Genomic DNA, 112775 nt, shown 5'->3' on the forward strand with positions numbered 1-112775 from the left:
CGCCGAGCTCACGCTCGGCGGGGCGAAGTAGGACCAGCCCCCGAATTCGCCAACAGCGTCCGGGGTGGGCGCGGGGGCCGTGACGGCGCGGTGCGTCAGCTGAGCGGGATCACGCCGACCCGCTCGGCGGGGGTCCTGCCCCGCAGCGCCTTGCCGAGGGCGTTGGCGACGTCCTGCGGCAGGACGGGCTTCTTGGTGCCGTCGCCGCGCTGGATCAGCACGCCGTTGAACGCGTTGCCGTACAGCTGCTTGAGCGCGTCCAGGTCGTAGTTCTCGACGAGCTTCCCGTTGACCTCCTTCATCGAGAGGATCTTCGGGAGGGAGTGCTCCGGACCGAACTGGATCTTGTGGGCCGGGTCGGTCTGCACCGTGACCAGGCCGGACATCGCCGGTTCGGCGAACTCCTTCATCGCCCGGTCCACCTCGGCCTTGCTCACCTTCGGCTGCTGCGACGAGCTCGGCAGCGACACCGGCTGGTCCTTGCCGGTGGCGGCGCGGTCGCGGTACGCCTTCGAGACCAGGTCGACCGACTTGTCGACGTCCAGGCCCTCGTACGGCTGCCCGTACACGGCCACGGCCTTGCCCGACTCGAACTTGACCGTGCCCTCCTTGACCGTGCCGGTGGAACCGGCCAGCGACTTCAGGGCAGCGGCGATCTTCTCCTCGTCGGCGACCACGGTGGGCTCGGCGGCGTGCGTACGGCCGATGAGCGAACCGATGACGGTGACGGGGTTGTAGTCCCGGCCCGCGGCGGCGCGCACGGTCTCCTGCGTGTCGATGGACAGGCCGGCGACCTCCGGCTTCAGCTCGGCCGTCTTCCCGCCGACGGTGACCTTCAACGGCGCGGTCGCCCGGCCGCCGAGGGCGGAGTCGAGCTTCTGCACGGCCTGCTCCTTGGACTTGCCGCCGATGTCGACGCCCAGCACGGTGGTGCCGTTCGGCACGTCCGCGTGGTCCAGGAGCAGCCCGGCGGCGTAGGCGGCGGCCACGAGGCCGATGACGCCGCCGCCGAGGAGGACGAGCTTGGAGCGGCCCTTCTTCTTGGCCTTGGCCGCCTTGCCCTTGCCCTTGCCCTTGGCGGGGGCGGGTGCGGCCTTGGCGGGCGCGCCTGCCGGGGCGCCGGCGGGCGGCGGTACGGGCTTCGGCTTGGGCACGGGCACGCGCGGCGCGCCGCTGTCGGCGGGCGGCGGCGGCACCTTGGTCACCGGCGGCACGCCGCCGCTGACGAGCGTCTCGGCTGCCGGGGCGGCGGTCTTGGGGCCCTTCTTCTTGCCCTTGTTGTTCTTGGCGGCGGGCGGCGGTACGACGGGCACGCCGTCGTGCGGTGTGTCGGTCCGCCCGGGCGCGGGAGCGGGGAACTGCTGCGTGGTCGACGCGGAGGCCCCGCCCCGGGGCACGGTCTCGACCCGCTCCCAGCGCCCGCCGTTGCCCTTGGCCTTCGGCGGGTTGCCGGGCCACGGCGCGTCGCCGGAGACGGGGGGATGGGGCATGGCACCGGTGGTGGAGTTGTCGGCGGGCCAGGCACCACCGTGGCCGGCGGAGCCGGCGTTGGGAGCGAACGGGTCACCGCCCTGCGCACCGTGGCCGGCAGAGCCGGCGTTGGGAGCGAAGGGGTCACCGCCCTGCGCGGCGTTGGGGCCGGGCACGAAACCGGCACCGGGGGCGCCGCTGCCGACGGGCCCGGCCTTGGGCGCACCGCCGTGGCCGGCGGAGCCGGCGTTGGAGGCGAACGGGTCACCGCCCTGCGCAGCGTTGCCGCCGGGCACAAAACCGGTACCGGGGGCGCCGCTGCCGACGGGTCCGGCCTTGGGCGCACCACCGTTGGGGGCGCCGGCCTTCGGCGCGCCACCGCGCGAACGCTTGCCGCCACCGGCACCGGCGGGGCCGGCGTTCGACGACAAGGGGGCACCGCCCTGGGGGACACCGCCCGACGCGAAACCGGCACCCGCACCCGCGGGGCCGCCGTTCGGCGCGAACGGGTCACCGCCCACGGGCGCACCGCCCGGCGCTCCGGCGCCACCCGCACCGTACGCACCACCCGACGCGAAAGCATCACCGGCACTGGGAGCACCAGGCGCACCACCGTGCACCCCCGCACCCGGCGCAAACCCATCAGCCGCCACACCCGGCGCACCCGGCGTACCCGCCGCGCCCCCATACGGCGCCGCACCACCCGGCGCGCCCGGCGCGCCCGGCACCGCGCCACCCGGCGCACCCGCACCGCCCGGCGTGAAAACGTCACCCGGCGCGCCCGGGGCCGTCTGCCCCGTGCCGCCCGGTGCGTACGCGCCCCGTGCCGCGCCCCTCCGGGGCAGCGGCTGCTTGGGCGTGCTGGAGCCCGCCGGGGCGGACTTGCGGGGGGCGAACCAGTCGCTGGAGCCCGTGCCGCCGTCCTTGCCCGCGGCGGCCGCCGCCTGGGCGGACGGGCGGGCCTGGCCCGGGGCCGGCTTCGGGCGGGTCGGCAGGCCCTCCTTGCGCTCGGGGGCCGGGGCCGGCGCCGGAGCCGGGGCCGCGGGGGCCTGGGCTTCCGGTTCCGTGGACGTCTCGTCACCCACGGGCTTGCGTACGACGACCGGCGGGATGGGCCGCGACCCCGGGATGTTGATGCGGATCCGCGTCGTCATCGTGGTCTCGGTCTTGCGCTCCGGCTTGGCGGCCGGTGCCGCACCGTCGGAGGGCTGGTCCCCGCCGGCGGGGTAGGCGGCGCCGCCGCGCCCCTGGGGCCCGGAGGACGAACTGTCAGATGCACGGCTCAAAGCAGGATCTCCCGGTTACTCTTTGCCGCCCTCGTTGACCTCGCTTCGGGGTCGCCCATGCCGGAGGCCAGGGAGGCTCGGCGGCGCGCACCACCATACTGGGCACCGCGGGCCCGTATTTGACGACCGCTGGACTACTCCCACGGTCGGCCCTGTGGGCCCTGCGCGGTTGTCAGGTAAAAATCGTCACGTCACTTGCCAAGTCGGGCCGTGAAGCCGCCCGGTTGCACGGCCTTGGGAACCGTGGCGCACATCACAGCGACGATCATGCCGCCGAGCAGGTAGACGTACGTGCCGAGGCCGGCGCCGAGCAGGTAGTCGCCCTCGGGCCGGTTGAGGGAGAGGTAGACGACGGCGACGAGCCAGCCCGCACCGGCGGAGGCGGCCCCGGCGCGGCTGCGGGTGAGGGTCGCACCGCCGTAGCAGACGCCGGTGAGGGCGAGCAGCGCGAGCAGCAGCCCGCCCGGGAACCAGCCGGCCTGGACGAGCGATCCGGCCACGCCGGTGACGAGGCCGAGCAGGGCCAGGCCGAGGCAGAGGGCCACCCGGCCCCATTTCACGCGGCCGAACGGCATCGGCTGACCGCCGGTCATGCGTCCACCCCCGCGAAGAGGTCGGTCTCCCGTTCGCCGGCGGGCGCGCCGGAGCGGCCGCGGACGAGCCGGTAGTACTCGCGCGCGAAGAGGGGTTGTCCCAGTTCGTTGGAGAGTGCGAAGAAAGGGCCGTCCACGGCGATCTGCGTGGCGTGCGCCTTCATGGCCGCGGCCTTGCGGCCGGCGTGGGCGGTGGTGTCGACCTCGGCCGTGACGTCCTCGTCGGGTACGACGCCCGGTACGTCGGACGGGGAGGCCACGCCGCGGAACATCTCGCCCTCGCGGCCCGCCTCGCGGAGCCGCGCGAAGCCGTCCTCCACGACGGACAACGGCACACAGTTCCAGTAGATCTTCGCAATGTCGTACGGATCGCCCAGATCGCGCCGGAAGGCGGCCTCCGCGGCCAGCTCGGCGGCGCGCATGGCGACGCGGTGCGCCTGGATGTGGTCGGGGTGCCCGTAGCCGCCGTTGTCGTCGTACGTGACGAGCACCTGCGGCCGCACCTCGCGGATGACCTCGACCAGGTGCGCGGCGGCCTCGTCGACGTCGGCCTGCCAGAAGCAGCCCGGCCGGTCGTTCTGCGGGGCGCCCATCATCCCGGAGTCGCGGTAGCGGCCCGGGCCGCCCAGGATGCGGTGGTCCGTGACGCCGAGTTCCTTCATGGCGGCGGCCAGCTCGCCCAGGCGGTGTGCGCCGAGCGTGTCGTCCCGGTCGGCGGCGAGGTGGGCCAGGCCGGGCGGGATCACCTCGCCCTCCTCGCCGAGCGTGCAGGTCACCAGCGTCACCTGGGCACCCTCGGCGGCGTACTTGGCCATCGTCGCGCCGTTGTTGATCGATTCGTCGTCCGGGTGGGCGTGCACCAGGAGGAGCCGGCGGCCGGGAAGGTCGGTCATGGGGACAGCCTACGAGCCGTACGGGGCGGCCGCGGCCCTCCGGTCCCGGGCGCCGGGGCCCCGGTCAGAATTTGATGTGGCCGACCATCTCGGTCACGCTCGTCGTGAACTGGTTGATCGTCGGGCCCATGGAGGAACTGGCGAGGTAGAAGCCGAGCAGCATGCAGATCGCGGCGTGGCCCACCTTCAGCCCGGACTTCCGGACCAGCAGGAAGACGATGATCGCCAGCAGCACCACCGCCGAAATCGAGAGTGCCACAGCGGCTCACCTCCAGGGAACGCGCGGTCGGACGGACGAAGAAGCACATACGACAACGGACGACTACGACAGTGGCATACGGATGCCCGGTGGCAAGAGGGCACCGGGCAGTCATACCCACTATGCGCGAGCGATCATAACTTTCCGTGCGCGCGCATGACTCGGTGCACAGGAGCAAACACGGGGCGCACGGTGACTTCTCGCCGCTCCGGGTGAATGCGGGGCACGGGCCCGCGACCTGTGCGGCCTCTAGGCTCACGGCCATGACCGCAGACCTCTCCTTCCCCCGCCAGTACGCGCGTACGCAGCGATTCACCCTCGGCGCGCCGCGCTCCTTCAGCGTGTCGCCGGACGGCTCGCGCGTCGTCTTCCTGCGCTCCCGTTCCGGCACCGACCGGACAAACGTTCTGTGGGTGCTCGATCTGGAGGAGCGGAGGGAGTACCCGGCCGCGGACCCGCGCGTGTTGCTGGGCGGCGCCGACGAGGAGCTGTCGCCCGAGGAGCGGGCGCGCCGCGAGCGCCTCCGCGAGGGCTCGGCGGGTGTTGTCGCGTACGCGCTCGACGACGCGGCCGAGTTGGCGGCGTTCGCCCTGTCCGGCCGGCTGTACGTCGCCGAGCTGCGCGGCGGTACGGCGCGTGAACTGCCCGTGCCGGGACCGGTGGCCGACCCCCGCCCGTCGCCCGACGGGCGGCGCGTCGCCTATGTGGCGGGGGGCGCACTGCGTGTCGTGGAGGCCGGCGGGGGCGCGGACCGGGCGCTCGCGGAGCCGGACCGGGAGACGGTGACGTGGGGCCTCGCCGAGTTCGTCGCCGCGGAGGAGATGGACCGCTCGCGGGGCTTCTGGTGGTCGCCGGCCGGGGACGCGCTGCTGGCCGCGCGCGTGGACGACGCGCCCGTGCGCCGCTGGTGGATCGCCGACCCCGCGCATCCCGGCACCGCACCCACCGAGGTCGCCTACCCCGCCGCGGGCACGCCGAACGCGGAGGTGTCGCTGGCGCTGCTGGGCCTGGACGGCACGCGCACGGACGTCACCTGGGACCGGGACCGCTTCCCGTACCTGGCGCGCGTGCACTGGTCGGCGGGCGGCCCGCCGCTGCTGCTGGTGCAGGCCCGCGACCAGCGGTCGCAGGCGTACCTGACGGTGGACACCGCCACGGGCGCCACCCGGGAGCTGCTCACCGAGGAGGACCCGGAGTGGCTGGAACTTTTCCCCGGCTCGCCGCAGTGGACGCCGGACGGGCGGCTGGTGCGGATCGCCGACGAGGACGGCGCCCGGGTCCTCAAGGTCGGTGACCGGACGGCGACGACGCCCGCGCTGCACGTCCAGGCGGTGCTGGACGTCACCGACGAGGACGTGCTGGTGGTGGCCGCGGCCGGCCCGGCGGCGGAGGACGCCGCGACGGGCGAGGCGCACGTCCACCGCGTCACCCGCACCGGTGCCGAGCGGCTCTCCACCGCACCCGGCCGGCACTCGGCGGTGCGGTCCGGCGCGGTGACCGTGCTGGCGTCGGCGGCCGTGGACCGGCCCGGCGCGGAGGTCCGCGTCCTGCGGGACGGCGAGCAGGTGGCCGCCGTCGCCTCGTACGCGGAGACACCGGTACTGGCCGCCCGGCCCCGGATCGTCCGGGCCGGCGCCCGCCGCATCCCCGCGGCCGTCCTGCTGCCCACCGGCCACCGGGAGGACGACGGGCCGCTGCCGGTGCTGATGGACCCGTACGGCGGGCCGCACGGCCTGCGCGTGGCCGCCACGCACAACGCGCACCTGACCTCGCAGTGGTTCGCCGACCAGGGCTTCGCGGTGGTCGTCGCGGACGGGCGCGGCACGCCGCACACGTCGCCGGAGTGGGAGAAGGCGATCCACGAGGACTTCGCGGGCGCCACCCTCGACGACCAGGTGGAGGCGCTGCACGCACTGGCCGCCGACGGCCACCCGCTGGACCTGGGCCGGGTCGGCATCCGCGGCTGGTCGTACGGCGGCTACCTGGCGGCGCTGGCCGTGCTGCGCCGCCCGGACGTGTTCCACGCGGGCATCGCGGGCGCCCCGGTGACGGACTGGCGGCTGTACGACACGCACTACACCGAGCGCTACCTGGGCCTGCCGGACGAGCGGCCGGCGGTGTACGCCCGCAACTCCCTGGTGACGGACGAGGGCCTGTCCGCGCCCGCGGACGACCACCGCCCCCTGATGATCATCCACGGCCTGGCGGACGACAACGTGGTGGCCGCGCACACCCTGCGCCTGTCCTCGGCGCTGCTCGCGGCGGGCCGCCCGCACGAGGTGCTGCCCCTGTCGGGCGTGACGCACATGACGCCGCAGGAGGAGGTGGCGGAGAACCTGCTGCTGTTGCAGGTCGACTTCCTGCGCCGCGCGCTGCCGCCGGCGGAGAAGTAGCCACCGCTCCTTCCGGCCGCCGGGCGTCCTTCGCCCGGCGGCCGGCGGGCACGCGGGCCGTCGATCGGCCACATCTCCCCCACACGCCCCCTTGACGCCCCGCACGCGCGTTGCGAGAGTCCGCCTCAACCACATGCGCACGCGGGGGACTTCGGGAATGACCACCGTCGAGCAAGCCGCGCTCACCGGGCGCTCACCCGGCGAACTCACCTGGCGCCGCTTCCGGCGCGACCGCGCGGGCGTGGCCTCGGCCGTCGTGGTGGCGTTCTTCTTCCTCGTCGCCCTGGCCGCCCCCCTGATCTCCGCGGTCTACGGCAAGGACCCCACCACCACCTACGGGCTCGACGAGCCCGGACTGCTCAACACCTACGGCTACCCCGTCGCCCCGAACGGGGGAATCTCCGGCCGCTTCTGGTTCGGCATCGAGCCCACCCTCGGCCGGGACGTCCTCACCCAGCTCGTCCACGGCATCCGCACCTCGCTGCTCATCGCCACCGCGGCGACGGTGCTGTGCGTGCTGACCGGCGTCGCCATCGGGGTGACCGCGGGCTACGCGGGCGGGCGCACCGACTACCTCCTCGGCCGGTTCATCGACCTGCTGCTCGCCTTCCCCAGCCAGCTGTCCTTCATCGCGTTCACGCCCGTCGTGTACGCGCTGTTCGTCACGCCGGGCAAGGAGACCCCGACGTACCTGCGGGTCGTCACCCTGATCCTGGTGCTGTGGGTGCTGGGCTGGATGGGGCTGGCCCGGCTGCTGCGCGGGCAGGTGCTCAGCCTGCGGGAGCGGGAGTTCGTCGAGGCGGCGAAGGTGACCGGGGCCTCGCCGTGGCGGATCATCACCCGCGAGCTGCTGCCCAACCTCTGGACGCCCATCCTGGTGCAGGCCACGCTGATGCTGCCGTCGATGGTGACGATCGAGGCGGGCCTGTCCTTCATCGGCGTCGGCATCCTCGAACCCACGCCCGACTGGGGGCGCATGTTCGCCAACGGCGCGCACTACTACGAGAGCGACATCACGTACATCTTCTTCCCGGGCGTGGCGATGATCGTCTTCGTTGTCGCCTTCAACCTGCTCGGGGACTCGGTCCGGGACGCGTTCGACCCGAGGACCACACGCTGACGCACACCAGTGACGGACAGGGGCAGGAGCATTCAGACATGACCACGACGCCGACGTCACCCCGGCGCGCCACGCCGCGCACCCGCCGGTCCGCGTACGCGTACGCATCGGCCCTCGCCGCCACGGCACTGGTGCTCTCCGCGTGCAGCAGCGGCGGAGGCGGCGGGGGCGGCGGCAAGGAGGAGGGGGTGGGCGAGGACAAGACGGGTGCGGCCAACTACTCCGTCGGCACCAAGGACGACTCCACCGGCCCCGCCCCCGAGGTACCCGGCGCGAAGAAGGGCGGCACGGTCTCCGTCCTCCAGCGCGACGCCTTCAACCACCTCGACCCCGGGCAGATCTACTACGTCGACATGCTGACGGCCCAGCTGCTCTACAACCGCTCCCTCACCAACTACAAGGTCGACGACAAGGGGCGGGTGAAGGTCGTCGGCGACCTCGCCACCGACGCCGGCACCTCCTCCGACGGCGGGAAGACCTGGACGTACACGCTCAAGGACGGGCTGAAGTTCGAGGACGGCTCGCCCATCACCTCGCAGGACGTGCGCTGGGGCATCGAGCGGCTCTACGCCTCCTTCGAGACCGACGGGCCGCTCTACATCCCGCAGTGGCTCTCCGGCGACGGCAACGACTTCCGCAAGGCCCTGCCCGACGGCCCGTACAACGGGCAGCACCTGCCGGCGTCCGTCCTCGACACCCCCGACGACAAGACGATCGTCTTCCACTTCCGCCGGCCGCACGCCGACACGCCCTTCGCCACCGCCATGCCCAACATCGGCCCGGTCAAGGCCGACAAGGACACCAAGCAGAAGTACGACAACGCGCCCTTCTCCTCCGGCCCCTACAAGGTCGGCGACTACAAGGTCGGCAAGTCCCTCACCCTCGTCCGCAACGAACACTGGGACCCCAGAACCGACCCGATCCGGCACCAGTACGCCGACCGGTTCGAGGTGAGCTTCGGCCACCAGTTCGCCGACTCCACCCGCCGCTTCCTCGCCGACCAGGGCGACGACAAGGCCGCCCTGTCCTTCAGCAACGCCGTCGCCCCCGAGATGACGGAGAAGGTCCTCGCCGACGCCGGCACCAAGAACCGGCGGTTCCTGGAGATCCAGCCGTACGTCGACTACATCGCCTTCAACACCGACCGGCTCAAGGACGTCCGCGTCCGCCGGGCCCTCGCCTACGCCATGCCCAACGGGCAGATCCTCCAGCAGAACGGCGGCGCCACCGCCGGCGTCGTCGCCACCAACCTCCTCTCCCCCGCCATGGACGGCTACCGGCCCACCGACCCCTTCGGGAAGAAGGCCAAACCGGCCGGCGACACCGACAAGGCCAGGGAACTGCTGAAGGAGGCCGGCAAGCTCGGCCAGGAGGTCGTCTACGCCTACCCCAACACCGACACCCAGCAGAAGGTGGCCGTCGTCGTCACCCAGGCCCTCGAACGCGCCGGCTTCAAGGTCCAGAAGAAGGAGGTCGACGCCAACACCTACCGCACCGCCATCGCCGAGGTGAAGAACCAGTTCGACCTCTACCGCTGCTCCTGGGGCGCCGACTGGCCCGTCTCCTCCACCGTCGTCCCGCCGCTCTTCGACAGCCGGCAGATCGCCGACGGCTCGCAGAACTACAGCCACCTCAACGACCCCAAGGTCGACGCGGAGATCGACCGGATCAGCGCCGTGACGGACGTCAAGCAGGCGGCCCCCGAGTGGCAGAAGCTCGCCGACCGCATCCTCACCGAGGACGTGCCCGCCGTCCCCACCTTCTACAACCGCCAGTTCTCGCTCTGGGGCTCCCGCCTCGGCGGGGTGAAGTACCACCCCGTCTACGGCAGCGCCGACCCCACCGCCGTATTCGTGAAGTGACGAAGTGACGCCGTGCTGAGATTCCTCGCCCGCCGCCTGCTGGGCGCGCTCGTCATCACCGTGCTCATCAGCGCCATCACGTTCTTCCTCTTCTTCGCGCTGCCCGCCGAACCGGCCCTGATGTCCTGCGGCAAGAACTGCACCCCCGACGCCGTCGCGCTCATCAACAAGAACCTCGGCCTCGACCAGCCCGTACCCGTCCAGTACTGGCACTACATGGCCGGCATCGTCGCCGGCCGCGACTTCACCGTCGGCCACTGCCCCGCGCCCTGCTTCGGCTACTCCTTCTCCAACCAGCAGCCGGTCTGGGGCACCATCGTCGACCGCTTCCCCACCACCCTCTCCATCGCCCTCGGCGGCGCCGCCGTCTTCCTCGTCGTCGGCACCGGCCTCGGGCTGCTCGCCGCCGCCTTCCGCGGCACCTGGATCGACAAGCTGTTCAGCTCGCTGTCGCTGGTCGGCAACGCCCTCCAGATCTACTTCGTGGGCGTCGTCGCCCTCGCCGTCCTCGTCAGCGGCCTGCACTGGATGGACAACCCGGCCTACCACCCCATCACCGAGGACCCCGTGAAGTGGTTCACCGGGATGCTCATCCCCTGGCTGGTCCTCTCCATCATCTTCATCGCCAACTACAGCCGCATGACCCGCTCGTTGATGATCGAGCAGCTCGCCGAGGACCACGTGCGCACCGCCCGCGCCAAGGGCATGGGACGCCGCACCGTCTTCTTCCGCTACGCCTTCCGCGGCGCGCTCGCCCCCGTCGTCACCCTCTTCGGCATCGACCTCGGCTCGCTCTTCGGCGGCGCGATCATCACCGAGTTCACCTTCAGCCTGCACGGCCTGGGGCGGCTCGCCGTGTCCTCCGTCAGCGAGACCGACCTGCCCACGCTGATGGGCGTGATGCTCGTGGGCTGCACCGCCATCGTCGTCGCCAACATCGTGGTCGACGCCACGTACGCCCTCATCGACCCGCGCGTACGGCTCGCGTAGGAGAAGCCATGGACGACGCCTTCCTCTCCGTACGCGACCTGCACGTCCGCTTCCGCACCGAGGACGGCACCGTGCACGCCGTCGACGGCCTCTCCTTCGACGTGCCGCGCGGCCGCACCCTCGGCATCGTCGGCGAGTCCGGCTCCGGCAAGTCCGCCACCGGCCTCGCCGTCCTCGGCCTCCACGACCCGCGCACCACCACCGTCACCGGCTCCGTCCGGCTCGGCGGACAGGAGATCACCGGTGCCCCCGAGCCCGTCCTGGAGAAGCTGCGCGGCAACACCGTCGCCATGGTCTTCCAGGACTCGCTGACCGCCCTCTCCCCGTACCACACCGTCGGCCACCAGATCGCCGAACCGTTCCGCAAGCACACCGGCGCCTCCCGCCGCGAGGCCCGGCAACGCGCCGTCGACATGCTCGGCAAGGTCGGCATCCCCCACCCCGCCCTGCGCGTCGACGACTACCCGCACCAGTTCTCCGGCGGCATGCGGCAACGCGCCATGATCGCCATGGCGCTGGTCTGCGACCCGCAGCTGCTCATCGCCGACGAACCGACCACGGCGCTCGACGTCACCGTGCAGGCCCAGATCCTCGACCTGCTCAAGGACCTCCAGCAGCAGACCGGCACCGCCATCGTCCTCATCACCCACGACCTGGGCGTCGTCGCCCGCACCGCCGACGACGTCCTCGTCATGTACGCGGGCCGGGCCGCCGAACGCGGCACCGTACGGGACGTCCTGCGCACACCCCGCCACCCGTACACCTGGGGCCTGCTCGGCTCGATGCCGCGCCTGTGGACCCCCGTCGACCAGCCGCTGACGCCCGTGCCCGGCGCCCCGCCCAGCCTCCTCACCCCGCCGCCCGGCTGCCCCTTCCACCCGCGGTGCGCCCATACGGAGCGCGTCGGCGGCGACCGCTGCCGCACCGAGCGGCCCGAGCTGCCACCTGGCCGCGGCGCGGCCTGCCACCTCGGCGAGGAGAGGACACGATGACGGAGGACATCCTGATCGCGGAGGGCCTCACCAAGCACTTCCCCGTGCTGGGCGGCTTCCCCTTCCGGCGGCGCGTGGGCGCGGTGCAGGCCGTCGACGGCATCGACCTGACCGTACGGGCCGGCGAGAGCTTCGGCCTGGTCGGCGAGTCCGGCTGCGGCAAGTCCACCACCGGGCGGCTGCTGACCCGCCTGCTGGAACCGACCGCCGGCCGCATCCACTACCGCGGCCGCGACATCACCCACGCGACCCGCAAGGAGCTGGCGCCGGTCCGCTCCGAAATCCAGATGATCTTCCAGGACCCGTACGCGTCGCTCAACCCGCGGCAGACGGTGGGCCGGATCGTGTCCGGCCCCATGGAGATCAACGGCATCGACCCCCCGGGCGGCCGCACGGCCCGCGCCCGGGAACTCCTGGAGACGGTCGGCCTCAACCCCGAGCACTACAACCGCTTCCCGCACGAATTCTCCGGCGGGCAGCGACAGCGCATCGGCATCGCACGGGCGCTCGCCCTCGACCCGAAGGTGATCGTCGCCGACGAACCGGTGTCGGCGCTGGACGTCTCCATCCAGGCCCAAGTGGTGAACCTGCTCGCCCGGCTGCGGCGCGAGCTCGGCATCGCGTTCGTCTTCATCGCGCACGACCTGGCGGTCGTACGGCACTTCTCGCAGCGCGTGGCGGTGATGTACCTCGGCAAAATCGTCGAGGAGGGCCCCCGCGACGACATCTACCACCGCCCCCGCCACCCGTACACCCACGCCCTGCTGTCGGCAGTCCCCGACCCGGACGGGGACGGCGGCCCGGTCCGGGAACGCATCCGCCTGGCGGGAGACGTACCGTCACCGGTACAGCCACCGTCGGGCTGCCGCTTCCGGACGCGGTGCTGGAAGGCGCGGGATGTGTGCGCGGAGGTGGAACCGGTGCTTGCGCGGGCGGACGGCAGCGGCCCGGGACACGTGTCGGCATGCCACTTCCCGGAGCCGCCGACGGTGGAGCGCGCCACGGAGGTAATCCTGGACCCGGCGCTCGACCCTTCCAGCCCCGCCGGCGATTGAGGCGCGGGGGTCCGGGGGCGGAGCCCCCGGAGAACGGGTGAAGGGCGGGACCGGGGCACCCTCACCGCTCCGCCGCGTAATGGCACGCCGACGCGTGGGCCGCAGGTCCGTCCTTCAGCCAGGCCGGCACGGCCAGCGCCGGAACCTCCGCCGCGCAGCGCTCCGTCGCCTTCCAGCACCGCGTACGGAACCGGCACCCCGACGGCGGGGCGGCCGGCGACGGCACGTCACCGGTGAGGATGATCCGGCCACGCGCAGCACCGGCCGCAGGGTCCGGCACCGGCACCGCCGACAGCAGCGCCTGCGTGTACGGGTGCGTCGGATGGTCGTAGATCTCCTCGTCCGTGCCCGCCTCCGCGAAGCGACCCAGGTACATCACCGCGACCCGGTCCGAGATGTGCCGCACGACGGACAGGTCGTGCGCGATGAAGACGTACGACAGCCCGAACTGGCCCTGGAGGCGCTGCATGAGGTTGACGACCTGGGCTTGCACGGAGACGTCCAGCGCGGACACGGGTTCGTCGGCGACGATCACTTCGGGGCGCAGGGCGAGGCCGCGCGCGATGCCGATGCGCTGGCGCTGGCCGCCGGAGAACTGGTGGGGGTAGCGGTTGATGTGTTCGGGGTTGAGGCCGACGACGTCCAGGAGTTCCCGGACCCGTTGCCGGCGGTCGCCCTTGGGGGCGGCTTCGGGGTGGATCTCGAAGGGTTCGCCGACGATGTCGCCGACGGTCATGCGGGGGTTGAGGGAGGTGTAGGGGTCCTGGAACACCATCTGGATGTTGCGCCGTACGGTTCTCAGGGCCGGCCCGGACAGCTTGGTGATGTCCTCGCCGCGGTAGCGGATCTGCCCGGCGGTGGGGCGTTCGAGGCCGACGAGGAGCCGGGCGACGGTGGATTTGCCGCAGCCCGATTCGCCGACGATGCCGAGCGTTTCGCCGCGCCGCAGTGTGAAGGAGACGCCGTCGACGGCGTGGACGGCGCCGACTTGTTTGCGGAAGAGGATTCCGCGGGTGAGGGGGTAGTGCTTGACCAGGTCGGTCACCTGGAGGAGAGGCTCGGGGGTCATCGGGCGCTTCCCTCCAGGGTTTCCTTCCAGAAGTGGCAGGCGCTGACCCGGCCGGGCCCGGCGGGGTGGAGCGGGGGCCGGTCGGTGCGGCAGATGTCCTGGGCCATGGGGCAGCGGGGGTTGAAGGGGCAGCCCGGCGGTACGGCGGTGAGGCTCGGCGGCAGGCCCTTGATGGCGTACAGTTCGCGGCCTTTGCGGTCGAGGCGGGGGATGGAGTCGAGGAGGCCGCGCGTGTACGGGTGTGCGGGGCGGGCGTAGAGCTCGGCGACGGGTGCGCTCTCCATGACGCGTCCGGCGTACATGACGGCGATGTGGTCGGCGACGTCCGCGACGACGCCCAGGTCGTGGGTGATGAGGACGAGGCCCGTGGCGTATTCGCGGCGGAGTTCGGCGAGCAGGTCCATGACCTGGGCCTGGACGGTGACGTCGAGGGCGGTCGTCGGCTCGTCCGCGATGATCAGGTCGGGTTCGAGGGCCACCGCCATCGCGATCATGATGCGTTGGCGCATGCCGCCGGAGAACTGGTGCGGGTAGTCGCCCGCGCGTTGCTTCGCGGCGGGGATGCGTACCCGGTCCATGAGCTGGACGGCGCGGGCGCGGGCGTCGGAGCGGGACATGCCCTGGTGGACCTCGTACATCTCGCCGAGCTGGGCGCCGACGGTCATGACGGGGTTGAGGGCGGACAGCGCGTCCTGGAAGATCATGGCGAGTTTGGCGCCGCGCAGCCGGCGGCGGTGTTCCTCGCCCATGGTGAGGAGGTCCTGGCCGCGGAAGAGGACCTGGCCGGCGGTGATGCGGCCGGGCGGGGTGTCGAGGATGCCCATGACGGCCTGGGCGGTGACGGATTTGCCGGAGCCGGACTCGCCGAGGACGGCGAGGGTGCGGCCGGCCTCGACGGTGTAGCTGACGCCGTTGACGGCCTTGGCGACGCCGTCGCGGGTGTGGAATTCGACGTGCAGGTCGCGCACGTCGAGCAGCGGGGCGGTGGTCGTGGTCACGGCGGGCGCCTCCCTCAGCGCAGCTTGGGGTCGAGGGCGTCGCGCACCGCGTCGCCGAGCATGATGAACGACAGGACGGTGATGCTGAGCGCGCCGGCCGGCCAGAGCAGCATGTGGGGGGCGTTGCGGATCTGGGTGGAGGCGTTGGAGATGTCGATGCCCCAGGAGACGGTGGGCGGCCGCAGGCCGACGCCGATGAAGGACAGCGTGGCCTCCAGCGCGATGTAGGTGCCGAGCGCGATGGTGGCGACGACGATGACGGGGGCGACGGCGTTGGGTGCGATGTGCCGCAGCAGCAGCCGGGTGTGGCCGGCGCCGAGGGAGCGGGCGGCCTGGACGTAGTCGTGCTGTTTGGCGCCGACGACGGCGCCGCGCGCGATGCGGGAGATCTGCGGCCAGCCGAGCAGCACGATGAAGCCGACGACGGGCCACACCGTGTCGCTGGTGACGACGGACAGGAAGACGAGGCCGCCGAGGATGACGGGGATGCCGAAGAACACGTCGGCGAGGCGGGAGAGGAGCGCGTCCCACCAGCCGCCGTAGTAGCCGGCGAGGCCGCCGAGGACGCTGCCGAGGAGGGCGGCGCCGGCGGTGGCGCACAGGCCGACGGTGATGGAGGCGCGGGCGCCGTGCACGGTGCGGGTGTAGACGTCGCAGCCCTGGGTGTCGAAGCCGAAGGGGTGGCCCGGGCTGGGGCCGTCCTGGGCCATGGCCAGGTCGCAGGAGAGCGGGTTGCCGGGGGCGATGCTCTGCGGCCACACGGCGATCAGCAGCAGGAAGGCGATGACGAGCGCGGAGGCCACGAAGACGGGGTTGCGCCGCAGGTCGTGCCAGGCGTCGGACCACAGGCTGCGGGCCTTGCCGCTGCCGGGCCCGCCGGGTACGGGGCCCTGGTCGAGGCTGCGCTGGAGGGTGCCGGCGTCGTCGGTGGCGACAGCCATGGCGCCGCCGGCGGCGGGCCCGACGGCGGTGTCGGCGCCGGGGTCGTGGGCGGCGGGCTGCTCAGGCATGGCGGATCCTCGGGTCGAGCACGGCGTAGAGGAGGTCGACGAGCAGGTTGGCCAGCAGGAAGACGAGGACGAGGACGGTCACGAAGCCCACGACGGTGGGCGAGTTCTGGCGCAGGATGCCCTGGTAGAGCTGGTAGCCCACGCCGTGGATGTTGAAGATTCGCTCGGTGACGATGGCGCCGCCCATGAGGGCGCCGATGTCGGTGCCGATGAAGGTGACGACGGGGATGAGGGAGTTGCGCAGCAGGTGCCGGGTGACGACCCGGTGCCGGGGCAGGCCCTTGGCGACGGCGGTGCGCAGGTAGTCGGCGCGGGAGTTCTCGGCGACGGAGGTGCGGGTGAGCCGGGTGACGTAGGCGAGGGAGGTCAGGGCGAGCACGAGGCCGGGCAGCATCAGCTCGTCGAAGGTGGCGTACGGGGAGACGGACGGGGAGACGAGGCCCCATTTGACGCCGAAGAGGTACTGGAGCACGTAGCCGCTGACGAAGGTGGGCACGGACACGACGACGAGGGTGAGGAGGAGGACGGTGGTGTCGGTGCCGCGGCCGCGGCGCAGGCCGCCGAGCAGGCCGAGGGTGATGCCGAAGAGGATCTCGAAGCAGACGGCGACGATGGTGAGCCGCAGCGTCACGGGGAAGGCGTCGGCCATGAGTTCCAGGACGGGCTGGCCGGTGAAGGCGGTGCCGAAGTCACCGGTGAGGATCTGCCCCATGTAGTGCAGGTACTGCTTCCACAGGGGTGCGTCGAGGTAGAGCTCGCTGCGGATGCGGGCGGCGGTGGCGGGGTCGGGGGCCTTGTCGCCGAAGAGCGCGGCGACGGGGTCGCCGAGGGCGTAGACCATGAAGAAGATCAGGAACGTGCTGCCGACGAAGACGGGGATCATCTGGAGCAGCCGGCGGACGACGTACCGTCCCATGGTGCGTGGCCTTCCCGTTCATGTGGTGGCGTTACGGCTTGACGGTGATCCGCTCGTAGACGGGCACGCTGAAGGGGTTGAGGTGGACGTCGGCGACGTTCTCCGAGTAGCCGGCGCTGCCGTTCTGGTACCAGAGCGGGATGGCGGGCATCTGCCGGGCGAGGATGCGTTCGGCGTCCTGGAACTTGCCGACGGCGCGGGCCGTGTCGGATTCGGCGTTGGCCTCGTCGACGAGGCCGTCGAACTCGGCGTCGCTGAACTTCCCGTAGTTGGAAGAGGCGTCGGTGTAGTACAGCGGCTGGAGGAAGTTCTGCGCGAGCGGGTAGTCCATCTGCCAGCCCGAGCGGAAGGGGCCGGTCAGGCGCTGTTCGGTCATCTGGTTGCGGAAGTCGGCGAAGGTGCCGACGGGGTTGACGGTGCAGGCCCGGTCGTTGCCCAGCGCGTTGTTGATGCTGTTGCAGACGGCGTCCATCCACAGCCGGTGCGAGCCGGTGTCGACGTTGGAGGTGAGGGTGATGCGCCCGCCGGGCAGCCCCCCGCCGTCCTGGATGAGCCGCTTCGCCTTCTCCGGGTCGTACGTGCACGCTTCCCCGCACAGCCCGGCCTTGTAGCCGCCCTTCTCGCCCAGCACGGGCGACGTCCAGTCGGTGGCCGGGGTACGGGTCTTCCGGTAGATGGTCCTGGTGATGCGGTCGCGGTCGATGGCCATGGAGATGCCGCGCCGCACCTTGTCCGCGCCGGGTCTGCTCCAGGCGGGGTCGTAGAGGGGGAAGGCGAGGGTCTGGACGATGCCGGCGGGCTGGTTGATGTAGCGGTCGCCGAGGTCGGCGCGGACGTTCTTCAGCTGGGTGCTGGGGATGTCGTCGACGAGGTCGAGGTTGCCGGCCTGGAGGTCGGTGTAGGCGGTGTTGTTGTCCGTGTACACCCGTAGTTCGACACCGGAGTTGCGGGCCTTGTCCTCGCCGGGGTAGCCGTCCCAGCGGCTGAGCTTCATCACCGAGCCGCGGGTGTACGCGTCGATGCGGTACGGGCCGTTGCCGACCGGTTTCTTCAGCCACGCGGCGTGGTGGTCGAAGAAGGCGCGGGGCAGCGGGACGTAGGCGGCGTAGCCCAGGGTGTCGGGCCAGGTGGAGAACTTGGTGCGGAGCGCCACGGTGAAGGTGTGCTCGTCCTTGAGGACGAGGCCCGACAGGGTGCGGGCGGTGGGCGTGCCGCTGCGCGGGTGCACCTTGTCGTAGCCCTCGATCTCCTGGAAGAACGGGGCGTTCTTCTGCTTGTTGTCGACGTGCGCCGCGTAGTTCCAGGCGTCGACGAAGGACGCGGCCGTCACCTTCTCGCCGTTGCTGAACGTCCAGCCGTCCTTGACGGTGACGGTGAAGTGCTGCTGGTCCTTCGACTCGATCTTCTCGGCCAGCATGTTCTTCGCCTCGCCCGTCCCCGGGTCGTACTGCTTGAGCCCCCGGAAGATCATCGCGAGGACCTTGCCGCCCTGCACCTCGTTGGTGTTGGCGGGCTCCAGCGGGTTCTGCGGGTCGCCCCAGGAGGCGCGGACCACGCCGGCACCGGTGCTGCCGGCGCCGCCGCCGCAGCCGGCGGCACCGAGGAGGAGTGCGACGGCGGCCGCCCCGGCCCGGGCGCGCGAGGGCCGGTGAAGGGTCCGTCGCCGTCCGCGCATGGCGTGCCACCTCCTGGTTCTCCGGGCCGCGGTCCTCCATACAAGCCGATGTTCCGATGCGATACGGGATTGTTCCTGCCTGTTGGAAGTAATTGGAGAAGAAACCGCCCGTATGCGGGAATGACCCTGGTTCAGGGGATTCGGTACCACTGGAGGACCGGCCACCGGGGCCGGACCGAAGGAGGCAGCGACATGCGCGACACGACGCACGGATCGGTGGCCGAGGCGATGAACGCGGACCCGGCGGGCATGCTGGAGCAGGTGCCGTTCCGGGCCGTGGACGAGGTCCTCGTCCTCGACCTGGACCTGGACGGCGACACGCCCCTCGGCACGGCGGCCGCCGTGACGGTCTCCGCCGCGCCGCACGCCGGCGCCGGCGAACTGATGGCCGCCCGCCGCGAGGCGCTGCGCGCCTGACCCCGGGCGCGCCCGTTCCCCCATGCCCCGGCCCGCCATGGACCCCTACGAGACCGTCCTCGCGCCACTCCTCGGCGCGTGGCTGCTGCTGTCGGCGATCGCCCAGCTCGGGCCGGTCGCCGACCGCCTGCCGGAGTACCAGCGCCGCTACGACGTGCTGGGCCTCGTCCCCCGCTACCACTTCTTCGCCCCGCGCCCCGGCGTGCACGACTACCACCTGCTGGTCCGCACGCGCCCCGGCGGCGGCACGGGCGCGTACGGCCCATGGCAGGAGATCGGCCCGCGGCCGCGCCGCCGCTGGTGGCACGTGCTGTGGAACCCCGACCGCCGCGCCCGCAAGCAGCTCTTCGACCTGACCACGGCGCTGACCAGGAACGACGCGCGCTGCGAGGACCCGGCCACGCCCCTGTCCCTGCCGTACCTGATGGTGCTCCAGCACGTCAGCCGCCGGGTGCCGGCGGGGCGGCTGGTGCAGTTCGCCGTGGCCCGGTCGGCGGGCTACCGCACCGGCGAGCGGCCGGGCCTGCTGTTCGTGTCGCGCGACCACCGGGTGACGTGATGACGCCCCACACGGCATACACGGCATACACGGCGTATACGGCCCTGCGGCTGGTGGAGGTCCTCGCCTCGGCGGGCGTGCTGCTGGGCTCGCTGGAACGCCTGGCCCGGCCCCGCGCCCTCGACGACGCCTCCCTCGCCAGCTGGCCCGTCCTCCGGCTGCGCCGCCCCGGCTACGCGACGGGCGTCACCGGCGCCGTCCTGACGCCACTCGTCGCCTACCCCGCCGTCCTCGGCCTGCACGGCCTGCGGGCCGCCGCCGCGGCCGGCTGCCTGTGGCCCACGGCGGGCCCGGTGCACGCCGCCCTGCTGGGGCTGGTCGTCGTGACGGGCGCCGTGCTCACCCTGCGCGGCGGGCAGGGCGGCGAGGGCGCCGACCAGTTGCTGCGCATCGTCTTCTGCGCCCTGCTGCTCGCCGCCGTGCACCCCACGGCGACCACGGCGCGCCTGGTGCTGTGGTTCCTGGCGCTCCAGGTGTGCCTGGCCTACTTCGTGTCGGGCCTCTACAAGGTGACGTCCCGCACCTGGCTGGACGGCTCGGCGCTGACCGGCATCCTCACCACCCGCGCGTACGGCCACCCGGCGGTCGCGGCCCGTCTCCTGGCCCACCCGGCGGCCACGCGGTGGCTGTCCCGCGCGGTGAGCCTGGCCGAGACGCTCTTCCCGCTGGTCCTGCTCGCCCCGCCGGCGTGGCTCCCGCTGTTCCTGGCCGCGGGGCTGGCCTTCCACGTGGCGTGCGCGGCGCTGATGGGCCTCAACTGCTTCGTGTGGGCGTTCGCGTCGGCGTACCCGGCGGTGGCGTACGTGGTGCTGACCACCTGACGGCACCGCACCCTCGCCCGGGGAGTCCGGCGGTAAAAGAACGCTCGTTCTTGACCGACCATTCTTTAATCGCCTACGATCATGGACATGGGACGACCACGCGCCTTCGACACCGATCAGGCCATCAGTACTGCGGCCGCCCTCTTCGCCACCTACGGCTACGAGGGCACCTCGGTGGACGACCTGGTCACCGCCACAGGCATCCACCGGGGCAGTCTCTACAAGGTCTTCGGCTCCAAACGGGGCCTGCATCTGACCGCTCTGCGCAACCACCTCGACCACGAGATCCACCCGGCGAGCGCCGCCATCGCCACCCTCACCGACCCCACGCAGGCGCTGACCGCGGCCATTGCCTCATACGACAACGGCCCGGCCGCCGGGCTTCTCCTCCTCGCCGCCGCCGAACGCGCACCCCACGACCCGGAGGTCGCCGCGCTGGTCGCGGAAGGCATCACCGCGCTGGAGGACGCCCTGCGCCCCTCCCACGGCGACGCCGCCCCTCAACTCGCCTCCACCGTCCTCGGCGCCCGCCTCCGTCTGCGCGCCCAGCCGACCGCCCCCAAGGAGCACTGACATGGCCCTGATCTCCATCGACCGCGAACGCGGCCTGCTGACCGCCGAATTCCAGGGCCTCGACAAGCTCTGGACTCTCAAGAACCGCCTGGAAATCCCCCTCGCCCACGTGCGCGGCGCCACCCACGACCCCGGCATCGCCCGCGAACCGAAGGGCATCCGCGTCGGTGGCACCCACCTCCCCGGTGTGATCACCGCCGGCCGGTTCCGCCGCGACGGGGAACGCCTCTTCTGGGAGGTGAAGAACCCGGAGAAGGCGGTCGTCATCGAACTCGCCGACGCCGAAAGCTACGACCGCCTCGTCATCGAGGTCGACGATCCCCGCGCCACGGTGACCCTCATCGAACAGTCGATAGCCCGCGGCTGAAGACACCGGACTCATCCGTCTAGACGCGCACGGCTTCCTTCTGGCGCGCCACGGACACGACGTGCTCACGCAGCCGCTCCACGCACAGGCGCATGGTGCGGCTCGCGACGTCGGTGTGCGGGTAGCGGCAGGCGAACTGCAGGCCCTCGTGCAGCCGGGTGATCCAGACGCACACCTGGTCGCCGTACGAGACGCGGATCAGCCCGTACGCCTTGAGGTCCTGCCACTGCTCCGAGCCGGGGACGCCGCGCGCGTCGGCGAACGAGACGATCGAGTACAGGTCCGGTGACGTCGGCCGGAAGTCGGCCCCCAGCAGCCGGAGCACGCGGGCGATGGGCATCCGCGACAGGGCCCGGTTCTCCCGCAGGGTCGCGCGGGCCGTCTCCAGGACCCGGTCGAAACCGGGAGCGGGCGCCGCGGCCGGCGCCAGGGGGATCTCGACGGGCGCGCCGCCCACGTACCAGCCCACCGAGTCCGACCAGTGGGACTTCACCCGGGTGTGGAACGGCACGACGGTGCGGTACACCGGCCGCCCGCCGACCTCGTGGACGACGAGGCCGAGGGCCGCGAGAACGCCGGCGAGGGTGCCGCCGTAGGGGCGGCAGTACGCCTCGAAGGCGGCGGCGTCCGCGGCGTCCACGAGCATCTCGTGCATCAGCCGCTGGGTGGGCAGCGGCCCTTCCGGGTCGAGGCCGAGGTCGACGGGGAAGTTCGGCAGCTTCCCGTCGCACCGGGCGATGAACTCCCGCCAGCGCTCCACGGTCTCGTGCGTGCCGCCGATCCGGTCGGCGTCGTCGCGCTCGGCGGCGCAGAAGTCGACGTAGCTGGCGGCCGGCGCCGGAGCGAGGGACCGGCCCTCCAGCCCGGCGGCGTAGAGCTCGTGGATCTCGGCCGGGATGCGGTAGATGGAGTGCGCGTCGACGTTGCTGTGGTCGAACGCCATGTAGACGCTGGTGCCATCGTCCCTGACCACGGCGGCGAAGATGAAGTTCGGCCAGGTCAGGGCGTCGGCGGCGACGTCGAAGCGGTCCTGGAGGTAGCGGGTCAGCACGGCGGCGTCGGAGAAGTCGCCGACGTCCTCGCGATGCAGCGCGACCGCGCCGGCGTCCAGCGTGAAACGCCGCATCTGCTCGCCGGCCCAGCGGAAACCGCTGCGCAGCGTCTCGTGCCGCAGCGTCCAGGCATGCAGCGCGCCCTGGAGCACATCGAGGTCGACGGGGCCGGGCAGGTCGAAGGCCGTGCCGAGCCAGGTCGGCACAAAGAGACCGTCCTGGCGGACGGTCCGCGCGGTGCGGATGTGGGACTCCTGCACGTACGCGGGCGGGCGGGCGTCGTCCGGCGAACTCCACGCGGCGTCGATCGTCGTCCGGTGCAGCGTCCATTCGACGAGACGACCGGGCCGGACCTCGCAACCCTGGATGTCGGTCATGCGCACGGGGGTTCTCCGGAGGCAGGGGGCGGGGGACGGGGGGTGAGGGGCAGGGCGTGGTTGAGCACCCGCCCGGAGCAACGACCGAAAATCGGAGAAGAAACTCTCTCGTCCCGCTTACCGCCCTTATCGCCCACCGGCCGGGGCCACACCGACCCACACGTCACCGTTCTTGGGGATGACGCACGGAAGCAGCCGTGGAAGCTGCTGATGCAGGCAGAACCCCTGGCCAACGCCGTGCGGCACGGCGGGGCCGGGGGCGGCCTCATCCATGTGGGCGACGGCGGGGACTACACGGGTGTCGGAGCACCGAACCAGGTGGCCAGCCGCTCCGCCAGCTCCTGCGGGTCGTCGCCGGCCCAGACGACGTATCCGTCGGGCCGCAGCAGCACGGCGGGCACGTCCAGCTCCTCGCTGACGTCGACGACGTGGTCGACCCGGTCGGCCCATCCGTCCGCCGGGAGCCGGCCGGTCTGGTCGAGCAGGAGCCCGCGCCCGCGGTGCATGAGCCCGTAGAGCCGCCCGCCCTTGAGCTGGACGTCGCGCAGGCGCTTTCCGACCAGCTCGTGCCCCTCCCCGAGGTCGTAGTGGACGCCGACCGCGGTGATCATTCCGGTCACGTACGCGTTGACGTCCTCGAAGTCCATGAGGCGGGAGAGGAGTTGGTGGAGGGCGGTGATGCCGGGATCGGTTCCCATGAGGGCGATCTGCGCGCGGGTGTTGGCGAGCACGGCGGCGCCGACGGGGTGCCGTTCGGCGTGGTAGGTGTCCAGCAGCCCTTCCGGCGCGTGACCGTTCACCTGGGCGGCCAGCTTCCACCCGAGGTTGAACGCGTCCTGGATGCCGAGGTTCATGCCCTGCCCGCCGGTCGGCGGGTGGATGTGCGCGGCGTCGCCGGCGAGCAGCACGCGGCCGACACGGTAGTGCTCGGCCTGCCGGGTGGCGTTGCCGAAGCGGGAGAGCCAGCGCGGCGAATGCGCACCGAAGTCGGTGCCCGCGTGGGCCCGCAGCTGTTGCTTGAACTCCTCCAGCGTCGGCGCCGCATCACGGTCCTCGGAAACGCCCTCAGCAGGCACGACGATACGGAAGACGCCCTTCTGCCCGTCGCTGTCGGGCACGGCACCGAACCGCAGCTGCGTCTTGCGGACCTCCGCGACGACGGCGGCGACGGTCTCCGCGTCCTCCGCGAGCTCCATGTCGCCGAGCAGCGTGTCGACCGTGGAGGGCTCGCCGGGGAAGCCGACGCCCAGCAGCTTGCGTACGGCACTGCGGCCGCCGTCGCACCCGACGGCGTACCGCGCCCGCAGCCGCGCCCCGTCGGCGAGCTCGACGGTCACGCCGTCACCGTCCTGCCCGATCCCGGTCACCTCGCACCCACGCCGGATCTCGGCGCCGAGCGCGACGGCGTGCTCGGCGAGCAGCCGCTCGGTGACGGCCTGCGGGACGGTGAGGCCGTAGGGGTGGGCCGTGTCGAGCCGCTCGGGCCACGGCTTGTGGATGCCGCCGAAGAACCCGCCGACCTGGAACTTGTCCCCCTCGGCAAGGAACCGGTCCAGCAGCCCCCGCTGGTCCATCATCTCCACGCTGCGCACGTGCAGCCCGCGCCCCCGCCCACGCCGGTCGCCCTCCCCGGTCTCCTTCTCGAGCACGACGACGCGCACCCCGTGCAGCCGCAACTCGCCGGCCAGCATCAACCCGGTCGGCCCGGCACCGACCACGATCACGTCGATCAGGTCATTCATCGAATTCGCCCCGTTCGCTTGGCTTTGGCCGGTCATTGTGCGACGGGGAGGGGGCCTTGCCACAAGGCCCCTAGTACGCTATAAGTTAAGAGTGGCGAGAAGTAGAACTTCTCGCCATCGCTGTTTTCTACCGCCGCTTTCTACTGCCTTCCGACGCCATGGAGCAGGGCGAGGGCGTCCATGGCGGCGTCGGTGTCGGGGGCCTGGGCGGCGGCCTCGTGGATGAGGGCGTAGTGGACCCGCCGGGCCCAGTCCAGATCGGCATCGGGAGCGAGCCGCCCGGCGTCACGCAGACGCCCGAAAAGCCGCTCGCGGTGGGCCAGTACGTCGGCATGCAGGCGCGCCACTTCGGGCGCGCCGGTGGGCAGGGCGCCCATGTCGAATCCCCATGCGGTCTTCACGCGCAGCACGGTGGCGGTGACCTGGTAGAGCGCGACGGCAGACGGGGCGGTGTCCGGCCGGGCGGCCGCGACGGCGTCGTGAAACCGCTGGGTCGCCCATGCGGCGAGCGCAGCAACGAACGCCTCGCGCGAGGCGAACCGCCGGTGCACGGTGGTCCGCGCGACCCCGGCGGCCTCGGCTATCTGCTCCATCGTGGCGGCCGGGTTCACCGACAGCACGCGCTCGGCGGCTTCGAGGATGGCACGCACCGTGCGCTCGGCGTCGGCGCGGAGGGGATCGGGCGGGCGGTCGTCGACGCCCTGCTGGCGGAGGACGTACGCGTGGTCGCCACCGCACGCACGCGTTCGGCAAGGCACTGGCGGAGGAGTTCGGCCGCAGCGGGTACGGGTGAACACGGTCTCACCGGGTCCCGTCCGCACCGGCATATGGGAGAGCCCGACAGGCTACGGCGCCGAACTCGCCACCGCCCTGGGCGTCCCCCACGCCCAACTCCTGGCGACCCTCCCAGCGGCGACGGGCATGCTCATCGACCGCCTCATAGAACCGCAAGAGCTCGCCGCCCTGGTCACGTACCTGACGTCCCCCCGCGCGGCGGCCAACCACGGGCACGGACCACCTCATCGACGGCGGCGCGGTCAAAACGGCGTAGAGAGCAACGCGCCCGCCGGCACGCCCGAAAGCCGCGCAGCGGCGCCCCCGCTCCGCACCCCCCGCCCAACCTCACCGCCTCTCCCACGGCACGCCTCCAAAGCCGCGCAGCGGCGGACCCCCAGGGCGCAGCCCAGGCCCTCACCGCCCCAAGCCGCGCAGCGGCACAGCCGCACTCCGCACCACACCGCCCAACCTCGCCGCCCCTCCCACGGCACGCCACCAAAGCCGCGCAGCGGCGGACCCCCAGGGCGCAGCCCAGGCCCTCACCGCCCCAAGCCGCGCAGCGGCACAGCCGCACTCCGCACCACACACGGCGCAACACGCCACCGGTCACCCGAACCGACGCCCGGCCGCCCGCCGGAGTGCGGTGCGGGCGCGTACGACCGGGGCGGCCCACTCCGGTCAGTCCCGGAACGCACCGCCCCTCCGTTGCCCGGACAGGCGGATCGCCCGAGCGCTACCTTCGAGAAAGGCCCGAACGCCCCGGGGGGGTGCGGCGTGGAATCAGCGAGGTTGTTGCCGAAGGCGGTAAGCAGCCGATTGAAGACCGGCAGCGACCAGGAGATCGTGCAGAGCTACCCGTACCGGTCCGCCTGCCCCTCCACGGTGTGGGCCGAGCTGGCCTCGGGGGCGCGCGAGGAGATGTTCTTCAGCGGGTACACGTCCTACTTCCTGTGGACGCAGATCCCTGCTTTCGCCGACCTGCTGCGCCACAAGGCGGCGGCAGGCTGCCGCGTCCGCTTCCTGCTCGGCGACCCCGAAGGGCCCGCCACCCGTCGGCGGGAGGAGATCGAGAACGTGGCGCTCACCGTCTCCACCCGCATCAGGACCACGCTGGAGCACCTCGCCGCCCTCGCCGGCACGAACGGCATCGACGCCCGCTTCTCCGCGGACGCCGACGCCGCCAACCACATCTCACTCTCCGTCTTCCGCTTCGACGACCAGGCACTGGTCACCCCGCACCTGGCCTCCGCCGTCGGCCACGACTCCCCGCTCCTCCACCTGCGGCGCCGCGACGAGCACGGCTTGTTCAGCCGCTTCGTGGAACACGCGGAGGAACTATGGACCCGCGGCACGAACATCGCGACGAGCTCACCATGAAATGAGCCAGGCCCGGCCCGTCACCCCGGGTGCGCGTACCGCAGGTGAAACCCCATCGCCTCGGCCATCCGCACGGCCTCCACCTGATCCCCGCGCTCCAACGCCCCGTACCGCCGCTGCTTGATCTCCCAGCACCCGGCACAACGCAACCCACCCGGCGGCACCGGCACGAGCTCGGGGTGCCCACGCCCCCGCCGACTGCGCGCGTTCGCCTCCGCGACCCGACTCCGCAGCTCCTCCCGCTCCGCCCCGCTCACCGAACCGACTCCATCCGCGGCATGAGGTCGACCCCGTGCGCGCCGATGCGGGCGGTGTACGTGTACGACGCGGTCTGCGCCGGTACCACGACCGGGGGCTCGGCCGCGCGGGCGGGACGGCGATCGGCGACAGTTCTCACCCAGTCGAGGAGACGAACGATAAAGTTGGCCATGTCGACCTGCTTCCTACAACGTTGAGGTTGACCACACCCCGGGGCCGTGGCAGCGGCCGCCGGGGCCTTTTGTGTTCACGGGCACCGCAAGCACCCGCCGCCGGGGGCGCAATTCCGCCACCGGCCACGGTTACGAGCATGCACATCCAGACCGTCACACTCAACGGAAACCGCGAAAGTCCATATGCACGTGTGACTCCGGCGGCCTGCCGCCCAGCGGTGCGGGACACTCGGGAGCTCAAACCCGCCACCGTGCAGGAAGGGAAGACGTGACCGCCCTGCCCACCGTCCGCCGACGCATGCTCGGCGCCGAACTGCGCAGCCTGCGCGAGGAACTCGGCCTCACGGTCAATGAGATGGCTGCACGGCTCAACTGGCCGCAATCCAAGGTGAGCCGCGTGGAAACCGGCCGATCAGGCATCCGCCGGCAGGAGGTGGAAGCAACGCTCGACGCCTACGGCGTCTCCGACATGGACAAGCGCCAGCACCTCGCCGACCTGGCCAGGGACAGCCGCCAACGCATGTGGTGGACGCCCTACTCCGACGTGATCACCGCACGCTACGCGGAATACATCGCCTTCGAGGCCGAAGCGTGCACGATGCTCACGTTCCAGTCGGTCCTCGTTCCCGGTCTGCTCCAGACAGCGGCGTACACCCACGCCATCACCAAGGCGCTACAGCCGGAAGCCGGGCCCGAGGAGCTCGACGCGCTCGTCAACGTCCGGCTGGCCCGCCAGAACGCGACCCTTCGCCGCTCCGAGCCGCTGGCCCTATGGGCCATCATCGACGAAGCGGCGCTGCGCCGCCTCATCGGCGGCCGGGATGTCATGACGGAGCAGCTCCGTCACCTTCAGCAAGCCTCGGAGCTCAGCCATATCACTCTGCAGGTGTTGCCAAACTCTGCGGGAGCGCACGCGGGCCTTCTGGGCCCGTTCGTCATCCTGCGGTTTCCTACCGAGGGCAGTCTCGACGTAGTGCACACGGAATCGCAGGTCAGTAATATCCACCTCGTACGGGACAGCGAACTGACTGCCTACGGCCGGACTTTCGACAGGTTGCGCAGCCAGGCCCTGGCGCCGACAGCATCTCGCGATCTGATCGCGGCCATCATGAGGGACCTCGAATGAACCACCCCGATCGTCCCCGCCCGGAGTTACAGCACCTCACGTGGCGCAGAAGCACTCACAGCGGTAACCAGGGAAACTGCGTGGAAGTCGCCTACGGCGCAGACGACCAAGTCCCCATACGCGACAGCAAACACCTCGGCGAGCCGGCCATCCTGGTCCCCCGGTCCGCCTGGGCCGCATTCGTAACGAGCGTCAAAGCCACGCCGCACGGCTCGCCGCCTCTGCCCTGCGAATCCACCGACGCCGCGACTTGCGCAGACTGAAGCACAGCTCCGAAACGTTACTTCCGGTACTGCGAAGGAGTTCCGCGTGAAGTACGCAGACGAGACCAGCCCGCTCCGCCACAGCGCCCGATGGCGCAAGAGCAGCTACAGCGGCCTCCAGTCCAATTGTGTGGAAGTTGCTCACACCGCCAGCGACTCCGTTCCCATACGCGACAGCAAACACCCCGGCGGCCCCATCATCCTCGTCCCCCGCCCCGCCTGGGCCGTCTTCCTGGCCCACGTCAGGGCCGGCAGCTGACCCACCCGCCCCACGCCCGGGCACCACGTACGGGCCCGCACCTGCAACCGCGCAGACCCTGCGCGTCGCCCCCGCGTGCCTCCGTCACCGCCGGTCCGTCCCACCCAACCGGCGCCACTCGTCCGCAGCCGCGCTCTGCCTGCGCCGGCACCTCTTCCACGAGCACCGGCTCCACGCCAACGCACGGATCGGCCGTCGGCCGTTGCCCCGGCCCCGGACCGCCGCACAGCGTCCGGTGCCGAGTGGTCGGTCTCATCGCCGGGGGACGCCGAGGCACCCATGAAATCCGTTGGGCACCTGTTCGAACCGGATCTAGCATCGCGCGCGTGACGACTCACCACGAGATACTCGAAGCCGCGCTGGCCCGGATCACCGCCGGTTACGTGTTCCCCGAGAAGACGGCTGCCATCGACGCGGCGATCCGGCGTCGGCTGGACGAAGGCGCATATCAGGATCTGGACTTGCGGGAGCTGTGCGACCGGGTCACGGACGACCTCCAGCGTGTCTGTCCCGACAAGCATTTGCGGTTGTTGTGGGTCGAGGAGCCGCAGTCGATGGACCAGGAGCCGGAGGACGTCGCTCGGGCCCGTTTCGAGCAGTACGCGCGGCAGAGCAACTACGGCATCCGGCGGGTCGAGCAGCTCGACGACAACATCGGCTACCTCGACCTGCGCATGATCCCACCCGCCGGTCCAGGCGGTCCCGCGATCGCTGCCGCCATGCAACTGCTCGCTCCCACCGACGCATTGGTCATCGATCTGCGGCAGTGCCGCGGTGGCTCGCCGGAAGGCGTGCAGTTGTGGTGCAGCTACTTCTTCGCCGACGACAGGGTGCACCTGAACGACATCTACGAGCGGGCCACCGACTCGACCCGCCAGTACTGGACCCTCGGGCACCTCCCCGCGCCGCGCTACCTGGACCGTCCGGTCACCGTGCTGACCAGCGACGTCACCTTCTCCGGCGGAGAGGAGCTGGCGTACAACCTCAAGGCGCTGGAGCGCGCCACGCTGATCGGCGGGACCACCCGCGGTGGCGCCCACCCCACGGACCGTATCGCGGTCGCCCCGCACGTCACCGTGACCGTTCCCGCCGCCCGCTCGATCAACCCGGTGACCGGCACCAACTGGGAAGGCGTCGGTGTCGAGCCCGACGTGGCCGTCGCGGCCGGGGACGCGCTGGACGTGGCGTTGGAGCACCTGCGCGCCCGGATCGGCTGAGCAGCGGGCGGGGGGCGGTCGAGACCGGCGCACCCTCGCATCGGGTCACCTGCGCCCCGGCGCACCCGCGCACCCTCACATCGGATCACCACCGCCCCGGCGATACGCTCCCGTGGCCGGAAACAGCCGGCCAGATGCAGACGGGGGTGTGACCACCATGGTGGAGCGCAACAAGCAGGTAGTCCAGGGGTTCTTCGACGCCGTCAGTGAGCGCCGGCTCGGCGACCTGCCGCAGTTCATGGCGGCGGACGTCGTCGACCACAACAAGATCATTCATGGTGAGGCCGACGAGCCCGGTGCCGCGTTCGAGGGGCTGCGGCAGCAGCTCGCCGCGTTCGATCCGCTGATCGTGCGTGTCGAGGAGCTGATCGGCGAGGGCGACCGCGTCGTCGCGCGCGTCACCCAGCGCGGTGTGCACGGCGGGACCCACCCGCGGATGCCCGAACCCACCGGGCGGAGCTTCGAGAACGAGGCCATCTGGATCTTCACGCTCGCCGACGGCCTCATCTCCGAGATACGGGCCGTCAGCGACCGCCTCGGACTCTTCCTCCAGCTCGGCTGGGAGTGGCCGACCGCCGACTGACATGCCCGGCAGCGCTCAGAGGCCGCGGACGGCCTCGGAGAAGTCGGTGTCGTAGCAGGACCAGCAGATCACGGAGCCGTCGTCCTCGAAGTGCCCCATGTACCACTCCCCCTCGTGCCGCACGAGGCACAAGCCGTGGAACGCAAGGATCACATCGGGCCTGAGCAGCACGTAATCGTCCCCGCCCGGCTCGTCGGCCACGACAAGCCGGGCGCCGACCGGCACCGGCACCGGCACCGCACTGCCGTCTCCCGACACCTCGCGCACGCGCTCGATCGTCCAGCCGTCGGGGAGCAGTTCTTCCATGCCCCGATGATCTCAACCCACCGGCGGCACCACCCCCAGCTGTTGCAGGAACGACAGCAGGTCCTTGTCCGACCACTTCTCCGCCAGCCGGCCGTCCTCGATCCGGTGGATGACCGTCGCCGTCATCTCCAGCCGGTGGCCCGTCGCCGGGATGCCCGGCAGGTCGCCCTCGTGCGTGCCCTGGCACGTCAGGCGGGTGACGACCTTGTCGCCCTCCGCCACCTGGTCCTCGATCCGGTGCGTGCCCGGGGTCGCCTCCCAGAACAGGCGGAACGCCTGCTTCAGGCCCGCCCGGCCCGTGCCGAGGCCGGGGAACGGTGGCGGGGAGTGGTCGACGTAGTCCTCCGCGACCAGCTCGTCCAGGGCGTCGGCGTTGCCGCGGTCGATCTCCTCGTAGAAGCGGCGGACCAGCCGCTTGTTGTCCTCGGTGGTAGACACGCCCGCAGTATCCGCGCCCTGCGCCGCCGTCCCGCGCCGACCGCGCCGCCCCTCCGCCGCACGCCACCCGGTCGGCCCGCCGCCGCGTCAAGCAGTCGGGCTGCTGCGCCTGACCAGCAGCCCAGCCCGTACGAGCAGTTCCCGTACGGCCGCCACCCCGGCTTCCGGCAGGGGCCGGGGGGAGGCCGCCGTCGCCGGGCAGGTGATCACGCCCAGCAGGTGCAGCGCCGCCTTGTACGCGGCCGGAGCGGAGGGGGCGGCGGGGGCGGCGGGTGCCATCGCCAGGGCCTGGAGCGCGGCCAGGCGGTCCTGTTCGGCCGCGGCCTCCGCCCACCGCGCGGCGCGGGCGTGCACGCAGAGGCGTACGTAACCGGCCGGGTCGACGTTGGACAGGCCCGGTACGACCCCGTCGGCGCCCGCCAGCAGCGCACCGTCCACCGAGAGCTCCGAACCGGTCAGCACCGACAGCCCCTCGCCGTCCGCGGCACGGTCCTTGAGCGCGACGAGCAGGCGGCGCAGCCCGTCGAGGTCGCCGCTGCTGTCCTTCAGGCCCGCGATCGTGCCGTCGGCCGCCAGTTCCAGCACCGTCTCCGGCGCCAGCTTGACGTGGACGGCGGCGGGGATGTCGTACGCGACCAGCGGCAGCCCCCCGCCGTCCCGCACCCGCCGGAAGTGCCCGGCGATCTCCGCCGGCCCGGCGCTCGCGTAGAACGGCGCCGTGACGACGAGCGCGTCCGCGCCCAGTCCCGCCGCCGCCCGCGCGTGCTCCAGGACCCGCGCGGTGGTCATGTCGATGGCCCCGGCCAGCACCGGCACCCGACCCGCCACCGCCTCCACGGCCGTACGGACGACCGTCCGCCGCTGGGCGTCGGTGAGGTACGCCGCCTCGCCGCACGTACCGAGCACGAACACCGCGCTCGCCCCGCCGGCCAGCACATGCTCGACCAGGGCGGCGAGGGAACGCGTGTCGACCTCGCCGTCCTCGGTGAAGGGGGTGCACACGGGCGGGATGACACCGGACAGCCGCATGGGGTGCCCCTACCCCCGGTGCGGCCCCCGTACCCCCACCGTCCACCGGCGCGCGATGATCTGCCGCATGGATTCGACATCGCCCTTACCACCGCCGGACGTCGACGCCGTCGTCTTCGACGTCTTCGGCACGCTCACCGACTGGCGGACCGGCGTCGCCGAGGCCCTGGCCCGGGTGGGCGGCCGGGCGGGGGCGGCCGCCGACTGGCCCGCCGTCGCCGACGCCTGGCGCCGCCGCTACCGCCCGTACCTGGACCGGGTCGTGAACGGCGAACTGCCCTGGCAGCCCCTCGACGTGCTGCACCGGCGCATGCTGGACGACGTCCTGCCCGCGTACGGGCTCGACGGCCTCGACGGGCTCGACGACCTCGGCGCGCTCGGCGACAGCGACCGCGCCGAGCTCGTACGGGCCTGGCACCGGTTGCCGGCCTGGCCCGACGCCCCCGCCGGCCTGGAACTCCTCCACCGCAGCCCCCTGTTGACCGCCACCCTCTCCAACGGCGGCACGGGCCTGCTCACCCGCCTCGCCAAGCACGCCGGGCTCCGCTTCGACTGCATCCTGTCCGCCGAGACGGTCACGTCGTACAAGCCGGACCCGCGCGTCTACCGCATGGCGGCCCGGCTCCTGGAGGTCGAGCCGCACCGGCTCCTCATGGTGGCCTGCCACCCCGACGACCTCCGCGCCGCAGCCGCGGCCGGCCTCCGCACGGCGTACATACCGCGGCCGCTGGAGTGGGGCCCCGACGCGGCACCGGTCGAGCCGCCCGCCTGGGCGGACCTCGTCGCGGACGACGTCCCGGCGCTGGCCCGCGCACTCAGCTCTCCCCTCCCTGCCCTCTCTCCCCCACCACCGCGAACGCCTCGATCTCCATGAGCAGTTCGGGGCGGACGAGCGCCGCGACCTGGAACGCGCTGCTCGCCGGCAGCCGGTCCGGGGCGATGTACGCGTCGCGCACCGCGCGGACCTCGGCCAAGTGGGCGAGGTCCGTCAGGAAGTAGGTCAGCTTCACGACGTCGTCGAACGTCGCACCCGCGGCGGCCAGGCAGCGGCGCAGGTTCTCGAACACCTGCCGCGCCTGCGCCGCGGGGTCGCCCTCGCCCACCACCTCGCCCTTCTCGTCGAGGGCGATCTGCCCGGACACGGCCACGAAGCGGCCCGTCCCCATGACCACGTGCGTGTAACCGGTGGCCGGAGCCACGCCTTCCGGCGCGGGGATGTACGTGAGACGTGATGCGTTCATGCCCTGCATGATGCATCGTGCCCGGTCCTCCCGCTCAGGCCCCCGGGCCGGCGACCGCGGACATCCGCAACGCCGCCACCGCCGGGGCCAGGTGCGGGTCGTCCGTGGCGGTGTCGAGGGTCTCGGCGAGGGTGGCCTCGTACGTGGGGCGGGCCTGTTCGTAGCGGGTGCAGCCGGCGTCTGTGGCGACGGCGTAGACGCCGCGCTTGTCGTCCGGGCAGAGGTCCTTGAAGGCGTAGCCCAACGCTTCCAGGCGGGCCACCAGGCGGGTCACCGAGCTCTGGTTGAGGCCGATGCGGCCGGCCAGCTCCTGCATGCGGCGCTCGTGGTCGGGGGCGTGCGCCAGGTCCTCCAGGGCGCGGTACTCGGACAGGCCCAGGCCGTGCCCGCGCTGGAGCGCCTGGGCCAGCCGGCCCTCGACCTCCGCCTGGAGCGCCAGGAAGCGCCGCCACGCCTGCGCGTCGGGGCTCACCGGCGGAAGGTCGTCATGACGCGCGCTCATCGGCCAGTCCTCCATTGACAGCATTGACAGTCACTTCCATGCACATGCATGATCCTAGTCCGGCGCCACTACTTGCACGTACATACAATTTCAGTCGTTCGAGGAGTCTCCCCCTTGTCCTCCCGCTCACCCTCCCCTTCACCCTCCCCCTCCCGCGGCTGGGCCTGGCTGCTGCTCTCGTCCCTCTTCGAGGTCACCTTCGCCCTCGCCAACGAGGCCAACCACGGCTTCACCCGCCTCTGGCCGTCCCTCCTCACCGCCGGTGCCGCCGCCTGCGGCATCGTCACCCTCTCGCTCGCCCTCCGCAGCGTCGACGTCGGCGTCGGCTACACCGTCTGGGCCGGCATCGGCGCCGTCGGGACCGTCGTCCTCGGCACCCTCCTCTACGGCGAGCCGCTCACCGCCTGGAAGGTCCTCGCCTTCGTCCTGATCATCGGTGGCGCGCTCGGCCTGCGTCTCTCCGAAAGGCACGCTTCATGACCTGGCTCTTCCTCGGCATCGCCGTCGTCTTCGAGATCGCCTTCGCCCTCGGCGCCAACGCCACGAACGGCTTCACCCGCCTCTGGCCGTCCGTCTTCACCCTCGCCGCGGCCGCCGGCGGCATCTACACCCTGTCGCTCGCCCTCCGCCACCTCGACGTCGGCGTGGGCTACACGCTGTGGACCGGGCTCGGCGGCGTCGGCACCGTCGTCCTCGGCTCCCTCGTCTACAAGGAGAAGCTCACTCTGCCCCGCCTCCTCTCCTTCGCCTCCATCATCGGCGGGGCCGTCCTGCTCAAGTTCACCGCCGCGTGACGCGACAACGCGACAAGGGGCCCTCCCGGAATCCGGGAGAGCCCCTGTTCACGTATCGCCGCGCGTCACGCCGCCGGTACGACCTGCCGTTCCTCCGCGAAGTGGCACGCCGACTCGTGCGCCGCCGGCGTCTTCCTGCCCGCGAAGACCTCCGGCACCGCCAGCAGCGGCACCTCCTCCGCGCACTTGTCCTGCGCCTTCCAGCAGCGCGTACGGAAGCGGCAGCCCGACGGCGGGTTGGCCGGCGACGGCACGTCACCGGTCAGGATGATCCGGTCGCGGGCCGCGCTGGCCGCCGGGTCGGGCACCGGGACCGCCGACAGCAGCGCCTGCGTGTACGGGTGCGTCGGGTGGTCGTAGATCTCGCTGTCCGAGCCGATCTCCGCCATCTTGCCCAGGTACATCACGCCCACGCGGTCCGAGATGTGCCGGACGATGGACAGGTCGTGCGCGATGAAGATGTAGGACAGGTTGAACTCGTCCTGGAGCTTCTCCATCAGGTTGACGACCTGCGCCTGCACCGACACGTCCAGCGCCGAGACCGGCTCGTCGCAGATGATGACCTCGGGGTTGAGCGCGAGGCCCCGCGCGATGCCGATGCGCTGCCGCTGGCCGCCCGAGAACTGGTGCGGATAGCGGTTGATGTACTCGGGGTTGAGGCCCACGACGTCCAGCAGCTCCCGGACGCGCTGGCGCCGGTCGCCCTTGGGCGCCGCCTCGGGGTGGATCTCGAACGGCTCCCCGATGATGTCGCCGACCGTCATCCGCGGGTTGAGCGAGGTGTACGGGTCCTGGAACACCATCTGGATGTTGCGCCGCACGGCCTTCAGGGCACGCCCGGACAGCTTGGTGATGTCCTGGCCCTTGTAGAAGATCTCGCCGGACGTCGCCGTCTCCAGCATCATCAGCAGCTTGGCCACGGTCGACTTGCCGCAGCCGGACTCGCCGACGATGCCCAGCGTCTCGCCCTGGTAGAGGTCGAAGGAGACCCCGTCCACGGCCTTGACCGCGCCGATCTGCTTCTTGAAGAGGATGCCCTGCGTCAGCGGGAAGTGCTTGACGAGGTTGCGCACCTGGAGGATCGGCTCGCCGCGCTCGACGGGCGCGTCGAGGACGGCCTCCACCTCGGCGGTGGTGCTGGCCTCGCTGACCTCCACCTCGGAGACGTTCGGCGTCACGTCCGTGTCCGCGTCCGCCGCCACGGCCTTGTCGTTCTTGGCGCTGTCAGCCATGGATCGTCTCCTTCCAGAAGTGGCACGCGCTGCCGCGGCCCGGCAGCGCCGTGCCGTCCCGCTCGGTCACCGCGTGCAGGGCCGGGCTCTCGGTCCGGCAGAGGTCCTCCGCCCGCGGGCAGCGCGGGTTGAAGGCGCAGCCGGCCGGGATGCGCAGCAGGTTGGGCGGCAGGCCCTTGATCGCGTACAGCTCCTGGCCCTTCTGGTCCAGGCGCGGGATGGAGTCGAGCAGGCCACGCGTGTACGGGTGCGCGGGGCGCGCGTACAGCTCCTTGACGGGGGCCGTCTCCACGATGCGGCCCGCGTACATCACCGCGATCTTGTCGGCGACGTCCGCGACGACGCCGAGGTCGTGGGTGATGAGGATGAGGCCCATGTTGAACTCGCGCTGGAGCTCCGCAAGCAGGTCCATGACCTGCGCCTGGACGGTCACGTCCAGCGCCGTCGTCGGCTCGTCCGCGATGATCAGGTCCGGCTCCAGGGCCAGCGCCATCGCGATCATGATGCGCTGCCGCATGCCGCCGGAGAACTGGTGCGGGTAGTCGCCCACGCGCTGCTTCGCGGCGGGGATGCGCACCCGGTCCATCAGCTCGACGGCCTTGGCCTTGGCGTCCTTCTTGGACAGGCCCTGGTGGACGCGGAACATCTCGCCCAGCTGGTAGCCGACGCTCAGCACCGGGTTCAGCGACGACAGCGCGTCCTGGAAGATCATGGCGATCTTGCTGCCGCGGATCTTCCGGCGCTCCTCGGCGGACATCTTCAGCATGTCCTGGCCCTTGAAGAGGATCTCGCCCTGCGGGATCTTCCCCGGCGGCATGTCGAGGATGCCCATGATGGCCTGCGCCGTCACGGACTTGCCGGAGCCCGACTCGCCGAGCACGGCCAGCGTCTCGCCCGCGTTCACGGAGTAGTTGACGCCGTTGACGGCCTTCGCGACGCCGTCGCGGGTGTGGAACTCCACGTGCAGGTCGCGGACTTCGAGCAGGGGCGTGCCGGAGGCGTCGCCCGCGCGCGGCTCGGGGACGCGCCCCGTCTTCTCGGTGGTGGTGGTCACGTACGCCTCCCTCAGCGCAGCTTGGGGTCGAGGGCGTCGCGCACCGCGTCGCCGAGCAGGATGAACGCCAGCACGGTCAGGCTCAGGAACGTCGCCGGGACCAGCAGGGTGTGCGGGGCGTCACGCAGGTTCTTCTGGGCGTCGGAGATGTCGACGCCCCAGGAGATGACCGGGTCCTGCAGACCGATGCCGAGGTAGGACAGGGTCGCCTCGGTGGAGATGTAGCCGCCGAGCGCGATGGTGGCAACGACGATCACCGGGCCGAGGGCGTTCGGCAGGATGTGCCGGAACAGGATCCGCCCGGTGCCCGCGCCGAGGGCGCGGGCGGCCGTCACGAAGTCGGCCTCCTTCTGCGTGATGACGGCACCGCGCATGACACGCGCGATCTGCATCCAGCCGAAGAGGGTGAGGCCGAGGACCACGGTCCACACGGTGCGGTGCGTGAACGCCTGGAGCGTCACCAGACCGCCGAGCAGCAGCGGGATGCCGAAGAAGATGTCGGTGATGCGGGACAGCAGGGTGTCCAGCCAGCCGCCGAAGTAGCCGGCGAGCATGCCGACGAGGCCGCCGAAGACGGTGACGGCGACGGTCACGCAGATGCCGACGATGATCGAGGCGCGGGCGCCGTGCACCGTACGCGCGTAGACGCTCTGGCCCTGCTGGTTGTAGCCGAACCAGTCCGCCTGGAAGAGGTGCGACCAGTTCGGCGGGCTGAGGTAGTGCCCGCGCAGGTCGGCCTGGCGCGGGTCGGCGTCGGTGAAGACGCCGGGCGCGATGGCCATCACGATGAACAGCAGCAGCAGGACCGAGGAGATCCAGAACAGCGGGGACCGGCGCAGCTCGCGCCAGGCGTCCTGGCCGAGGCTGCGGGGCTTGTTCTGGTCGGCCTTCTTGACGGTGGCCTCGGTCAGCTCGGCGGCGCCGCCCGCCGCCACGGCGACGGTGCTGCGGCTCGCCTCGGGGGAGGTCTTCTCAGGCATAGCGGATCCTCGGGTCCAGGACGGCGTACAGCAGGTCGACGACCAGGCTGCTCACGAGGTAGACGATCACGAGCACACTCACGATGCCCACGACGGTGGGGCCCTCACTGGTCTGGATGGCCCGGAAGAGCGTGTTGCCCACGCCCTGGACGTTGAAGATGCCCTCGGTGACGATCGCGCCGCCCATGAGGACGCCGAGGTCGGTGCCGAGGAAGGTGACGACAGGAATGAGGGAGTTGCGCAGCAGGTGCACGCCGACCACGCGGCGCTTCGGCAGGCCCTTGGCGATGGCCGTCCGCATGTAGTCGGCGCGCAGGTTCTCGCCGATCGTGGTGCGGGTGAGGCGGGTGACGTACGCCAGGGAGAGCGCGGCCAGGACGGTGGCGGGCACGGCCAGCTGGCCGATGTCCATCGAGTCCTGGACGGTCGGCGTGATCATCTTCCACTTCATGCCCAGCGTGAACTGGGTGAGGAAGCCGATGACGAAGACCGGGATCGAGACCACGATCAGCGTGAGGATCAGCACGATCTGGTCGATCAGCTTGCCGCGCTTGAGGCCGGTCAGCAGGCCGAGGGCCACACCGACGACGACCTCGATGCCGAACGCGAGCAGCGCCAGCCGGATGGTGACGGGGAAGGCGTCCTTCATGAGGTCGGCGACCGGCCGGCCGGTGAAGCTCTTGCCGAAGTCGCCCTGGAGAAGGCCCGTCAGGTAGTTCCAGTACTGCTGGAGCAGGGGTTTGTCCAGCCCGTACTCGTGGCGCAGTCTCTCGACCGTCGCCGGGTCGGCCGCCTTGCTGCCGAACAGTGCCTTGATGGGGTCGCCGGGCAGCGAATACACCATCAAGAAGATGAGCAGTGTGGTCCCGATGAAGACCGGGATCATCTGGAGCAGTCGCCTCGCGACAAAGCGCCCCATGGTGTTCCTCCTGTCGCCGACGGGGCCCAGTGGCCGCTCTCGCCCTGTGGGGCGGCGGTCACTGGGCCTCCGTCACTGCACGCTTCCCGGTTACTTCTTGACCTCGACCTCGGTCCAGATGGCCTGGCGGAAGGTGTCGAACTTGACGTTCTTCACCTTCTTCGAGTAGCCGGCCTTGGTGTGGTCGAAGAAGAGCGGGATGGAGGGCATCTGCTCCGCGAGCTTGGTCTCCACCTCGTGGTAGAGCTTGTTGGAGTCCTCGATGCTCTTGGCCTCGTCGGCCTTCTTCATCAGGTCGTCCAGGTCCTTGTTGCTGAACGACATGTCGTTCGCACCGGCACCCGTGCGGTACTGCTCGGAGATGAAGTTGGAGATGTTCGGGAAGTCCTGGACCCAGGCCATGCGGAAGGCGCTGGTCATCTTCTTGTCGGTGATGTCGGCGCGGACCTGCTGGAAGGTCGGCTTCGGGTCACCGACGCACTCGACACCGGTGTTCTGCCGGATGTCGTTGCAGATGGCGTCCACCCACTCCTTGTGGCCGCCGTCGGCGTTGTAGGTGACGGTCAGCTTGTTGCCCGGGACGCCGCCGCCCTCCTTGATGAGCTCCTTGGCCTTGGTGGGGTTGAACTTGCAGAACTCGCCGCAGGAGTTGGGCTGGTAGCCCTCGACGACCTTCGGGGTCCAGCCGTCGGCCGCGTCCTTCGAACCCTTGAGCGCGGTCTTGGCGATGGTCTCGCGGTCGATGGCCATGGACAGGCCCTGGCGGACCTTGGCCTTCTCCGGCTTGGCCCACTCCTCCTGGTAGAGCGGGAAGGCGATGTTGGTGTTGCCGCCGTACATCTGGTCGACGGCGCGCTCGCCCAGGTCGTTCTTGTACTGGCTCATCACGGCCGTGGGCACCTGGAACATGATGTCCAGCTTGTCCGAGACCAGGTCGTTGTAGGCGGCGTCGTCCTTGTTGTAGAACTTGAAGACCACGCCGCCGTTCTTCGGCTTGTCCTCGCCCTTGTAGTTGTCGAAGCGCTTGGTCTTGAACTCGACCTTGTGCTGCCAGTCGCCGTCCTGCTGGTACGGGCCGTTGCCGATCGGGTGCTCGCCGAAGCCCTTCGGGTCCTTGTAGAACGCCTTGGGGAGCGGGAAGAAGGCGTCGTAGAACAGACGCTCCTTGAAGACCGAGACCGGGTGCGCGAGCTCGATGGTGAACTCGTTGTCGTTGACGACCTTCAGGCCCGACATGGTGTCGGCCTTGGGGTCGCCCTTCTCCGGGTGGACCTCGTCGTAGCCCTTGATGTCGGCGAACCAGGAGGAGTTCAGCTGGGCGTTCTTGACGTTGGCGCCCCAGTTCCAGGCGTCCACGAAGGAGGAGGCCGTCATGGGCTCGCCGTTGTGGAAGGTCCAGCCCTGCTTCAGCTTGACCGTGAAGTGCACGTTGTCCGTGCTCTCCACGCTCTCGGCGGCCATGTTCCGCAGCTTGCCCTTCTCGTCGAAGTCGACGAGGCCGCGGAAGAGGTTCTTGATGATGTAGCCGCCACCGGTCTCATTGGTGTTGGCGGGGATCAGCGGGTTCTGCGGCTCGGTGTTGTAGTAGGTGTACGTCCCGTTCGGGTCGACGGCCGCATTGTCGTCGCTGCCGCTTCCACTACCACCACACGCCGTCGCGGTCAGGGCGACCGCAATGGCCCCCGCCAGCCAGACGGCACTCTTGGCACCACGCATGAGCAAGCCTCCTCAAGAGTCCACTAATCACTACGAGACGAGGCGCCGGCCCCACGCTGACACCCCTGACAGCGGAGACGGAACCGGCACCTCGAGTGTGCTCGTGAGTCGGCGCTCCCCACAGCGCGTGACCCATTGACCCGAGCTCAGTGAACCCAACTATTAAGTACAGCCGTCCTTTAAACCACACTTATAGGGTCTCGCTTTGGTCACATCGATCTTTCGCATAGCACGCCAACGGGGGCAAAAAAGACGCTGATGTGAACACTCCGAGCATGCCGAAGGCCCGGAACCCCCGCTGCGGAAGCGGGTATTCCGGGCCTCGTGGGCTACGGCTCGTTCAGCCGTGCGACCGGCTCGGTGGTGCGGCCGGCTCAGCCGTGACTCAGCCGTGCTTGGCGCGGGACGCGGTGCGGCCGCGCTCCTTCTGGTCCAGGACGACCTTGCGGATGCGGACCGCCTCCGGGGTCACCTCGACGCACTCGTCGTCGCGGCAGAACTCCAGCGACTGCTCCAGCGACAGCTTGCGCGGCGGGACGATCGCCTCGAAGGAGTCGGCGGAGGAGGAGCGCATGTTGGTGAGCTTCTTCTCCTTGGTGATGTTGACGTCCATGTCGTCGGAGCGCGAGTTCTCGCCGACGATCATGCCCTCGTACACCTCGGTGCCCGGGTCCACGAAGAGCACGCCGCGCTCCTGGAGGTTGGTCATCGCGAAGGCGGTGACGGCACCGGCGCGGTCGGCGACCAGCGAACCGTTGTTACGGGTCTGGAGCGGGCCGAACCACGGCTCGTGGCCCTCGTGGATCGAGTGCGCGATGCCGGTGCCGCGGGTCTGGGTCAGGAACTCGGTACGGAAGCCGATCAGACCACGGGACGGGACGACGAACTCCATGCGGACCCAGCCGGAGCCGTGGTTCGACATGTTGTCCATCCGGCCCTTGCGGACACCCATCAGCTGGGTGACGGCGCCCATGTGCTCCTCGGGCACGTCGATCGTCATGCGCTCGACCGGCTCGTAGACCTTGCCGTCGACCTCCTTGGTGACGACCTGCGGCTTGCCGATGGTCATCTCGAAGCCCTCGCGGCGCATCTGCTCCACCAGGATGGCCAGCGCCAGCTCACCGCGGCCCTGCACCTCCCAGGCGTCGGGACGCTCGGTGTCCAGGACGCGCAGCGAGACGTTACCGATCAGCTCGCGGTCCAGACGGTCCTTGACCTGGCGGGCGGTGACCTTGCGGTCCTTGACGGCGGCCTTGGCGTCCGCGCCCTTGCCCGTGCCGCCGCGACCGACCAGCGGCGAGGTGTTCGTGCCGATGGTCATGGAGATCGCCGGCTCGTCGACCGTGATCAGCGGCAGCGCGACCGGGTTCTCCGGGTCGGCCAGGGTCTCACCGATCATGATGTCGGGGATACCGGCGACCGCGCAGATGTCGCCCGGGCCGGCGACCTCGGCCGGCTTGCGGGTGAGCGCCTCGGTCATCATCAGCTCGGTGATGCGGACGTTCTGGATCGAACCGTCGCGCTTGATCCAGGCCACGGTCTGGCCCTTGCGCAGCTCGCCCTGCTCGACGCGGAGCAGCGCGATGCGGCCGAGGAAGTTGTCGGCGTCGAGGTTGGTGACGTGGGCCTGGAGCGGCGCGTCCTCCTCGTACGTCGGGGCCGGGACGTGCTCCAGGATCGTGGAGAAGAACGGCTCCAGGTTGGTCGAGTCCGCGGGGACGGTGCCGTCCTCCGGCTTGGTCAGCGAGGCGATGCCGTCACGGCCGCAGGCGTAGACGATCGGGAACTCGATCTGGTCCTCGTCGGCGTCCAGGTCGAGGAAGAGGTCGTACGTCTCGTTGACGACCTCGTCGATGCGGGAGTCCGGGCGGTCGGTCTTGTTGATGCACAGGATGACCGGCATCCGGGCCTGCAGGGCCTTGCGCAGCACGAAGCGGGTCTGCGGCAGCGGGCCCTCGGAGGCGTCGACGAGCAGGACGACCGCGTCCACCATCGACAGGCCGCGCTCGACCTCGCCACCGAAGTCGGCGTGGCCGGGGGTGTCGATGATGTTGATCGTGATCGGGTCCCCGCCGTCCTTGGGGTGATACTTCACCGCCGTGTTCTTGGCGAGGATCGTGATGCCCTTCTCACGCTCCAGGTCGTTCGAGTCCATGACGCGGTCGTCGACGGAGTCGAGCTGGTGGGCGGCGAAGGCACCGGCCTGCTTGAGCATGGCGTCGACGATGGTCGTCTTGCCGTGGTCGACGTGGGCGACGATGGCGACGTTACGGATGTCGTGGCGCGTGGGCATACGTGGGGCGCTTCTCCCGGGATAAGGTGACGGCTCGCGTGCGGTGTGGCACACGGCCCTGCCGGGCAGATCACGCCACGGCCTCACCCCATGGTACGGGGCTGCCGCGCGCTTGGCGCTCCAGGGCGGGGGAAGACCGCCCTGACCTGCGATTTCTTCAATCAGAAGTACAGGAACCGACGGCGTCGGTAGGCTGTGATCACTTGTCGAACATCTCTTCGGAGACGAAGTGGCTCACGCGCTCCCGCCCCCGCCCCCGCCCGGGCAGCAGCCTCCGCCGGCGCCGGTGTGGACCCCGCTGGACGAACATCTCTGGCACACCTGCGAGATCCTCGCCGACATCGCCGAGGGCCGGCTCGACCGGCGGCCCCTGGTCGCCACCACGGCGCGCCTCGGCCCCGGCGACCGCACGCTGGCCGTCGGCCCCGGCCACTGGGCCACCTGGCGGGCCCTGGGCGACGGCAGTTACGTCCACGAGAACACGTTCGCGTTCGGCAGCAGCGCCTTCGTCGTCGGCGCTCTGGCGACCACGGCCGTCGTCAACGCCGTCCGCAGCAGCCGCGCCTCCTCCGACGCCCAGCCGCGCTGGGTCCTGGACGGCTCGGGGTACGTGACCGTCACGCTGGAGATGCTGCACTTCGCGGAACCGGCGAGCGAGACCTCCCTCTACTGGAGCGGCCTGCGGGCCATCGACCTCGTGGGCCCGGACGCCTTCCAGACCAGCTACAACACCGTCGGCGGCGACTACCGCACCGTCCGCATCCACTCGCCCTGGGCGTCCCTGATCTTCGCCCTGGCCGCGCTGACCGCCTTCCCCACGCACCCCCGCCTCCTGAGCGGCGGCTGGCTGCCGCCCGGCTTCGAGGAGCACTGCGCCCGCGTGGGCCGCCCCTGCCGCCCGGCGGCACGTCTGCTGCTGCCCGGCAGCGGCTGACGGCCGGCCGACCGCCCGGCCCGTACGCCCTGGCGGCCGTGCGCCCTAGCGCAGGAAGCCCATGTCCTGGTAGCGCGGCGTGGCCAGCCCGAACGCTCCGGCGTTGGCGACCGTGCGGCGGGTGCCGACGAGCTCGGGGCGCTGGTAGAGCGGGAGGGAGCCGGCCGCGGCCCAGATGCGGGCGTCCGCCCGGGCGAGCAGGTCCTGCGCGGCCTCCTCGTCCAGCTCGGTGGACGCCTGGTCGAAGAGGCGGTCGATCTGGTCGGTGCCGACCCGGGTGTAGTTCTGCTCGACCACCAGCGACCCGTCGGCCGCCGGCTGCGGCTTGGCGAAGACGGGCCGGGCCTCCGTGGCCGGGTAGGCGCCGGTGGGCCAGCCGTAGAGGGCCAGGTCGAAGTCGCCGGAGGCGATGTGGTCCTTGAAGAAGCCGGCGCCGTCGACCTGCTGGATCTCGGTGCGGACGCCGATCTCGTCGAGCTGCCGGGCGATGCGCTCGCCCACGGCGCGCAGCGGCTCGGTGCCGGGGCCCTTGGGCAGCAGGAGGCGCAGCGTCAGTTTCTTGCCGTCCTTGTAGCGGGCGGGTGCCGCGGCGGCCTTGCCGCCGGCGTCCCCCTGGGCCTTGCCGTCGGCCTTGGCGCCCGGGGCGCGGCCCTCGCGGCCCTCCTTCCAGCCGGCGTCGGCGAGCAGGGAGCGGGCGGCCTTGGGGTCGCGGCCGCCGATGGCGTCGCTGTTGTCCTGGTAGCCGGGCTGCCCGGCGACGAGGACGTGGTTGCCGGCGGGGTCGGCGGGCAGGCCGAGGGGTGCGAGCACGTACTCGGCGAGGGCCTTGCGGTCGACGGCGCGGACGACGGCGCGCCGCACCCGTTCGTCGGTGAGCGCCCCGGAGGCGCCGTTGAGGGCGAGCTGGGTGTAGGCGGGCTCCAGGGACTTGCGGACGACGAGGCCGCGCAGGGCCTGGACGTCGGCGGCGGCCGGCCGGTTCGGCGGCTTGTTCTCGGGCCGGCCCCGGCCGGGCCCCGACGGCTTGGAGGGCGCGGGGGCCGGCGCGGACGACCCGGAGGGGCGTACGGAGGCGGGGGCGGCGCCCGGCCCGGCCGCGGACCGGGAGGCGGACCCGGCGGCGGGGGCGGAGGCGGAGGCGGGCTTGGAGGGCGCTCCGGATGCGGCGGACCGGGAGGCGGACGGCGCTCCCGACGACGGGCCGGACGGCAGCGCGGACGACGGTGCCGCGCCCGGCACCCGGTGCTTGTCCGACCCCTCCTTGTCCTGCGCGTTGACCTTCATGATGCGTTCGGCCGCGGCCGGCGCCAGCTCGGCCAGGTCCACGGTGCGGGCGGCGAGCGCCTCGACGCGCTGTTCGCGCGGTACGACGCGCAGCACGAGCCGGTCGAGCTTGGCCCGGTCGCCCCACCAGCGCGGGTTGCGGGCCAGGGTGAGCGTGCCCTGCGCGGTGTCGGTGCCCTCGACGCGGAAGGGGCCGGCGGAGGTCTTGAGCTCCTTGCGCGCGGAGTCGTTGAAGGCGCCGGCGGTGCCGGTCACCGACCGCGGGTAGAGGGGGGTGAACAGCGACGGCCAGTCGGCGTAGCTCTTGTCGAAGGTGACGCGCACCTCGCGGTCGTTCGCGCCGCGCTCGACGCGGTCGATGCGGTCGTAGCCGTCGTTGTGGGCGGCCCAGTAGGCGCTGTCCTTGCCGCGCAGGGCCTTCCACTGGGCCTCGAAGTCGGCGGCGGTCAGGGCGCTGCCGTCGCTCCACACCGCCTTGGGGTTGATGCGGTAGACGACGACCTGGCGGGGCTTGCGCTGCTGGACGTCGGCGGCGGTGAGGTAGTCGGGGTCGCGGCGGGGGCGGCCGCGCTCGTCGAGGGTGAACAGGGTGGGCAGCGTGGCCTGGGCGACGCGCTGGGCGGTGGCGTCGGCGTCGGTCTGGAAGGTGTTGAACGTGGCGGGCAGCGCGTCGACCGCCCAGGTCAGCGTGCCGCCGTCGGCGACCTTGGCGCGGGCGGCGGCGGCGATGTCCGGCGGGACGGCGGGGCCGTCCGCCTCGTCGTCGCCGCCCGCGCCGCACCCGGCCAGCAGGGGCAGCAGGGCCGTGAGGACCGCGGCACCGGCCGCGGCGCGGCGGCGCAGGGGGGACGGCGTGCGCGTGGACGTCATGGGAACACCTCCGCCGGGCCGGGATGGCACGTTGTGCTGCCGCCCACTGAAGGCGACGCCCCGCGTGCCGCCGCGCCGACACGGCGCCCGCACCGGACACGCCACCCGCCCGGCGCAACGGCGTGCCGCCCCCGCTCGCAACGGCCGGCACCTGCCGGGGCCGGTTCGGCCCGTGTGCCGCACGGCGCCCCCGGTGGCCCGGCGGTGACGGCTATCTTCCCCTGGAGGGGTGTGACGCGCGACACTTCCTGTCGCATGACGGGCGGCACCCGCACCCATTCGACGCGGAGGGGCCACATCGTGTCCGTAGACGACGACCTGACCGCCATTCAGCGCTGCCTCGACGACCTGGACCGTGCCGTGGCGCGCCTGGAGCGCGCCCTGGGCAGGGGCGGGCTGGAGGTGCGGCGCATCCGCACCGACGCGGGCCACCTGCGCGAGAGCGTGGCCCTGCTGCGCGCCGACGGCCCCCCGGCCGGCGCCGCCGCCGGGCCGGTGCCCCGGCAGCAGCCGCAAGGACGGCCGCTGCCGATGGTGCCGGTCCCCGACACCCCGTACGACTCCTCGCTGTGGACGGACGCGGACGAGGAGGGGCTCGGCTCCCGCAACCGGCGCGCCCCCTGAGCGGGGGCTCCTCCCGCGGCCGTCCGCCCCCTTCTTCCGCCCCCACTCCCTCCCGGAGTCCCCCTTGGCCACTGGTACCGATCCCGAAGCCCGGGCCGCCGCGGGCGGGGATCCCGCCGGGCGCGGCGTCCACCACGCCGCGCGCGCCGCGATCCCCGACCCCCATCTGCGGCGCGACCGGTGGTGGCTGCAACCCGCGGTCACCGTGGCGGGGCTGCTCGCCTTCGTCGCGTACTCCACCTGGCGCGCCTTCGCCGGCGCCGACTACTACGCCGCGCCCTACGTGTCGCCGTTCTACTCGCCGTGCCTGGCGGAGAACTGCGAGTCGATGCCCGCCGGTGCCGACTGGGAGATCGTCGGCGGGTGGTGGCACCTGTCCCCCGCCCTGCTGGTGCTGATCTTCCCGCTGGGCTTCCGGCTGACCTGCTACTACTACCGCAAGGCGTACTACCGGGGGTTCTGGGCCTCGCCGCCGGCGTGCGCGGTGCCCGAGCCGCACCGCACGTACTCCGGCGAGAGCCGGTTCCCGCTGGTCCTGCAGAACGTCCACCGCTACTTCTTCTACGCCGCCGTGCTGGTCGCGGGCGTGCTGACGTGGGACGCGGTGCTGGGCTTCCGGGACGAGGACGGCGCGTGGGGCCACATGGGCCTGGGCACGCTGGTGCTGCTCGCCAACGTCGCGCTGATCTGGGCCTACACACTGTCCTGCCACTCGTGCCGGCACATCGTGGGCGGGCGGCTCAAGCACTTCTCCCGGCATCCCGTGCGGTACCGGATGTGGGGCTGGGTGAGCGCCCTCAACGGCCGGCACATGCTGCTCGCGTGGGCCTCGCTGGTGAGCGTGGCGGTGGCCGACCTGTACGTCTACCTGGTCTCCAGCGGCGCCTTCGACGACCCGCGGTTCTTCTAGAGAGGGCCTGACAACGCATGACAGCTGTGGACCGGCAGTCCTGGGACGTGGTCGTGGTGGGCGCCGGCGGCGCCGGGCTGCGGGCCGCGATCGAGGCGCGGGCGCAGGGCCTGCGCTGCGCGGTGATCTGCAAGTCGCTGTTCGGCAAGGCGCACACGGTGATGGCCGAGGGCGGCATCGCCGCCTCCATGGGCAACGTCAACGCGGGCGACAACTGGCAGGTGCACTTCCGCGACACGATGCGCGGCGGCAAGTTCCTCAACAACTGGCGGATGGCGGAGCTGCACGCCAAGGAGGCGCCCGACCGGGTGTGGGAGCTGGAGACGTGGGGCGCGGTCTTCGACCGGACGCCCGACGGCCGTATCTCGCAGCGCAACTTCGGCGGGCACGAGTACCCGCGGCTGGCGCACGTGGGCGACCGCACGGGCCTGGAGCTGATCCGTACGCTCCAGCAGCGGATCGTGGCGTTGCAGCAGGAGGACCGGGCGCGGTACGGCGACTACGAGGCGCGGCTGAAGGTCTTCCAGGAGTGCACGGTCACGCGGGTGCTGAAGGACCCGGCGGGCCGGGTGGCCGGGGTCTTCGGCTACGAGCGCGAGTCGGGCCGGTTCTTCGTGGTGGAGGCGCCGGCGGTGGTGCTGGCCACGGGCGGCATCGGCAAGTCGTTCAAGGTGACGTCCAACTCGTGGGAGTACACGGGCGACGGGCACGCGCTGGCGCTGCTGGCGGGGGCGCGGCTGGTGGGCATGGAGTTCGTGCAGTTCCACCCCACGGGCATGGTCTGGCCGCCGTCGGTGAAGGGCATCCTGGTCACCGAGTCGGTGCGGGGCGACGGCGGGGTGCTGCGCAACAGCGACGGCAGACGGTTCATGTTCGACTACGTGCCGGACGTGTTCAAGGAGAAGTACGCCGAGTCGGAGGAGGAGGCGGACGGCTGGTACGAGGACCCGGACCACCACCGCCGCCCGCCGGAGCTGCTGCCGCGCGACGAGGTGGCGCGGGCGATCAACGCCGAGGTGAAGGCGGGCCGGGGCACGCCGCACGGCGGGGTGTTCCTGGACGTGTCGACGCGGATGCCGGCGGAGGCGATCCGGCGGAAGCTGCCGTCGATGCACCACCAGTTCAAGGAGCTCGCGGACGTCGACATCACCGCCGAGCCGATGGAGGTCGGCCCGACGTGCCACTACGTGATGGGGGGCGTCGAGGTCGACCCGGACACGGCGGCGGCGGTGGGCGTGCCGGGGCTGTTCGCGGCGGGTGAGGTGGCCGGCGGGATGCACGGCTCGAACCGGCTGGGCGGCAACTCGCTGTCGGACCTGCTGGTGTTCGGCCGCCGGGCGGGGCTGCATGCGGCGCGGTACGCGGCGGCGTACGCCACGGGCGCGGTGCCGGAGCCGTCGGCGGCGGACGTGGAGCTGGCGGCGGCGGAGGCGCTGCGGCCGTTCGGCGCGGAGGGCGGGGACGCGGCGGTGTCGCGGGGCCCGGCGGAGAACCCGTACGCGCTGCACCAGGAGCTCCAGCAGGTGATGAGCGATCTGGTGGGCATCATCCGGCGGGCCGGGGAGATGGAGGAGGCGCTGCACCGGCTGTCGGGGCTGCGGTCGCGGGCGCGCCGTGCGGGCGTGGAGGGCCACCGGCAGTTCAACCCGGGCTGGCACCTGGCGCTGGACCTGCGGAACATGCTGCTGGTCGGCGAGTGCGTGGCGCGGGCGGCGCTGGAGCGCGAGGAGAGCCGGGGCGGGCACACCCGCGACGACCATCCGGCGATGGACCGGCGGTGGCGCCGCGTGAACCTGGTGTGCCGGCTGGCGGAGGAGAGCGCGGGCCCGGCGGTGGCGGACTCGGCGCTGGGGCTGGTGCGGCTGGAGCGGCAGGAGACGCCGCCGATCAGGCCGGACCTGCTGGCGCTGTTCGAGAAGGACGAACTGGCGAAGTATCTGACGGACGAGGAGCTGCTGTGAGCGTCGCACGCGCGGCCGCCGGTCCGCAGACAACGACGAAGGCCGCACCTTCGCCGCGCGGGCGGAGAAGCGAACGAGGAGATGCAGCATGAGTTATCAGGCCCGCTTCAAGGTGTGGCGGGGTGATGCCGGGGGCGGCGGCCTCGTCGACTACGAGATCGCGGTCAACGACGGCGAGGTGGTGCTGGACGCCATCCACCGGCTCCAGGCCACGCAGTGCCCGGACCTGGCGGTGCGGTGGAACTGCAAGGCGGGCAAGTGCGGTTCGTGCAGCGCGGAGGTCAACGGGCGGCCGCGGCTGATGTGCATGACGCGGATGTCGGTGTTCGCGCCGGAGGAGACGGTGACGGTCACGCCGATGCGGGCCTTCCCGGTGCTGCGGGACCTGGTGACGGACGTGTCGTACAACTACGCCAAGGCCCGCGAGGTGGCCTCGTTCGTGCCGCCGCCGGAGCTGGGGCCGGGCGAGTACCGGATGAAGCAGGAGGACGTGGGGCGCCTCCAGGAGTTCCGCAAGTGCATCGAGTGCTTCCTGTGCCAGGACACCTGCCATGTGGTGCGGGACCACGAGGAGAACAAGCCGGCCTTCGCCGGGCCGCGGTTCCTGATGCGCGTGGCGGAGCTGGACATGCACCCGCTGGACGCGGCCGACGGCGCGGGCATCGACCGGCGGCGCGCGGCCCGGGAGGCGCACGGCCTGGGCTACTGCAACATCACCAAGTGCTGCACCGAGGTGTGCCCCGAGCACATCAAAATCACGGACAACGCGCTGATCCCGCTGAAGGAGCGGGTGGTGGACCGTTCGTACGACCCCCTGGTGTGGCTGGGGAGCAAGATCAGGCGCCGGGGGGCACGGCCGTGAGCCGCCCCGTCGGTCACGCTGTGTAAAATCACCGACGCTCCGGGTAGCGGCTCCGCCATTCCGGTCATACGCTCCGAAATGTGACGCGGCTTTGGTGGCGGTGCGGGCCGGGGGAGGCGTCGGGCCGGGCCCTGGCCGGCGCCCTCCTCGCGCTGTGCTCCCTGCTCTCCGTGCTCTTCGTGCTGCCCGACGCCCGCGCCGACGCCCCGCTCGACCTGTCGCCCACGGGCCGCGTCACGGACACCGTCGGCGCGCTCGGCCGCCGCCGCGGCCAGGTCGACGCGTCCCTGGAGGTGCTGCACAGCACCCACCGCGTCCAGCTGTACGTCACCTACGTCCGCGACTTCTCCGGGCGCGCCGCTCGCACCTGGGCGGACGCCACCGCCGACCGCAACGGGCTGGGCCCGCACGACATACTCCTGGCGATCGCGGTGCGCGGGCGGCTCTTCGCGGTCTCCGCCGACAAGGACTCCGGCTTCCAGGCCGTCCAGCACCAGCAGATCGCCAACGTCGCCATCGCGCCCGCCCTGCGCCAGCACGACTGGGCCGGCGCGGCCATCGGCGCCGCCGACGGCTACCGGGCCGTCCTGGAGGGCGGCACGGTCCGCACGCCCGCCATCCGCCCCGGCAGCAAGGACCCGGGCGGCGACGGGCTCGTCCCCGGCGAACGGGCCGTGTGGGTGCCGCTCGCGGGCGGCAGCACGGTCTTCGTGGCCGGCCTGTACCTGTGGTCCAAACGGGCCCGTACGGCCCAGCGGGCGCTGGTCGCCGCCGGCGGGCCGCCGCTCGTCGCCACCGGCACCGAGCCGGGCCTGGCCCGGCTGGCCCAGCCGCTGACGCCGCTGCCGGAGCTCGCCGCCGAGGCCGAGGCGGCGCTGGTGCGCACCGACGACGCGGTGCGCACCAGCGCCGAGGAACTGTTCTTCGCCACCGCGCAGGCCGGCGAGGCGGCCACCCGGCCGTTCGCCGAGGCCGTCGGCTGGGCCCGGGGCGAGCTCGCCGACGCGTTCCGCCTCCGGCACCGCCTGGACGGGGCCGACACGGCCGACGACGACCTGCGCCGCCACACCCTGGACGAGATCTGCTCCCGGTGCAGCAGCGCCAACCGCCGCCTGGACGCCGAGTCGGCCGCCTTCGACCGGCTCCGCGACCTGCGGGCCGCCGCGCCGGACGCCCTCGCGCGCGCCGAGGCCCTGGCCCGCGCGCTGGCCCCGCGCCTGGCCACCGCCGAGGCGGCGCTCGCCGCCCTCGCCCCCGGCCACCCCGAGGCCGCCCTGGCGCCCGTCGCCGGGCACCCCGACGGCATCCGCGACCGGCTCGCGTTCGCCGGCGCGGCGCTCACGGAGGCCCGTGCCGCCCTGTCCGCCACCGACCGGCGCGGCGCCGTGCTCTCCCTGCGCGCCGCCGAGAGCGCCCTCCACCAGGCCCGCATGCTGATCTCCGGGGTGCTGCGGCACGCCTACGGGCTGACCGCCGCGGCGGCCCGGCTGCGCGCCGTCCTGGCGGCGGCGGGGGACGACCCGGCGGCGGACGAGGCCCGGCGGCTCATGGCCAAGGGCCCGTACGACCCCCGCGAGGTCCTGCGCGAACTGGACGCGGCCGCACCGGGCCGCCCGGGCCGCTGGAACCGGACGGTGCTCGCGGCGTACGGCGAGGTCGCGGCGGCCCGCGACGCGGTCACCACACAACGCGGCGCCACCGGCTGCCGCGCCCGCACCCACCTCGCCGAAGCGGAACGCCACCTCACCCAGGGCGCCCCGGACCGCGCCCGCACCCTGGCCCTCCAGTCCCGCGCCCTGGCCGACCACGACACCGACGGCTTCATCCGGCCGGACGACATGCCGCCACCGGTGGCGACGGCGGTCCTGGCGGGCATCGTGCTGCCCCCGGACCTGGCACCGGCGTGCTTCGGCGGGGTACGGACGCGGGGGCGGCTGGGGGGCTGAGGGGTTGGGTAGTCGCACAAGCAGGTCATCACTCAATGGGGTGGACCGGGAGCAACTACCGCCGGATCTCGCAGTCGCCGGGTAATGCTGGCGTCCCCTCTGAAAGGGAGTGCATTATGACGGTTATGACCGAGCGCTCGTCCCGCATGCTCGTCGAGCAATTCGAGCAGATCGCCTCAACTGCGCCCGAGACCGTCAGGTTGGAGTTCATCAACGGACGGATCGAGGAAAAGCCAGTGCCGGACGGAGACCACAGCGCGATCACCATGTGGCTGATCAGGCAATGCATGCAGGCGCGGCCAGAACTTGACCTCTACCCGACCCAGGGACTCAAGGTCGGGGAGTACCGCAAGGGAAGGGCCCTGCCGGACGGCACACTCGTACCCGTGGACCATTTCATGGGGCAGGGCGATTGGGCCGATCCCGACGGCGTACTGATGACCGTCGAGATCACCTCGTACGACGGTGACACCGACCGTCGTGACCGGCAGGAAAAACCTGCCGCGTACGCGGCTGCAGGAATCCCTGTCTACCTTCTGATCGACCGTGATGCCTGTGTGGTCGTCGTCCACACCAGCCCCGATCCCGAACTCGGGCACTACGCCTGCCGACTCGAAGTGCCTTTCGGTAAGCCGGCGGAGCTTCCCGACCCCGTGAACATCACCCTGGACACCGAGGCCCTCAAGAACTACGTCCGCTGAGATACCGGGAGCACGGGGAGGGGGAAGGGGCTCCGCCCCTTCCCCCTCCCCGTCTCAGTACAGGCTGAGCAGCGCCTCGACCGCGTCCGGGGCCGGGGAGTCGCCGTCCGGGAGGGCGAGTTCGAACCAGACCGTCTTGCCGTGCGGGGTGCGGCGGCTGCCCCAGGCGGCGCTGAGGAGGCCCACCAGCTGGAGGCCGCGGCCGCCCTCGTCCGTGTCGCGGGCGCGGCGGCGGCGGGGCTGGACGTGGCCGCCGTCCCACACCTCGCAGACCAGGGTGCGGTCCAGGAGGAGGCGGAGGCGGATCTCGCCCTCGCCGTAGCGCAGGGCGTTGGTGACCAGCTCGCTCACCAGCAGTTCCGTCGTGTCGACCAGGGCGCCCAGGTCCCAGCCCTCCAGCTGTTCGCGGGCCAGCTCGCGGGCCTGCGCCACCGAGCGGGGCTCGGGCGGCAGCGTCCAGTCGCCGACGCAGCCGGGCTTCAGGCCGCGCAGCCTGGCCATCAGCAGGGCGATGTCGTCCTCGCCGTGGTGGGTGTTGAGCGCGCCCAGGACGTGGTCGCAGACCTCCTCCAGGGGGCGCTCGGGGGCGGAGAGCGCCTCGCGGAACGCCTGGAGGCCCTCGTCCAGGGGGTGGTCGCGGGACTCGACCAGGCCGTCGGTGTAGAGCGCGAGCAGTGACCCGTCCGGCAGCTCGATCTCGGTGTCCTCGAACGGCTCCCCGCCCACGCCCAGCGGCATGCCCGGCGGCACGTCCAGCGGTACGGCGGGCCGGCCCGACTCGACCAGCACCGGCGGCAGGTGGCCGGCGTTGGCGATGGTGCAGCGCCGGGTGACCGGGTCGTACACGGCGTAGACACAGGTGGCGAGGTAGACCTCGGAGAGGTCGGCGGGCCGGACGCTGCCGCGCACGCCGCGCGAGGCGGACTGCTTGCCGCCGGGCCGGCCCAGGCCGTGGGCGATCTCGTCCAGGTGGCTGAGCACCTCGGCGGGCTCCAGGTCGAGCATCGCCAGGGTCCGTACGGCCGTGCGCAGTTCGCCCATGGCCACCGCCGCGCGCAGGCCGCGGCCCATCACGTCGCCGACGACGAGGGCGGTGCGGTGGCCGGGCAGCTCGATGACGTCGAACCAGTCGCCGCCGACCTCGGTGGCCGCGTTGCCCGGCAGGTAGCGGCAGGCGATGTCGACGCCGGCGGCCTCCGGGTCGCCCGGCGGCAGCAGGCTGCGCTGGAGGATCAGGGCGCGCTCGTGCTCGCGGCGGTACAGGCGGGCGTTGTCGATGCAGACCGCGGCGCGCGCGGCCAGCTCGACGGCGAGGGCGGTGTCGCGTTCGCCGAACGGCTCGCTGCCCTTCGTACGGGAGAACTGGGCGAGCCCCACCACGGTGTCCCGGGCCACCATCGGCACGGCCAGCGTCGACTGCACCACGGCGCCCAGCTCCGTGCCGTCCTCGCCCTCCCGGCCGGGGACGACCTGGACGTGCGCGGTGCGCAGGGCCTGGGCGCAGGGCGAGTGGAACGGGTACCGGTGCACCTCGCCGACCTGTACGGGCTTGTGCCCGTCGTCCACCGGCACGCCGGAGACAGCGCTGGAGAACGCCACGCGGCGCAGCTCGGCGCTGCCGTCGGCGAGTCCGGGCGGCGCCTCGTCGCCGACGAGGAGGCCCTGGTAGAGGTCGACGGAGGCCAGGTCGCAGAACTGCGGGACGGCCACGTCCAGCAGCTCGCGGGCGGTGGTCTCCAGGTCGAGGGAGTTGCCGATGCGGGCGCCGGCCTCGTTGAGCAGCGCGAGGTTGCGGCGTACGCCGGCGGCCTCGCGCTCGGCGCGGCGGCGCCCGGTGACGTCGGTGGCGATGGCAGCCACGCCGATGGGCCGGCCGCTGCCGCTGTGCAGCCGGTAGAGCGAGACCGACCAGCGGCGCCGTTCGCTCTGGCCGGGGACGGTGCCCACGAGCTGGATGTCCGCCATGGGCTTGCCGCTGGCGAGGACTTGGCGGAGCGCGGCGGTGAGCCGGTCGGCCTCGGGGCGGGGCAGGAAGTCGTAGGGCGTGCGGCCGCGGTGCCAGGCGGCGGGGCGGCCGAAAGTCTGGGCGAAACTCTCGTTGACGCGGAGCAGCGTCAAGTCCGTGCCGAAGAAGAAGAACCCGAGCGGAGATTGGCCGAAAACCGCTTCCGAAGCGGCGATGTCGGTCTCTATTCCGCGCAGCGCCTTGACGTCCACGGCAACGCAGAGCGCCGAGCGGCCGCCGTCGGCGTCCTCGCTGGGCATGACGTAGATCTCGGCGAGCCCGGCTGTGTCGCCGTCGTGCCGGCCGTCGCCGCGCTGGTAGGGCACGAGGCCGGTCCAGGCCCGGCCCTCGCCGCCGGGCCCGCCCAGGAGCGGTACGGAGGCGTGCCGGGGCGCGTGCCGGGGGCCGGCGGGGGCCAGGACCTCCAGCGGGTCCTTGCCCACGGCCTGACGTGCGGGGATGCCGAAGAGGTCGGCAGCCCGTTCGCTCCACCGGTCGATGCGGCCGTCGGGGCCCAGCGAGAACGACGCCACGCGGATGTGGTCGTAGAGGGAGCCGGGCGGGCTGCTCTGCCACGTGGGCGCGGCGTCCGTACCCTCTGGCCTTCCCGCGGTACCCGCAGGCTTTTCGCTCACGTACCCGTCCCCTCCGGCTCTTGTGCTCGCACCGGCATCAGAAGGCCGAGTATCCAGCACGGTGGCCCCTCGGAACACGGACTTCACGATCACAGCACGGTCTCAACCCGCTATGTGTTCTCTCCGGGTTACTAACCGGGCCTCCGGGTTGCTAACCGGCCTTCCGTGCTGTTAACCGGGCAGGGGCAGCTCGAACCACACCGTCTTGCCGGCCGTGCCCTGGCGCGTGCCCCAGCGGCGGGAGGCGAGGGCGACCAGCTGGAGGCCGCGGCCGCCCTCGTCGTCCTCGCCCGCGGCGCGCTCGCGGGGCGGGTCGGGCAGCGGGTCGGAGACCTCGACGAAGAGGCTCGGCCCGGCGTGGGAGTACATGCGGACGCCGATGGGCCCGCTGGCGTACCGCAGGGCGTTGGTGACCAGCTCGCTGACCAGCAGCACGGTCACGTCCGTGACGGCGTCCAGGCCCCAGTCGTGAAGCGTGTCGCGCACGAGGGTGCGGGCCGTGCGCACCGCGCCGGCCTCGGCGGGGAAGCTCCACTCGGCGAAGCCGGGCGTCGATGCCAAGGTCCCCGCGCCGTCGCTCACGCCGACCACTTCCCAGACCGCTGCGACCCCCGGCCGGTTCCACCTTGTCCGGCTTTGGGGCTAATAATCAGCACATACCCGGTATGGGGGTCGGACTATCGTCCCCGGCCTCTGCTTCGAGCATCCGGGCGACCGCCGCCACGGCCGGGCGGTCCTGGTCCAGCCAGTCGACCTCGCCGGTCCGGCCGGGGGCGAGCCAGCGCAGCGCGTCGTGGTCCTGGAGCGGGCGGGGCTCGCCCGCCAGCAGCCGGGCCGTCCACACCTGGAGGACGTAGCCGGGTTTGATCGGCCACTCGCCGGGCACCCGCTCCAGCGCCTCGGTTTCCACGCCCAGCTCCTCGCGCAGCTCGCGCACGAGCGCCTGCGGGGCGCTCTCGCCGGGCTCCAGCTTGCCGCCGGGCAGCTCCCAGCGGCCCGCGACCTCGGCGGGTGAGATGCGCCGCGCGGCCAGCAGCCGCCCCTCGTGGCACAGGGCGCCACCCACCACAACACGCACTGTCGTCATGGTGCGCAAGCCTAGGGCGTGTCCGATGGGCCGGTGCGGGCCCCATCGGACACGCCCCTAGGGGGGCGCAAAGCCGGGGAGCGCCGGGCGCCGGTGGCGCCCGGCGCTCCCCGGGTGTGCGTGTGTTGCGTTGAGGGTCCGCTAACCGATCGTCCGGCCGCCGACCCGCTCGACGACGTACAGCTGCCGGTGGCCGTGCGTGTCGAGCCGCTCGGCGACGCGCTCCGCCTCCGTCCTGGTGGCGTAGCGCCCGACGCGGTAGCGGTTGCCGTTCTCGTCCTGGCGGATCACGAGCCAGGGCAGGACCGGACCGGAGTCAGCCATCGCTCGCACCCTCCCGCCGTCTCGCGCGCACCGGCGCACGCCCTTCGGTGCCTTCCGGAGAAACCGCAGTCCGCATATGCCCGAGCGTACGCCCGACCTTTACGCAGCGGATACGGGTTTTCACGAAGAGGTACGCATTCGGCCACCCGCGAGGGTCACTTGGTCTTCGCGAGCTCCGGCTCCTCCGGCTCGCCGGTCTCCGCGGCGGCCGCAATTTCCTTCTCGACCTCCACAAGCGTGGGGTTGCGCCACGCGCTGCGCACACCCCACACGTAGAAGGCCAGCGCGATCAGGACAACGACGACGATGTCCACGCCCTCGGGCAGGTAGCCCTTGCCGCCGAACTCCTTGCCGCCGGCGTACGAGACGAAGGCCATCACCAGCAGGTAGACGACCATCCAGGCGCCGGCCTTCAGGTGCGGCTTGAGCTCGGCCCAGGGCTTGCGCAGCTCGTACCAGGCCCAGATCGGCAGGCCGATGGCCATGATGAAGATGACCTTGCCCGTCAGCGGCCAGCGGGCCCAGTACATGACCAGCGAACCGAAGATCATCGCGATGGGGGCGATGACCGGCATGGCCTTGAGCTTGACCGGGCGCTTCATGTCCGGCGCGATGCGGCGCAGCGACATCACGGCGACGGGGCCGGTGATGTAGGAGATGACGGTGGCGACACCGACGATCTCGGCGATCGAGCCCCAGCCGCGGAAGACGGCGAGGAAGACGAAGGAGATCGCCAGGTTGAGCAGCAGCGCCGGGCGCGGCACGCCGGTCTTGGGGTCGACCTTGCCGAAGACCTTGGGCAGGTGGCCGTTCTCCTGGACACCGTGGATCATGCGCGAGGTGGTGGCCGCGTAGATCATGCCGGTGCCGGACGGGGAGATGAAGGCGTCCGCGTAGAGCAGCAGGGCGAGCCAGTTCAGGCCCCAGGTGATGGACAGGTCCGCGAGCGGGGACTTGTAGGCCAGGGTGTTCCAGCCGCCGGAGAGGTCCGCGGCCGGGACGGCCATCAGGAAGGCGACCTGCAGTGCGATGTAGATGACCAGCGCGATCAGGATGGAACCGACGACGGCCTTCGGCAGCGACTTGCCGGGGTTGCGGGCCTCGGCGGCCATGTTCAGCGGCGACTGGAAGCCGTTGAAGGCCCAGACGATGCCGGCGACGGCGACGGCGCTGAAGACGGCGCTCCAGCCGTTGGGGGCGAAGCCGCCGTGGGCGGAGCCGATGTTGCTGGTGTCGAAGTGCGCGAAGATCAGCGCACCGGCGGTCAGCGCCGGGACGACGACCTTGAACACGGTGATCGCGTTGTTCGTCTTGGCGAACAGGGTGATCGCGAACCAGTTCAGGAAGAAGTAGAAGACGACCAGCACGCTCGCCGCGGCGAGACCGGTGCCGGTGAGCTCCTTGCCGTCGAAGAGCTTGCCCGCCCAGTCGAACTTCCACGAGCTCATGTACTGGATCGAGGCGGTCGCCTCACCGGGGATCACGGAGACGATGGCGATCCAGTTGGCCCAGGCGGCCATGTAACCGGCCAGCGAGCCGTGCGAGAACTGCCCGTACCGCACCATGCCGCCCGCCTTGGGGAACATCGAGCCGAGCTCGGTGTACGTCAGGGCGATGGTCAGCGCCACCACGGCGCCGATGACCCAGGCAAAGATCGCGGCGGGCCCGGCGAGCACGGCGGCGCGCTCGGCGCCGAACAGCCAGCCGGAGCCGATGATCGACCCGAGGCCGACGGCCGTCAGGGCCGTCGTGCCGAGGGTCCGGCGGTAATTGGAGTGGGAACCCCGTTCGGTACTCAAGCCCCGGATCTCCTTTGCTTTCTACTCCCCCACAGCAGGACACAAACCGCGCCATCGTACGAGCGATTTGGCCGACTTGGTTCCGCCAAACCCCGTTGACCTGGGGCTATGTGAGGTTTACAACACCGGAGATCGCCGTTCCGTACCGTGAGTAACAGGGACATAAGCCGCGCTTCCTACCCGTTGGTAGGCGAGTTTCAGCCATTGTTCACGGCACCTTCACGATCTACTTCACGGGAAGGTGATATGCGGCACGGAACCGCTCGGCGAGCATCACCACGTCCGCCGTCTCGACGGGGCAACCACCCGCGTAGAACGTCCGCGAGACGACCAGCACGCAGTGCCCGGGGACGCCGCCGAGCGCCAGCGTCTCCTCGGCGAGTCCGGGGCGGGCCCCGACCTCCTCGGTGACGTTGTCCACGACCAGGTCGATGGCGGCCATCCGCTCGACCACGCCACGGCCCGCCAGCGGCCCCTCCTCGGGCAGCATCACGGGCGTACGGCCGGTGAGCGCCAGGGGCTCCCAGGAGGTGGACAGCATGCAGGGCTCGCCCTGCGACCGGAACAGGTAGTCGGTGCGCATCACACGGTCGCCCGGCGCGATCCGCAGCCGCCGCGCGATCGCCACGTCGGCGGCCTGCTGCTCGCTGCTCGACTCCCAGGTCCCCTTGACCCGCTCGTCGGCCTGCTCCTGCCGGAACGGCGTGGACTCCCCCACGCCGCGGTACCCGGTCCGCACCACGGGCCGCGGCACGGGCTGCTCCCGCACGTACGTCCCCGACCCGGACCGCCCCTCCACCAGCCCCTCGGCCATCAGTACCTTCCGGGCCTCCAGGGCCACGGTGTCGGACACCCCGTACTGCTCCCGGATGCGCGCCTGGGACGGCAACCGGGTGTGCGGGGGCAGTTCACCGGCGACGATCTTCTGCCGCAGATCGCCGGCGACACGGAGGTATGCGGGCTGGTCACCGAAGGCCACGTCCACTCCCAAGGGGTTGACAGTGCGCAACAGCTTGGCAACGGTCGGTTGCGGTCCGCAACCTCTGGCCAACACACTCCGTAACGTCACACGACGCAGCTCATCCCTGCCGACCGCAAGATCCACGGCACATGCGGAACGCACGCGACGACGGCACTTCCGCCACGCAGCGTCACCGAACCAGCCGTCCGGCCGGGAACGGGGCGTCCCCCGCAAAAGGGTGCTCTCCCCACTCTCCGATCGCTACGGTTGAGCCATGACCGCTCTGCCCGACTGGATGCGGCCGCCCCGCGAAGAGGGCTGGCTCGCGGACGACCTGGATCACCTGCCGGAAGCGCCTCGCCACACCGAGCTGATCGACGGAGTTCTCATCTTGATGATGTCCCCGCAGCGTTGGTGGCACGGCGAGATCGTCGACTCGCTCAAGTCCGCCCTGAAGGAGGTCGCCCCCTCCGGCTTCCGGGTCGGCCGGGAAATGACCGTCCGTCTCGACGAGCGCAACCGGCCCGAGCCCGACCTCGTGGTGACGACGGCACCCTTCGTCCCCGACGTCACGTGGTTCGCCCCGGAGGACGTCCAGCTCGTCGTCGAGGTCGTCTCCCCCGAGTCCGCCCACCGCGACCGCGCCGTCAAGCCGCGCAAGTACGCCGAGGCCGGCATCCCGCACTACTGGTGCGTCGAGGAGGAGAACGGCGCCCCGGTGGTGCACGTCTTCGAGCTGGAGAAGGAGTGCAGGCAGTACGCCCCGGCCGGCATCTTCCGCGAGCAGCTGAAGCGCCCGGTGCCCTTCGAGATCGCCATCGATCTCGACGCGCTGGTGGGCTGACCCCGCACACGCCGACGGGGCCGGACCGCAGAGCGGTCCGGCCCCGTCGCGCAGAGGGGTCCGTCGGGCCTCAGACGTTGAAGCGGAACTCCACCACGTCCCCGTCCGCCATCACGTAGTCCTTGCCCTCCATGCGGGCCTTGCCCGCTGCGCGGGCCTCGGCCACCGAGCCGGTGGCGACCAGGTCGTCGAAGGAGATGACCTCGGCCTTGATGAAGCCCTTCTGGAAGTCGGTGTGGATGACACCGGCCGCCTCGGGGGCCGTGGCGCCCTTCTTGATGGTCCAGGCGCGGGACTCCTTGGGGCCGGCCGTGAGGTACGTCTGGAGGCCGAGCGTGTCGAAGCCGACGCGGGCGAGGGTGGCCAGGCCGGGCTCCTCCTGGCCGACGGACTGGAGGAGCTCCAGGGCCTCCTCCTCGTCCAGCTCGGCCAGGTCGGCCTCCAGCTTGGCGTTGAGGAAGATCGCCTCGGCCGGGGCCACCAGGGCGCGCTGCTCCTGCTTGAAGGACTCGTCGGTCAGCTCGTCCTCGTCCACGTTGAAGACGTACAGGAACGGCTTCGTGGTCAGCAGGTGCAGGTCGTGCAGGAGCTCCGCGCGCTCCGAGCCCTGGACGATGCCGGCCGAGAAGAGGGTGTTGCCCTCCTCCAGGATGGCCTTGGCGGCCTCGACCGCCGCGACCTTGGGCGCGATGTCCTTCTTGATCCGCATTTCCTTCTGGAGGCGCGGCAGGACCTTCTCGATCGTCTGGAGGTCGGCGAGGATCAGCTCGGTGTTGATCGTCTCGATGTCGTCCTTCGGCGAGACCTTGCCGTCGACGTGGACGACGTTCTCGTCCTTGAAGGCCCGGATGACCTGGCAGATCGCATCCGACTCGCGGATGTTCGCGAGGAACTTGTTGCCCAGGCCCTCGCCCTCGGACGCGCCGCGCACGATGCCGGCGATGTCGACGAAGTCGACGGTCGCCGGGAGGACCTTCTGGGAGCCGAAGATCTCCGCGAGCTTCGTGAGGCGGGCGTCGGGGACGCCGACCACACCGACGTTCGGCTCGATGGTCGCGAACGGGTAGTTGGCCGCGAGCACGTCGTTCTTGGTCAGGGCGTTGAACAGGGTCGACTTGCCGACATTCGGCAGACCGACGATTCCGATCGTGAGCGACACGTGGCGACTTCCCGTACAAGAGAGGAGGTGTGGGCGGTCCCCCAGTCTACGGGGCCGGGCCGCGGGCACGCCCCGTCCGGAGGACGGGGCGAACACACGGCCAAGGGGGGTGCACCGGCGTGTCCCACGCCACATTCCGGCCGGGCCCCGACCTAGGTTGGTCGGGTGGAGCAACCGAGCACGCGCATCCCTCAGCGCAAGGTCCGCCGCGGAGCCGACGTGCCCCGCCCCTCCGCGCCCGTCGGGCAGCGGCCCGGCGCCGCCGCGCCCCGTACCCGGCCGGGCTCCCCGCCGTCCCTGCTGCGCCGGCTGCCCCGGCCCCGGCTCACCGCGCTGGGCAGCGGCCTGCTCACCGCCCTGGCGATGCTGGGCGCCGGCACGCTCGACGCGCGCCTGCTGGGCGGCTCGCCGCGCGTCTACGGCGTGTTGTTCGTGCTGGCCAGCGCCGCCTGCGCGCTGTGGGTGCGGCCGGTCGACCTGATGACCGCGCCGGTCAGCGTGCCCATCGCGTTCGCCGTCGGGGCCGTGCCGCTCAGCGACGGGACGTCCGGCCTCGGCGGCCGGGTGATGAGCCTGGTGACGCTGCTCTCGCTGAACGCCGCCTGGCTCTACGCGGGCACGCTGCTGGCCGGGCTGATCGCCCTGGTCCGGCGGGTCGCGCTGATCAGGGAGCGACGCAGGGAACGGCTCCGGCAGCGGCGGCAGCGGCCATCGCGGCCCCCACGATCCCCGCGTTGTTCTCCAGGCGGGCGGGGACGATTCCGGCCCTGACGCCCTCGATCAGCGGCAGGAACTTCTCCGCCTTGCGGCTGACGCCGCCGCCGATCACGAACAGCTCGGGCGAGAACAGCATCTCCACGTGGGCCAGGTAGCGGCTCACCCGCTTGGCCCAGCGGCTCCAGCTGAGGTCCTCGTCCTCCTTGACCCGGGTCGAGGCGCGCTTCTCCGCGTCGTGGCCCTGGAGCTCCAGGTGGCCCAGCTCGGTGTTGGGCACGAGCGTGCCGCCGCTGAAGACGGCGCTGCCGATGCCCGTGCCGAACGTCAGCACGATCACCGTGCCGTGCCGGCCGCGGCCCGCGCCGAACGACATCTCGGCCAGGCCGGCCGCGTCGGCATCGTTGAGGAGCGTCACGGGCGCGCCGCCCAGCCGCTCGGAGAGCAGCCCCCCGGCGTCCCGGCCGATCCAGCTCTTGTCGACATTTGCAGCGGTACGGGTCTCCCCGCCGACGACGACGCCGGGGAAGGTCACCCCGACGGGCGTCCCCGCGCCGGAGTGGCCGGAGTGGCCGAAGTGGTCGGCGACCTCCCGTACGCACGCCGCGACCGCCTCCGGCGTGGCCGGGTGCGGGGTGAGGACCTTGAACCGCTCGGCGGTGAGCTCGCCGCGCGCCAGGTCGACCGGCGCGCCCTTGATGCCCGAGCCGCCGATGTCGATGCCCAGGACGGCGGGCACGCCCCGGGGCGTGCCCGCGGCGGCGGATCCGGTGTCCGTAGCCTCCGTGACAATGGCCATACGGCCACGCTACGGCGGTACGGCCCGCTCCACCGCCCGAACCGCGGCGGGATCAGCCCTGCGAGGCGTCCCCGTCGGCCGGGCCCGCGGCCAGCTCAGCGGCCTCGGTGCGCAGGTCGCGGCGCAGCTCCTTGGGCAGCGAGAAGGTGATGCTCTCCTCGGCGGCGCGGATCACCTCGACGTCGCCGAAACCGCGCGCGGCGAGCCACTCCAGCACGCCCTCCACGAGGATCTCGGGGACGGAGGCGCCGGAGGTGACGCCGACGGTGGTCACGCCCTCCAGCCACGCCTCGTCGATCTCCTCGGCGTAGTCGACGAGGTGCGCGTCGCGGGCGCCGGCGCCGAGGGCGACCTCGACGAGCCGGACGGAGTTGGAGGAGTTCTTGGAGCCGACGACGATGACGAGGTCGGCCTCGGCGCCCATCTGCTTGACGGCCGTCTGGCGGTTCTGCGTGGCGTAGCAGATGTCGTCGCTGGGCGGGGAGAGGAGGTTGGGGAAGCGCTCCTTGAGCGCGCCCACGGTCTCCATCGTCTCGTCCACCGAAAGAGTGGTCTGGGACAGCCACACGACCTTGTCCGGGTCGCGGACCTCGACGTTCTCGACGTCGCCGGGGCCGTCGACGAGCTGGATGTGGTCGGGGGCCTCGCCGCTGGTGCCGATGACCTCCTCGTGGCCCTCGTGGCCGATCAGGAGGATGTCGTAGTCCTCCTTGGCGAACCGGACGGCCTCCTTGTGCACCTTGGTGACCAGCGGGCAGGTGGCGTCGATGGTGGCCAGCTTGCCGCGGCGGGCCTCCTCGTGCACGGTCGGGGCGACGCCGTGCGCGGAGAAGATGACGATGTTGCCCTCGGGGACCTCCACCGTCTCGTCGACGAAGATCGCGCCCTTCTTCTCCAGGGTCTTGACCACGTACTTGTTGTGGACGATCTCGTGCCGGACGTACACCGGCGCCCCGTACTGCTCCAGCGCCTTCTCCACCGCGATGACGGCGCGGTCCACGCCCGCGCAGTAGCCCCGGGGGGCGGCGAGCAGGACGCGCTTGGCGGGCGCGGGCGTCGGGCTGGAGGTCGCAGCAGTCATGCGGTCCATCGTACGGGCCGCCCCCGTACGGCGTGGCCGGGGCGCGGCCCGGTGCGGGGTGCGAATACTGGCGCCATGGCCGAGCCGAGCACCCCGTCCGCCGGGGACCGCGCCCTGCGGCGGACGCTGTCGTTCCGCGACCTGGTGGTGTACGGGCTGCTGTTCGTCGCGCCGATGGCCCCGGTCGGCGTGTTCGGCGCGCTGGACGCGCGCTCGCACGGCGCGGTGGCGCTGGTGTACGTGCTGGCGACGGTCGCGATGGGGTGCACCGCGTACTCGTACGCGCAGATGGTGCGGGTCGTGCCGCAGGCGGGCTCGGTGTACGCGTACGCGCGCCGGGGGCTGGGGGACGGCGCGGGGTTCGTGGCCGGGTGGATGGCGCTGCTCGACTACCTGCTGATCCCGGCGGTGGCGTACCTGTTCTCGGGCATCGCGATGCACGCGCTGGTGCCGGCGGTGCCGGCGTGGGGGTGGACGGCGGGGGCGGTGCTGGTGACGACGGCGCTGAACCTGTCGGGGGTGCGGGTGGCGGCGCGGGCGGGGTTCGTGGTGCTGGCGGTGGAGGTGGCCGTGCTGGCCGTGTTCGTGGGCGCGGCGTGCGTGGCGCTCGTCCAGGACGGGCCGCGCCGGGGGTGGCTGTCGCCGCTGACGGGGACGGGTACGGGGGCGGGCGGCTGGGGTGCGGTGGTCGGGGCCGTCTCCGTCGCGGTGCTGTCGTACCTGGGCTTCGACGCGGTCGCGTCGTTCGCGGAGGAGGCGGCGGGCGGCCCGCGGAAGGTGGCCCGGGCGGTGCTGACGTGCCTGGCGGTGTCGGGGCTGCTGTTCGTGGTCCAGACGTACCTGGCGGCGCTGCTGGCGGTGGTACCGCCGGAGCGGCTGGCGGCGGAGCCGGGCCGGCAGGGGGCGGCTTTCTACGACACGGTGGACGCGGCCGCGGGCCGGTGGCTGCACCACGTGGTGGCGGCGAGCAAGGCGGTGGGTGCGGCCTTCGCGGCCCTGGCGGGCCAGGCGGCGGCGGGCCGCCTGCTGTACGCGATGGCCCGCGACCGCCGGCTGCCGCCGGGTCTGGCGAAGGTGGACGCCGGCTCGGGCGTACCGCGCCGGGCCCTGCTGGGCGCGGCGGCGGTGACGCTCGCGGCGGCGGTCTGGGCGGCCCGCCGCCCGGACGGCCTGGACCGCCTGGTGTCGGTGGTGGACGTGGGCGCCCTGTGCGCGTTCGCGCTGCTGCACCTGTCGGTGGTGGGGTGGTTCCGGGTGCGGGGAGGGTGGCGGCGGGTGCTGGTCCCGGTGGTGGGCCTGGCGGTGGTCCTGACGGTCCTGGCGACCGCGGCCCGGCCCGCGCAGGTGGTGGGGCTGGTGTGGCTGGGGGCGGGCGGGGTGGTGCTGTGGGTACGAGGGCGGGCGGGGGCTCCGTAGGCCCGTATGGGGCCGGGGGCTGTCCTATGCCGCCGCTAGGCTCGGCGCATGGCTGTCAACACGTCCCCCGAGACGCCCCTGCCCGTGGGGCAGGTGTCGCGGCTCATCGGCGGGTGGATCGACCGGCTGGGTGCCGTCTGGGTCGAGGGGCAGGTCACCCAGATCTCCCGGCGGCCCGGGGCCGGGGTCGTCTTCCTGACGCTGCGCGACCCCTCGCACGACGTCTCGCTGTCCGTCACCTGCTACCGCACCGTCTTCGACCGGGTCGCCGACGTCGTGCCGCAGGGCGCGCGGGTCGTCGTGTACGCCAAGCCCGAGTGGTACACGCCGCGCGGGCAGCTGTCGCTGCGGGCCGCCGAGATCCGGCCCGTGGGCGTGGGCGAGCTGCTGGCGCGGCTGGAGCAGCTGAAGAAGACGCTGGGCGCCGAGGGGCTGTTCGACGCGGACCGCAAGCGGCCGCTGCCGTTCCTGCCGCAGCTGATCGGCCTGGTCTGCGGCCGCGCGTCCGCCGCCGAGCGCGACGTGCTGGAGAACGCCCGGCACCGCTGGCCCGCCGTCCGCTTCGAGGTGCGCAACGTGCCGGTGCAGGGCGCGTACGCCGTGCCGGGCGTGGTCGAGGCCGTCCAGGAGCTGGACGCGCACCCCGAGGTCGACGTCATCATCGTGGCGCGCGGTGGCGGCAGTGTGGAGGACCTGCTGCCGTTCTCCGACGAACAGCTGGTCCGCGCGGTCGCCGCGTGCCGCACGCCCGTCGTGTCGGCCATCGGCCACGAACCCGATACGCCGCTGCTGGACCTGGTCGCCGACCTGCGGGCCTCGACGCCCACGGACGCCGCCAAACGCGTCGTACCGGACGTCGGCGAGGAGCTCGCCCGCGTACGGCAGCTGCGCGACCGTGCGCTGCGCTGCGTCACGGCGCACCTGGACCGCGAGGAGCGCGGCCTCGCCGCGGCGTGCGCGCGGCCGTGCATGGAGCAGCCGCACCGGATGGTCGAGGAACGGGAGACCAAGGTCGCCGAGCTGACCGCGCGGGCCCGCCGCACTCTGGGGCACCTGCTGGACCGTGCCGAGTCGGAGCTGACCCACACGCACGCGCGCGTGGTGGGCCTCTCCCCCGCGGCCACGCTGCGCCGCGGTTACGCCGTGCTCCAGCAGGCGGACGGCCACGTCGTCCGGGACCCGGGCGAGGTCGCGCCCGGCGAACGGCTGCGGGCCCGCGTCGCGGAGGGCGAGTTCGCCGTGCGGGCGGATGGCGGACCCGATGTCGGACCGTCCTCCTAGGCTGGTCCCCATGGCGACGACGACGGATGGCGCGACGACCGATGACGCGCTGGGCTACGAGCAGGCGCGGGACGAGCTGATCGAGGTGGTGCGCCGGCTGGAGGCCGGCGGCACCACGCTCGAGGAGTCCCTCGCCCTGTGGGAGCGGGGCGAGGCGCTGGCGAAGGTGTGCCGCCGCTGGCTGGAGGGCGCGCGGGCGCGGCTGGACGCGGCCCTGGCCCAGGAGGCCGCCGAGGAGGCCGGCGCCCCCGAGGAGGCGTAGGCCCGGACACCCGGGTGGTGTGAGACGGGTCCCCCACTCCCCCGATTTAGTTGAAGATTCACCTATCTCGACCTACAGTGGTTCTCGCCGGCACGACCCGTTCCACCCGGAATCCCGCATTCCGATTGCCCAGGAGTAGGTGCATCCCCATGACCCTCGCCCTCGACGCCGCCGCCCAGGACCTCCTCTTCCGCGAGGCCCACACGGCCAACACCTTCACCGACGAGCCCGTCACCGAGGAGCAGCTCCGGGCCGTCTACGACCTGATCAAGTTCGCCCCCACCGCCTTCAACCAGTCCCCGCTGCGCGTGGTCCTGGTCCAGTCCGAGGAGGCCCGCGAGCGCCTGACCGGCCTGATGGCCGAGGGCAACCAGGCCAAGACCCGCACCGCCCCGGTGGTGGCGATCCTCGCCGCGGACAACGAGTTCACCGAGGAGCTGCCGACGCTCTTCCCGCACTTCCCGCAGGCCAAGGACGTCTTCTTCGCCGAGCGCCCGGTCCGCGAGCAGTCCGCGGCCCTCAACGCCACGCTCCAGGCGGGCTACTTCATCCTGGGCGTCCGCGCCGCCGGCCTGGCCGCCGGCCCGATGACCGGCTTCGACCACGCCGCCGTGCAGAAGGAGTTCCTGGACGGCGACCACACCCCGCTGATGATCGTCAACATCGGCAAGCCGGGCGCCGACGCCTTCTACCCGCGCTCCCCCCGCCTGTCCTACGAGCAGGCCGTCACCACGGTCTGACCACGCGGACACACAACGGGCCGGGCGGCACGCAATGCGTGCCGCCCGGCCCGTTCGTACAACTGCTCTCAGCCCTTCTTCGCCTTCAGCGCCGCGGCCATCTCGGCCAGCCGCTCGTAGGGGGCCGTGCCCGTGACCACCGTGGTCACGCCCTTCTCCTCACGCACCAGGGCGTTGTACTTGTCGCCCTCGTAGCGCTGCCACACCGCGTCGCCGACCTTCTGCGTGCGGCCCGTCCTCTCGGCCCGCCGGCTCACGCTGTCCACGAACGCGCGCGCCGGGCCGTCGCTCTGCTCGACGGCCACGTACTGCCGCTGCGGGTCCAGGAACCCCAGGTGCCAGGCCGAGCCCTCGTCGCCCTGGGCGCGGTACCGCACGGACGTCGCCCGCCAGCCGTCGCCGAGCCCCTCCGGCGCGGCCACGGCGTACGGCGCCGCGCGCCGGGCCGTCTCCAGCTCCACGCCGTAGCTCACCGTCCGCACCGGGTCGCCGCTCTCGTCGTGCGGGATGAAGAGGTAGCTGATGCCCGCGACGGGGACGACCACCGCCATCGACAGCAGCATGTTCCGAATCGTCTGGCTCTTGCCGTTCCTGCCTGCCACGCGTCCCATCGTCCCCCATGGCCGAGTCGATCACGACAGCGGCCCGGACGGCACCCTTGACGCCGCTCATGCGTGGGGCACCCTGCTCACTCTCGCAATGAACCGATAAAGTCATGGACACCCTCACCCTCCCGGCCCATCGCGGCCGGGCGGAGCCCACGGCCGCCGCCGTACAGAAAGGTGCGCCCCCGATGACCGATCATCACCTCCCGTCCCAGCTCGAGGTCAGCCCCGAGGACCCGGACCGCAACCTCGCGCTGGAGCTCGTCCGGGTCACCGAGGCCGGTGCCATGGCGTCGGGCCGCTGGGTCGGCCGCGGCGACAAGAACGGCGCGGACGGCGCGGCCGTGCGGGCGATGCGGGCGCTGATCCACACCGTCTCCATGAACGGCGTGGTGGTCATCGGCGAGGGCGAGAAGGACAACGCCCCCATGCTCTACAACGGCGAGCGGGTGGGCGACGGCACGGGCGCCGAGTGCGACGTGGCCGTGGACCCGGTGGACGGCACCACGCTGACCGCCAAGGGCATGGCCAACGCGGTCTCGGTGCTCGCCGTGGCCGAGCGCGGCACCATGTTCGACCCGTCCGCGGTCTTCTACATGGACAAGCTCGTCACCGGCCCGGAGGCGGCCGACTTCGTCGACATCACTGCGCCCGTGGCCGTGAACATCCGCCGCATCGCCAAGGCGAAGCGTTCCTCCGTCGAGGACGTCACGGTGGTCGTCCTCGACCGCCCCCGGCACGACGGGCTGGTGAAGGAGATCCGCGAGGCGGGCGCCCGGATCAAGTTCATCTCCGACGGCGACGTGGCCGGCGCCATCATGGCCGCCCGCGAGGGTACGGGCGTGGACCTGCTGCTGGGTGTCGGCGGCACCCCGGAGGGCATCATCGCGGCCTGCGCCATGAAGTGCCTGGGCGGCACCATCCAGGCGCGGCTGTGGCCGAAGGACGACGAGGAGCGGCAGCGCGCCCTGGACGCCGGCCACGACCTGGACCGCGTGCTGCACACCGACGACCTGGTCAGCGGCGAGAACGTGTTCTTCGTGGCGACCGGCATCACCGACGGCGAGCTGCTGCGCGGCGTCCGCTACCGGTCGGAGACGGCCACCACCCAGTCGCTGGTGATGCGGTCGAAGTCGGGCACGATCCGGCTGATCGACTCCGAGCACCGGCTGTCGAAGCTGCGCGCCTACAGCGCCATCGACTTCGAGCGCCCGCGCTGACGCATCGCGTCGCCTCGCGTCGCGTCCGGGGGCCGCGCCCCCGGACCTCGCGCAGGCCGGGCCTCGCACGGGTCCTCGTACGCCGGACGGGCTGGGATTCCCAGCCCGTCCGGCGTACGAGGTGCGGCGCGGCGGCGGCTCAGCCCGCGGCGGCGATACGGGTCGCGCGCTGGAGCTCGGCCTCCCGGCGACGGCGCCGGGCCAGCACCACGCGGCGCTCGGCCGCGGTCAGCCCACCCCACACCCCGTAGGGCTCGGGCTGCAACAGCGCGTGCTCCCGGCACTCGACCATCACGGGGCAACGCGCACAGACACGTTTGGCCGCCTCTTCCCGGGAAAGACGTGCGGCCGTCGGTTCCTTTGACGGTGCGAAGAAGAGCCCGGCTTCATCCCGGCGGCACACCGCCTCCGAATGCCAGGGCCCGGCCTGTTCCCGGGAGGAAATCCTCGGGGACGGTACGGCGGCATCCTGCAGGGGCTGATGCGGTAGCAGCACGGTCTACTCCTGACGACGGCTTTGCTTGGCCGATTGAGTCACCTTTGCCCGCCTCGGCGCGCACGGCCATTCGCACCCGCAGCCGTACGAGAGACGATGCACCAAGCTTTACCCGCTGTGCGCGAGCTTATTCACACCGTTGCCATGAGTGGAATGGCGCCGAGCGCCGCGGCCGCCCGGCCGGCCCCGCCGTCCGTCAGTCGTATCGCCTGCCGTCCGTCAGCGGGCCGCGAGCAGGTTCTTCAGCCGCTTGCCGCGCCGGGGTTTGGCCTCCACGCCGCCGAAGAGGGCGTAGCCCGTGACGACAACGACCGGCGCGTCCGGGTCGTCCGCCTCGTTCGTGCGCACGTCGAAGCCGCCGAAGATGCCCGTACCCGCGCCCCGCACCGTGACGTTTTCCGGAAGCTTGATTTCTGCACCGCCGAAGAGAACGTTCGCATTGATGACGATCTCGCGGTGCTCGAATATGGCCTCGGTCAGGTCGATCTCCACGCCGCCGAACAGCGCGAACGCGTTGATCGTGGGCCCGGGGCGCCAGCGCCCGCGACGCACCGCCCCGCCGAAAACGGCGGCGAGATTCTCGCTCCGGCTCACACCGGGGCGCATCGAGGCGTCGTCCGGGCGCACGGTGGCGCGGCTGCCGGCGGCCGGGCCCGCGGTCGCGCCGGCGGGCAGGTCGCTCACGAGGCGCTGGAGCTCGGCGTGGGTGCGCGCCTCGTAGACCGCGCCGATCCGCTCGGCATGCTCGTCGGCGGTGAGCCGGCCCTCGGCCAGCGCCTCGCGCAGGATGCCGGCGACCTGGTCGCGGTCGGCGTCGGAGGCCCGCAGCGCGGGCCGGCCGGCGGCCGCCCCGGCCGCCGTGTCCTTGGTCAGCGACACCCGGTCGTCCGGGGTGCCGGGAACGGTGCCGGGAACGGTGTCAGGAGTGGTTCCGGTGGGGGTCCCAGTGGTGGTGCCAGTCGTCGAGTCGTCCACACCAGCAGCGTAGGGAGACGCGATAGCTCGCGACAGGTCCGCCGACCCTGAGATGTCCCGGAGATGCCCCCGAGCCGACCCCGAAAGCCGGCCTCCGACCCGCAAGTGAGTCCTACCTCACCTGCTGCACCGGTCCTCCGGGTTTTAGGCTGTTTCAGCGCCGCCGCCGATGCCGGCGCACAGTCGTCTGCCGAGTGAGGAATGGCCGCCGCGATGTCAGCGAGCTCAGAGTTTGCCTATACCGACCTGCTGCCCCTGGGCGAGGACACCACCCCGTACCGTCTGGTGACCACGGAGGGCGTGTCCACCGTCGAGGCGGGCGGCCGCACCTTCCTCAAGGTGGAGCCCGAGGCGCTGCGCAAGCTCGCCGCCGAGGCGATCCACGACATCCAGCACTTCCTGCGCCCGGCGCACCTCGCCCAGCTGCGGAAGATCATCGACGACCCCGAGGCGTCCGCCAACGACAAGTTCGTCGCGCTGGACCTGCTGAAGAACGCCAACATCGCCGCCGCCGGCGTGCTCCCCATGTGCCAGGACACCGGCACGGCGATCGTCATGGGCAAGCGCGGCCAGAACGTCCTCACCGAGGGCGGCGACGAGGAGGCCCTCTCCCGCGGCATCTTCGACGCGTACACCGAGCTGAACCTGCGCTACTCCCAGATGGCCCCGCTGACCATGTGGGAGGAGAAGAACACCGGTTCCAACCTGCCGGCGCAGATCGAGCTGTACGCCACCGACGGCGGCGCGTACAAGTTCCTCTTCATGGCCAAGGGCGGCGGCTCGGCCAACAAGTCCTTCCTCTACCAGGAGACGAAGGCCGTGCTCAACGAGGCGAGCATGATGAAGTTCCTGGAGGAGAAGATCCGCTCGCTGGGCACGGCCGCCTGCCCGCCGTACCACCTGGCGATCGTCGTCGGCGGCACCAGCGCCGAGTACGCGCTGAAGACCGCGAAGTACGCCTCGGCGCACTACCTCGACGAGCTGCCGGAGGAGGGCTCCCCGCTCGGCCACGGCTTCCGCGACAAGGAGCTGGAGCAGAAGGTCTTCGAGCTCACCCAGAAGATCGGCATCGGCGCGCAGTTCGGCGGCAAGTACTTCTGCCACGACGTGCGCGTGGTGCGCCTGCCGCGGCACGGCGCGTCCTGCCCGGTGGCCATCGCCGTCTCCTGCTCGGCCGACCGCCAGGCCGTCGCGAAGATCACCGCCGAGGGCGTCTTCCTGGAGCAGCTGGAGACCGACCCGGCGCGCTTCCTGCCCGACACCACGGACGAGCAGCTGGCCGAGGAGGGCGACGTCGTCCGTATCGACCTCAACCGGCCGATGGACGAGATCCTCGCCGAGCTCACCAAGTACCCCGTCAAGACCCGGCTCTCGCTGACCGGCCCGCTCGTCGTGGCGCGCGACATCGCGCACGCGAAGATCAAGGAGCGGCTGGACGCGGGCGAGGGCATGCCGCAGTACCTGCGCGACCACCCGGTCTACTACGCGGGCCCGGCGAAGACGCCGGAGGGCTACGCCTCGGGTTCGTTCGGCCCGACGACGGCCGGCCGCATGGACTCCTACGTGGAGCAGTTCCAGGCGGCGGGCGGCTCGAAGGTGATGCTGGCCAAGGGCAACCGCAGCAAGCAGGTCACCGACGCGTGCGCCGCGCACGGCGGCTTCTACCTGGGCTCGATCGGCGGCCCGGCGGCGCGCCTGGCGCAGGACTGCATCAAGAAGGTCGAGGTCCTCGAGTACGAGGAGCTGGGCATGGAGGCGGTCTGGAAGATCGAGGTCGAGGACTTCCCGGCGTTCATCGTCGTGGACGACAAGGGCAACGACTTCTTCACCGACCCCGCGCCGCAGCCGACGTTCACGTCGATCCCGGTGCGCACGAAGTAAGGAACCACGCAGCAGGTCCTGGGCCCGCCGCGCGGGCGCGCCCAGGACCTGCAACCTTTACGCGAACCGCTGGTTCGCCGACCCGTCGCACTTCTGCAGGCGCACCGGCTCCTTGGCGCCCGCCAGTGTCAGGCACAGCTCCTGCGCCGCCGCCGGCCGCAGCGTGTCACCGCTGCGCGTGAAGCGCTGGTTGGTGCCGCCGTGGCAGTTCCACAGCGTCACCGCCGTGCCGGCCGCGTACGAGCCGCCCGGTACGTCCACGCACCGGTCGTGGGTGAGCGCGGCGTGCACCGCGCCGCCCTTGGGATCGAACCACCACTGCTGGTTGCGGTTGCCGGTGCAGTCCCAGCCGCCGATCTCCGTGCCGTTGGCGCTGTCCGCGCCGTAGGCGTCGACGCAGGTGCCGGTCGCCGCGTTCTTCAGCGGGCGGAAGGCGTCGTCCCAGGCGCCCTCGCGCAGCACGGGGCTGCCGGTGCTCGCCGGGTCGGCGCAGCCGGCCTCGCGGGCGGAGGAGGCGTAGAACTGGGTGAGGCAGGACGCGAAGGCGCCGTGCCCGGCCCGGTTGGGGTGGAAGGACTGCCGGACGGAGTTGGAGTCCGGCGGGACCGGGTTGCTCAGCTCGATCCACAGGCCGCGGGCCCAGGTCTGCTCCATGCAGACCTCGTGGCCGTGGAAGAGGCGCGAGTTGTCGAGGAAGTACGCGCCGGTGCGGCGGGCGGCTTCGCGCATGCCGCGTTCGAACAGGGGCACGGCCTGGTTGCGGCCCCAGGCGGCGTCGGAGGTGTAGCCGACGCAGCCGCCGGGGATCTTGCCGGGGAAGTCGGGGTTGTCCTCGATGTCGGGCCCGATGGGGCTGGGGTAGCCCATGACCACGAGCTTGTAGTCGGTGTCGGCGTAGCCGGCGCCGCGCATCACGGTGCGCAGGTCGCGCACGGTCTGCTCGACCTTGGGCACGAGCCCGTCGACGCGTGCCTGCCAGCCGGGGGCGTACTTGGGCTCGCAGGTGCCCTGGAGCGTGAGGTAGCGGGTGACGCAGTCGGTCATCACCGGGCCGAACTGGAGGTCGTCGTTGGCGCCGGCGACGAGCAGCACCATCTTCACACGCGTGTTGCGGGCCTTCACGGCGAGGGCGTCGCTCTGCACGAGTTCGTCGGTGTACTGCTTGCTGCCGCCGATGCGGATGTTGCCGGTGGCGGCGCCGGAGCAGGCGACGTTGTAGGTGACGTCGGCGGGGATGGCGGTGCGGTGGATCGCGGCGTCGGGCGAGCGGTGGCACCAGTTGGCGGGGCCGTCCGTGCCCGGTTCGTAGGTGCCCACGCCCTCGCCGGATATCTCGCTGTCGCCGAGGGAGACGAGGGAGGTCTTGCGCTCGGCGAGGGGGCGCTCGGCGGCGTCGCCGTAGAGCCGGACCGCCTCGGCCGCCCGCAGCTTCTCCAGCTCGGGCGGTAAGGGGGTCGAGGCGGTGGTGGTACGGGCTGCGGGTGCGGCGGCCGCGGGCGGGCCGGTGACCGCGGTGCCGCCGAGGGCGGCGGCGACGGCGGCCACGGCGGCGAGGGCACAGCGCAGGGTGGGTCTGCGTGTCAAAGGGAGCCTCCCCGGGTTCAGTTGTTACTCGCGGTATTTACTCGGAAGTAAGGAGTTTTGGGAACACGGGGAACGAGACAAACGCTCTGGGGTTCAGGAGGTAGTGAGACGATGACCGAGAGCACGGCGGGCAGTACGCAGTACCGCATCGAGCACGACTCGATGGGGGAGGTCCGGGTCCCGGCGCACGCCAAGTGGCGTGCGCAGACGCAGCGGGCCGTGGAGAACTTCCCGGTGAGCGGTCAGCGCCTGGAGCGCGCGCACATCGAGGCGCTGGCCCGTATCAAGGCGGCGGCGGCGAAGGTGAACGCCGGGCTGGGCGTGATCGACGAGGAGCTGGCGGCGGCGGTCGTCTCGGCCGCCGAGGAGGTCGCGGAGGGCCGCTGGGACGACCACTTCCCGGTGGACGTCTTCCAGACCGGCTCCGGCACGTCCTCGAACATGAACGCCAACGAGGTCGTCGCCACCCTCGCCACCGAGCGGCTGGGCCGGGAGGTGCACCCCAACGACCACGTCAACGCCAGCCAGTCGTCCAACGACGTGTTCCCCTCGTCCATCCACATCGCCGCGACGGCCGCCGTCACCCGCGACCTGATGCCCGCCCTGGAGCACCTGGCCGCCGCGCTGGAGCGCAAGGCGGAGGAGTTCGCCGAGGTCGTCAAGTCCGGCCGGACGCACCTGATGGACGCCACGCCCGTGACGCTGGGCCAGGAGTTCGGCGGCTACGCGGCGCAGGTGCGGTACGGCGTGGAGCGGCTGCGCTCGGCGCTGCCGCGGCTGGCGGAGCTCCCGCTGGGCGGTACGGCGGTGGGGACGGGCATCAACACCCCGCCCGGTTTCGCGCCGGCGGTCATCGCCGAGGTCGCGCGGGCCACGGGGCTGCCGCTGACGGAGGCGCGCGACCACTTCGAGGCGCAGGGCGCGCGGGACGGCCTGGTGGAGACCAGCGGTCAGCTGCGGACGATCGCCGTGGGCCTGACGAAGATCGCCAACGATCTGCGCTGGATGGGCTCGGGCCCGCGCACCGGCCTGGCCGAGATCAGCATCCCGGACCTCCAGCCGGGCTCGTCCATCATGCCGGGGAAGGTCAACCCGGTGGTGTGCGAGGCGGTTCTGATGGTGGCGGCGCAGGTCACGGGGAACGACGCGACGATCGCCACGGCCGGCGCGGCGGGCAACTTCGAGCTCAACGTCATGCTGCCGGTGATGGCGAAGAACCTGCTGGAGTCGGTCCGGCTGCTGGCCAACGCCGCGCGGCTGCTGGCCGACCGCACGGTCGACGGCATCACCGCCAACGTGGACCGGGCCCGGGAGTACGCCGAGTCGTCGCCGTCGGTGGTCACCCCGCTCAACCGGTACATCGGCTACGAGGAGGCCGCGAAGGTGGCCAAGAAGTCCCTTGCCGAGCGGAAGACCATCCGCCAGGTGGTGCTGGAGGGCGGCTACGTCGAGCGCGGGCTGCTGACGGCCGAGCAGCTGGACGAGGCGCTGGACGTGCTCCGCATGACCCGCCCCTGAGCCGCTCCTGACCCGCCCCTGACCCCGCGGGCGCCGCCGCCCCCGCCCCCGTGCCCCCGCCTGGACCAGACCTTTTGCGGCGCACGTCACGGCGCCCGCCACGGGCGGGCACCTAAGATCTGCGCATGGCAGAGCGGACGACGGACACCACGGGCACGGCAGGCGGCGGCTCCCCCTGGGCGCCGGGCGACCACATCCTCTGGCGGTATCGCGGCAACGCCACCGACCGGGTGCACATCTGCCGGCCCGTCACCGTCGTCCAGGACACCGCCGACCTGCTGGCCGTCTGGGTCGCCCCCGGCACCGACTGCGTCAAACCGCTGCTCGCCGACGGCACGCCGCTCCACCGCGAGCCGCTCGCCACCCGCTACACCAAGCCGCGCACCACCACGGTGGCCCGCTGGGCGGGCACCGGCGTGCTCAAGCTGGCCCGGCCCGGCGACCCGTGGTCGGTGTGGCTGTTCTGGGACGACGACTGGGCCTTCCGCAACTGGTACGTCAACCTCGAGGAGCCGCTGACCCGCTGGTCCGGCGGTGTCGACTCCGAGGACCACTTCCTCGACATCGCCGTCTTCCCCGACCGCCGCTGGGAGTGGAAGGACGAGGACGAGTTCGCACAGGCCCAGCGCGCCGGGCTGATGACCGCCGGCCAGGCCGAGCGGGTACGGGCCGCCGGGCGCTCGGCCGTGGAGCTCATCGAGGCGTGGGGCGCGCCCTTCACCGCCGGCTGGGAGCGCTGGCGCCCCGACCCGGCGTGGACGGTGCCGGCCCTGCCCGGCGACTGGGACCGCACCCCGGCGCCGCTGGGGGCGTGAAGCGGACGCCGATGGTGGTTGCCGGGTCCCCGAGCGCCGACCGTAGGATCGGGCTTCGCGATACTGCACAGCACGGCAACTGCACGGCAACGGCACGGCATGCCACAACGGGCACGGCACTACGGCGCGGCGCAAACGGACAGACAGTCAGGTCACAGGAAGGGCGGAGCCGTGAGCGGTGACGACCAGCGGGACTACGACGGCTACGCCCGGTTAGGGCTGGACCGCAGCGGTCAGGCCGAGGCGTTCGACGCCATCGGCAACCGCTACGACGAGGCCTTCCCGCACAAGGAGGGCCAGCTCGCGGCCGGTGCCTGGCTGGCGGAGTCGCTGCCCCCCGGCTCGCGCGTCCTCGACGTGGGCTGCGGCACCGGGCTGCCGACGGCCCGTCAGCTGATCGATGCCGGGCACGAGGTGACCGGCATCGACCTCTCCCACGGCATGCTGGAGCTCGCCCGGGCCAACGTCCCGGAGGCCACGTTCCACGCCGGGGACCTCGCCGGGCTGCGCGACGGCCGGCTCGGCACGTTCGACGGCGTGACCGCCTTCTTCGCCCTGCTGATGCTGCCGCGCCCCGAGATCCCGTACGCGCTGCGCATGCTGCACGGCCTGCTCAGACCCGGGGGCCTGCTGGCCCTGTCGATGGTCGAGGCCGACGTCGACGACTTCTCCATGCCGTTCCTCGGCCACACGATCCGGGTATCGGGATATCTGCGGGACGAATTGCGCCAGGTCGTGCGCGACGCGGGATTCGACATCGCCGGGGAGAGCTCGCTGGCGTACGCCCCGGCGAGCACGGACGTCCCACCCGAGATCCAGATCTTTCTCAACCTGCGCCGCGCCTGACGCTCGTGCGCCCCTGCCGGGCGCACGGCCCCGACGGATGGAACCCCACGCGTGACGGAGCACCCCAACTCCAGCGGAAGACACCGGACGGCCGGCGGCGACGCCCCCGGCCTCGAGGGCAAGGCCCACCCGTGCGCCGCCGAGCCGCCTGCGACGGGCGACGGCGCCCCGCACGGCACCGTCGCCCGTGACCGTGCCGAGGCGGCCGGGGCGGAGCCGCAGGGCCACCCGTGTGCCGCCGCACCCGCCATCCCGCCGCAGCGGCGGGACGCCACCGCCGCCGCACAGGCCGCCGGTGGCGCCGGCACGCCCGGCGGCACGGACGGCACCCCGCCCGGGGGCGGCGGCCCCGGCGGGGGCGCGCCCGGCCGGGCCGGCGAGCGGCTGCGGTTCGTCGGCGCCGCCACGCGCCGCATCGCGCGCGGCATCGACCTGGACGAGATCGTGCTCGGCCTGTGCCGGGCGACCGTGCCCACGTTCGCCGACGCCATCCTCGTCTACCTCCGCGACCCGCTGCCCGTCGGCGACGAGCGGCCGGTGGGCCCGGTCGTGCTGCGGCTGCGCCGCACCGACCGGCTGCCCGACCGGGAGGACGTCGAGGGCGGCGCCCCGGAGCGGCCCGACCCGGCGCCGGAGCTGGCCGTCGCGGCGGCCGAGCGGTGCGAGGTGCGGATAGGCGGGCCGCTCGCGGAGGTGCTGCGCGGGGTCCGGCCGGTGTTCGGGGACTCCTCCGCCGCGCGGGCGGCCCTGCCGGAACTGCTGGGCGAGGGCCGCGACGTGCCGCTGGCCCGGCGCACCGTCCTCGCCCCGCTGCGCGGCCGGCGCCGCGTGATCGGCGCCGCCGTGTTCGTACGCCGCCAGGACCGGCAGCCGTTCGAGGCCGACGACCTGCTGGTGGCCGCGCAGCTGGCCACGCACACGGCGCTGGGCGTGGACAAGGCGGTGCTCTACGGCCGTGAGGTGTACATCGCCGACGAGCTCCAGCGCACCATGCTGCCCGACTCCCTGCCGCAGCCCACCGGCGTACGGCTGGCGAGCCGCTACCTGCCGGCCGCGGAGACGGCCCGGGTCGGCGGCGACTGGTACGACGCGATCCCGCTGCCGGGCAACCGGGTCGCGCTGGTGGTCGGCGACGTGATGGGCCACTCGATGACCTCGGCCGCCATCATGGGCCAGCTCCGTACGACGGCGCAGACGCTGGCCGGCCTGGACCTGCCGCCGCAGGAGGTGCTGCACCACCTCGACGAGCAGGCGCAGCGGCTGGGCAGCGACCGCATGGCCACGTGCCTGTACGCGGTGTACGACCCGGTGGCGCACCGCATCGTCATCGCCAACGCGGGCCATCCGCCGCCGGTGCTGCTGCACCGCGGCGGCCGGGCCGAGGTGCTGCGGGTGCCGCCCGGGGCGCCGATCGGCGTGGGCGGGGTGGACTTCGAGGCGGTGGAGCTGGACGCGCCGGCCGGGGCCACGCTGCTGCTGTACACCGACGGGCTGGTGGAGTCGCGGATACGGGACGTGTGGACGGGCATAGAGCAGCTGCGCGAGCGGCTGACGGAGACGGCCCGGCTGACGGGCCCCAACCCGCCGCCGCTGGAGCCGCTCTGCGACGAGGTGCTGGGCATGCTCGGGCCGGGCGACCGGGACGACGACATCGCGCTGCTGGCCGCGCGCTTCGAGGGCATCGCGCCGAGCGACGTGGCGTACTGGTTCCTGGAGCCGCGCCCGCAGACGGCCCGGCAGGCCCGCCGGCTGGCCCGCCGGGCGCTGACGCGCTGGGGCCTGGAGGAGCTGTCGGACCCGGTGGAGCTGCTGGTGAGCGAGGTGGTCACGAACGCGGTGCGATACGCGGAGCGGCCGGTGACGCTGCGGCTGCTGCGCACGGACGTGCTGCGCTGCGAGGTGGGGGACGACGTGCCGCAGCTGCCGCGGCTGCGGCAGGCGCGGCCCTCGGACGAGGGCGGCCGCGGCCTGTACCTGGTGAACAAGGTGGCCCGGCGGTGGGGCGCGACCCGGCTGAGCACGGGGAAGGTGGTGTGGTTCGAGCTGGGGCTGCCGGCGCGGGGCCGCTGAGGCGACGGGTGGGTGGTGGTGCGGTGGCGGTGGTGCGGCGGAAATCCGGCCAGTGTCCGAGGGCCTGTTGCCGACGGTGTGTCGGGGCGCTTCACTGACGCTTGTCCTCGCATGTCTTCGCTTGTCTTCGCTTGGGAGGCGTCCATGAGCGGCTCGGCGCGGAACACCCCCTTCACGACGAACAACGCGGGCATCCCGGTGGAGAGCGACGAACACTCGCTCACCATCGGTGACACCGGCCCCATCCTGCTCCAGGACCACTACCTCATCGAGAAGATGGCCCAGTTCAACCGGGAGCGCGTCCCGGAGCGGGTCGTGCACGCCAAGGGCGGTGGCGCCTACGGCACGTTCCACGTGACCAACGACGTCAGCCAGTTCACGAAGGCGGCGCTGTTCCAGCCGGGGACGACGACGCAGCTGCTGGCGCGCTTCTCGACGGTGGCGGGCGAGCAGGGCTCCCCGGACACCTGGCGGGACCCGCGCGGCTTCGCGCTGAAGTTCTACACCGAGCAGGGCAACTACGACCTCGTGGGCAACAACACGCCCGTCTTCTTCGTGCGCGACCCCATGAAGTTCCAGGACTTCATCCGCTCGCAGAAGCGCCGCCCGGACAACGGCCTGCGCGACAACGACATGCAGTGGGACTTCTGGACGCTGTCCCCCGAGTCGGCCCACATGGTCACCTGGCTGATGGGCGACCGCGGCGTGCCGCGCACCTGGCGGCACATGAACGGCTACGGCTCGCACACGTACATGTGGGTCAACGGCGGCGGCGAGAAGTTCTGGATCAAGTACCACATCAAGACCGACCAGGGCATCGAGTTCCTCACGCAGGCGGAGGCGGACGCGCTGGCCGGCGAGGACCCGGATCTGCACCGCCGGGACCTGTACGAGGCGATCGCGCGCGGCGACGCGCCGTCGTGGACGATGTCGGTGCAGGTCATGCCGTTCGAGGACGCCGCGGACTACCGCTTCAACCCCTTCGACCTGACGAAGGTGTGGCCGCACGGCGACTATCCGCTGATCGAGGTCGGCCGGATGACGCTCGACCGGAACCCGGAGGATTTCTTCGTCCACGTCGAGCAGGCCGCGTTCGAGCCGTCCAGCCTGGTGCCGGGCATCGGCCCGTCGCCGGACAAGATGCTGCTGGGCCGCCTCTTCTCGTACCCCGACACCCACCGCTACCGCATCGGCCCGAACTACCAGCAGCTGCCGCCGAACCGGCCGCACGCGCCGGTGGCCTCGTACGCCAAGGACGGGCCGATGCGGTACGAGCCGTCGGGCACGGCCCGGCCGTACGCGCCCAACTCGTACGGCGGCCCGGCGGCCGACACCGCGCGCTTCGGCGACCCGGCCGGCTGGGCGGCCACCGGGGAGATGGTGCGCGAGGCGTACAAGCTGCACGCCGAGGACGACGACTGGGGGCAGGCGGGCACGATGGTGCGCCGGGTGCTGGACGACGCGGCGCGCGAGCGCCTGGTGGCCAACGTCTCGGGGCACCTGGCCAACGGGGTGACGGCGCCCGTGCTCTCCCGTGCGCTCCAGTACTGGCGCAATATCGACAAGGAAGTGGGCGACCGCATCGCCACGCGCGTCAACGGCGGCTGAACGGAACGACGGACGGCCGCCCTCCCGTGCGGGAGGGCGGCCGTCCGTCGTGTCCGGGCCGGGCCGTGACCGGTTACGGCTGTTACGGCTGGAGGTTGGCCTGGTTGCGGCCGCCGTCGGGCCGGGTGCCGCCGTCGGTACCGCCGCCGGTGGGCGTGGGCCGGGTGGGCGGGACGGTCGGCGGGGTCGGCTTGCCGGTGTTGCGGGTGGAGGTGGGGCCCGGGTCGGGCGTGTGGCTGCGCTGCGACGCGTTCGGCGACGGCGACTGCGTGCCCTTGGACGCGGTGGGCGACGGGGAGCGGCCCTGCGTGCTGGAGGGCTGCGCGGCCGGGGTGCCGGCCGGGGCCTGCGGCGGGACGAAGCCGACGTTGGTGTCGAGGTCGAACTTCGCGTCGTCGTCGTCACCGCTGCCGTAGACGGCGGAGGTGTAGGCGGCCCAGATCTTCGCCGGGTACGTACCACCGTTGACGCGGCCGTTGCCGCCGGTGCCCTGGAGCGTCACCTGCTTGCCGCCGGGGCCCTCGCCGAAGAGGCCGACGGAGGTGACCAGGCCGGGGGTGTAGCCGGAGAACCAGGCCGACTTGTCGTCGTCGGAGGTACCGGTCTTGCCCGCCACCTGGTAGGCGGAGCTGGCCACCACATTGGCCGTACCGTCGTCGACCACGCCGGTGAGGACGGAGGTCATGCCGTCGGCGGTGTCGCGGGAGACCACCCGGTCGCCGACGGCGTTGGGCAGGTCGAAGTTCTGGCCGCGCTGCGTCGCCGACTTGACGATGCTGGGGGTGACCTTCTTGCCGTGGTTGTTCAGCGTGGCGTACACGCCGGCCATCTCCATCGGGCTGGCGCCCATGGAGCCCAGGGACATGGCGGGGGTCGCGTCGAAGTCGCCCTTCATGCCCAGGTCGGTGGCGGTCTTCTTGACCTTCTCCAGGCCGACGTCGACGGCCATCTGCGCGAAGACGGTGTTGACCGAGTCGTTCATCGCCTGCTGCACGGTGACGGAGGGCTTGGAGTAGCCGTCCTCGTTCTCCGGCGCGAAGGGGATGTCGCTGCCGACGACGGGCCGCTTGTTGGTGCCGTCGTAGAGCGTGCCCGGCTTGATCGGCTGGTGGTCCTGCGTCCTGGAGTCGTTCTCCAGCGCGGAGGCGAGGATCAGCGGCTTGAACGTCGAGGCCGGCTGGTAGTCGCCGCGCGTGGCGTTGCTGATCTGGTGCTTGGCGAAGTCCTGGCCGCCGTAGAGGGCCACGACCTTGCCGGTCTTCGGGTCGACCGAGACGGCGCCCGCCTGGACGTGCTTGTCGACCTCGCGGGAGCCCGGCTCCAGGTCGGAGATCAGCTTGTCCTGGACGGCCTTCTCCAGGGCCTTCTGCTTCTTGGAGTCGATGGAGAGGGTGATCGTCCAGCCACCGGCGGCGAAGTCGCTCTCCTTGCGGCCCTGCTTCTCCAGGTCGCGGATGATCTCGCGCTTGGCGGCCTCGATCAGGTAGCCGTTCTGGCCGGTCAGGCCGAGCGCCGGCTTGGGCTGGCCCGGCTCCTTGAACGTCATGGTCTTGCGCTTGCCGGCGTCGAGCCAGTTCTGCTCGACCATCTTGTCGAGCACGTAGTTCCAGCGGCTCAGCGCGTTCTTCTTGCCGGCCTCGGTGGCCGTCCCCCAGTCGTACTGGCTGGGCGCCTGGAGCAGCGCGGCCAGGTAGGCGCCCTCCTCCAGCGTCAGCTTGTCGACGTCCTTGTTGTAGTACGCGCGGGAGGCGGCCTGGATGCCGTAGGCGCCGCGCCCGTAGTAGCTGGTGTTGAGGTAGCCCTGGAGGATGTCGTCCTTCGTCATCCGCTCGTTGACCTTGAGCGTGATGATGAGCTCCTTGACCTTGCGGGTGACGGTCTGCCGCTGGTCGAGGTAGTAGTTCTTCACGTACTGCTGGGTGATGGTGGAACCACCCTGCTTGCCGTGGCCCAGGACCGTGTTGACGATGCCGCGGGTGGTGCCCTTCAGGTCGACGCCGGAGTCGTTGTAGAAGTTCTTGTTCTCGGCGGCGACGACGGCCTTGCGGACGTCCTCGGGGACCTTCGACAGCGGCACTTCCTCACGGTTGACCTCGCCGATGCGGGCGATGGTCTTGCCGTCGCTGGTCTTGTAGACGTTGCTCTGCAGCGTGGCCGCGGAATTGCCCGTGGGGACGTCCACGTACAGGTACAGCGCGTAGAACGCGCCCACCCCCAGACCGACGACGGCCACGAAGTAGGCCAGCAGCAACTTCCAGGTGAAGAACCGGCGTATGCCCTTCTTCTTGGGCTTGCCACCCCTGTCGGGGCCAGTGCCCTTCTTCTGCGCCTTCCGCGCTTCCGCTCGGCCCATTTCTCCCGTAGCTCCAGTCCGTCCGCCCCCAACCAGCTCATGAAGCTAACACCGCAACTGCCATCAAACGCCCATCGATCACGGCAATAACGGACGTGACATACAGCACGCCGGGTGGCGGGAACCCGGTACGGCGTTGTGCGGAGGAAACCGTACAGGGAGATAATGTGTTATCACTTTGCCAGCATTATTTTACGAGGCCGGTGACGGAGGGTTCCGCCCGGCCCTGACCCTCGGGGGGCACCACCATGTCCGACACCGCCTCGGCGACCGCGCCGGCCGCCGCGAAGCCACCGGTCAGCGAACTGCCCGCCCATGACGTGAGCGGCGGCGCCGCCCTGCTGCTGGGCCTGGTGGGCCTGCTCGGCGGCGCGGGCACGGCGATCCTGGGAGGGGTGATGGGCTCCCACGGCAAGGGCGCCGTCGCCGTCGTCATGGTCGCCGCCGGCGTGGTCCTGGCCATCGCCTCGCTGATCACGCTGACCGGCCTCAACACGGTCGCGCCCGGCGAGGCCCAGGTCGTCCAGCTCTTCGGCCGCTACCGCGGCACCATCCGCACCGAGGGCCTGCGCTGGGTGAACCCCTTCACCAGCCGCGACAAGATCTCCACCCGGGTGCGCAACCACGAGACGTCCGTCCTGAAGGTCAACGACGCCTACGGCAACCCCATCGAGCTCGCCGCCGTGGCCGTCTGGCGGGTGGAGGACACCGCGCAGGCCAAGTTCGCCGTGGAGGACTTCCAGGAGTTCGTCGCCACCCAGACCGAGACCGCGGTCCGGCACATCGCCATCGAGTACCCCTACGACGCGCACGACGAGGACGCGCTGTCGCTGCGCGGCAACGCCGAGGAGATCACCGAGAAGCTCGCCCGGGAGCTCGACACCCGGGTCCAGGCGGCGGGCGTGCGCGTCATCGAGGCGCGGTTCACGCACCTGGCCTACGCTCCGGAGATCGCCTCCGCCATGCTCCAGCGGCAGCAGGCGGGCGCGGTCGTCGCCGCCCGCCGGCAGATCGTCGAGGGCGCGGTCGGCATGGTGGAGGAGGCGCTGGAGCGCATCAGCGAGCAGGGCATCGTCGAACTGGACGAGGAACGGAAGGCGGCCATGGTGAGCAATCTGATGGTGGTGCTGTGCGGCGACCGGGCCGCGCAGCCCGTCCTCAACACCGGGTCGCTCTACCAGTGACGGAGGAGGCCCCCGGACCGGACCGGCCGCGGCAGCGCAAACAGGTGCTGCTGCGGCTGGACCCGCTCGTGCACGACGCGCTGGCCCGCTGGGCGGACGACGAGCTGCGCAGCGTCAACGCGCAGACCGAGTTCCTGCTGCGCAAGGCCCTGGCCGACGCGGGCCGGCTGCCCAAGGGCGTGGGCGCGATGCGCAAGCGCGGCCGGCCACGGAAGTCCGGGCAGCAGGAGTAGCGGAGGCAGCCCCGGCCGCCCCGCGATGACGCGGGGCGGCCGCAAGCCGTGCCGGTATGCACCCCCGTTATGCACCCCGGTTATGCACCCCAGGTATACACACAATGTATACACCCGGTGTACTCTCCCGATCATGTCAATCGGACACGCCCTCCTCGGCCTCCTCGAAGCCGGCCCGCGCCACGGCTACGACCTCAAGCGCGCCTTCGACGCCCGCTTCGGCCACGACCGCCCCCTGCACTACGGGCAGGTCTACTCGACCATGTCCCGCCTGCTGCGCAACGGCCTCGTCGAGGTCGACGCCGTCGAGCCGGGCGACGGCCCCGAGCGCAAGCGCTACGCCATCACCGACGCCGGCGTCACCGACGTGGAGACCTGGCTCGCCCGGCCCGAGAAGCCCGAGCCCTACCTCCAGTCCACCCTCTACACCAAGGTCGTCCTCTCCCTGCTCACCGGCCGCGACGCCACCGCCGTCCTCGACGGCCAGCGCGCCGAGCACCTGCGGCTGATGCGCGAGCTCACCCGCCGCAAGGTCGAGGGCGACCTCGCCGACCAGCTCATCTGCGACCACGCGCTGTTCCACCTGGAGGCCGACCTGCGGTGGCTGGAACTCACCGCCGCCCGCCTCCAGCAGCTCGCCACGGCGGTGCGCCCATGACGCCCGCCGGCCCCGTCCTGGCCGCCACCGGCCTGCACAAGACGTACGGGCCCACGCCCGCCCTCGCCGACGCCGGCTTATCCGTGCAGCCCGGCGAGATCGTCGCCGTCATGGGCCCCTCCGGCTCCGGCAAGTCCACGCTCCTGCACTGCCTCGCCGGCATCGTCCGGCCCGACGCCGGCTCCGTGCGCTACGGACCCCACGAGCTGACCACGATGACGGACGCCCGGCGCAGCGCGCTGCGCCGCACCGACTTCGGCTTCGTGTTCCAGTTCGGCCGGCTCGTACCCGAACTGACCTGCCTGGAGAACGTGGCACTGCCGCTGCGCCTGGGCGGCCTCCGCCGCCGGGCCGCCGAGGACCGCGCCCTGGAGTGGCTGGACCGCCTGGAGGCCGCGGACGTGCGCGGCAAGCGCCCCGGCGAGATCTCCGGCGGCCAGGGCCAGCGCGTCGCCGTGGCCCGCGCCCTGGTCACCACGCCGCGCGTGGTCTTCGCCGACGAGCCCACGGGCGCCCTGGACTCCCTCAACGGCGAACGCGTGATGGGGCTGCTGTCGCGCGCCGCCCGCGACACCCGCGCGGCCGTCGTCCTCGTCACGCACGACGCCCGCGTGGCCGCGTACTCCGACCGCGAGGTCGTCGTCCGCGACGGCCGCACCCGGGACCTGGCGGGTGTGGCATGACCGCACCCACCACGGCCTTCCGCGGCCTGGCCCTCGGCCTGCGCTTCGCCCTCACCGGCGGCCGCCCCGGCCTGCTGCGCACCACCCTCACGGCCGCGGGCACCGGCGTCGTCGTGACGCTGTTGCTCCTGCTCACCTCCGTGCCGGGCGCGGTGGACGCCCGGGAGGCCCGCGACGCCGCGCGCACCGGCCGCGGCGGCGTGTCCGCCAAGGCGCCCGGCCCGGACACCCTGCTGGTCGCCCCCGTCGAGAGCCACTACTACCGCGACCGGCAGATCAAGGGGGTGCTGCTGCGCCCCGAGGGCCCGAAGGCCCCCGTGCCGCCCGGTCTCACCCGCACGCCGGGCGCCGGCGAGATGGCGCTCTCCCCCGCCCTGCGCGACCTGCTGCGCTCCGAGCGCGGCGCGCTGCTGCGCGAGCGCCTGCCGTTCCGTGACACCGGCACCATCGGCCCCGCCGGCCTCCGGGGCCCCGGTGAACTCGTCTATTACGTGGGCGACGCCGGCCTCGCCCCGGCCGCCGGCGCCTGGCCCGGCGCCCGCCGGATCAGCGCCTTCGGCGGCGACGCCCCCCTGATGCCGCTGCCCGACGAGGTCTCGCTGATCGGCGCCCTGGGCGCGGCAGCGGTCCTGCTGCCCGCCGGGGTGCTGCTCGCCACGGCCGTACGGTTCGGCGGCGAGCGCCGCGACCGGCGCCTGGCCGCGCTGCGCCTGGTGGGCGCCGACAGCCGCATGACGCGGTGGGTGGCGGCCGGCGAGGCGCTGTCCGGCACGCTGCTGGGCCTGGCCGTCGGGGCGGCGGGCTTCCTGGCCGTCCGGCAGGGCGCGCCGGCGGTCCGCCTCCGCGGCGCCGGGGTCTTCCCGTCCGACCTGGTGCCCGGCCCCCTGGCCGTGACGCTGATCGTGCTGGGGGTGCCGCTGGCGGCCGTCGCCGTCGCGCTGTTCGCCCTGCGGGACGTGGCGATCGAGCCGCTGGGCGTGGTGCGGGGCGCGGCGCGCGGGCGGCGTCGGCTGTGGTGGCGGCTGCCGGTGCCCCTCGCGGGGCTGGCCCTGCTCGTCCCGGGCCTCAGCCACGGCAGGGTCCTGCCGCAGACGCAGCACTTGCCCTACCGGCTCTGGCTGCCGGCGGCCGGCTCGGTGCTGCTGCTCGGCGGCGTGGTCCTGCTGCTGCCGTGGGTGGTCCAGGCGTGCGTGGCGCGGCTGCGCGGCGGTGCGCCCGCCTGGCAGCTGGCCGTGCGCCGGCTCCAGCTGGACAGCGGCCCGGCGGCGCGCGCGGTCAGCGGCATCGTGGTGGCCGTGGCCGGGGCGGTGGCGGTGCAGATGCTGGTCGGTGCGGAGAGCGCCCGCGGCGTGAACACGCCGCGCTTCCCGGACGAGGTGCTGCGGGTGCACACGTACCTCCAGCCCGGTGCCGACGGCCGGCAGGTCCTGGAACGTTTCCGCACGACGCCCGGCGCCCGGTCCGTGACCGGCACCGTCGAGTTCTGGGGCGACCGGGGCGACGGGACGGGCGGCGCCATGGTGAAGGCCGGCGACTGCGAGGCGCTGCGCCGGCTGGCCCGGCTGGAATCCTGCCGCGACGGCGACGTCTTCCTCTCCTACGACCCGGCACAGCCGCGGCATGGCGGCCTCATGGCCCGGCCCGGCGACCGGCTGCGGATCCGCCGCGACGGCGGGGACCGGACCTGGACCGTGCCGGACGGCGCGCCCACGGTGACCGTCCGCCCCGACGCGTACGGGACCGGCGAGGCCGCCGTCCTGGCCACGCCCGCGGCCCTCGACGCCCGGGGCGTCACCGGAGCAGTCGTCCGGGTGGCCGTGGAGGCGGACCCGAAGGTCCCCGACGCCGTCGAGCATCTCCGCACCACGGCGGCGGCCGTCGACCCCGCCCTGCGCCTGGTCGACCCGTACGCCCCCGTCCGCGAGGACGACATGGACTACTGGCCCGTGCAGCGGGCGCTGCCCGTGGGCGCCGCCGTGGTGTTCGCCCTCGTCGCGGCCGGGCTGCTGCTGGCCACCTTCGAGCAACTGCGCGAGCGCCGGCGGACCCTGGCCACGCTCGCCGCCTTCGGTGTCCGGCCGGCCACGCTCGCCTGGTCGCTGGTGTGGCAGACGGCCGTGCCGGTGGTGCTGGGCCTGGCGCTCGCCGTCGCGGGCGGGGCGGGCCTGGGCCGGCTGCTGCTGTGGGCGCTGCGGCTGCCGGTGCGGGACTGGTTCGCGTTCGTCCCCGTCGTCGGCACCGGCCTCGTCGTGGTGACGCTGTTCACGCTGGCGGCGCTGCTCCCGCTGCGGCGGCTGTCCCGGCCGGAGGGCCTGCGCTCCGAATAGCCCCCGCGGTCAGGTGACGATCCGCACCGGCAGCTTCCGCATCGCGTCGCGCAGCGCGGCGGCGAACTCCCCGAACTCGCCCTGGCGTGCCGCTCCCGAGCGCATGGCCAGGGCGATCCGGCGGGACGGCGCCGGGTCGGCGAAGCAGCCGGTGGCCAGGCCGTCGCTGCGGCCGGTCTCCACCCTCAGGGCGGTGCGGGGCAGCAGCGTCACACCGAGGCCGCCGCCGACGAGCTGCACCAGCGTGGACAGCCCGGCCGCGCTCGTCGTCACCGGCGCGCCCTCGGTGCGGCCCGCCTCACGGCAGATGTCCAGGGCCTGGTCGCGCAGGCAGTGCCCCTCGTCGAGGAGCAGCAGGTCCAGCTCGCGCAGCGCCTGGCGGGGGATGTCGGTGCGCCCGGCCAGCCAGTGGTCGGACGGCATGACGAGGACGAAGTCCTCGTCGAACAGCGGGATCTCCGCCACGCCGGGCGCGCCCAGCGGCACGGCGAGCAGCAGCAGGTCGAGCCGGCCGTGGGTGAGGCCGTCCAGCAGCGAGGAGGTCTGCTCCTCGTGGACCTGGAGGTCCAGCTGCGGGTAGCGGTCGTGGACCAGGCGCAGCACGGTGGGCAGCAGGTAGGGCGCGACGGTGGGGATGACGCCGAGGCGCAGCACGCCGGTGAAGGGCGCGCGGGCCGCGTCGGCCTCCTCCATGAAGTCGCCGAGCGCGTCGAGGACCGCGCGGGCCCGTACGGCCAGCCGCTCCCCCGCGGCGGTGAGCAGCACCTTCCGCGTCGTACGCTCGAGGAGCTGGATGCCCAGCGACTCCTCCAGCGCCGAGACGGCCCCGGAGAGCGCCGGCTGGCTCATGCCGATGGCCGCGGCGGCGTCCCGGAAGTGCAGGTGCTCGGCGACGGCGGCGAAGGCGCGCAGCTGGGCGGGGCTGGGCTGGCGGGGCCGGGCGGCGGCCCCGGGTGCTATGGCGGACATTGATAAGCACCTCCGATCAACGCCACCCAGTCTAGCTATTTCCGCTATCAATGCCTCCTGTGGCACTGTGGTGGTCGTCCAACCCGCAGGGAACCCGTGAACCAGGGTTCTCTTTCGTGCAAGGAGAGCGCGTGCTCACTGTCGGCGACAAGTTCCCCGAGTTCGACCTGACCGCCTGCGTCTCGCTCGAGGCCGACTCGGCCTTCGCGCAGATCGACCACAAGACCCACGAGGGCAAGTGGAAGGTCGTCTTCTTCTGGCCGAAGGACTTCACCTTCGTCTGCCCGACCGAGATCGCCGCGTTCGGCCAGCTGAACGACGAGTTCGCCGACCGCGACGCCCAGATCCTCGGCGTCTCGGGCGACTCGGAGTTCGTCCACCACGCCTGGCGCAAGGACCACAAGGACCTGCGCGACCTGCCCTTCCCGATGCTGGCCGACGCCAAGCACGAGCTCATGCGCGCCTGCGGCGTGGAGGGCGAGGACGGCTACGCGCAGCGTGCGGTCTTCATCGTCGACCCGAACAACGAGATCCAGTTCGCCATGGTGACCGCCGGTTCCGTGGGCCGTAACCCCAAGGAGGTCCTGCGGGTCCTCGACGCCCTGCAGACCGACGAGCTCTGCCCCTGCAACTGGACCAAGGGCGAAGAGACCCTCGACGCCGTCAAGCTGCTCGCGGGCGAGTGAGCTGATCCTCCATGGCCCTCGATGAGCTGAAGTCCGCCGTACCGGACTACGCCAAGGACCTGAAGCTGAACCTCGGCTCGGTCATCGGCAACTCCGACCTGCCGCAGCAGCAGCTGTGGGGCACCGTCCTCGCCTGCGCGATCGCGACCCGTTCGCCGATCGTGCTGCGCGAGCTGGAGCCGGAGGCCAAGGCCAACCTCTCCCCCGAGGCGTACCAGGCCGCCAAGTCCGCCGCCGCCATCATGGCGATGAACAACGTCTACTACCGCACCCGGCACCTGCTGTCGGACCCGGAGTACGGCAACCTGCGCGCGGGCCTGCGGATGAACGTCATCGGCAACCCCGGTGTGGAGAAGGTCGACTTCGAGCTGTGGTCGCTCGCCGTCTCCGCCATCAACGGCTGCGGCATGTGCCTCGACTCGCACGAGCAGGTGCTGCGCAAGGCCGGCGTCTCCCGCGAGACGATCCAGGAGGCCTTCAAGATCGCCGCAGTGCTGCAGGCGGTCGGCGCCACCCTGGACGCCGAGGCCGTTCTCAACGGCTGACGCTCCCCCGCATCGAGGGCAGGGCCCCGTGGACACCCCCGGTCCACGGGGCCCTGCCCTGTCCGTGTGCGCGAAAAGGGTTTGCGGGCGAGGGCTCCGGCTGGATAGACGTAACCGCCGGCCCCCACCACGGGTGCCTTCACCGGAGCGTGCCTCGACCGTGCAGACGAACGACCTGACCATGCGTCCGATCACCGGACGCGACGAACTCGACCTCTTCTCCCGGCTGCCGTACGTCCTCAACGAGGAACTGGCGGACGATCTCGCCGCCGGCCGCCGGCGTCCGGAATGGATGTGGATCGCCCTCCGGGGTGACCGCCTGCTCGCCAGGGCGGCCTGGTGGAGCCGGCCGGCCGACGACGCACCGCTCATCCTGGACATCCTCGACATCGAGGACAGCACCGCGGGCCCCGATCGCGTGGACATCGGCGCGCGACTTCTGCACACCGCGATGGCCGCGACCCTGCCGAACGGATCGCGGCCCCCGGACTACAGCCGTTTCGTCCCGCCGGACTGGCGTGAGAACGCGGTGACGAGACAAGCCGTCGAAGACCGCATGACGGTGCTCGAACGGACCGGCGCCCGGCTCTTCGTCGAACGACTGCGCCTGGAATGGCGCCCGGGATCGCCGGTTCCCGAGCCCGACGGGCGCCTCGCCTTCCGGCCCGTCCGCGATCGCGAGGAACTCGTGGCTCTGATGTCCTCGGCTCTGGACGGGACCTTGGACGCACACAGCCGTGACGACCTGACCCGGATGCCGGAACACGAAGCGGCCGTCCGGCACTACGAGGACGAGCTGGCCCGCTACACCAGCCCGCGGGACTGGTGGCGCATCGCGACACTGCCCGGTGGAGAGCCCGTGGGGTTCGTCGTCCCGGCCCGCAACGACTACAACGCGATCATCGCCTACATCGCGGTCCTGCCCTCGCACCGCGGCAACGGCTACATCGACGCCATCCTCGCCGAGGGCACCCGGATCCTCGCCGGGCAGCACGTCCCCCGTATCCGCGCGTCCACGGACCTCGGCAACGTCCCGATGGCGAACGCCTTCCGTCGCGCCGGATACATCAATTTCGAGCGTGAGATCAACATGACCTGGAGCTGATCGAGTACGGGGTGGGGGCTCCGCAAACGGTGCCCCCGCCCTCACTCCTTCGGGGGCTCGATGCCGTGCACCGCGGCCACTTCCTCCGGGGTGACGGCCAGCACCGCGCGGGCCGCCGTGTCCCGGGAGTACGCCCGCAGGTAGCCGACGACCGTGTTGGTGACCGCCACCAGCGGCACCGCCACCACTGCGCCGCCGATGCCGGCGATCATCGAGCCGGCCGCCACCGACAGCACCACCGCCAGCGGGTGCACCCGCACCGCGCGGCCCAGGATGAACGGCTGCAGGACGTGGCCCTCGATCTGCTGCACGGCCAGCACCACCGCGAGCACCATCGCCGCCGTGAACACGTCCCGCGTCACCAGCGCCACCACGACCGCCAGCGCGCCGGAGACCACCGCGCCGACCAGCGGGACGAAGGCGAACAGGAAGATGAACACGGCCAGCGGCACTGCCATCGGCACGTTCAGGAAGAACAGCCCGATGCCGATGAAGATCGCGTCGATCAGGGCCACTATCACCGTGCCCCGCACATAGGCCGTCAGCGTCGTCCAGGCCCGCGGGCCCGCCCCGGCCACGCCCTCGCGCGCCCCGCCCGGCACCAGCTTCAGCAGCCACTGCCAGATCCGCGGGCCGTCGTACAGCAGGAAGAGCGTGCTGAACATCGCCAGCAGGATGCCCGTCAGCACCTCGATGATCACCTGCACGCCCTCTATGCCGGCGGAGGTGATGTCCTTCGTATTGGTGCCGATCGCCTCGCTCAGCTTGTCGGCGATGTTGTTGATCTGGTCCTGCGTGACGTGGAACGGGCTGTTGAGCAGCCACCGTTTGAGCTCGGTGATGCCGTGCTGGACCTGCTTGGACAGGTCGTCGAGGTTCTCCGTGACCTGCCAGACCACGAACCAGCCGACCAGCCCCATGACGACGAAGCCCAGGATGAACGTCATCGCCGTGGCCAGCCCGCGCGGCACGCCGTGCCGCTTGAGCCAGGCGACGGACGGCTGGAGGAGCGCCGTGATGAGCAGCCCGGCCACGAAGGCCAGCACCACCAGCCGGACGGCACTGATCACCCGCATCAGCACCCACAGGGTGCCCGCCAGCACCAGCAGCCGCCAGCCGACCTCGGCGGCGACACGTACGCCCCAGGGCACGGCGTCGACCGGGTCGGGGCGGGCGGCCACGGCGGGCGCGTACGTGGGCGGCGGCGGCACGTGGCCGGGCTCGGCCGCCTCGTCGGCGGCGTGCGCGGCCGGCGTGACGGCGGACGGCGCGGGCGGTGACGGGGGTACGGGCGACGGGGGAGGCGTGGCGGCGGCCGGGCCCGGCGCCGGCTCGGTGCCGGCCTCCCGGGCGCGCTCGGCCGCGCGCTCCTCGAGCCGCCGGGCGATCCGGGTCAGACCCGACCCCAGCCCGCCGACCCACTGTGGCAATCTGGACATTCCTCTTCCTCTTCCCCATCCCCCGCGTGCGGCCGTGGCCGTCCGCACCACCGCTCCGACGTTACCTGCCCCTGGACGCGCCGAAGCCCCCGGCCGGTTGAGGCCGGGGGCTTCCATGCTCGGGGGGTACGGCCGGGCGGCCTAGTACCACTGGTTGGCCTGCCAGAACGACCAGGCGCCGCAGGGGCTGCCGTAGCGCTCGTTCATGTAGCTCAGGCCCCACTTGATCTGGGTGGCGGGGTTGGTCCGCCAGTCGGCGCCGGCCGAGGACATCTTGGTGCCGGGCAGGGCCTGCACCAGGCCGTAGGCGCCGGAGGAGGCGTTGGTGGCGGTGTAGTCCCAGCTGCTCTCGTTGTTCACGATGTTGCTGAAGCACTGGAACTGGTCCGAGGGGACCATCTGGCGGGCCATCGCCTGGACCTCGGCCACGGAGTAGGAGCCCTTGACCGCGAAGCTGGACGCGTCACGCGTGGCCGAGCGGCTGGTGACGTCCTCCTTGTCGCGCTCCTTGGCCTTCTCCTCGGCCTCCTTCTTCTTGGCGGCCTCGGCGTCCGCGGCTTCCTTCTTGTCCGCGGCGTCCTGGGCGGCCTGCTTGCGAGCGGCCTCTTCGGCGTCCTTCTTGACCGCGGTGTCCGCGGCCGTGGTCTGCGCGTCGGCCTGCTGCGCCAGGGAAGCAGTCTGGAGCTGGGCGTTGTGCCCGGCGGGTATGTCCGCGAGGAGCGTCGTACTGGCCGCGGTGGCCTCGATGCCCTCGTTCGCACCCTGGCCGTTGCCTGCGGCGACGCCCACGACGGCGCCCACGGTGGTGACCGCGGTGGCGGATGCCACGGCGAACCCCCGGACCGAGATCCGGCTCACACACTTTCCTTCCCGCATCGCCCGCGTGAGTGACCTCGCGGACGCAATCGTGCCCCTGGCACCGGCCTTCGCTGTACCGGAGCCGCACAAGCGGTCCGGCCGGTCACGGAAGGCGCTGACCCGGTGGGCCCTCCGCAGAGGTCCGCATGAAGCTGGGCGGCGTACGGCGTCGCTGCGTTGCCGTACGCGGGGCCTGACAGGAACCAGACTCTGCCTGAACGCTTCGCTCCGAAGCAATTCCCGGGCACGTGTCAAACCTCACACGCCGTTTACTGCTGCGGATTCGCGGAAGGTGGCGCGGAGGACTCCGGCGCACGGCTAAGCTCTTACGCTTTTGCCGTGCGCCGGTTCACCGCGGGGCGGCGCGGGGTCGCGCGGGGCCGCGCCGGGCCGCCGCGCGGGGCGTCAAATCCGGCCGTCCTCCAGCATTTCGGTCACCAGTGCCGCAATCGGCGACCGTTCCGAACGCGTCAGCGTGACGTGCGAGAAGAGCGGATGGCCCTTGAGCTTCTCCACCACCGCCACCACACCGTCGTACCGGCCCACGCGCAGGTTGTCGCGTTGCGCCACGTCATGCGTGAGCACCACGCGGGAGTTGGCCCCGATCCGCGACAGAACGGTCAGCAGAACGTTTCGCTCCAGCGACTGCGCCTCGTCGACGATGACGAAGGCGTCGTGCAGCGACCGGCCCCGGATGTGGGTGAGCGGCAGGACCTCCAGCATCCCGCGCTCCACCACCTCCTCGATGACCTCGGCCGTCGTCACGGCCCCGAGGGTGTCGAAGACGGCCTGGGCCCACGGGCTCATCTTCTCGGCCTCGCTGCCCGGCAGGTAGCCCAACTCCTGGCCGCCCACCGCGTACAGCGGACGGAACACCATCACCTTGCGGTGCTGCCGTCGCTCCAGTACCGCCTCCAGGCCCGCGCACAGCGCGAGCGCCGACTTGCCCGTACCGGCCCGGCCGCCCAGCGAGACGATGCCGACCTCGGGGTCCAGCAGCAGGTCCAGCGCCACCCGCTGTTCGGCGCTGCGCCCGTGGATGCCGAACGCCTCGCGGTCGCCGCGCACCAGCCGCACCGAGCCGTCGGCCGCGACCCGGCCCAGCGCCTTGCCGCGCTCCGAGAGGAGGACGAGGCCGGTGTGCACCGGCAGTTCGGCCGCCTCCGGCACGTCGATGCGCTCGGTGGCGAAGAGTTCGTCCACCTGGCCGGCGGTGACGGTCAGCTCCGCCATCCCGGTCCAGCCCGAGTCGGTGATGGCCAGCTCGGCGCGGTACTCCTCGGCCAGCAGCCCGACCGCGGACGCCTTGATCCGCAGCGGCAGGTCCTTGGAGACGACCGTGACGTCGTACCCCTCGGCCTGGAGGTTGCGGGCGACGGCGAGGATGCGCGAGTCGTTGTCGCCGAGGCGGAAGCCGGCGGGCAGTATGCCCGGGTCCGAGTGGTTGAGCTCGACCCGGAGGCTGCCGCCCAGCTCACCGACCGGTACCGGCGCGTCCAGCCGGCCGTGCCGCACCCGGTAGTCGTCCAGCAGGCGCAGGGCCTTGCGGGCGAAGTACCCGAGCTCGGGGTGGTGCCGCTTGGACTCCAACTCCGTGACCACGACGACGGGGAGCACGACCTCGTGCTCCTCGAAGCGGGCCATGGAGCCGGGATCGGCCAGCAGGACGCTGGTGTCGAGGACAAACGTGCGCCGGTCGCTGTCACGGCGCTTCGTGCTGGTCACCACGGGTGGACGAACCCCCTCGTGCAGAGGAAAGAGCGCGCCGCGGCCACCGCGGGGCGCGGTGGGGCGCCTCGTGGGGAGCGGCGTCGCGGGAACGGGCCGGGTGTGCGGGCCCTGCCAGGGCGGCCGGTCGTCCGGCTCGCCGTGCGGCTCCCGTGCGGGCGCCGGGCCCGCTCGGTCCGCACGGTCGTCGTCCTGGTGCAAGGGGCCTCCCGGGCGGGCGGCCCCATGCCGCCCGCTGGCAGAGCGACGGTCTGCCGTACCGACCGCCGGCCTGGAGGGGATATTCCCGTCCGGCCGCTTGACCATGCAACGGCATATGCGAAGCGCAGGTGAACGGCTGCGACGCCGGGGAGTTCGGCCCCGTGGCGGGGCGGTGCGCGGTGGGCGCGGTGGCGCGCGGCGTACGGGGGGTCAGGTCCCGTAGCGGCGGTGGCGGGCGGCGTAGTCGCGCAGCGCCCGCAGGAAGTCGACCTTGCGGAAGGCCGGCCAGAAGACCTCGCAGAAGTAGTACTCGGAGTGCGCGCTCTGCCAGAGCATGAAACCGGAGAGGCGCTGCTCGCCGCTGGTGCGGATGATGAGGTCGGGGTCGGGCTGGCCCTTGGTGTAGAGGTGCTTGGTGATGGCGTCGATGTCGATGGTCTCGGCCAGTTCCTCGCAGGAGACGCCGTTGTCCGCGGCCTCCAGGACGAGCGAGCGGACCGCGTCGGCGATCTCCTGCCGCCCGCCGTAGCCCACGGCGACGTTGACCAGTATGCCCTTGACACCCAGGGTGTCCTGTTCGGCCTCCTTGAGCACGGTCTGGGTGTGCGCGGGCAGGAGGTCGAGGTTGCCGACGTGGTGCACGCGCCAGCGGCCGTCGGCGGCCAGGCCGCGCACCGTGTTCTCGATGATCGCGAGGAGGGGGTCGAGCTGCTCGGCCGGGCGGTCGAGGTTGTCGGTGGAGAGCATCCAGAGGGTGACGACCTCGACGTCGGTCTCGGCGCACCACGTGAGCAGCTCGAAGATCTTGTCGGCCCCGGCCTGGTGACCCTGCTCGGTGGTGAGCCCGTCGGCCCGCGCCCAGCGGCGGTTGCCGTCGAGGATGACACCGATGTGCCCCGGCACCTGGGCGTGGTCGAGGCGGCCTTCCACCCGGCGTGCGTAGAGCCTGTACACCAGGTCGCGCAACTTCACTCTTTCTGCCCCTCCATGCCACGGCGGTCGCCCCCGAAGGCGCCACACTACTGCCAGCCTGTCGCGAGCCCAACTCGGCCTGTCACAGGACCGTGATAGTCAGATGCGCATGGCTGAACCTTCGCTTCCCTCGCTCTACCGCGCGGCCGGGACGCGGTACGACTCCATGGTGTACCGGCGCTCGGGCCGCAGCGGGCTGAAGCTGCCTGCCGTCTCCCTCGGACTGTGGCACAACTTCGGGGACGACCGCACCCTCGAGTCCCAGCGTGCCATCCTGCGGCGCGCCTTCGACCTGGGCGTCACCCATTTCGACCTGGCCAACAACTACGGGCCGCCGCCGGGCTCCGCGGAGGTGAACTTCGGCAGGCTGTTCGCCCAGGACTTCCGCCCGTACCGGGACGAGCTGGTGCTCTCCACCAAGGCGGGCTACCTGATGCACCCGGGGCCGTACGGCGAGTGGGGCTCCCGGAAGTACCTGCTGTCGTCGCTGGACGCCTCGTTGCGCCGGATGGGTGTCGATTACGTCGACATCTTCTATTCGCACCGCTTCGACCCGCACACCCCGCTGGAGGAGACGATGGGCGCGCTGGCGTCCGCGGTCCAGCAGGGCAAGGCGCTGTACGTGGGCGTGTCGTCGTACGGCGCGGAGCAGACCCGGGAGGCGGCGCGGCTGCTGCGCGAGATGGGTGTGCGGCCGCTGATCCACCAGCCCTCGTACTCCATGATCAACCGCTGGACGGAGGACGACGCGCTGCTGGACGCGCTGGAGGAGGAGGGCATGGGCTGCATCGCCTTCGCCCCGCTCGCCCAGGGCCTGCTCACGGACAAGTACCTGGCGGGCATCCCGGAGGGCTCACGGGCCGCGCAGGGCAAGTCGCTGGACCCGGCGCTGCTGACCGAGGACGTGGTGCGGCGGCTGCGCGGGCTGAACGCGATCGCGGAGCGCCGGGGCCAGTCGCTGGCGCAGCTGGCGCTGACGTGGGTGCTGCGGGACGAGCGGATGACGTCCGCGCTGATCGGGGCGTCGAGCGTGGCGCAGCTGGAGGCCAATGTGGCGGCGGTGGGGGCGGCACCGCTGTCGAAGGAGGAGCTGGCCGAAATCGATGCCTTCGCGGTGAGTACCGAGGGGGTCAATATCTGGGCACGCCGGAACGATTCCTAGATCGTTCGAAGAAATCTCTTGATCAATTCCGGTCGGGTTCGTCCCGGCCGGGCTCAGAACCCCGCTCAAGACCGGGCTCAAGAGAAGATCCGGTCGCCGGAAGCCACGCTTCGGCACGGACTCCGGCACACAGCGTGACGAAGGCGAAAGAAAACGGGCCGGTCCGTGGGGGGGATACGGACCGGCCCGAGGGGGGGTTTCCACCATAACCGGTCCGGGGCCGTGCTTCGTGCACCGACGGGGGTGACAATCCGTGGCGCGCTGACCCGGACCCCCTTAGTCGATCTTGAACGGCGAGGCCGGCACGGTGCTTTGCGACCCCCCGGAACCCGCCGGACGCTGGGCCAATGGCGGGAAACCGGCCATCCGCCACCACGCCGAATCCGGCTCGGCGCGTCTTTCGAAAAAGTCCGGCAAAGTCGTCATCGGCGCGGCGTGATTCCGGGACGACGTCATTGACGTCACACCGGACGTCACACGAACGGACGCGCCGGCCTCCGCCGGACCGGCGTGGCGCGCCCGCGGCGCGTCCCCCGTCACGCGGTCCAGTACTCCCCTCTCCGGGCGCCCACGAGCAGACCGAGCCACGCACCGACGATCATGAACGGGCCGAGGGCCATCACCGCGCCGCGGCCCGCGCGCCGCGTCACCAGCAGCGCCACCCCGTACAGCGAGCCCAGCAGCAGCCCCGCCAGGGCGCCCAGCGCCAGCACCCCCCAGCCGTACCAGCCCAGGGCGCAGCCCAGCGCCACGGCGAGCTTCACGTCGCCCAGGCCCATCCCGGCGGGCCGCAGCAGGAACAGCAGGAAGTAGCCCCCCGCCAGCACGGCCCCGCCCAGCAGCGCCCGGGGCCACGACCCGGCCTCGCCGGGTATGAGCGCGGCCACCCCCAGGAGGCCCGCCACCCCGGCCGCCAGCGGCAGCGTCAGCACGTCCGGAAGGCGCCGCACCGACCAGTCGACCCCCGCCAGCACCACGCCGACGGGCGCCGCCAGCAGCCACACGCCCAGCTCCGGCCGCGCCCCGGCCGCTGCGGCCAGCGCGGCGCACGCCAGCGCCGTGACCACGGCCGGCCGCAGCGCACCCGAGCCGTACCGCCTCCCGCACGCGGCGCACCGGGCGGCCCCCACCCAGCCCTGCACCGGATGCCTGCACGGCCCCGCGGTCCGCCACGCCTCCCCCGGCTCCACCGACAGCCGGTACCACGCCTGCGGCACCAACGCGCCCGCCAGCGCCCCGTACAGAGCGGATACGACGATCAACAGCGAGTACATGATGCGAGGTTACGCACGAATACCGGCCTCCGCCCGAGCCTGTGGATAAAGTGCGGCATGCACAAGTGGAAGGACTCCACCGCCCAACTCCTCGTGCCCGGCGGCCCCGTGGTCCCCCTGGAGATCGCCGCCTCGTTCCGCGCCCGCACGCGCGGCCTGCTCGGCCGCGACGGCCTCACCGGCGCCCTCCTCCTCACCCCCGCCTCCGGCGTCCACACCTTCCGGATGCGCTTCCCCCTCGACGTCGCCCACCTGGACCGCGACCTGCACATCCTGGCCGTGCACACCATGCCCCCCGGCCGCCTGGGCCGGCCCCGCCTCCGCACCCGCCACGTCCTGGAGGCCGAAGCGGGCGCCATGACGGCGTGGGGCCTGCGCCCCGGGCTGCGGCTCGCCGTCCGCCCCTCGCCGCCGGACCCGGCGTGAGGCCGCCGCGCCCGGGGTGAGGGCCACCGCGCCCGGCCTCACCCCGCGCGCCTCCGGCGCGCCAGCATCCACGCCCCCAGGCCCACCAGCAGCGCCGACCCCGTCCCGACGCCCGCGTAACCGATCACGAGCAGCCGCACGTCCGGCGTCCGGCCCGGCTCCGGCCGCGCCGAGCCCCCGGCCCCCGGGCCCGGCCGGCTGCCGCCCAGCGCCGGGGCCTCCGCCGGGCGGGCTTCCGCCACCGCCACCTTCAGCGTCACCGGCACACCGCCCGCGGGCCGCGCCTTCGGGCTCAGGCTGACCTGGAGGAAGTACCAGCCCGGCAGGGCCATGCCGCGGACCGCGTCGGCCGCGCCCCCGCCCGCGTACGCCGCCGGGGGCGTGGCCAGCGACACCGCCGCACGGCCACTCTGGTAGCCGGCGGTCCGGTTCATCACGAAGCCCCGCGCGGCGTTGCTCAGCCCCAGCCGCGCCCCGCCCACCACGTACGGCACCGGACCGCCCGCCCCGCCGAACTGCGCGTCCGCGAACAGCTGCCGGCCCTGCGCGACGTTCACCCGGTAGAAACGCGTCTCGCCGGGCCGGAGTTCGTCCTTCCACACCCCGTCCCGCACTTCGGGCGCGTCGTTGAAGCCCGTGCCGCCCTCGACCTCGGTGGCCTCCGCCGCCTCGCCGCCCCCCGCCGCGTCCGCCGGGGCCTGCGAGCTCCAGCCGCCCGTCACCGCGCCCCCGCCGGCCGTCACCGGGTCGCGCGGCGGCTCGGCCACGTACGCCAGCTCCACCGGCACCGGCGCCGCGTCGCCCCCGGCCGCCTCGCCGCGCTCCACCACGAAGCGGTACGTGCCCGCGCCCGCACACGGCCCGCCCGCGCGCACGACGCGCTCCGCGTAGTCCGCCAGCGGGTACGCGCCCCCGACGGACAGGAACGTCCGGTGCCGCCCCGGGCCGCACCGCGTACCGTCCTCCGCCCGCAACGACACCTCGATGCCGTCGCGCAACCCCGGCGCACTGCCCGGCGCGGGCGCCGCCACCGCCGAGACGTACGCGCTGGACCGCCCGTCCAGCTCCACCGTGTAGAACTTCCGCTCCCCCGGCGCCAGCGTGTCGGTGTACGGGCCGCCGCCCGGTGCCAGCCGCGGGCCGTCGTCACTGCTCGCCGCACCCCGCACCGCGACCGCTCCCGGTGCCGTCCGGTACGCCGGCGGGCCCTCCGGCCGGTCCGGCCCCGCGGCCACCGCTCCCGGCGCCCCGGCCAGCATTCCCAGCGTCACGCCCGCGCCGACGAGCCGCCCGCCCCTCATGCCCCGCCTCCCGCTCAACCGCGCCCGCCGCGCGGGAACGTGACCTCCACGCGACGGTTCTTCCGCCGCCCGTCCTCCGTCCCGTTGTCGGCGACCGGGTACTCCTCGCCGTACCCCCGGATCTCGTACCGCACCGCCGACGAGCCCAGTTCGCCGGCCAGCGCCCGCTGCACCGCGTTCGCCCGGTCCTTCGACAACGCCAGCCCGTGGTCCTCCGACCCCAGGTCGTCGGTGAAGCCGAACACCCTGATCACCGTCGCGTGCTGCTTCTTCGCCTCGGCGGCGATGGCCCGGATGCGGGCGGCGGCCGCACCGCCCAGCGCCGCGCTGTCCTTCTCGAACAGCACCTCGGCCTGAAGGGCGAACGTGACGTCCGTATTGGTGTCCACGCGGCGCTCCTCGCCGCCGCCCGACTCCACCACCGACTTCACGTCGAGCACCCGGCCGGGGGCGAGCCGCGCGCCCTGCCGCAGCCGCAGCCCCGGCGCCCGCGGGTCGGTCCGTACGGGCGGCGTGGTGTCGGCACGGCCACCGGGCCCGGCGTCGACGGCGTACGCGGCGGGGGCCGGCAGCACGAGCAGCGCCAGGAGCACGGTCGTGGCCGCCGCCCCGGCCGGGCGCGGGTTCCCGTTCCTCCTGCTCATCCCGAGATCCTGATGCGCACGGACGGCATGGTGGGCAGCTGGAAGTCCACGTCCTTGACGTCGGCGGGCGGCGCCGGGAACTGTGCGAAGACCGCCCGGCTCTCCCCCGGCCGGATGCCCACGAGGCCGGTGGTGCACAGGCATTCGCCGTCCGTGTCGCGCAGCACGAGGTAGCGCTTCTTGCCGGCCGGGTCGACGAGGGAGGCCCCGGAGACGGAGGACTGCGACTTCATCTCCGTCTCCTTCGAACGCCAGGTCAGGGCGTTGTAGGGCTTGGTGCCCCGGTTGGTCACCGTGCCGTCGACGGTGACGAAGCCGCCCTGGTCCCGTTCCGCCGAGTGGAGCGTGAGCTCGATCCCGTCGGGCCCCTTCAGCTGCCCGATGGTGGCGGTGGGCCGCGGCGCGGGCTCGCCCGTGGCGCCCGCGCCGGGTGTGCCCCGGCCCTTGGCGGCCCCCGGGCCCGGCGTACGCGCCCCGTCCTGGTCCCCGTCGCCGCCCTCGCCGCCGCAGCCGGCCAGGGCGAGGGTTATGACGGCCACGAGCGCTGCTGCGGCCGGTCCAGTTCTCATGCTGCGTTCCGTTCCGTCGATCGGCAGGCGTCAATCGGTGAGCGTCGGTCGGTGGCGTCAGTCGGTGAGGCGTACGGCGAACAGGTCGGCGGCCGGCGGCGCGTTGCCGGGGCGCCGCGGGTCGACGGTCAGCGGCCGGCCGTCGCAGAGGAGGGTGACGAGGGCGGGACCGGCCGGGGAAGCGGAGGGCGAGGGGGTGGGAGCGGAAGTGGAGGGGGGTGTGGGGGTCGGCGTGGGCGCTCCCGGCGCCGGCTCGCAGCGCGGGGTCACCGTGGCCCGCGCCCGCGCCGTCGCGTACGCCTCCTCCGTGCCCGGCACCACCGAAGGCCCCACCGGCCGCGCGGCCGTGACGGCCACGTCGAACGAGCCGGGGCCGGCGCCCTCCGCGCAGCTCACCTCCGGGCGCGCGCCGTTGAGCCCGGCGTACTCCGAGGCCGCCCGGCAGGCGAGGGCGGTGTCGGCGCCGCGCCCGGCCAGCCAGTCCGCCCAGCCGCCCGCAGGAGCCGGCCCCGGGGCGGTGAGAGCTGCCAGGAAGCCGGACAGCAGCTGGTCGCGGTAGTCCTGAGCGGCGGCGAGCGCCGCCGCGTCGGCCGCGGTCTGGGCGCCGTTGCGCGCCGCACCGGCCCGCCCGACGGCGAACAGGGCGAACGCGAGGAACAACAGGGCGGCGACGGCGACCACGTACAGCGGGAACGCCTGCCCGGCGTCCCGGCCGCCCCGGCGGTCCCGCCGGCTCCGGGCGGCCGCCCGTCTCAACCCGTGATCTTCTGGATCTGGTTGGTGATCGCGGTCGCGATCATCGTGCCGAAGTCGGTGGTGGTGAGCACGAGGATGATCGCCACGACGACCGCGATGATGCCCAGGTACTCCACCGAGGTCTGGCCCCGGTCCATGGCGGCCCGGTCCCCGCCCGTACCGTACGCGGTCCCCGGTCCCCGCAGGCGCCGTCGCATCATCGTCCCCTCCCAGGGCGTCCGTGTGCATGCGCTGCATGCGCCTCCATTCCCTTCCCCTGCAAGGGATGTGGAACACCATGCGCCGCACCCGACTGTCCCACACCCGGTGGTACCGGCGGAGGGGGTTCGCCCCGATTCACCGGACGTTCAACAACGTGCCCAGACCGACGCCCGAACCGAGGAAGAACCCCGCGACGAGAAGGATCATCGTGCCGGGGACCATGAACGTCGTGATCACCACCGTGGCCCGCGGCACGGTCCGCGCGGCGCGGCGCCGGGCCCGCTGCGCGTCGGTGCGCCGCATGTCGGTGGCGATCTCGATGAGCGTCTCGGCGATCGGGGTGCCGAGCTCCTCGCCCTGCTGGAGCGCGGTGACGAACTGGGCGACCTGCTCGGAGTCGTTGCGCCGGCGCAGCTCGTCGAACGCCTGCCGGCGGCTGACGCCCAGGTCCATGCGGCGCAGGGTGATGCGCAGTTCGTCGGCCCACGGGCCCTCGTAGCGCCCGGCCACCCGCTCCAGCGCCTGCCGGAAGCCGAGGCCGGCGCTGACGACGACGGCGAGCACGTCGAGGAAGTCGGGCAGGGTCCGCTCGATGGCGTCGCGCCGCTCGCGGACGGCCACCCGGATGCCGACCTCGATCCAGAACAGCCCGAACGCCACCATGAGCAGGGCCGCCACCGGCTGTCCCTTGGCGAGCATCACCAGCGCGCCGGTCAGGCCCAGCGCCCCGTAGACGGCGCGGCGGGCGGCGTAGCGGTCGACGGTCAGGCCGCCGGGGTTGCCGGCGCGGTCGATCCTGGTACGGACCCGCGCCACCCTCTTGGGCCCCATCAGGCGCAGGACGAGCGGCGCGTACCGCATGCCCAGCCGGTCGACGGCCGAGCCGACGGCGGTGGTGCGGGTGGCGCCGACCTCCAGGGCGACGGCCAGGTCCGGGGGCAGCCGGGCCTCCGAGCGGAGCAGCACCAGGCCCCAGGCGGTGCCGGCCACGGCAGCGGCGGCGAGCAGGGCGAGCAACAACCCGGTCATGTCTCGTCACCCACCCCTCAGACGTCGATCCGCGACATGCGGCGGATGAGGAAGAACCCCACCCCGTACAGGGCGAAGGCGATGGTGACGGCCAGCTGCCCCGGCCAGCTGCCGGTCATCCGGTCGAGCGCGCCGGGGGCGATGCGGTCCATGAGCAGCAGCGTGCCGACGCCCATGAGCGGGACGACGTACGCGGTGACCGTCACCTGGGAGAGCTGGGTGCGGACCTCGCGCCGGGTCTCCTTGCGCTCCTCCAGGGTGGTGGTGAGGTTGCGCAGCGAGCTGACGACGGTGCCGCCGGCCCGGTGGGAGAGGACGAGGGTGGTGACGAGCACGACGAGTTCACGGGAGGGCAGGCGGTGGGCCAGGTCGTCGAGGGCGTCCTCGATGGAGTGGCCGACGGCGAGCCGGTCGGCGACCTTGGCCAGCTCCTCGCCGGCGGGTGCCTCCATCTCCTCCGCGGCCATGCCGAGGGCGGTGCGCAGGGCGAGGCCGGCCTGGGTGGCGTTGGCCAGGATGCGGGAGAGCTCGGGCAGCTGGTTGATGAACCGCTCGATGCGCTTGCGGCGCTGCCACGCGAGGAAAGCGTGCGCCGACCAGAGGGCGAGGAGGGCGGCGGGCGGCCCGAAGAACGGCGCGAGGGCGGTGGCCGCCAGCAGCCACAGCGCGGCGGCGGCGCCGGCCGCGGCGGCGGTGAACTCGCCGGCGGTCACGTCCAGTCCGGTGGAGGCGATGCGCAGCTCCAGCCGGCGGCCGGGGCGGGTGGCGCGCAGCCACCGGTCCAGGCGGCGGAATGCGCGCGTCCGGCCGGTGGGGGGCGGGGCGGGGGCGTCGGCGAGGCGGTCGACGAGTGCCTGGTGGCGCCGGCGGCCGGTGGTGTACGACCGTACGCCGGCGACGGCGAGGGCGCCGCCCAGCAGGGTGGCGCCGAGGGCGGCGGCGGCCGGTGCGAAGGGGTCCATGGGCGGCTACCTCGGGGGGTACGGGTGGGTGGCGCCGAAGGCGGGGGGCGCGGCCTCGCCGGCGAGGCGCAGCCGTTCCGCTGCGCGTGGGGGCAGGGGGAAGTACGTGAACCGGCCGCGGACGACACGGTCGGCGCCCATCGGTTCGGCGTCGAACCGGCAGACGGTGGCGAGCTGGTGGCCCTGCTCCAGCAGGGCGATCTCGGTGATGCGGCGGGACCCGTCGGCGGCGCGGGCGAGCTGGACGACGCAGTCGACGGCACCGGCGATCTGGTCGCGCAGGGCCTCATAGGGCACGCGGACGTCGGACATGGAGGCGAGCGTCCGCAGCCGCAGCAGGGCGTCGTCGGCGCTGTTGGCGTGGACGGTGGCGAGGGAACCGTCGTGTCCGGTGGACATGGCCTGGAGCATGTCGAGCGTCTCGCCGCCGCGCACCTCGCCGACGATGATGCGGTCGGGGCGCATGCGCAGGGAGTTGCGGACGAGGTCGCGGATGGTGATGCGGCCCTTGCCCTCGACGTTGGGCGGCCGGGCCTCCAGGCGGATGACGTGCGTCTGCTGGAGCTGGAGCTCGGCGGCGTCCTCCACGGTGATGATGCGCTCGCCGTCGGGGATGAGACCGGAGAGGGCGTTGAGGAGGGTGGTCTTGCCGGCGCCGGTGGGGCCCGAGACGACCAGGTTGAACTTGGCGCGGACGAGGGCGGAGAGCAGCAGGAGCATGGGCTCGTCGAGGGTGCCGGTGCGGATGAGTTCACGGAGGCTGTAGGCGCGGGGGAAGCGGCGGATGGTGAGGGTGGGGCCGTTGAGGGCGAGCGGCGGGATGATGACGTTCACGCGCTCGCCGGTGGGCAGCCGGGCGTCGACCATGGGGTTCGACTCGTCGACGCGACGGTTCACGGTGGAGACGATGCGCTCGATGGTCTGCATCAGCTGCTCGTGGGAGGCGAACCGTACGGGTACGAGCTCCACGCGCCCGGCGCGCTCGACGAAGACCTGCTCGGGCCCGTTGACCATGATCTCGGTGACGGAGGGGTCCTCCAGCAACGGCTCCAGCACACCGAGCCCGAGCGCCTCGTCGACGACCCGCCGCACGAGCCGGTCCCGCTCCGCGGTGGAGAGGACGGGCCCCTCACGGCTGATGATGTGCCCCAGCACCCGCTCGAGCCGCCCGCGCCGCTCGGCGGTGGACAGCGCGGACATCTCGGCGAGATCGATCTCCTCGAGCAGCTTGACGCGATAGAGCCCGACGAGCTGCCCCTGGTCGCGACTCGCGCCGCGCTCTTCCCCCCCGACAAGCCGCGCCCGAAGACTCACGGGGACCCCCCGAACGCGGCACCGGGGCGCCCCGGCGCGCCTCCCGCCGGGACGGCGGCGCGGGGTTCGCAGGGCCCCGCCCCTCCCGCCGGCACGGCGGCAACGCCGGGCCCGCAGGGCCCCACGGCGACAGCAGGCACTGCCACCCCTCCCGCCGCGGCGGAAAGCGGGGGCAGTGGGCCGGTCCCGTCAGCCCCCGGGCAGCGCATCGTGGCCTGTTTTGTCAGGGTGAACGTCGTGCCCGGGAGCAGCGTGGGGACTTCCATCGTCACCGTCGACGTGGTCCGGGGGGCGCCCGGTGTGCATGGGGTGGTTGTCACGGTGGTGTGGGGGGAGAGCCATGTCGTCAGGGCCTCTCGGGCTGCCGCTTCCGGCGACGGGCGCGACGGCGAGTCGACGGTTGCAGCCCGCGCCGCGGCGCGGGCTGCCGTGCCGGCCTGCTGGGCGGCGAACGCGGCCAGGCCCAGCTGGACCGCGCCCAGGCCGACCAGCAGCAGCAGCGGCAGGAAGCCGAGGAACTCCACCGACGCCGAGCCCCGTTCCCCCCGCACCGGTCAGTCCTCCCGGGCCACGCCGGCCGTGCTCTCCACCGGCCACGGCCAGTTCGCCGCGCCGGGGAACAGCACCGGCACCCGCAGCCGCACACTCGCCCGGTAGACCGCGCCGTCCGGCCCGCAGCCGGTCTGTGCCGCCCACGACCCCGGCAGGTCCGCGCGCGCCACCGCGGCGCAGTCGCGGCCCACCGCGCCGGCGCGCGCGCCCCGGTCCGCCGCGTGCCCCGCCAGCGAATACGCGTACCCGACCAGAACGCACTGCCAGATCACGGCCAGCGCCACGAGGATCAGCGGCAGGATGCCCGCGAACTCGACGGCCATCTGTCCCCGGTCGCCGCCCCGGTCGCCGTACCGCCGCCGGAACACCCCCGGCGGCACCGGCGACAGCTGGTCCGGCCCGGTCCCCCCGCCCCCGGCCCCTATCGCCAGGCGTCGCAGGCCGCCCGTCAGGGTGCGTGCCCGGGGCGCGGCGTGGGCGGCGCCGGGCGGCCCGGCGAGGCCGAGTTCGCCGGCCAGGGCCCACAGCGCCTGCCGCACGCCCGACCGGGCGTCCAGGTCCTGCAGCCGCCCGGCGTCCACCGCCGGCTGCAACTCCTTGTAGCCGGCCGGGACCGTCGTACGGGCCGTACGCGTCCCCGTCGTACGGGCCACGAGCGGCGGCTGGATCTCCGCGCCGCGCGTATGCCGGTTGACCACGGTCGTCGTCTCCTCCGCCTTGCGGATCTGCAGCCTCTCCCACATGCGGACCATGCGCCCCGCCGCCCGCACCGCCACCACGTCGGGCGTGGTGACGAGCAGCACCACGTCCGCCGTCTCGATCACGGCCGCCCCGGCAGCGGTGATCTGCGTGCCGCAGTCGACGACCACCACGTCGTGCCGGGCCCGCAGCGCGGCCGTGATCTGCCGGGCGGCCAGGTCGCCGACGTCCTCGCCGCGTTCGCCCTCCGCCGGTGCCAGCAGCAGCCCCGGCCCCGCCGGGTGCGGGAACACCGCGTCCTGAAGCACCCGCGACGTGATGTCGCTGATGCCGGCCAGGTCCGCGACCGACCGCCGGAACCGCACGTCCAGATACGACGCGACGTCGCCCGATTGCAGGTCCAGGTCGACCAGCACCGTGCCGCGCCCGGCCGCGCTCGCCGCGAGCGCCAGCTGCACCGCCGTCACCGTCGTACCGACGCCGCCCTTGGCGCCCACCACCGCCACCAGCCGCCCGCCCGGCGCCGCGCCCGCGCCCGCCGGGCCCTGCGCGGCAGCGCCCAGGTGCCGCCGTACGCCCTGCGCCCAGTGCGCGGCGGCCTGCACGCGGGCGCTCAGCTCCTCGTACACCGGCGGCAGCGCGACCAGCCCGCGCGCCCCGCAGTCCATCGCCGCCGCGTACAGCGCCGGCCCGGGGTCGGCGGTCAGCAGGACGACCCCGGTCGTGGGGAAGCGCAGGGCGACCTCGCGTACGAGCTCCAGCGCCGGCACGGGCCCGATGCGTTCGTGCACCAGCACCACGTCGGGCAGGTCGCCGCCGGGCGCCGCGCCCAGCGCGGCGAGGACGTCGAGCAGGCGGGCGGAGTCGCCGACGGGCCGCAGCGGTTCGGCGCCGGGCAGCCGCCCGAGCAGCTCCGCGAGGGCGCGGCCGGCGTCCGGGTCGGCCACGGCCGGGAGAATCCGGATGGTCACCGTGGTCCGCCTCCTTCCGTAGCGTTCGCTTCCGCAGCGTTCATTTGTCGGCGTCGAGCGTGTACGTGCGGTCGCCCGCCCCGGTCGTGTCCTCGCTGCCCGGCGCGAGCAGCGCCAGCCGGACGTGGGACGCGAACGACTCGGCGTACGCGACGCGTTGCGCGTCCTTCGTGTCGAGCGCGAACGTGATCGGCACCGCCTCCCCCGCCTGCCGCGTCGTGGCGGTCGTGCCCCCGCCCGCGCCGCGCCCGTCGCCGTCCCGTCTGAACGGCGTGAGGCGGCCGACGTCGAGGACCTGGGCGCTGCTGACGATGAGCCGGGACACCGGCTTGGCGCCCTGCTCGCGTGTGTCGAACGTGGCGTAGATGTTGACCTTCGAGCCGGGCACGATCTTGCCGGCAACGCCCGTGGCAGCGTCGATCATGATGGCGATCTCCTGCTTGCCGGGCGCGAGCGCCGGCCGGGCCACGATCATGTCGCTCTGCAGCAGCGAGCCACGGCGCAACGGCGTCACCGCGATCTTCCCGTGGAGCGCGGCGAGGTCGGTGACGGCGGTGGCCGGCAACCAGCGCCGGGGCACCGAGATCCGCTCGAACGCCTCGGCGCGCAGGTCGCGGTAGGCGGGCACGTCCTCCTTGAGGCGGTAGGCGGTGACCTCGGGCCCGGTACGGGACCGGGCGTCGTGGACGACCGCGACCACACCGGCGAAGGCACCGGCGGCGCAGAGGGCCGACAGGAGCAGCAGGACGATCCCGCGGCGCTGGCGTGCGTTCATGGGGGCGGCGAACCTCGCTGGGGACGGGGGCGGGACGGTTCGGCGGCATTCAGCGGCCGGGTCGCTGCGTCGGAGAGGGAGGCGTGGGAGGGGCGGAAGGAGCGGGAGGGGCGGAACCCGAACCGGCGTACGAACCGGGGTACGGGCCGGCGTACGCACCGGCACGCGCACCGGCGCCCGCGCCCGCCCCCGCACCGGCCCCCGCCCCCGCGCCCCCCTCCTCCGGCGCCGCACGCGCCACCGGCGCCGCGCAGAAGCCGCACCGGTCGCCGATGAGGTCCAGCCCGCACCACCGGCACCGTTCGCGGCGCACCGACGACACGAGCTGGTAGAGCACGGACGGGTCGGGGATGGCAGCGGCGAACTCCACCGCCCGCCGCGTCCCCCACCAGCGCGCCGACTCCGCCGGCAAGGGGGCGATCTCCTGCACGCCCTGCACCCGCCAGTGCCGCGCCAGCGCACCCGTCACCCAGTCCTCGCCCCCGCCGGCCGGGTCCCGGGGCGCGGGCCGGGCGACCGTGAGGCGCGTGGCGAAGCCGGGGCCGGCCGGCGGAGGGCCGGAGCCCACGCGGACCAGCGCCCGTACGGGGCTGACCACCGCCGCGTAACCGGCGCCGGGCAGCAGCGAGGTGAGGTGCGCGCCCAGGCCCACGTCCATCCGGTCGAAGCGGGCCAGGGACGACAGGTGCGCACCGGCGTGCACGTAGTGGGCGAGCAGCCGGGCGGCGGAGGCCAGGACGCCCGGCGGCAGGTCGGAAAGGGCCAACTGCGCGAGCTGGCGGGCGAGGACGGCCACCGCCAGCGGCGGCAGCGCGAGCGGCAGCAGCGCGACCCGGCCGCTCTCCAGCACCGACCGTACGGTGTGCAGCCGCCGGACGTACGCGGCGGGCAGCGCCTCGCAGTGCAGGACGACGAGGTGGCCGCACTGTTCCAGCAGGGCCGCGACCTGGGCGACCGCGTCGTCGAGCGGCTGCTCCTGCGGCGGGTGGAGCACGGCCGCGGTGGGGACGGGGGCGGGCCCGCCGGGCGGCGGCAGCACCAGGTCGGAACTGGTGACCGCTATCGCAATCGGCACGTCGGCATTCCCCGTTTCACTCCGGCCTCGGGGGCGCTGCTGCCCCCGCACTTTAGCCACGAACGGAGCGGCTGAGAACCGTTTCCCGCGGTTTGCCCCACGCCCCGGAGGACCTTGCCGCCGGCCCTTGACGCACGCATTGGTCTGAACCATCTTGACCGTGCAGTACACCCCCCACATCACACCCCCACACCACACGCGCACGACTCCAACTCCCTTCCCACCGGAGGCAGTCATGGAACGTCCCCCTACGCCCCCCGCACACAAACGCCGGCCCGCGGCCGCCCTCATCTCCGTCCTCCTCGCCGCCGCCGGCCTCGCCGCCGTCCCCCACCCGGCACAGGCCGCCCCCGACGCGGGCAACCTCCTCCGCAACCCCGGCTTCGAGTCCGGCCTCGCCAACTGGACCTGTACGGACGGCAGCGGCACCGCCACCACCTCCCCCGTCCGCACGGGCACCAGCGCCCTCAAGGCCACCCCGTCCGCCTCCGGCACCGCCGAGTGCGCCCAGACCGTGTCCGTCCGCCCCAACTCCACGTACCGGCTGGCAGGGTGGGTACAGGGCTCGTACGTGTACCTCGGCGCGCGCGGCACCGGCACCACCGACCCGTCGACGTGGACGGCGAGCGCCACCTCCTGGCAGCAGCTGGAGACGTCCTTCACGACGGGCCCCGGCACCACGTCCGTGACCGTCTACCTGCACGGCTGGTACGGGCAGCCCGCCTACGCCGCCGACGACCTGTCGCTCACCGGCCCCGGCGGCGGCGACCCCGGCGACCCCGTGCCGGACGCCCCCACCGGCCTGGCCGCGGGCACGGTCACCGCGTCGTCCGCCGCCCTGTCATGGAACGCGGTGCCGGGCGCGACCGGCTACCAGGTCTACCGCGACGGCACCCGCGACCGCGCCGTGACCGGCACGTCCACGACCGTCACGGGCCTCGCCCCCGGCACCTCGTACCGCTTCCGGGTGACCGCCACCAACGCGGCCGGCGAGTCCGCGCCCTCCGCCGAGGTCACGGTCACCACGCCGGGCGGCAGCGGCGGCACCCCGAACGTGCCGCGGCACGCCGTGACCGGCTACTGGCAGAACTTCGACAACGGCGCCACCGTGCAGAAAATCAGTGACGTGCCCGCGCAGTACGACATCGTCGCGGTCGCCTTCGCCGACGCCACGACCACACGGGGCGCCGTCTCCTTCACCCTCGACCCGGCGCTGCACTACAGCGAGGCGCAGTTCAAGGCGGACATCGCCGCCAAACAGGCCGCGGGCAAGTCGGTGGT

At 72.5% G+C, this 112775-nt stretch carries 108 protein-coding genes (1 of these 108 running past the window's edge); 51 read left to right on the top strand and 57 right to left on the bottom strand.

All coding sequences use genetic code 11. From position 1 onward, the window contains the following. Positions 1 to 95: 95 nt before the first annotated feature. The 4 genes from IE305_RS23345 to IE305_RS23360 form a co-directional block, all read right to left on the bottom strand. The gene (locus IE305_RS23345) at positions 96 to 2756 is read right to left on the bottom strand and encodes a hypothetical protein (protein ID WP_190131683.1); all 2661 of its coding nucleotides are present in this window, start codon (positions 2754 to 2756) and stop codon (positions 96 to 98) included. 191 nt (positions 2757 to 2947) lie between these two features. Beyond that, complete coding sequence (locus IE305_RS23350; protein ID WP_229891415.1) at positions 2948 to 3349, bottom strand: DUF6113 family protein; 402 nt, start codon at positions 3347 to 3349, stop codon at positions 2948 to 2950. Beyond that, positions 3346 to 4242 (bottom strand): N-acetyl-1-D-myo-inositol-2-amino-2-deoxy-alpha-D-glucopyranoside deacetylase, encoded by an 897-nt coding sequence (mshB, locus tag IE305_RS23355; protein ID WP_190131684.1) that lies wholly within the window; start codon positions 4240 to 4242, stop codon positions 3346 to 3348. The genes IE305_RS23350 and mshB overlap by 4 nt, the downstream gene beginning before the upstream one ends. A gap of 64 nt (positions 4243 to 4306) precedes the next feature. Continuing rightward, positions 4307 to 4501 (bottom strand): hypothetical protein, encoded by a 195-nt coding sequence (locus tag IE305_RS23360; RefSeq protein WP_190131685.1) that lies wholly within the window; start codon positions 4499 to 4501, stop codon positions 4307 to 4309. Between the two features lie 263 nt (positions 4502 to 4764). On the opposite strand from IE305_RS23360, the gene IE305_RS23365 reads away from it, so the two are divergent. The 6 genes from IE305_RS23365 to IE305_RS23390 all read left to right on the top strand — a co-directional run bounded on the left by IE305_RS23365 (position 4765) and on the right by IE305_RS23390 (position 12913). Beyond that, the gene (locus IE305_RS23365; RefSeq protein WP_190131686.1) at positions 4765 to 6894 is read left to right on the top strand and encodes a S9 family peptidase; all 2130 of its coding nucleotides are present in this window, start codon (positions 4765 to 4767) and stop codon (positions 6892 to 6894) included. Between the two features lie 157 nt (positions 6895 to 7051). Further along, on the top strand, positions 7052 to 8014 hold the full coding sequence (locus tag IE305_RS23370) for an ABC transporter permease (protein WP_229891416.1): 963 nt from the start codon (positions 7052 to 7054) through the stop codon (positions 8012 to 8014). A 38-nt stretch (positions 8015 to 8052) separates the two neighbouring features. Beyond that, a complete protein-coding gene (locus IE305_RS23375; RefSeq protein WP_190131688.1) occupies positions 8053 to 9876 on the top strand; it encodes an ABC transporter substrate-binding protein in 1824 nt (607 codons plus the stop codon). Between the two features lie 12 nt (positions 9877 to 9888). Next, positions 9889 to 10866, top strand: a complete 978-nt coding sequence (locus IE305_RS23380) for an ABC transporter permease (RefSeq protein ID WP_190131689.1) — start codon at positions 9889 to 9891, stop codon at positions 10864 to 10866. Between the two features lie 8 nt (positions 10867 to 10874). Beyond that, positions 10875 to 11858 (top strand): ABC transporter ATP-binding protein, encoded by a 984-nt coding sequence (locus IE305_RS23385; protein WP_190131690.1) that lies wholly within the window; start codon positions 10875 to 10877, stop codon positions 11856 to 11858. Then, entirely contained in the window at positions 11855 to 12913 is a 1059-nt protein-coding gene (locus tag IE305_RS23390) for an ABC transporter ATP-binding protein (RefSeq protein WP_190131691.1), read from the top strand. Before IE305_RS23385 ends, IE305_RS23390 begins: the two co-directional genes overlap by 4 nt. 61 nt (positions 12914 to 12974) lie before the next feature. Here IE305_RS23390 and IE305_RS23395 read toward each other — a convergent pair whose 3' ends face one another. The 5 genes from IE305_RS23395 to IE305_RS23415 are packed head-to-tail and all read right to left on the bottom strand — an operon-like array spanning position 12975 to position 18581. Further along, positions 12975 to 13982, bottom strand: coding sequence for an ABC transporter ATP-binding protein (locus IE305_RS23395; protein WP_190131692.1), 1008 nt, complete (start codon positions 13980 to 13982; stop codon positions 12975 to 12977). Further along, entirely contained in the window at positions 13979 to 14980 is a 1002-nt protein-coding gene (locus tag IE305_RS23400) for an ABC transporter ATP-binding protein (protein WP_229891418.1), read from the bottom strand. The genes IE305_RS23395 and IE305_RS23400 overlap by 4 nt, the downstream gene beginning before the upstream one ends. Positions 14981 to 14994: 14 nt before the next feature. Beyond that, entirely contained in the window at positions 14995 to 15990 is a 996-nt protein-coding gene (locus tag IE305_RS23405) for an ABC transporter permease (RefSeq protein ID WP_190131693.1), read from the bottom strand. Further along, positions 15983 to 16906: an ABC transporter permease gene (locus IE305_RS23410; protein ID WP_190131694.1), complete on the bottom strand. Its 924-nt coding sequence runs from the start codon at positions 16904 to 16906 to the stop codon at positions 15983 to 15985. The genes IE305_RS23405 and IE305_RS23410 overlap by 8 nt, the downstream gene beginning before the upstream one ends. A 31-nt stretch (positions 16907 to 16937) precedes the next feature. After that, positions 16938 to 18581: a peptide ABC transporter substrate-binding protein gene (locus IE305_RS23415; RefSeq protein WP_190131695.1), complete on the bottom strand. Its 1644-nt coding sequence runs from the start codon at positions 18579 to 18581 to the stop codon at positions 16938 to 16940. 192 nt (positions 18582 to 18773) lie between these two features. Here IE305_RS23415 and IE305_RS23420 point away from each other — a divergent pair, with 192 nt between their 5' ends. The 5 genes from IE305_RS23420 (at position 18774) to IE305_RS23440 (ending at position 21318) form a co-directional block, all read left to right on the top strand. Continuing rightward, entirely contained in the window at positions 18774 to 18998 is a 225-nt protein-coding gene (locus IE305_RS23420) for a hypothetical protein (RefSeq protein ID WP_190131696.1), read from the top strand. A gap of 22 nt (positions 18999 to 19020) precedes the next feature. Beyond that, positions 19021 to 19557, top strand: coding sequence for a hypothetical protein (locus IE305_RS23425; protein WP_190131697.1), 537 nt, complete (start codon positions 19021 to 19023; stop codon positions 19555 to 19557). Next, complete coding sequence (locus tag IE305_RS23430; protein WP_190131698.1) at positions 19557 to 20378, top strand: HTTM domain-containing protein; 822 nt, start codon at positions 19557 to 19559, stop codon at positions 20376 to 20378. The genes IE305_RS23425 and IE305_RS23430 overlap by 1 nt, the downstream gene beginning before the upstream one ends. A gap of 87 nt (positions 20379 to 20465) precedes the next feature. Beyond that, positions 20466 to 20951 (top strand): TetR/AcrR family transcriptional regulator, encoded by a 486-nt coding sequence (locus IE305_RS23435; protein ID WP_190131699.1) that lies wholly within the window; start codon positions 20466 to 20468, stop codon positions 20949 to 20951. Between the two features lies 1 nt (position 20952). Beyond that, the gene (locus IE305_RS23440) at positions 20953 to 21318 is read left to right on the top strand and encodes a hypothetical protein (RefSeq protein ID WP_190131700.1); all 366 of its coding nucleotides are present in this window, start codon (positions 20953 to 20955) and stop codon (positions 21316 to 21318) included. 19 nt (positions 21319 to 21337) lie between these two features. On the opposite strand, the gene IE305_RS23445 is transcribed toward IE305_RS23440, so the two are convergent. The 3 genes from IE305_RS23445 to IE305_RS23455 form a co-directional block, all read right to left on the bottom strand. Further along, entirely contained in the window at positions 21338 to 22747 is a 1410-nt protein-coding gene (locus tag IE305_RS23445; protein ID WP_190131701.1) for a condensation domain-containing protein, read from the bottom strand. A 290-nt stretch (positions 22748 to 23037) separates the two neighbouring features. Further along, positions 23038 to 24480 (bottom strand): rifampin monooxygenase, encoded by a 1443-nt coding sequence (gene rox, locus IE305_RS23450; protein ID WP_190131894.1) that lies wholly within the window; start codon positions 24478 to 24480, stop codon positions 23038 to 23040. Between the two features lie 149 nt (positions 24481 to 24629). Next, positions 24630 to 25139, bottom strand: a complete 510-nt coding sequence (locus tag IE305_RS23455; protein ID WP_229891471.1) for a TetR/AcrR family transcriptional regulator — start codon at positions 25137 to 25139, stop codon at positions 24630 to 24632. Between the two features lie 943 nt (positions 25140 to 26082). On the opposite strand from IE305_RS23455, the gene IE305_RS23460 reads away from it, so the two are divergent. Then, positions 26083 to 26643 (top strand): XRE family transcriptional regulator, encoded by a 561-nt coding sequence (locus IE305_RS23460; RefSeq protein ID WP_229891420.1) that lies wholly within the window; start codon positions 26083 to 26085, stop codon positions 26641 to 26643. 253 nt (positions 26644 to 26896) lie between these two features. On the opposite strand, the gene IE305_RS23465 is transcribed toward IE305_RS23460, so the two are convergent. Continuing rightward, positions 26897 to 27073: a hypothetical protein gene (locus IE305_RS23465; RefSeq protein ID WP_190131704.1), complete on the bottom strand. Its 177-nt coding sequence runs from the start codon at positions 27071 to 27073 to the stop codon at positions 26897 to 26899. Between the two features lie 269 nt (positions 27074 to 27342). Here IE305_RS23465 and IE305_RS23470 point away from each other — a divergent pair, with 269 nt between their 5' ends. From IE305_RS23470 to IE305_RS23490, 5 genes are all read left to right on the top strand, one after another. Beyond that, complete coding sequence (locus tag IE305_RS23470) at positions 27343 to 28200, top strand: helix-turn-helix domain-containing protein (RefSeq protein ID WP_190131705.1); 858 nt, start codon at positions 27343 to 27345, stop codon at positions 28198 to 28200. Continuing rightward, positions 28197 to 28463, top strand: coding sequence for a DUF397 domain-containing protein (locus IE305_RS23475; protein ID WP_190131706.1), 267 nt, complete (start codon positions 28197 to 28199; stop codon positions 28461 to 28463). Before IE305_RS23470 ends, IE305_RS23475 begins: the two co-directional genes overlap by 4 nt. Positions 28464 to 28509: 46 nt before the next feature. Beyond that, positions 28510 to 28722, top strand: a complete 213-nt coding sequence (locus IE305_RS23480; RefSeq protein ID WP_190131707.1) for a DUF397 domain-containing protein — start codon at positions 28510 to 28512, stop codon at positions 28720 to 28722. 326 nt (positions 28723 to 29048) lie between these two features. Then, positions 29049 to 29939, top strand: a complete 891-nt coding sequence (locus IE305_RS23485; RefSeq protein WP_190131708.1) for a S41 family peptidase — start codon at positions 29049 to 29051, stop codon at positions 29937 to 29939. Between the two features lie 157 nt (positions 29940 to 30096). Next, positions 30097 to 30522, top strand: a complete 426-nt coding sequence (locus IE305_RS23490) for an ester cyclase (RefSeq protein ID WP_190131709.1) — start codon at positions 30097 to 30099, stop codon at positions 30520 to 30522. A 15-nt stretch (positions 30523 to 30537) separates the two neighbouring features. Here the strand turns inward: IE305_RS23490 and IE305_RS23495 are convergent, their stop codons facing one another. From IE305_RS23495 to IE305_RS23505, 3 genes are all read right to left on the bottom strand, one after another. Then, complete coding sequence (locus tag IE305_RS23495; protein ID WP_190131710.1) at positions 30538 to 30828, bottom strand: hypothetical protein; 291 nt, start codon at positions 30826 to 30828, stop codon at positions 30538 to 30540. Between the two features lie 12 nt (positions 30829 to 30840). Beyond that, complete coding sequence (locus IE305_RS23500; protein WP_190131711.1) at positions 30841 to 31266, bottom strand: ester cyclase; 426 nt, start codon at positions 31264 to 31266, stop codon at positions 30841 to 30843. 87 nt (positions 31267 to 31353) lie between these two features. Beyond that, on the bottom strand, positions 31354 to 32295 hold the full coding sequence (locus IE305_RS23505) for a dihydrodipicolinate synthase family protein (RefSeq protein ID WP_190131712.1): 942 nt from the start codon (positions 32293 to 32295) through the stop codon (positions 31354 to 31356). Positions 32296 to 32362: 67 nt separating this feature from the next. Between IE305_RS23505 and IE305_RS23510 the strand changes: the two genes are divergently transcribed. Continuing rightward, entirely contained in the window at positions 32363 to 33169 is an 807-nt protein-coding gene (locus IE305_RS23510; protein WP_190131713.1) for a haloacid dehalogenase type II, read from the top strand. Here IE305_RS23510 and IE305_RS23515 read toward each other — a convergent pair. Together IE305_RS23515 and IE305_RS23520 are read right to left on the bottom strand one after the other, a co-directional pair. After that, a complete protein-coding gene (locus IE305_RS23515) occupies positions 33111 to 33536 on the bottom strand; it encodes a RidA family protein (protein ID WP_190131714.1) in 426 nt (141 codons plus the stop codon). The two genes, IE305_RS23510 and IE305_RS23515, sit on opposite strands and share 59 nt — an antisense overlap. Positions 33537 to 33570: 34 nt before the next feature. Beyond that, complete coding sequence (locus IE305_RS23520) at positions 33571 to 34038, bottom strand: MarR family winged helix-turn-helix transcriptional regulator (RefSeq protein WP_190131715.1); 468 nt, start codon at positions 34036 to 34038, stop codon at positions 33571 to 33573. Between the two features lie 114 nt (positions 34039 to 34152). Here IE305_RS23520 and IE305_RS23525 point away from each other — a divergent pair, with 114 nt between their 5' ends. Next, a complete protein-coding gene (locus IE305_RS23525; protein ID WP_229891422.1) occupies positions 34153 to 34518 on the top strand; it encodes a DMT family transporter in 366 nt (121 codons plus the stop codon). Further along, positions 34515 to 34832, top strand: coding sequence for a DMT family transporter (locus tag IE305_RS23530; RefSeq protein WP_190131717.1), 318 nt, complete (start codon positions 34515 to 34517; stop codon positions 34830 to 34832). The genes IE305_RS23525 and IE305_RS23530 overlap by 4 nt, the downstream gene beginning before the upstream one ends. 65 nt (positions 34833 to 34897) lie before the next feature. On the opposite strand, the gene IE305_RS23535 is transcribed toward IE305_RS23530, so the two are convergent. The 6 genes from IE305_RS23535 to typA form a co-directional block, all read right to left on the bottom strand. Further along, positions 34898 to 36064: an ABC transporter ATP-binding protein gene (locus tag IE305_RS23535; RefSeq protein ID WP_190131718.1), complete on the bottom strand. Its 1167-nt coding sequence runs from the start codon at positions 36062 to 36064 to the stop codon at positions 34898 to 34900. Next, positions 36057 to 37118, bottom strand: a complete 1062-nt coding sequence (locus IE305_RS23540; RefSeq protein ID WP_190131719.1) for an ABC transporter ATP-binding protein — start codon at positions 37116 to 37118, stop codon at positions 36057 to 36059. The genes IE305_RS23535 and IE305_RS23540 overlap by 8 nt, the downstream gene beginning before the upstream one ends. 11 nt (positions 37119 to 37129) lie before the next feature. Then, entirely contained in the window at positions 37130 to 38098 is a 969-nt protein-coding gene (locus IE305_RS23545; RefSeq protein ID WP_190131720.1) for an ABC transporter permease, read from the bottom strand. Next, positions 38091 to 39017: an ABC transporter permease gene (locus IE305_RS23550; protein WP_190131721.1), complete on the bottom strand. Its 927-nt coding sequence runs from the start codon at positions 39015 to 39017 to the stop codon at positions 38091 to 38093. Before IE305_RS23550 ends, IE305_RS23545 begins: the two co-directional genes overlap by 8 nt. Positions 39018 to 39107: 90 nt before the next feature. Then, complete coding sequence (locus IE305_RS23555; RefSeq protein ID WP_190131722.1) at positions 39108 to 40733, bottom strand: peptide ABC transporter substrate-binding protein; 1626 nt, start codon at positions 40731 to 40733, stop codon at positions 39108 to 39110. A gap of 385 nt (positions 40734 to 41118) precedes the next feature. Further along, positions 41119 to 43026, bottom strand: a complete 1908-nt coding sequence (gene typA, locus IE305_RS23560) for a translational GTPase TypA (protein ID WP_190131723.1) — start codon at positions 43024 to 43026, stop codon at positions 41119 to 41121. 229 nt (positions 43027 to 43255) lie between these two features. On the opposite strand from typA, the gene IE305_RS23565 reads away from it, so the two are divergent. Then, positions 43256 to 43960, top strand: a complete 705-nt coding sequence (locus tag IE305_RS23565; RefSeq protein ID WP_190131918.1) for a hypothetical protein — start codon at positions 43256 to 43258, stop codon at positions 43958 to 43960. Between the two features lie 45 nt (positions 43961 to 44005). Here IE305_RS23565 and IE305_RS23570 read toward each other — a convergent pair whose 3' ends face one another. Then, positions 44006 to 46114, bottom strand: coding sequence for an ABC transporter family substrate-binding protein (locus tag IE305_RS23570; protein ID WP_190131724.1), 2109 nt, complete (start codon positions 46112 to 46114; stop codon positions 44006 to 44008). Between the two features lie 300 nt (positions 46115 to 46414). On the opposite strand from IE305_RS23570, the gene IE305_RS23575 reads away from it, so the two are divergent. The 6 genes from IE305_RS23575 to IE305_RS23600 all read left to right on the top strand — a co-directional run bounded on the left by IE305_RS23575 (position 46415) and on the right by IE305_RS23600 (position 53118). After that, positions 46415 to 46738: an Rv0250c family protein gene (locus IE305_RS23575; RefSeq protein WP_190131725.1), complete on the top strand. Its 324-nt coding sequence runs from the start codon at positions 46415 to 46417 to the stop codon at positions 46736 to 46738. 64 nt (positions 46739 to 46802) lie between these two features. Next, positions 46803 to 47648 (top strand): succinate dehydrogenase subunit SdhC, encoded by an 846-nt coding sequence (gene sdhC, locus IE305_RS23580; RefSeq protein WP_190131726.1) that lies wholly within the window; start codon positions 46803 to 46805, stop codon positions 47646 to 47648. A 17-nt stretch (positions 47649 to 47665) separates the two neighbouring features. Continuing rightward, positions 47666 to 49609 carry a fumarate reductase/succinate dehydrogenase flavoprotein subunit gene (locus IE305_RS23585; RefSeq protein ID WP_190131727.1) on the top strand — a complete coding sequence of 648 codons (1944 nt, stop codon included), beginning with the start codon at positions 47666 to 47668 and terminating at the stop codon, positions 49607 to 49609. 88 nt (positions 49610 to 49697) lie between these two features. Beyond that, a complete protein-coding gene (locus IE305_RS23590) occupies positions 49698 to 50471 on the top strand; it encodes a succinate dehydrogenase/fumarate reductase iron-sulfur subunit (RefSeq protein ID WP_190131728.1) in 774 nt (257 codons plus the stop codon). Positions 50472 to 50551: 80 nt separating this feature from the next. After that, on the top strand, positions 50552 to 52417 hold the full coding sequence (locus IE305_RS23595; RefSeq protein WP_229891423.1) for a TPM domain-containing protein: 1866 nt from the start codon (positions 50552 to 50554) through the stop codon (positions 52415 to 52417). A gap of 116 nt (positions 52418 to 52533) precedes the next feature. Next, positions 52534 to 53118 carry a Uma2 family endonuclease gene (locus IE305_RS23600; protein WP_190131729.1) on the top strand — a complete coding sequence of 195 codons (585 nt, stop codon included), beginning with the start codon at positions 52534 to 52536 and terminating at the stop codon, positions 53116 to 53118. Between the two features lie 54 nt (positions 53119 to 53172). Here the strand turns inward: IE305_RS23600 and IE305_RS23605 are convergent, their stop codons facing one another. From IE305_RS23605 to IE305_RS23630, 6 genes are all read right to left on the bottom strand, one after another. Continuing rightward, on the bottom strand, positions 53173 to 55758 hold the full coding sequence (locus tag IE305_RS23605) for a SpoIIE family protein phosphatase (RefSeq protein ID WP_229891425.1): 2586 nt from the start codon (positions 55756 to 55758) through the stop codon (positions 53173 to 53175). A gap of 171 nt (positions 55759 to 55929) precedes the next feature. Continuing rightward, a complete protein-coding gene (locus IE305_RS23610; RefSeq protein WP_190131731.1) occupies positions 55930 to 56349 on the bottom strand; it encodes an ATP-binding protein in 420 nt (139 codons plus the stop codon). A gap of 58 nt (positions 56350 to 56407) precedes the next feature. Continuing rightward, complete coding sequence (locus tag IE305_RS23615; RefSeq protein WP_190131732.1) at positions 56408 to 56845, bottom strand: (deoxy)nucleoside triphosphate pyrophosphohydrolase; 438 nt, start codon at positions 56843 to 56845, stop codon at positions 56408 to 56410. Positions 56846 to 56986: 141 nt separating this feature from the next. After that, positions 56987 to 57169, bottom strand: a complete 183-nt coding sequence (locus tag IE305_RS23620; RefSeq protein ID WP_190131733.1) for an SPOR domain-containing protein — start codon at positions 57167 to 57169, stop codon at positions 56987 to 56989. A gap of 155 nt (positions 57170 to 57324) precedes the next feature. Further along, complete coding sequence (locus tag IE305_RS23625) at positions 57325 to 58968, bottom strand: APC family permease (RefSeq protein ID WP_190131734.1); 1644 nt, start codon at positions 58966 to 58968, stop codon at positions 57325 to 57327. Between the two features lie 226 nt (positions 58969 to 59194). Beyond that, on the bottom strand, positions 59195 to 59947 hold the full coding sequence (locus tag IE305_RS23630) for a GntR family transcriptional regulator (protein WP_190131896.1): 753 nt from the start codon (positions 59945 to 59947) through the stop codon (positions 59195 to 59197). A 256-nt stretch (positions 59948 to 60203) separates the two neighbouring features. On the opposite strand from IE305_RS23630, the gene IE305_RS23635 reads away from it, so the two are divergent. Continuing rightward, the gene (locus IE305_RS23635; protein WP_190131735.1) at positions 60204 to 60773 is read left to right on the top strand and encodes a Uma2 family endonuclease; all 570 of its coding nucleotides are present in this window, start codon (positions 60204 to 60206) and stop codon (positions 60771 to 60773) included. A 70-nt stretch (positions 60774 to 60843) separates the two neighbouring features. Here IE305_RS23635 and ychF read toward each other — a convergent pair whose 3' ends face one another. Then, positions 60844 to 61932: a redox-regulated ATPase YchF gene (gene ychF, locus IE305_RS23640; RefSeq protein ID WP_190131736.1), complete on the bottom strand. Its 1089-nt coding sequence runs from the start codon at positions 61930 to 61932 to the stop codon at positions 60844 to 60846. A 165-nt stretch (positions 61933 to 62097) separates the two neighbouring features. Here ychF and IE305_RS23645 point away from each other — a divergent pair, with 165 nt between their 5' ends. Beyond that, positions 62098 to 62703, top strand: coding sequence for a DUF6542 domain-containing protein (locus IE305_RS23645; RefSeq protein ID WP_190131737.1), 606 nt, complete (start codon positions 62098 to 62100; stop codon positions 62701 to 62703). On the opposite strand, the gene ppgK is transcribed toward IE305_RS23645, so the two are convergent. Both ppgK and IE305_RS23655 read right to left on the bottom strand, forming a co-directional pair. After that, positions 62597 to 63445 carry a polyphosphate--glucose phosphotransferase gene (gene ppgK, locus IE305_RS23650; protein WP_190131738.1) on the bottom strand — a complete coding sequence of 283 codons (849 nt, stop codon included), beginning with the start codon at positions 63443 to 63445 and terminating at the stop codon, positions 62597 to 62599. The genes IE305_RS23645 and ppgK overlap by 107 nt on opposite strands. A gap of 52 nt (positions 63446 to 63497) precedes the next feature. Then, positions 63498 to 64535 (bottom strand): 4-hydroxy-3-methylbut-2-enyl diphosphate reductase, encoded by a 1038-nt coding sequence (locus IE305_RS23655; RefSeq protein WP_190131739.1) that lies wholly within the window; start codon positions 64533 to 64535, stop codon positions 63498 to 63500. Between the two features lie 66 nt (positions 64536 to 64601). On the opposite strand from IE305_RS23655, the gene IE305_RS23660 reads away from it, so the two are divergent. The 4 genes from IE305_RS23660 (at position 64602) to IE305_RS23675 (ending at position 68225) form a co-directional block, all read left to right on the top strand. After that, positions 64602 to 65942 carry an APC family permease gene (locus IE305_RS23660; protein WP_190131740.1) on the top strand — a complete coding sequence of 447 codons (1341 nt, stop codon included), beginning with the start codon at positions 64602 to 64604 and terminating at the stop codon, positions 65940 to 65942. Between the two features lie 48 nt (positions 65943 to 65990). Next, positions 65991 to 67223 carry an exodeoxyribonuclease VII large subunit gene (gene xseA, locus IE305_RS23665; RefSeq protein ID WP_190131741.1) on the top strand — a complete coding sequence of 411 codons (1233 nt, stop codon included), beginning with the start codon at positions 65991 to 65993 and terminating at the stop codon, positions 67221 to 67223. A gap of 10 nt (positions 67224 to 67233) precedes the next feature. Beyond that, positions 67234 to 67485 (top strand): exodeoxyribonuclease VII small subunit, encoded by a 252-nt coding sequence (locus IE305_RS23670; protein ID WP_190131742.1) that lies wholly within the window; start codon positions 67234 to 67236, stop codon positions 67483 to 67485. Between the two features lie 149 nt (positions 67486 to 67634). Beyond that, a complete protein-coding gene (locus IE305_RS23675; protein WP_190131743.1) occupies positions 67635 to 68225 on the top strand; it encodes a malonic semialdehyde reductase in 591 nt (196 codons plus the stop codon). Positions 68226 to 68293: 68 nt separating this feature from the next. Here the strand turns inward: IE305_RS23675 and IE305_RS23680 are convergent, their stop codons facing one another. Further along, a complete protein-coding gene (locus IE305_RS23680; protein WP_229891427.1) occupies positions 68294 to 68827 on the bottom strand; it encodes a DUF4245 domain-containing protein in 534 nt (177 codons plus the stop codon). Positions 68828 to 69018: 191 nt separating this feature from the next. Between IE305_RS23680 and glpX the strand changes: the two genes are divergently transcribed. Continuing rightward, positions 69019 to 70050, top strand: coding sequence for a class II fructose-bisphosphatase (gene glpX / locus IE305_RS23685; RefSeq protein ID WP_190131745.1), 1032 nt, complete (start codon positions 69019 to 69021; stop codon positions 70048 to 70050). Positions 70051 to 70189: 139 nt separating this feature from the next. Here glpX and IE305_RS23690 read toward each other — a convergent pair whose 3' ends face one another. Together IE305_RS23690 and IE305_RS23695 are read right to left on the bottom strand one after the other, a co-directional pair. Continuing rightward, a complete protein-coding gene (locus tag IE305_RS23690; RefSeq protein ID WP_190131746.1) occupies positions 70190 to 70546 on the bottom strand; it encodes a WhiB family transcriptional regulator in 357 nt (118 codons plus the stop codon). 219 nt (positions 70547 to 70765) lie between these two features. Continuing rightward, on the bottom strand, positions 70766 to 71425 hold the full coding sequence (locus IE305_RS23695; RefSeq protein WP_190131897.1) for a DUF1707 SHOCT-like domain-containing protein: 660 nt from the start codon (positions 71423 to 71425) through the stop codon (positions 70766 to 70768). Between the two features lie 309 nt (positions 71426 to 71734). On the opposite strand from IE305_RS23695, the gene IE305_RS23700 reads away from it, so the two are divergent. Continuing rightward, positions 71735 to 73402: a fumarate hydratase gene (locus IE305_RS23700; protein ID WP_190131747.1), complete on the top strand. Its 1668-nt coding sequence runs from the start codon at positions 71735 to 71737 to the stop codon at positions 73400 to 73402. A 57-nt stretch (positions 73403 to 73459) separates the two neighbouring features. Here the strand turns inward: IE305_RS23700 and IE305_RS23705 are convergent, their stop codons facing one another. After that, positions 73460 to 74986 carry a ricin-type beta-trefoil lectin domain protein gene (locus IE305_RS23705; RefSeq protein ID WP_229891429.1) on the bottom strand — a complete coding sequence of 509 codons (1527 nt, stop codon included), beginning with the start codon at positions 74984 to 74986 and terminating at the stop codon, positions 73460 to 73462. Positions 74987 to 75097: 111 nt separating this feature from the next. Here IE305_RS23705 and IE305_RS23710 point away from each other — a divergent pair, with 111 nt between their 5' ends. The 5 genes from IE305_RS23710 to IE305_RS23730 all read left to right on the top strand — a co-directional run bounded on the left by IE305_RS23710 (position 75098) and on the right by IE305_RS23730 (position 81843). Next, positions 75098 to 76504: a class II fumarate hydratase gene (locus IE305_RS23710; protein WP_190131748.1), complete on the top strand. Its 1407-nt coding sequence runs from the start codon at positions 75098 to 75100 to the stop codon at positions 76502 to 76504. A gap of 125 nt (positions 76505 to 76629) precedes the next feature. Continuing rightward, positions 76630 to 77319, top strand: a complete 690-nt coding sequence (gene fomD, locus IE305_RS23715) for a cytidylyl-2-hydroxypropylphosphonate hydrolase (protein ID WP_190131749.1) — start codon at positions 76630 to 76632, stop codon at positions 77317 to 77319. Between the two features lie 171 nt (positions 77320 to 77490). After that, on the top strand, positions 77491 to 78165 hold the full coding sequence (locus IE305_RS23720; RefSeq protein WP_229891431.1) for a class I SAM-dependent DNA methyltransferase: 675 nt from the start codon (positions 77491 to 77493) through the stop codon (positions 78163 to 78165). 51 nt (positions 78166 to 78216) lie between these two features. Beyond that, positions 78217 to 80235 carry a SpoIIE family protein phosphatase gene (locus tag IE305_RS23725; protein ID WP_229891433.1) on the top strand — a complete coding sequence of 673 codons (2019 nt, stop codon included), beginning with the start codon at positions 78217 to 78219 and terminating at the stop codon, positions 80233 to 80235. 144 nt (positions 80236 to 80379) lie between these two features. Beyond that, positions 80380 to 81843 (top strand): catalase, encoded by a 1464-nt coding sequence (locus IE305_RS23730; protein WP_190131751.1) that lies wholly within the window; start codon positions 80380 to 80382, stop codon positions 81841 to 81843. Positions 81844 to 81925: 82 nt separating this feature from the next. Here the strand turns inward: IE305_RS23730 and IE305_RS23735 are convergent, their stop codons facing one another. Next, complete coding sequence (locus IE305_RS23735) at positions 81926 to 84196, bottom strand: transglycosylase domain-containing protein (RefSeq protein WP_190131752.1); 2271 nt, start codon at positions 84194 to 84196, stop codon at positions 81926 to 81928. Between the two features lie 248 nt (positions 84197 to 84444). On the opposite strand from IE305_RS23735, the gene IE305_RS23740 reads away from it, so the two are divergent. The 5 genes from IE305_RS23740 (at position 84445) to IE305_RS23760 (ending at position 89281) form a co-directional block, all read left to right on the top strand. Then, positions 84445 to 85380: an SPFH domain-containing protein gene (locus tag IE305_RS23740; RefSeq protein ID WP_190131753.1), complete on the top strand. Its 936-nt coding sequence runs from the start codon at positions 84445 to 84447 to the stop codon at positions 85378 to 85380. Further along, positions 85377 to 85613 carry a type II toxin-antitoxin system antitoxin gene (locus tag IE305_RS23745; RefSeq protein WP_190131754.1) on the top strand — a complete coding sequence of 79 codons (237 nt, stop codon included), beginning with the start codon at positions 85377 to 85379 and terminating at the stop codon, positions 85611 to 85613. The genes IE305_RS23740 and IE305_RS23745 overlap by 4 nt, the downstream gene beginning before the upstream one ends. Before the next feature lie 133 nt (positions 85614 to 85746). Continuing rightward, on the top strand, positions 85747 to 86271 hold the full coding sequence (locus IE305_RS23750; protein ID WP_190131755.1) for a PadR family transcriptional regulator: 525 nt from the start codon (positions 85747 to 85749) through the stop codon (positions 86269 to 86271). Further along, on the top strand, positions 86268 to 86954 hold the full coding sequence (locus tag IE305_RS23755) for an ABC transporter ATP-binding protein (protein ID WP_190131756.1): 687 nt from the start codon (positions 86268 to 86270) through the stop codon (positions 86952 to 86954). Before IE305_RS23750 ends, IE305_RS23755 begins: the two co-directional genes overlap by 4 nt. Beyond that, positions 86951 to 89281 carry an FtsX-like permease family protein gene (locus IE305_RS23760; protein ID WP_190131757.1) on the top strand — a complete coding sequence of 777 codons (2331 nt, stop codon included), beginning with the start codon at positions 86951 to 86953 and terminating at the stop codon, positions 89279 to 89281. The genes IE305_RS23755 and IE305_RS23760 overlap by 4 nt, the downstream gene beginning before the upstream one ends. Before the next feature lie 9 nt (positions 89282 to 89290). Here IE305_RS23760 and IE305_RS23765 read toward each other — a convergent pair whose 3' ends face one another. Beyond that, positions 89291 to 90250 (bottom strand): LysR substrate-binding domain-containing protein, encoded by a 960-nt coding sequence (locus tag IE305_RS23765; RefSeq protein ID WP_190131758.1) that lies wholly within the window; start codon positions 90248 to 90250, stop codon positions 89291 to 89293. A gap of 131 nt (positions 90251 to 90381) precedes the next feature. On the opposite strand from IE305_RS23765, the gene IE305_RS23770 reads away from it, so the two are divergent. The 3 genes from IE305_RS23770 (at position 90382) to IE305_RS23780 (ending at position 92586) form a co-directional block, all read left to right on the top strand. After that, positions 90382 to 90936, top strand: coding sequence for a peroxiredoxin (locus IE305_RS23770; protein WP_190131759.1), 555 nt, complete (start codon positions 90382 to 90384; stop codon positions 90934 to 90936). Positions 90937 to 90947: 11 nt separating this feature from the next. After that, positions 90948 to 91481, top strand: a complete 534-nt coding sequence (locus tag IE305_RS23775) for an alkyl hydroperoxide reductase (protein WP_190131760.1) — start codon at positions 90948 to 90950, stop codon at positions 91479 to 91481. 181 nt (positions 91482 to 91662) lie between these two features. Beyond that, complete coding sequence (locus IE305_RS23780; RefSeq protein ID WP_190131761.1) at positions 91663 to 92586, top strand: GNAT family N-acetyltransferase; 924 nt, start codon at positions 91663 to 91665, stop codon at positions 92584 to 92586. Positions 92587 to 92627: 41 nt separating this feature from the next. Here the strand turns inward: IE305_RS23780 and IE305_RS23785 are convergent, their stop codons facing one another. The 4 genes from IE305_RS23785 to IE305_RS23800 all read right to left on the bottom strand — a co-directional run bounded on the left by IE305_RS23785 (position 92628) and on the right by IE305_RS23800 (position 97784). Then, positions 92628 to 94025, bottom strand: a complete 1398-nt coding sequence (locus tag IE305_RS23785) for an AI-2E family transporter (protein WP_190131762.1) — start codon at positions 94023 to 94025, stop codon at positions 92628 to 92630. Positions 94026 to 94166: 141 nt separating this feature from the next. Beyond that, positions 94167 to 94883 carry an aggregation-promoting factor C-terminal-like domain-containing protein gene (locus IE305_RS23790; RefSeq protein WP_444546171.1) on the bottom strand — a complete coding sequence of 239 codons (717 nt, stop codon included), beginning with the start codon at positions 94881 to 94883 and terminating at the stop codon, positions 94167 to 94169. A gap of 405 nt (positions 94884 to 95288) precedes the next feature. Beyond that, positions 95289 to 96611 (bottom strand): RNA 5'-3' helicase PhoH2, encoded by a 1323-nt coding sequence (gene phoH2 / locus IE305_RS23795; RefSeq protein ID WP_190131764.1) that lies wholly within the window; start codon positions 96609 to 96611, stop codon positions 95289 to 95291. A 411-nt stretch (positions 96612 to 97022) separates the two neighbouring features. Continuing rightward, a complete protein-coding gene (locus IE305_RS23800) occupies positions 97023 to 97784 on the bottom strand; it encodes an isoprenyl transferase (protein ID WP_190131765.1) in 762 nt (253 codons plus the stop codon). 109 nt (positions 97785 to 97893) lie between these two features. On the opposite strand from IE305_RS23800, the gene mgrA reads away from it, so the two are divergent. Beyond that, positions 97894 to 98946: an L-glyceraldehyde 3-phosphate reductase gene (gene mgrA / locus IE305_RS23805; RefSeq protein WP_190131766.1), complete on the top strand. Its 1053-nt coding sequence runs from the start codon at positions 97894 to 97896 to the stop codon at positions 98944 to 98946. A 536-nt stretch (positions 98947 to 99482) separates the two neighbouring features. Here mgrA and IE305_RS23810 read toward each other — a convergent pair. After that, complete coding sequence (locus tag IE305_RS23810; protein ID WP_190131767.1) at positions 99483 to 100220, bottom strand: prepilin peptidase; 738 nt, start codon at positions 100218 to 100220, stop codon at positions 99483 to 99485. A gap of 57 nt (positions 100221 to 100277) precedes the next feature. On the opposite strand from IE305_RS23810, the gene IE305_RS23815 reads away from it, so the two are divergent. After that, positions 100278 to 100646 carry a DUF192 domain-containing protein gene (locus IE305_RS23815; protein WP_190131768.1) on the top strand — a complete coding sequence of 123 codons (369 nt, stop codon included), beginning with the start codon at positions 100278 to 100280 and terminating at the stop codon, positions 100644 to 100646. Positions 100647 to 100684: 38 nt separating this feature from the next. On the opposite strand, the gene IE305_RS23820 is transcribed toward IE305_RS23815, so the two are convergent. From IE305_RS23820 to IE305_RS23875, 12 genes are all read right to left on the bottom strand, one after another. After that, positions 100685 to 101947 (bottom strand): hypothetical protein, encoded by a 1263-nt coding sequence (locus IE305_RS23820; RefSeq protein ID WP_190131769.1) that lies wholly within the window; start codon positions 101945 to 101947, stop codon positions 100685 to 100687. Between the two features lie 14 nt (positions 101948 to 101961). After that, entirely contained in the window at positions 101962 to 102591 is a 630-nt protein-coding gene (locus IE305_RS23825; protein ID WP_190131770.1) for an OmpA family protein, read from the bottom strand. Next, positions 102588 to 103160, bottom strand: a complete 573-nt coding sequence (locus tag IE305_RS23830) for a hypothetical protein (protein ID WP_190131771.1) — start codon at positions 103158 to 103160, stop codon at positions 102588 to 102590. The genes IE305_RS23825 and IE305_RS23830 overlap by 4 nt, the downstream gene beginning before the upstream one ends. A 57-nt stretch (positions 103161 to 103217) precedes the next feature. Next, positions 103218 to 103916: a pilus assembly protein TadG-related protein gene (locus tag IE305_RS23835; RefSeq protein ID WP_190131772.1), complete on the bottom strand. Its 699-nt coding sequence runs from the start codon at positions 103914 to 103916 to the stop codon at positions 103218 to 103220. Further along, positions 103913 to 104116, bottom strand: coding sequence for a Flp family type IVb pilin (locus IE305_RS23840; protein ID WP_190131919.1), 204 nt, complete (start codon positions 104114 to 104116; stop codon positions 103913 to 103915). The genes IE305_RS23835 and IE305_RS23840 overlap by 4 nt, the downstream gene beginning before the upstream one ends. Before the next feature lie 136 nt (positions 104117 to 104252). Beyond that, positions 104253 to 105146 carry a DUF5936 domain-containing protein gene (locus tag IE305_RS23845; protein WP_190131773.1) on the bottom strand — a complete coding sequence of 298 codons (894 nt, stop codon included), beginning with the start codon at positions 105144 to 105146 and terminating at the stop codon, positions 104253 to 104255. 17 nt (positions 105147 to 105163) lie between these two features. After that, positions 105164 to 106108, bottom strand: a complete 945-nt coding sequence (locus tag IE305_RS23850; protein WP_190131774.1) for a type II secretion system F family protein — start codon at positions 106106 to 106108, stop codon at positions 105164 to 105166. Positions 106109 to 106114: 6 nt separating this feature from the next. Next, positions 106115 to 107422, bottom strand: a complete 1308-nt coding sequence (locus IE305_RS23855; RefSeq protein WP_190131775.1) for a TadA family conjugal transfer-associated ATPase — start codon at positions 107420 to 107422, stop codon at positions 106115 to 106117. After that, positions 107419 to 107973, bottom strand: a complete 555-nt coding sequence (locus IE305_RS23860; RefSeq protein WP_190131776.1) for a TadE/TadG family type IV pilus assembly protein — start codon at positions 107971 to 107973, stop codon at positions 107419 to 107421. Before IE305_RS23860 ends, IE305_RS23855 begins: the two co-directional genes overlap by 4 nt. Positions 107974 to 107976: 3 nt before the next feature. After that, on the bottom strand, positions 107977 to 109644 hold the full coding sequence (locus IE305_RS23865) for a CpaE/TadZ family protein (RefSeq protein ID WP_190131777.1): 1668 nt from the start codon (positions 109642 to 109644) through the stop codon (positions 107977 to 107979). Positions 109645 to 109684: 40 nt separating this feature from the next. Next, positions 109685 to 110419, bottom strand: a complete 735-nt coding sequence (gene cpaB / locus IE305_RS23870) for a Flp pilus assembly protein CpaB (RefSeq protein ID WP_190131778.1) — start codon at positions 110417 to 110419, stop codon at positions 109685 to 109687. A 49-nt stretch (positions 110420 to 110468) separates the two neighbouring features. Beyond that, on the bottom strand, positions 110469 to 111494 hold the full coding sequence (locus tag IE305_RS23875) for a hypothetical protein (protein ID WP_229891435.1): 1026 nt from the start codon (positions 111492 to 111494) through the stop codon (positions 110469 to 110471). Between the two features lie 235 nt (positions 111495 to 111729). On the opposite strand from IE305_RS23875, the gene IE305_RS23880 reads away from it, so the two are divergent. Beyond that, positions 111730 to 112775, top strand: partial view of a chitinase gene (locus IE305_RS23880; protein WP_190131779.1) — the 5' portion only. The gene runs 652 nt beyond the window's last position; the window shows 1046 of its 1698 coding nt (coding positions 1-1046); its start codon is at positions 111730 to 111732; its stop codon lies off the right edge, out of view.

The sequence above is a fragment of the Streptomyces mashuensis genome (genome assembly GCF_014654785.1).
In the GTDB taxonomy this organism is placed as follows: Bacteria; Actinomycetota; Actinomycetes; order Streptomycetales; family Streptomycetaceae; genus Streptomyces; species Streptomyces mashuensis.

Bases quoted from the DNA above. Each gene is read 5' to 3' on its own strand.
- IE305_RS23350 (WP_229891415.1), bottom strand. From the start codon at position 3,349: ATGACCGGCGGTCAGCCGATGCCGTTCGGCCGCGTGAAATGGGGCCGG.
- mshB (WP_190131684.1), bottom strand. From the start codon at position 4,242: ATGACCGACCTTCCCGGCCGCCGGCTCCTCCTGGTGCACGCCCACCCG.
- IE305_RS23365 (WP_190131686.1), top strand. From the start codon at position 4,765: ATGACCGCAGACCTCTCCTTCCCCCGCCAGTACGCGCGTACGCAGCGA.
- IE305_RS23370 (WP_229891416.1), top strand. From the start codon at position 7,052: ATGACCACCGTCGAGCAAGCCGCGCTCACCGGGCGCTCACCCGGCGAA.
- IE305_RS23375 (WP_190131688.1), top strand. From the start codon at position 8,053: ATGACCACGACGCCGACGTCACCCCGGCGCGCCACGCCGCGCACCCGC.
- IE305_RS23385 (WP_190131690.1), top strand. From the start codon at position 10,875: ATGGACGACGCCTTCCTCTCCGTACGCGACCTGCACGTCCGCTTCCGC.
- IE305_RS23390 (WP_190131691.1), top strand. From the start codon at position 11,855: ATGACGGAGGACATCCTGATCGCGGAGGGCCTCACCAAGCACTTCCCC.
- IE305_RS23395 (WP_190131692.1), bottom strand. From the start codon at position 13,982: ATGACCCCCGAGCCTCTCCTCCAGGTGACCGACCTGGTCAAGCACTAC.
- IE305_RS23405 (WP_190131693.1), bottom strand. From the start codon at position 15,990: ATGCCTGAGCAGCCCGCCGCCCACGACCCCGGCGCCGACACCGCCGTC.
- IE305_RS23410 (WP_190131694.1), bottom strand. From the start codon at position 16,906: ATGGGACGGTACGTCGTCCGCCGGCTGCTCCAGATGATCCCCGTCTTC.
- IE305_RS23415 (WP_190131695.1), bottom strand. From the start codon at position 18,581: ATGCGCGGACGGCGACGGACCCTTCACCGGCCCTCGCGCGCCCGGGCC.
- IE305_RS23420 (WP_190131696.1), top strand. From the start codon at position 18,774: ATGCGCGACACGACGCACGGATCGGTGGCCGAGGCGATGAACGCGGAC.
- IE305_RS23425 (WP_190131697.1), top strand. From the start codon at position 19,021: ATGCCCCGGCCCGCCATGGACCCCTACGAGACCGTCCTCGCGCCACTC.
- IE305_RS23430 (WP_190131698.1), top strand. From the start codon at position 19,557: ATGACGCCCCACACGGCATACACGGCATACACGGCGTATACGGCCCTG.
- IE305_RS23435 (WP_190131699.1), top strand. From the start codon at position 20,466: ATGGGACGACCACGCGCCTTCGACACCGATCAGGCCATCAGTACTGCG.
- IE305_RS23440 (WP_190131700.1), top strand. From the start codon at position 20,953: ATGGCCCTGATCTCCATCGACCGCGAACGCGGCCTGCTGACCGCCGAA.
- IE305_RS23445 (WP_190131701.1), bottom strand. From the start codon at position 22,747: ATGACCGACATCCAGGGTTGCGAGGTCCGGCCCGGTCGTCTCGTCGAA.
- IE305_RS23465 (WP_190131704.1), bottom strand. From the start codon at position 27,073: ATGGCCAACTTTATCGTTCGTCTCCTCGACTGGGTGAGAACTGTCGCC.
- IE305_RS23475 (WP_190131706.1), top strand. From the start codon at position 28,197: ATGAACCACCCCGATCGTCCCCGCCCGGAGTTACAGCACCTCACGTGG.
- IE305_RS23490 (WP_190131709.1), top strand. From the start codon at position 30,097: ATGGTGGAGCGCAACAAGCAGGTAGTCCAGGGGTTCTTCGACGCCGTC.
- IE305_RS23495 (WP_190131710.1), bottom strand. From the start codon at position 30,828: ATGGAAGAACTGCTCCCCGACGGCTGGACGATCGAGCGCGTGCGCGAG.
- IE305_RS23505 (WP_190131712.1), bottom strand. From the start codon at position 32,295: ATGCGGCTGTCCGGTGTCATCCCGCCCGTGTGCACCCCCTTCACCGAG.
- IE305_RS23510 (WP_190131713.1), top strand. From the start codon at position 32,363: ATGGATTCGACATCGCCCTTACCACCGCCGGACGTCGACGCCGTCGTC.
- IE305_RS23515 (WP_190131714.1), bottom strand. From the start codon at position 33,536: ATGAACGCATCACGTCTCACGTACATCCCCGCGCCGGAAGGCGTGGCT.
- IE305_RS23520 (WP_190131715.1), bottom strand. From the start codon at position 34,038: ATGAGCGCGCGTCATGACGACCTTCCGCCGGTGAGCCCCGACGCGCAG.
- IE305_RS23530 (WP_190131717.1), top strand. From the start codon at position 34,515: ATGACCTGGCTCTTCCTCGGCATCGCCGTCGTCTTCGAGATCGCCTTC.
- IE305_RS23535 (WP_190131718.1), bottom strand. From the start codon at position 36,064: ATGGCTGACAGCGCCAAGAACGACAAGGCCGTGGCGGCGGACGCGGAC.
- IE305_RS23545 (WP_190131720.1), bottom strand. From the start codon at position 38,098: ATGCCTGAGAAGACCTCCCCCGAGGCGAGCCGCAGCACCGTCGCCGTG.
- IE305_RS23550 (WP_190131721.1), bottom strand. From the start codon at position 39,017: ATGGGGCGCTTTGTCGCGAGGCGACTGCTCCAGATGATCCCGGTCTTC.
- IE305_RS23555 (WP_190131722.1), bottom strand. From the start codon at position 40,733: ATGCGTGGTGCCAAGAGTGCCGTCTGGCTGGCGGGGGCCATTGCGGTC.
- typA (WP_190131723.1), bottom strand. From the start codon at position 43,026: ATGCCCACGCGCCACGACATCCGTAACGTCGCCATCGTCGCCCACGTC.
- IE305_RS23570 (WP_190131724.1), bottom strand. From the start codon at position 46,114: ATGACGTCCACGCGCACGCCGTCCCCCCTGCGCCGCCGCGCCGCGGCC.
- IE305_RS23585 (WP_190131727.1), top strand. From the start codon at position 47,666: ATGACAGCTGTGGACCGGCAGTCCTGGGACGTGGTCGTGGTGGGCGCC.
- IE305_RS23590 (WP_190131728.1), top strand. From the start codon at position 49,698: ATGAGTTATCAGGCCCGCTTCAAGGTGTGGCGGGGTGATGCCGGGGGC.
- IE305_RS23600 (WP_190131729.1), top strand. From the start codon at position 52,534: ATGACGGTTATGACCGAGCGCTCGTCCCGCATGCTCGTCGAGCAATTC.
- IE305_RS23615 (WP_190131732.1), bottom strand. From the start codon at position 56,845: ATGACGACAGTGCGTGTTGTGGTGGGTGGCGCCCTGTGCCACGAGGGG.
- IE305_RS23620 (WP_190131733.1), bottom strand. From the start codon at position 57,169: ATGGCTGACTCCGGTCCGGTCCTGCCCTGGCTCGTGATCCGCCAGGAC.
- IE305_RS23635 (WP_190131735.1), top strand. From the start codon at position 60,204: ATGACCGCTCTGCCCGACTGGATGCGGCCGCCCCGCGAAGAGGGCTGG.
- ppgK (WP_190131738.1), bottom strand. From the start codon at position 63,445: ATGGCCATTGTCACGGAGGCTACGGACACCGGATCCGCCGCCGCGGGC.
- IE305_RS23655 (WP_190131739.1), bottom strand. From the start codon at position 64,535: ATGGACCGCATGACTGCTGCGACCTCCAGCCCGACGCCCGCGCCCGCC.
- IE305_RS23660 (WP_190131740.1), top strand. From the start codon at position 64,602: ATGGCCGAGCCGAGCACCCCGTCCGCCGGGGACCGCGCCCTGCGGCGG.
- xseA (WP_190131741.1), top strand. From the start codon at position 65,991: ATGGCTGTCAACACGTCCCCCGAGACGCCCCTGCCCGTGGGGCAGGTG.
- IE305_RS23670 (WP_190131742.1), top strand. From the start codon at position 67,234: ATGGCGACGACGACGGATGGCGCGACGACCGATGACGCGCTGGGCTAC.
- IE305_RS23675 (WP_190131743.1), top strand. From the start codon at position 67,635: ATGACCCTCGCCCTCGACGCCGCCGCCCAGGACCTCCTCTTCCGCGAG.
- glpX (WP_190131745.1), top strand. From the start codon at position 69,019: ATGACCGATCATCACCTCCCGTCCCAGCTCGAGGTCAGCCCCGAGGAC.
- IE305_RS23700 (WP_190131747.1), top strand. From the start codon at position 71,735: ATGTCAGCGAGCTCAGAGTTTGCCTATACCGACCTGCTGCCCCTGGGC.
- IE305_RS23710 (WP_190131748.1), top strand. From the start codon at position 75,098: ATGACCGAGAGCACGGCGGGCAGTACGCAGTACCGCATCGAGCACGAC.
- fomD (WP_190131749.1), top strand. From the start codon at position 76,630: ATGGCAGAGCGGACGACGGACACCACGGGCACGGCAGGCGGCGGCTCC.
- IE305_RS23730 (WP_190131751.1), top strand. From the start codon at position 80,380: ATGAGCGGCTCGGCGCGGAACACCCCCTTCACGACGAACAACGCGGGC.
- IE305_RS23735 (WP_190131752.1), bottom strand. From the start codon at position 84,196: ATGGGCCGAGCGGAAGCGCGGAAGGCGCAGAAGAAGGGCACTGGCCCC.
- IE305_RS23740 (WP_190131753.1), top strand. From the start codon at position 84,445: ATGTCCGACACCGCCTCGGCGACCGCGCCGGCCGCCGCGAAGCCACCG.
- IE305_RS23750 (WP_190131755.1), top strand. From the start codon at position 85,747: ATGTCAATCGGACACGCCCTCCTCGGCCTCCTCGAAGCCGGCCCGCGC.
- IE305_RS23755 (WP_190131756.1), top strand. From the start codon at position 86,268: ATGACGCCCGCCGGCCCCGTCCTGGCCGCCACCGGCCTGCACAAGACG.
- IE305_RS23760 (WP_190131757.1), top strand. From the start codon at position 86,951: ATGACCGCACCCACCACGGCCTTCCGCGGCCTGGCCCTCGGCCTGCGC.
- IE305_RS23765 (WP_190131758.1), bottom strand. From the start codon at position 90,250: ATGTCCGCCATAGCACCCGGGGCCGCCGCCCGGCCCCGCCAGCCCAGC.
- IE305_RS23775 (WP_190131760.1), top strand. From the start codon at position 90,948: ATGGCCCTCGATGAGCTGAAGTCCGCCGTACCGGACTACGCCAAGGAC.
- IE305_RS23780 (WP_190131761.1), top strand. From the start codon at position 91,663: ATGCGTCCGATCACCGGACGCGACGAACTCGACCTCTTCTCCCGGCTG.
- IE305_RS23785 (WP_190131762.1), bottom strand. From the start codon at position 94,025: ATGTCCAGATTGCCACAGTGGGTCGGCGGGCTGGGGTCGGGTCTGACC.
- mgrA (WP_190131766.1), top strand. From the start codon at position 97,894: ATGGCTGAACCTTCGCTTCCCTCGCTCTACCGCGCGGCCGGGACGCGG.
- IE305_RS23810 (WP_190131767.1), bottom strand. From the start codon at position 100,220: ATGTACTCGCTGTTGATCGTCGTATCCGCTCTGTACGGGGCGCTGGCG.
- IE305_RS23815 (WP_190131768.1), top strand. From the start codon at position 100,278: ATGCACAAGTGGAAGGACTCCACCGCCCAACTCCTCGTGCCCGGCGGC.
- IE305_RS23820 (WP_190131769.1), bottom strand. From the start codon at position 101,947: ATGAGGGGCGGGCGGCTCGTCGGCGCGGGCGTGACGCTGGGAATGCTG.
- IE305_RS23825 (WP_190131770.1), bottom strand. From the start codon at position 102,591: ATGAGCAGGAGGAACGGGAACCCGCGCCCGGCCGGGGCGGCGGCCACG.
- IE305_RS23830 (WP_190131771.1), bottom strand. From the start codon at position 103,160: ATGAGAACTGGACCGGCCGCAGCAGCGCTCGTGGCCGTCATAACCCTC.
- IE305_RS23840 (WP_190131919.1), bottom strand. From the start codon at position 104,116: ATGATGCGACGGCGCCTGCGGGGACCGGGGACCGCGTACGGTACGGGC.
- IE305_RS23845 (WP_190131773.1), bottom strand. From the start codon at position 105,146: ATGACCGGGTTGTTGCTCGCCCTGCTCGCCGCCGCTGCCGTGGCCGGC.
- IE305_RS23850 (WP_190131774.1), bottom strand. From the start codon at position 106,108: ATGGACCCCTTCGCACCGGCCGCCGCCGCCCTCGGCGCCACCCTGCTG.
- cpaB (WP_190131778.1), bottom strand. From the start codon at position 110,419: ATGAACGCACGCCAGCGCCGCGGGATCGTCCTGCTGCTCCTGTCGGCC.